This window comes from Paraburkholderia sp. BCC1885 (assembly GCF_900996235.1).
Lineage (GTDB): Bacteria > Pseudomonadota > Gammaproteobacteria > Burkholderiales > Burkholderiaceae > Paraburkholderia.
On the sequence record NZ_CAAJGM010000077.1, the window covers coordinates 57,672 to 169,940 of the forward strand.

General features: G+C 62.5%; 105 protein-coding genes and 2 pseudogenes (2 of these 107 running past the window's edge). 54 read left to right on the top strand and 53 right to left on the bottom strand.

Translation table 11 applies throughout. The annotated features are described in order from the left end of the window. The 7 genes and pseudogenes from FQ755_RS06275 to FQ755_RS06305 all read left to right on the top strand — a co-directional run. On the top strand, positions 1-497 hold the 3' end of the coding sequence (locus FQ755_RS06275; protein WP_144152230.1) for an aldehyde dehydrogenase family protein. It extends 1,900 nt beyond the left edge of the window; the window shows 497 of its 2,397 coding nt (coding positions 1,901-2,397); its start codon lies off the left edge, out of view; the stop codon is at positions 495-497. Between the two features lie 50 nt (positions 498-547). Continuing rightward, entirely contained in the window at positions 548-1,024 is a 477-nt protein-coding gene (locus tag FQ755_RS06280) for an RbsD/FucU family protein (protein ID WP_144152232.1), read from the top strand. Continuing rightward, positions 1,021-1,983: a ribokinase gene (gene rbsK, locus FQ755_RS06285; RefSeq protein WP_144152234.1), complete on the top strand. Its 963-nt coding sequence runs from the start codon at positions 1,021-1,023 to the stop codon at positions 1,981-1,983. Before FQ755_RS06280 ends, rbsK begins: the two co-directional genes overlap by 4 nt. A gap of 112 nt (positions 1,984-2,095) precedes the next feature. Further along, a complete protein-coding gene (locus FQ755_RS06290; protein ID WP_144152236.1) occupies positions 2,096-3,124 on the top strand; it encodes an ABC transporter permease in 1,029 nt (342 codons plus the stop codon). A 125-nt stretch (positions 3,125-3,249) separates the two neighbouring features. Further along, positions 3,250-4,254, top strand: a complete 1,005-nt coding sequence (locus FQ755_RS06295; protein WP_144152238.1) for an autoinducer 2 ABC transporter substrate-binding protein — start codon at positions 3,250-3,252, stop codon at positions 4,252-4,254. Between the two features lie 108 nt (positions 4,255-4,362). Continuing rightward, complete coding sequence (locus FQ755_RS06300) at positions 4,363-5,895, top strand: sugar ABC transporter ATP-binding protein (RefSeq protein WP_144152240.1); 1,533 nt, start codon at positions 4,363-4,365, stop codon at positions 5,893-5,895. A 48-nt stretch (positions 5,896-5,943) separates the two neighbouring features. Continuing rightward, positions 5,944-6,966 (top strand): annotated as a pseudogene (locus FQ755_RS06305) (ABC transporter permease). A gap of 19 nt (positions 6,967-6,985) precedes the next feature. Here FQ755_RS06305 and FQ755_RS06310 read toward each other — a convergent pair. Then, positions 6,986-7,342 (bottom strand): hypothetical protein, encoded by a 357-nt coding sequence (locus tag FQ755_RS06310; RefSeq protein WP_144152242.1) that lies wholly within the window; start codon positions 7,340-7,342, stop codon positions 6,986-6,988. Positions 7,343-7,587: 245 nt separating this feature from the next. Further along, a complete protein-coding gene (locus FQ755_RS06315; RefSeq protein ID WP_144152244.1) occupies positions 7,588-8,868 on the bottom strand; it encodes an MFS transporter in 1,281 nt (426 codons plus the stop codon). A gap of 304 nt (positions 8,869-9,172) precedes the next feature. On the opposite strand from FQ755_RS06315, the gene FQ755_RS06320 reads away from it, so the two are divergent. The 5 genes and pseudogenes from FQ755_RS06320 to FQ755_RS06340 all read left to right on the top strand — a co-directional run bounded on the left by FQ755_RS06320 (position 9,173) and on the right by FQ755_RS06340 (position 16,352). Beyond that, positions 9,173-9,949 (top strand): N-acyl amino acid synthase FeeM domain-containing protein, encoded by a 777-nt coding sequence (locus tag FQ755_RS06320; RefSeq protein WP_144152246.1) that lies wholly within the window; start codon positions 9,173-9,175, stop codon positions 9,947-9,949. Between the two features lie 122 nt (positions 9,950-10,071). Next, positions 10,072-13,056 (top strand): EAL domain-containing protein, encoded by a 2,985-nt coding sequence (locus FQ755_RS06325; protein ID WP_144152248.1) that lies wholly within the window; start codon positions 10,072-10,074, stop codon positions 13,054-13,056. A 47-nt stretch (positions 13,057-13,103) separates the two neighbouring features. Continuing rightward, a pseudogene (locus FQ755_RS38625) lies at positions 13,104-13,175 on the top strand (hypothetical protein); the annotation flags it as partial. A gap of 80 nt (positions 13,176-13,255) precedes the next feature. Next, on the top strand, positions 13,256-13,945 hold the full coding sequence (locus FQ755_RS06335; RefSeq protein WP_144152250.1) for a GIN domain-containing protein: 690 nt from the start codon (positions 13,256-13,258) through the stop codon (positions 13,943-13,945). A gap of 256 nt (positions 13,946-14,201) precedes the next feature. Then, entirely contained in the window at positions 14,202-16,352 is a 2,151-nt protein-coding gene (locus FQ755_RS06340; RefSeq protein WP_144152252.1) for a tetratricopeptide repeat protein, read from the top strand. A gap of 64 nt (positions 16,353-16,416) precedes the next feature. On the opposite strand, the gene FQ755_RS06345 is transcribed toward FQ755_RS06340, so the two are convergent. Further along, on the bottom strand, positions 16,417-17,184 hold the full coding sequence (locus FQ755_RS06345) for an SDR family oxidoreductase (protein ID WP_144152254.1): 768 nt from the start codon (positions 17,182-17,184) through the stop codon (positions 16,417-16,419). A 22-nt stretch (positions 17,185-17,206) separates the two neighbouring features. Further along, positions 17,207-17,932 (bottom strand): DeoR/GlpR family DNA-binding transcription regulator, encoded by a 726-nt coding sequence (locus FQ755_RS06350; protein WP_144152256.1) that lies wholly within the window; start codon positions 17,930-17,932, stop codon positions 17,207-17,209. 264 nt (positions 17,933-18,196) lie between these two features. On the opposite strand from FQ755_RS06350, the gene FQ755_RS06355 reads away from it, so the two are divergent. Both FQ755_RS06355 and FQ755_RS06360 read left to right on the top strand, forming a co-directional pair. Next, entirely contained in the window at positions 18,197-18,628 is a 432-nt protein-coding gene (locus FQ755_RS06355; RefSeq protein WP_144152258.1) for a DoxX family protein, read from the top strand. A 207-nt stretch (positions 18,629-18,835) separates the two neighbouring features. Next, positions 18,836-19,108, top strand: a complete 273-nt coding sequence (locus FQ755_RS06360; protein WP_144152260.1) for a hypothetical protein — start codon at positions 18,836-18,838, stop codon at positions 19,106-19,108. A 164-nt stretch (positions 19,109-19,272) separates the two neighbouring features. On the opposite strand, the gene FQ755_RS06365 is transcribed toward FQ755_RS06360, so the two are convergent. Further along, positions 19,273-20,418, bottom strand: a complete 1,146-nt coding sequence (locus FQ755_RS06365) for an MFS transporter (protein WP_409937193.1) — start codon at positions 20,416-20,418, stop codon at positions 19,273-19,275. Further along, positions 20,373-20,807 carry an MFS transporter gene (locus FQ755_RS38630; RefSeq protein WP_409937178.1) on the bottom strand — a complete coding sequence of 145 codons (435 nt, stop codon included), beginning with the start codon at positions 20,805-20,807 and terminating at the stop codon, positions 20,373-20,375. The genes FQ755_RS06365 and FQ755_RS38630 overlap by 46 nt, the downstream gene beginning before the upstream one ends. 238 nt (positions 20,808-21,045) lie before the next feature. Between FQ755_RS38630 and FQ755_RS06370 the strand changes: the two genes are divergently transcribed. Continuing rightward, a complete protein-coding gene (locus FQ755_RS06370) occupies positions 21,046-21,765 on the top strand; it encodes a response regulator transcription factor (RefSeq protein WP_144152262.1) in 720 nt (239 codons plus the stop codon). Positions 21,766-21,815: 50 nt separating this feature from the next. Here FQ755_RS06370 and FQ755_RS06375 read toward each other — a convergent pair whose 3' ends face one another. Continuing rightward, complete coding sequence (locus tag FQ755_RS06375) at positions 21,816-22,721, bottom strand: dihydrodipicolinate synthase family protein (protein WP_144152264.1); 906 nt, start codon at positions 22,719-22,721, stop codon at positions 21,816-21,818. A 188-nt stretch (positions 22,722-22,909) separates the two neighbouring features. Between FQ755_RS06375 and FQ755_RS06380 the strand changes: the two genes are divergently transcribed. From FQ755_RS06380 to FQ755_RS06405, 6 genes are all read left to right on the top strand, one after another. Next, positions 22,910-23,857: a 4-hydroxyproline epimerase gene (locus FQ755_RS06380; RefSeq protein WP_144152265.1), complete on the top strand. Its 948-nt coding sequence runs from the start codon at positions 22,910-22,912 to the stop codon at positions 23,855-23,857. Next, positions 23,854-24,990, top strand: coding sequence for an NAD(P)/FAD-dependent oxidoreductase (locus tag FQ755_RS06385; protein ID WP_144152267.1), 1,137 nt, complete (start codon positions 23,854-23,856; stop codon positions 24,988-24,990). The genes FQ755_RS06380 and FQ755_RS06385 overlap by 4 nt, the downstream gene beginning before the upstream one ends. Beyond that, positions 24,983-25,249, top strand: a complete 267-nt coding sequence (locus FQ755_RS06390) for a (2Fe-2S)-binding protein (RefSeq protein ID WP_144152269.1) — start codon at positions 24,983-24,985, stop codon at positions 25,247-25,249. Before FQ755_RS06385 ends, FQ755_RS06390 begins: the two co-directional genes overlap by 8 nt. Beyond that, on the top strand, positions 25,246-26,532 hold the full coding sequence (locus tag FQ755_RS06395) for an FAD-dependent oxidoreductase (protein WP_144152271.1): 1,287 nt from the start codon (positions 25,246-25,248) through the stop codon (positions 26,530-26,532). Before FQ755_RS06390 ends, FQ755_RS06395 begins: the two co-directional genes overlap by 4 nt. A gap of 211 nt (positions 26,533-26,743) precedes the next feature. Beyond that, entirely contained in the window at positions 26,744-27,511 is a 768-nt protein-coding gene (locus tag FQ755_RS06400; protein ID WP_144152273.1) for an AraC family transcriptional regulator, read from the top strand. A gap of 12 nt (positions 27,512-27,523) precedes the next feature. Continuing rightward, entirely contained in the window at positions 27,524-27,859 is a 336-nt protein-coding gene (locus FQ755_RS06405) for a hypothetical protein (RefSeq protein WP_144152275.1), read from the top strand. Positions 27,860-27,909: 50 nt separating this feature from the next. Here FQ755_RS06405 and FQ755_RS06410 read toward each other — a convergent pair whose 3' ends face one another. From FQ755_RS06410 to FQ755_RS06440, 7 genes are all read right to left on the bottom strand, one after another. Then, positions 27,910-28,170 (bottom strand): hypothetical protein, encoded by a 261-nt coding sequence (locus tag FQ755_RS06410; RefSeq protein ID WP_144152277.1) that lies wholly within the window; start codon positions 28,168-28,170, stop codon positions 27,910-27,912. A gap of 129 nt (positions 28,171-28,299) precedes the next feature. Next, positions 28,300-28,629: a hypothetical protein gene (locus FQ755_RS06415; RefSeq protein WP_144152278.1), complete on the bottom strand. Its 330-nt coding sequence runs from the start codon at positions 28,627-28,629 to the stop codon at positions 28,300-28,302. Between the two features lie 171 nt (positions 28,630-28,800). Then, positions 28,801-29,496, bottom strand: coding sequence for a TetR family transcriptional regulator (locus FQ755_RS06420; protein ID WP_144152280.1), 696 nt, complete (start codon positions 29,494-29,496; stop codon positions 28,801-28,803). Positions 29,497-29,566: 70 nt separating this feature from the next. Further along, positions 29,567-30,844, bottom strand: coding sequence for an NAD(P)/FAD-dependent oxidoreductase (locus FQ755_RS06425; protein WP_144152282.1), 1,278 nt, complete (start codon positions 30,842-30,844; stop codon positions 29,567-29,569). Between the two features lie 59 nt (positions 30,845-30,903). Next, positions 30,904-31,689: an anti-sigma factor domain-containing protein gene (locus tag FQ755_RS06430; RefSeq protein WP_144152284.1), complete on the bottom strand. Its 786-nt coding sequence runs from the start codon at positions 31,687-31,689 to the stop codon at positions 30,904-30,906. After that, positions 31,689-32,261 (bottom strand): RNA polymerase sigma factor, encoded by a 573-nt coding sequence (locus tag FQ755_RS06435; protein ID WP_144152286.1) that lies wholly within the window; start codon positions 32,259-32,261, stop codon positions 31,689-31,691. Before FQ755_RS06435 ends, FQ755_RS06430 begins: the two co-directional genes overlap by 1 nt. A gap of 429 nt (positions 32,262-32,690) precedes the next feature. Next, positions 32,691-33,620 carry a dihydrodipicolinate synthase family protein gene (locus FQ755_RS06440; protein ID WP_144152288.1) on the bottom strand — a complete coding sequence of 310 codons (930 nt, stop codon included), beginning with the start codon at positions 33,618-33,620 and terminating at the stop codon, positions 32,691-32,693. Between the two features lie 103 nt (positions 33,621-33,723). Between FQ755_RS06440 and FQ755_RS06445 the strand changes: the two genes are divergently transcribed. Beyond that, on the top strand, positions 33,724-34,674 hold the full coding sequence (locus tag FQ755_RS06445; protein ID WP_144152290.1) for a LysR family transcriptional regulator: 951 nt from the start codon (positions 33,724-33,726) through the stop codon (positions 34,672-34,674). A 253-nt stretch (positions 34,675-34,927) separates the two neighbouring features. Continuing rightward, positions 34,928-37,996 carry a transglycosylase domain-containing protein gene (locus tag FQ755_RS06450; protein ID WP_144152292.1) on the top strand — a complete coding sequence of 1,023 codons (3,069 nt, stop codon included), beginning with the start codon at positions 34,928-34,930 and terminating at the stop codon, positions 37,994-37,996. A gap of 33 nt (positions 37,997-38,029) precedes the next feature. Here the strand turns inward: FQ755_RS06450 and FQ755_RS06455 are convergent, their stop codons facing one another. The 4 genes from FQ755_RS06455 to FQ755_RS06470 all read right to left on the bottom strand — a co-directional run bounded on the left by FQ755_RS06455 (position 38,030) and on the right by FQ755_RS06470 (position 42,188). Continuing rightward, positions 38,030-39,259, bottom strand: a complete 1,230-nt coding sequence (locus FQ755_RS06455) for an ROK family transcriptional regulator (RefSeq protein ID WP_144152294.1) — start codon at positions 39,257-39,259, stop codon at positions 38,030-38,032. Between the two features lie 29 nt (positions 39,260-39,288). Beyond that, on the bottom strand, positions 39,289-40,086 hold the full coding sequence (locus FQ755_RS06460; protein ID WP_144152296.1) for an ATP-binding cassette domain-containing protein: 798 nt from the start codon (positions 40,084-40,086) through the stop codon (positions 39,289-39,291). Positions 40,087-40,103: 17 nt separating this feature from the next. After that, on the bottom strand, positions 40,104-41,093 hold the full coding sequence (locus FQ755_RS06465; protein WP_144152298.1) for an ABC transporter permease: 990 nt from the start codon (positions 41,091-41,093) through the stop codon (positions 40,104-40,106). 93 nt (positions 41,094-41,186) lie between these two features. After that, positions 41,187-42,188: a sugar ABC transporter substrate-binding protein gene (locus FQ755_RS06470; RefSeq protein WP_144152300.1), complete on the bottom strand. Its 1,002-nt coding sequence runs from the start codon at positions 42,186-42,188 to the stop codon at positions 41,187-41,189. A 498-nt stretch (positions 42,189-42,686) separates the two neighbouring features. Here FQ755_RS06470 and FQ755_RS37190 point away from each other — a divergent pair, with 498 nt between their 5' ends. Continuing rightward, a complete protein-coding gene (locus tag FQ755_RS37190) occupies positions 42,687-42,824 on the top strand; it encodes a hypothetical protein (protein WP_186308433.1) in 138 nt (45 codons plus the stop codon). Positions 42,825-42,887: 63 nt separating this feature from the next. Here the strand turns inward: FQ755_RS37190 and FQ755_RS06475 are convergent, their stop codons facing one another. After that, positions 42,888-44,984, bottom strand: coding sequence for a pyridoxamine 5'-phosphate oxidase family protein (locus FQ755_RS06475; RefSeq protein WP_144152302.1), 2,097 nt, complete (start codon positions 44,982-44,984; stop codon positions 42,888-42,890). Positions 44,985-45,029: 45 nt separating this feature from the next. Continuing rightward, positions 45,030-45,677: a glutathione S-transferase family protein gene (locus tag FQ755_RS06480; RefSeq protein WP_144152304.1), complete on the bottom strand. Its 648-nt coding sequence runs from the start codon at positions 45,675-45,677 to the stop codon at positions 45,030-45,032. Between the two features lie 115 nt (positions 45,678-45,792). On the opposite strand from FQ755_RS06480, the gene FQ755_RS06485 reads away from it, so the two are divergent. Next, complete coding sequence (locus tag FQ755_RS06485) at positions 45,793-46,722, top strand: LysR family transcriptional regulator (RefSeq protein ID WP_144152306.1); 930 nt, start codon at positions 45,793-45,795, stop codon at positions 46,720-46,722. A 36-nt stretch (positions 46,723-46,758) separates the two neighbouring features. On the opposite strand, the gene FQ755_RS06490 is transcribed toward FQ755_RS06485, so the two are convergent. Beyond that, positions 46,759-47,544 carry a DUF899 domain-containing protein gene (locus FQ755_RS06490; protein WP_144152308.1) on the bottom strand — a complete coding sequence of 262 codons (786 nt, stop codon included), beginning with the start codon at positions 47,542-47,544 and terminating at the stop codon, positions 46,759-46,761. A 135-nt stretch (positions 47,545-47,679) separates the two neighbouring features. Here FQ755_RS06490 and FQ755_RS06495 point away from each other — a divergent pair, with 135 nt between their 5' ends. The 7 genes from FQ755_RS06495 to FQ755_RS06525 all read left to right on the top strand — a co-directional run bounded on the left by FQ755_RS06495 (position 47,680) and on the right by FQ755_RS06525 (position 54,613). Then, positions 47,680-48,900, top strand: a complete 1,221-nt coding sequence (locus FQ755_RS06495) for a helix-turn-helix domain-containing protein (RefSeq protein ID WP_144152310.1) — start codon at positions 47,680-47,682, stop codon at positions 48,898-48,900. A 76-nt stretch (positions 48,901-48,976) separates the two neighbouring features. Next, positions 48,977-49,663 (top strand): glutamine cyclotransferase, encoded by a 687-nt coding sequence (locus FQ755_RS06500; protein WP_144152312.1) that lies wholly within the window; start codon positions 48,977-48,979, stop codon positions 49,661-49,663. Between the two features lie 80 nt (positions 49,664-49,743). After that, a complete protein-coding gene (locus FQ755_RS06505; protein WP_144152314.1) occupies positions 49,744-50,418 on the top strand; it encodes a GntR family transcriptional regulator in 675 nt (224 codons plus the stop codon). 83 nt (positions 50,419-50,501) lie between these two features. Then, positions 50,502-51,983 carry an MFS transporter gene (locus FQ755_RS06510; protein WP_144152316.1) on the top strand — a complete coding sequence of 494 codons (1,482 nt, stop codon included), beginning with the start codon at positions 50,502-50,504 and terminating at the stop codon, positions 51,981-51,983. A gap of 329 nt (positions 51,984-52,312) precedes the next feature. After that, on the top strand, positions 52,313-53,575 hold the full coding sequence (locus FQ755_RS06515) for an ATP-binding protein (RefSeq protein ID WP_144152318.1): 1,263 nt from the start codon (positions 52,313-52,315) through the stop codon (positions 53,573-53,575). 214 nt (positions 53,576-53,789) lie between these two features. Continuing rightward, positions 53,790-54,077: a hypothetical protein gene (locus FQ755_RS06520; protein WP_144152320.1), complete on the top strand. Its 288-nt coding sequence runs from the start codon at positions 53,790-53,792 to the stop codon at positions 54,075-54,077. A gap of 191 nt (positions 54,078-54,268) precedes the next feature. Beyond that, a complete protein-coding gene (locus FQ755_RS06525; protein WP_144152322.1) occupies positions 54,269-54,613 on the top strand; it encodes a superinfection immunity protein in 345 nt (114 codons plus the stop codon). On the opposite strand, the gene FQ755_RS06530 is transcribed toward FQ755_RS06525, so the two are convergent. From FQ755_RS06530 to FQ755_RS06555, 7 genes are all read right to left on the bottom strand, one after another. Continuing rightward, positions 54,610-54,888, bottom strand: coding sequence for a hypothetical protein (locus FQ755_RS06530; protein ID WP_144152324.1), 279 nt, complete (start codon positions 54,886-54,888; stop codon positions 54,610-54,612). The two genes, FQ755_RS06525 and FQ755_RS06530, sit on opposite strands and share 4 nt — an antisense overlap. Before the next feature lie 387 nt (positions 54,889-55,275). Continuing rightward, entirely contained in the window at positions 55,276-55,512 is a 237-nt protein-coding gene (locus FQ755_RS06535) for a class I SAM-dependent methyltransferase (RefSeq protein ID WP_144152326.1), read from the bottom strand. 441 nt (positions 55,513-55,953) lie between these two features. Beyond that, a complete protein-coding gene (locus tag FQ755_RS37195) occupies positions 55,954-56,091 on the bottom strand; it encodes a hypothetical protein (protein ID WP_186308434.1) in 138 nt (45 codons plus the stop codon). Between the two features lie 135 nt (positions 56,092-56,226). After that, on the bottom strand, positions 56,227-56,595 hold the full coding sequence (locus tag FQ755_RS06540) for a hypothetical protein (RefSeq protein ID WP_144152328.1): 369 nt from the start codon (positions 56,593-56,595) through the stop codon (positions 56,227-56,229). Positions 56,596-56,716: 121 nt separating this feature from the next. After that, a complete protein-coding gene (locus FQ755_RS06545; RefSeq protein WP_144152330.1) occupies positions 56,717-57,727 on the bottom strand; it encodes a DUF2891 domain-containing protein in 1,011 nt (336 codons plus the stop codon). Positions 57,728-58,027: 300 nt separating this feature from the next. Then, on the bottom strand, positions 58,028-58,291 hold the full coding sequence (locus FQ755_RS06550) for a hypothetical protein (RefSeq protein WP_144152332.1): 264 nt from the start codon (positions 58,289-58,291) through the stop codon (positions 58,028-58,030). Positions 58,292-58,521: 230 nt separating this feature from the next. Beyond that, complete coding sequence (locus tag FQ755_RS06555) at positions 58,522-59,343, bottom strand: aldo/keto reductase (RefSeq protein ID WP_144152334.1); 822 nt, start codon at positions 59,341-59,343, stop codon at positions 58,522-58,524. Positions 59,344-59,494: 151 nt separating this feature from the next. Here FQ755_RS06555 and FQ755_RS06560 point away from each other — a divergent pair, with 151 nt between their 5' ends. Further along, the gene (locus FQ755_RS06560; protein WP_144152336.1) at positions 59,495-60,457 is read left to right on the top strand and encodes a LysR family transcriptional regulator; all 963 of its coding nucleotides are present in this window, start codon (positions 59,495-59,497) and stop codon (positions 60,455-60,457) included. A gap of 453 nt (positions 60,458-60,910) precedes the next feature. Here FQ755_RS06560 and FQ755_RS06565 read toward each other — a convergent pair whose 3' ends face one another. Then, positions 60,911-61,552 (bottom strand): glutathione S-transferase family protein, encoded by a 642-nt coding sequence (locus FQ755_RS06565; RefSeq protein ID WP_144152338.1) that lies wholly within the window; start codon positions 61,550-61,552, stop codon positions 60,911-60,913. Between the two features lie 282 nt (positions 61,553-61,834). On the opposite strand from FQ755_RS06565, the gene FQ755_RS06570 reads away from it, so the two are divergent. Continuing rightward, complete coding sequence (locus FQ755_RS06570; protein WP_144152340.1) at positions 61,835-62,746, top strand: LysR family transcriptional regulator; 912 nt, start codon at positions 61,835-61,837, stop codon at positions 62,744-62,746. A gap of 52 nt (positions 62,747-62,798) precedes the next feature. On the opposite strand, the gene FQ755_RS06575 is transcribed toward FQ755_RS06570, so the two are convergent. The 9 genes from FQ755_RS06575 to FQ755_RS06615 all read right to left on the bottom strand — a co-directional run bounded on the left by FQ755_RS06575 (position 62,799) and on the right by FQ755_RS06615 (position 74,532). Beyond that, complete coding sequence (locus tag FQ755_RS06575; RefSeq protein WP_144152342.1) at positions 62,799-64,346, bottom strand: efflux transporter outer membrane subunit; 1,548 nt, start codon at positions 64,344-64,346, stop codon at positions 62,799-62,801. Positions 64,347-64,358: 12 nt separating this feature from the next. Next, positions 64,359-67,631 (bottom strand): efflux RND transporter permease subunit, encoded by a 3,273-nt coding sequence (locus FQ755_RS06580; RefSeq protein WP_144152344.1) that lies wholly within the window; start codon positions 67,629-67,631, stop codon positions 64,359-64,361. 20 nt (positions 67,632-67,651) lie between these two features. After that, on the bottom strand, positions 67,652-68,827 hold the full coding sequence (locus FQ755_RS06585) for an efflux RND transporter periplasmic adaptor subunit (RefSeq protein ID WP_144152346.1): 1,176 nt from the start codon (positions 68,825-68,827) through the stop codon (positions 67,652-67,654). A gap of 312 nt (positions 68,828-69,139) precedes the next feature. Then, positions 69,140-69,802: a gamma-glutamylcyclotransferase gene (locus FQ755_RS06590; RefSeq protein WP_144152348.1), complete on the bottom strand. Its 663-nt coding sequence runs from the start codon at positions 69,800-69,802 to the stop codon at positions 69,140-69,142. A 550-nt stretch (positions 69,803-70,352) separates the two neighbouring features. Next, complete coding sequence (locus FQ755_RS06595) at positions 70,353-71,102, bottom strand: SDR family NAD(P)-dependent oxidoreductase (RefSeq protein WP_144152350.1); 750 nt, start codon at positions 71,100-71,102, stop codon at positions 70,353-70,355. A gap of 71 nt (positions 71,103-71,173) precedes the next feature. Then, positions 71,174-71,569, bottom strand: coding sequence for a DUF427 domain-containing protein (locus FQ755_RS06600; protein WP_144152352.1), 396 nt, complete (start codon positions 71,567-71,569; stop codon positions 71,174-71,176). Between the two features lie 70 nt (positions 71,570-71,639). Then, positions 71,640-72,740 (bottom strand): alkene reductase, encoded by a 1,101-nt coding sequence (locus FQ755_RS06605; RefSeq protein WP_144152354.1) that lies wholly within the window; start codon positions 72,738-72,740, stop codon positions 71,640-71,642. Between the two features lie 71 nt (positions 72,741-72,811). Beyond that, positions 72,812-73,558 (bottom strand): SDR family NAD(P)-dependent oxidoreductase, encoded by a 747-nt coding sequence (locus tag FQ755_RS06610; RefSeq protein WP_144152356.1) that lies wholly within the window; start codon positions 73,556-73,558, stop codon positions 72,812-72,814. Between the two features lie 308 nt (positions 73,559-73,866). Beyond that, on the bottom strand, positions 73,867-74,532 hold the full coding sequence (locus FQ755_RS06615; RefSeq protein WP_144152358.1) for a redoxin domain-containing protein: 666 nt from the start codon (positions 74,530-74,532) through the stop codon (positions 73,867-73,869). Positions 74,533-74,649: 117 nt separating this feature from the next. Here FQ755_RS06615 and FQ755_RS06620 point away from each other — a divergent pair, with 117 nt between their 5' ends. Next, complete coding sequence (locus FQ755_RS06620) at positions 74,650-75,546, top strand: LysR family transcriptional regulator (protein WP_144152360.1); 897 nt, start codon at positions 74,650-74,652, stop codon at positions 75,544-75,546. A 5-nt stretch (positions 75,547-75,551) separates the two neighbouring features. Here FQ755_RS06620 and FQ755_RS06625 read toward each other — a convergent pair whose 3' ends face one another. The 4 genes from FQ755_RS06625 to FQ755_RS06640 all read right to left on the bottom strand — a co-directional run bounded on the left by FQ755_RS06625 (position 75,552) and on the right by FQ755_RS06640 (position 79,592). After that, complete coding sequence (locus FQ755_RS06625; RefSeq protein ID WP_260858359.1) at positions 75,552-76,223, bottom strand: DUF3331 domain-containing protein; 672 nt, start codon at positions 76,221-76,223, stop codon at positions 75,552-75,554. A 296-nt stretch (positions 76,224-76,519) separates the two neighbouring features. Beyond that, positions 76,520-77,509: a zinc-dependent alcohol dehydrogenase family protein gene (locus FQ755_RS06630; protein WP_144152362.1), complete on the bottom strand. Its 990-nt coding sequence runs from the start codon at positions 77,507-77,509 to the stop codon at positions 76,520-76,522. Positions 77,510-77,579: 70 nt separating this feature from the next. After that, on the bottom strand, positions 77,580-78,707 hold the full coding sequence (locus tag FQ755_RS06635) for an alkene reductase (RefSeq protein ID WP_144152364.1): 1,128 nt from the start codon (positions 78,705-78,707) through the stop codon (positions 77,580-77,582). Positions 78,708-78,845: 138 nt separating this feature from the next. Further along, positions 78,846-79,592 carry an SDR family NAD(P)-dependent oxidoreductase gene (locus FQ755_RS06640; protein WP_144152366.1) on the bottom strand — a complete coding sequence of 249 codons (747 nt, stop codon included), beginning with the start codon at positions 79,590-79,592 and terminating at the stop codon, positions 78,846-78,848. Between the two features lie 325 nt (positions 79,593-79,917). Between FQ755_RS06640 and FQ755_RS06645 the strand changes: the two genes are divergently transcribed. After that, positions 79,918-80,796, top strand: coding sequence for a LysR family transcriptional regulator (locus FQ755_RS06645; protein WP_144152368.1), 879 nt, complete (start codon positions 79,918-79,920; stop codon positions 80,794-80,796). Positions 80,797-80,838: 42 nt separating this feature from the next. Here FQ755_RS06645 and FQ755_RS06650 read toward each other — a convergent pair whose 3' ends face one another. Next, on the bottom strand, positions 80,839-81,642 hold the full coding sequence (locus FQ755_RS06650) for a DUF72 domain-containing protein (RefSeq protein ID WP_144152370.1): 804 nt from the start codon (positions 81,640-81,642) through the stop codon (positions 80,839-80,841). Positions 81,643-81,720: 78 nt separating this feature from the next. Next, on the bottom strand, positions 81,721-82,632 hold the full coding sequence (locus FQ755_RS06655; protein ID WP_144152372.1) for a LysR family transcriptional regulator: 912 nt from the start codon (positions 82,630-82,632) through the stop codon (positions 81,721-81,723). A gap of 226 nt (positions 82,633-82,858) precedes the next feature. Between FQ755_RS06655 and FQ755_RS06660 the strand changes: the two genes are divergently transcribed. Further along, positions 82,859-83,605 (top strand): SDR family NAD(P)-dependent oxidoreductase, encoded by a 747-nt coding sequence (locus FQ755_RS06660; RefSeq protein ID WP_144152374.1) that lies wholly within the window; start codon positions 82,859-82,861, stop codon positions 83,603-83,605. Positions 83,606-83,702: 97 nt separating this feature from the next. Here the strand turns inward: FQ755_RS06660 and FQ755_RS06665 are convergent, their stop codons facing one another. Next, positions 83,703-85,178, bottom strand: coding sequence for an efflux transporter outer membrane subunit (locus FQ755_RS06665; RefSeq protein WP_144152376.1), 1,476 nt, complete (start codon positions 85,176-85,178; stop codon positions 83,703-83,705). A gap of 84 nt (positions 85,179-85,262) precedes the next feature. On the opposite strand from FQ755_RS06665, the gene FQ755_RS06670 reads away from it, so the two are divergent. From FQ755_RS06670 to FQ755_RS06680, 3 genes are all read left to right on the top strand, one after another. Further along, the gene (locus FQ755_RS06670; protein WP_144152378.1) at positions 85,263-85,898 is read left to right on the top strand and encodes a TetR/AcrR family transcriptional regulator; all 636 of its coding nucleotides are present in this window, start codon (positions 85,263-85,265) and stop codon (positions 85,896-85,898) included. An 81-nt stretch (positions 85,899-85,979) separates the two neighbouring features. Next, a complete protein-coding gene (locus FQ755_RS06675) occupies positions 85,980-87,098 on the top strand; it encodes an efflux RND transporter periplasmic adaptor subunit (RefSeq protein ID WP_144152380.1) in 1,119 nt (372 codons plus the stop codon). Next, on the top strand, positions 87,095-90,238 hold the full coding sequence (locus FQ755_RS06680; protein WP_144152382.1) for an efflux RND transporter permease subunit: 3,144 nt from the start codon (positions 87,095-87,097) through the stop codon (positions 90,236-90,238). Before FQ755_RS06675 ends, FQ755_RS06680 begins: the two co-directional genes overlap by 4 nt. A gap of 191 nt (positions 90,239-90,429) precedes the next feature. Here the strand turns inward: FQ755_RS06680 and FQ755_RS06685 are convergent, their stop codons facing one another. Continuing rightward, on the bottom strand, positions 90,430-91,224 hold the full coding sequence (locus FQ755_RS06685; protein ID WP_260858361.1) for a TetR/AcrR family transcriptional regulator: 795 nt from the start codon (positions 91,222-91,224) through the stop codon (positions 90,430-90,432). 239 nt (positions 91,225-91,463) lie between these two features. Here FQ755_RS06685 and FQ755_RS06690 point away from each other — a divergent pair, with 239 nt between their 5' ends. The 4 genes from FQ755_RS06690 to FQ755_RS06705 all read left to right on the top strand — a co-directional run bounded on the left by FQ755_RS06690 (position 91,464) and on the right by FQ755_RS06705 (position 97,187). After that, positions 91,464-92,645: an isovaleryl-CoA dehydrogenase gene (locus FQ755_RS06690; protein WP_144152384.1), complete on the top strand. Its 1,182-nt coding sequence runs from the start codon at positions 91,464-91,466 to the stop codon at positions 92,643-92,645. Between the two features lie 25 nt (positions 92,646-92,670). Further along, positions 92,671-94,278, top strand: a complete 1,608-nt coding sequence (locus tag FQ755_RS06695) for a carboxyl transferase domain-containing protein (protein WP_144152386.1) — start codon at positions 92,671-92,673, stop codon at positions 94,276-94,278. A gap of 31 nt (positions 94,279-94,309) precedes the next feature. After that, entirely contained in the window at positions 94,310-95,098 is a 789-nt protein-coding gene (locus tag FQ755_RS06700; RefSeq protein WP_144152388.1) for an enoyl-CoA hydratase/isomerase family protein, read from the top strand. A gap of 67 nt (positions 95,099-95,165) precedes the next feature. Then, positions 95,166-97,187, top strand: a complete 2,022-nt coding sequence (locus FQ755_RS06705) for an acetyl/propionyl/methylcrotonyl-CoA carboxylase subunit alpha (RefSeq protein ID WP_144152390.1) — start codon at positions 95,166-95,168, stop codon at positions 97,185-97,187. A gap of 49 nt (positions 97,188-97,236) precedes the next feature. Here FQ755_RS06705 and FQ755_RS06710 read toward each other — a convergent pair whose 3' ends face one another. Further along, a complete protein-coding gene (locus FQ755_RS06710; RefSeq protein ID WP_144152392.1) occupies positions 97,237-98,028 on the bottom strand; it encodes a phosphate/phosphite/phosphonate ABC transporter substrate-binding protein in 792 nt (263 codons plus the stop codon). 83 nt (positions 98,029-98,111) lie between these two features. On the opposite strand from FQ755_RS06710, the gene FQ755_RS06715 reads away from it, so the two are divergent. Then, positions 98,112-98,957 carry a CHAD domain-containing protein gene (locus FQ755_RS06715; protein ID WP_144152394.1) on the top strand — a complete coding sequence of 282 codons (846 nt, stop codon included), beginning with the start codon at positions 98,112-98,114 and terminating at the stop codon, positions 98,955-98,957. A 107-nt stretch (positions 98,958-99,064) separates the two neighbouring features. On the opposite strand, the gene FQ755_RS06720 is transcribed toward FQ755_RS06715, so the two are convergent. Next, positions 99,065-99,388: a DUF2934 domain-containing protein gene (locus FQ755_RS06720; RefSeq protein WP_260858363.1), complete on the bottom strand. Its 324-nt coding sequence runs from the start codon at positions 99,386-99,388 to the stop codon at positions 99,065-99,067. Between the two features lie 79 nt (positions 99,389-99,467). Between FQ755_RS06720 and FQ755_RS06725 the strand changes: the two genes are divergently transcribed. After that, positions 99,468-100,418: an NADP-dependent oxidoreductase gene (locus FQ755_RS06725; protein ID WP_144152396.1), complete on the top strand. Its 951-nt coding sequence runs from the start codon at positions 99,468-99,470 to the stop codon at positions 100,416-100,418. Between the two features lie 190 nt (positions 100,419-100,608). Here FQ755_RS06725 and FQ755_RS06730 read toward each other — a convergent pair whose 3' ends face one another. From FQ755_RS06730 to FQ755_RS06740, 3 genes are read right to left on the bottom strand one after another with little or no spacing between them, the layout of a single operon-like run. Next, entirely contained in the window at positions 100,609-102,180 is a 1,572-nt protein-coding gene (locus FQ755_RS06730) for an efflux transporter outer membrane subunit (RefSeq protein ID WP_144152398.1), read from the bottom strand. After that, positions 102,170-103,699 carry a DHA2 family efflux MFS transporter permease subunit gene (locus FQ755_RS06735; protein ID WP_144152400.1) on the bottom strand — a complete coding sequence of 510 codons (1,530 nt, stop codon included), beginning with the start codon at positions 103,697-103,699 and terminating at the stop codon, positions 102,170-102,172. The genes FQ755_RS06730 and FQ755_RS06735 overlap by 11 nt, the downstream gene beginning before the upstream one ends. 2 nt (positions 103,700-103,701) lie before the next feature. Next, entirely contained in the window at positions 103,702-104,802 is a 1,101-nt protein-coding gene (locus tag FQ755_RS06740; protein WP_144152402.1) for an HlyD family secretion protein, read from the bottom strand. 114 nt (positions 104,803-104,916) lie between these two features. On the opposite strand from FQ755_RS06740, the gene FQ755_RS06745 reads away from it, so the two are divergent. Next, the gene (locus FQ755_RS06745; protein ID WP_144152404.1) at positions 104,917-105,633 is read left to right on the top strand and encodes a TetR/AcrR family transcriptional regulator; all 717 of its coding nucleotides are present in this window, start codon (positions 104,917-104,919) and stop codon (positions 105,631-105,633) included. 135 nt (positions 105,634-105,768) lie between these two features. Here the strand turns inward: FQ755_RS06745 and FQ755_RS06750 are convergent, their stop codons facing one another. Next, positions 105,769-106,641 (bottom strand): LysR family transcriptional regulator, encoded by an 873-nt coding sequence (locus FQ755_RS06750; RefSeq protein WP_144152406.1) that lies wholly within the window; start codon positions 106,639-106,641, stop codon positions 105,769-105,771. 211 nt (positions 106,642-106,852) lie between these two features. On the opposite strand from FQ755_RS06750, the gene FQ755_RS06755 reads away from it, so the two are divergent. The 7 genes from FQ755_RS06755 to FQ755_RS06785 all read left to right on the top strand — a co-directional run bounded on the left by FQ755_RS06755 (position 106,853) and on the right by FQ755_RS06785 (position 111,658). Then, the gene (locus FQ755_RS06755) at positions 106,853-107,704 is read left to right on the top strand and encodes a transporter substrate-binding domain-containing protein (protein ID WP_144152408.1); all 852 of its coding nucleotides are present in this window, start codon (positions 106,853-106,855) and stop codon (positions 107,702-107,704) included. 11 nt (positions 107,705-107,715) lie between these two features. Next, positions 107,716-108,396: an amino acid ABC transporter permease gene (locus FQ755_RS06760; RefSeq protein ID WP_144152410.1), complete on the top strand. Its 681-nt coding sequence runs from the start codon at positions 107,716-107,718 to the stop codon at positions 108,394-108,396. Further along, positions 108,386-109,048 (top strand): amino acid ABC transporter permease, encoded by a 663-nt coding sequence (locus FQ755_RS06765; RefSeq protein WP_144152412.1) that lies wholly within the window; start codon positions 108,386-108,388, stop codon positions 109,046-109,048. The genes FQ755_RS06760 and FQ755_RS06765 overlap by 11 nt, the downstream gene beginning before the upstream one ends. A gap of 33 nt (positions 109,049-109,081) precedes the next feature. Continuing rightward, positions 109,082-110,041, top strand: a complete 960-nt coding sequence (locus FQ755_RS06770; protein WP_144152414.1) for an agmatinase — start codon at positions 109,082-109,084, stop codon at positions 110,039-110,041. 14 nt (positions 110,042-110,055) lie between these two features. Further along, complete coding sequence (locus FQ755_RS06775) at positions 110,056-110,784, top strand: amino acid ABC transporter ATP-binding protein (protein WP_144152440.1); 729 nt, start codon at positions 110,056-110,058, stop codon at positions 110,782-110,784. Positions 110,785-110,802: 18 nt separating this feature from the next. Beyond that, entirely contained in the window at positions 110,803-111,222 is a 420-nt protein-coding gene (locus tag FQ755_RS06780) for a RidA family protein (RefSeq protein ID WP_144152416.1), read from the top strand. 133 nt (positions 111,223-111,355) lie between these two features. Further along, positions 111,356-111,658, top strand: coding sequence for a DUF4148 domain-containing protein (locus FQ755_RS06785; protein WP_144152418.1), 303 nt, complete (start codon positions 111,356-111,358; stop codon positions 111,656-111,658). A 19-nt stretch (positions 111,659-111,677) separates the two neighbouring features. Here FQ755_RS06785 and FQ755_RS06790 read toward each other — a convergent pair whose 3' ends face one another. After that, positions 111,678-112,269, bottom strand: partial view of a heavy metal sensor histidine kinase gene (locus FQ755_RS06790; protein WP_144152442.1) — the end only. 800 nt of this gene lie beyond the right edge of the window; only the last 592 of its 1,392 coding nucleotides appear in the window; the start codon falls outside the window, past its right edge — the gene reads right to left on this strand; its stop codon occupies positions 111,678-111,680.

The following is a 112,269-nucleotide window of genomic DNA, read 5'->3' on the forward strand; positions in this document are numbered from 1 at the left end:
CCGACAAGTTCGACGGCGCAGTGCATACGCCGCCGTTGCGCGGCGTTGCGCTGGCGATGCACGAGCCGCTTGGCGTGATTGGCATTGCTTGCCCGGATGAAGCGCCGCTGCTGGCCTTTGTATCGCTGGTGGGACCGGCGCTGGCAATGGGCAATCGCGTGGTGGTGCTGCCGAGCGAAGCCTGCCCGCTGACGGCGACGGACCTGTATCAGGTGGTCGAAACCTCGGACGTGCCCGGCGGCGTGTTGAACATCGTCACTGGCGAGCGCGCTGCCTTGCTGCCGGCGCTTGCCAAACACGACGACGTCGACGCACTTTGGTGCTTCGGCAGCGCGGCGGATTCGACGCTGGTGGAGCGCGCTTCGGTGGGCAACCTGAAGCGCACCTTCGTCGATCATGGGCGGCAGTTCGACTGGTTCGACCGTTCGACCGAGGGACCGGCCTGGCTGCGTCAGGCCGTGCAAGTGAAGAACATCTGGATACCTTACGGAGACTGACCGTCCGAGCGTGGATGGGTAGCAGGCCGATCGAACATGGAGGAGACACCGTGCTGAAGAATCTGGACCCGCTGTTGAACGCCGATGTGCTGCACGCGCTGCGCGCGATGGGCCACGGCGACGAAGTGGTGATTTGCGATGCGAATTTCCCCGGCGATTCCGTTGCGCGCGCAACGGTACTGGGAAAACTGCTGCGCTTCGATGGCGTGGACGCGGCGCGTGCGGTGCGCGCGGTGCTGTCCGTACTGCCGCTCGATACCTTTGTCGAACATCCGGCGCTGCGCATGGAAGTGGTCGGCGAGCCGCATACGATTCCCGCCGTGCAACGCGAGGCGCAGGCCGAAGTGAATGCGGCGGAAGGCCGCGACCTGCCGTTTGCCTCCATCGAACGCTTCGCGTTTTATGAACGCGCAAAGAAGGCGTACTGTGTGATCGCTACCGGCGAGCGGCGCGGCTACGGCTGTTTCGTGTTCACGAAGGGCGTGTTGCTGGCGCCTGACGCGGCGGCTGGGGAGCAGAAAAAATGAGTACGGAGTCCAAATCAAATGGGCGCGTGGTCATTCTCGGCATCTATGTGACCGATCTGACTTTCCGCGCAGAGCGTATGCCCTTGATCGGCGAAACTATCGCTGGTTCGGCCTTTGCAATGGGGCCGGGGGGCAAGGGGTCGAATCAGGCCGTCGCGGCGGCGCGAGCCGGTGCGCAAGTCGTGTTCTGTACGCGCCTCGGTAACGATGCGTTCGGCGCGATCGCGCGTTCGACCTGGGCCGCTGAAGGCATCACCGCGCGCGCCACGACCGTCGATGGCGTTTCCACCGGCGCTGCTCACATCTTTGTCGACGATACCGACGGCAGGAACGCGATCATCGTCGCCTCGGGCGCTGCGGGCACGATGAGTGCCTCCGACGTCGATGCAATCGAAGCGGATATCTCCGCGGCACAGGTGTTCGTCACGCAACTGGAGCAACCGTTGTCCGCGGCGCGGCGCGGCCTCGAAGTCGCACGCCGTCATGGCGTGACGACCGTGTTCAACCCGGCGCCCGCATTACCGCTTCACGACGACATTTACCCGCTGTGCGACTACATCACGCCGAACGAAACCGAAGCGGCCGCGCTGACCGGTGTGCCGATCCAGAGCGCCGACGATGCACGGCGTGCGGCGGACGTGCTGCTCGCCAAAGGTGTCGGCACGGTGATCGTGACGCTTGGCGAAGCGGGCGCGTTGCTGCATTCGGCCACGCAGTCGGTGCTGGTGCCGGCGTTTCAATGCGGCCGTGTGGTGGAGACGGCCGGTGCGGGCGACGGCTTTACGGGCGGTTTCGCCGCGGCGTTGGCGCGTGGCGCAGACCCGGTCGAGGCGATGCGCTTCGGCTGCGCGTTGGCGGGCATCTCCGTGACGCGCGCGGGTACGGCGCCGTCCATGCCGACATTGGCCGAAGTGAACCAGCTATTGATGCAATCGGGCCAACCGGTGTCGTCGCATTGACGAGACGTCGAGAATTGGTCTGAAGGCGTGCGCGCTACCCGATGAGGTCTCATAAAGTACACCTCGACGGCCCGCTGAAGTCTCGTGCAGTTTGAAGGAGTTTCTCTTCACCATGAAGTCCTCGTTCGCTGTTGGAAAACTGTTTGGCGACCGGCAACTGAATTTCCTGCTAGCCGTCAACGTCCTGGTCGTATTGGTGGCGACCGCGCTGTCGCACGGTCAGTTTGTCGATATCGACAATCTGCAGTCGATGGGTAGCCAGTTGCCCGAACTCGGCCTGCTCGCGCTCGGCATCATGCTTTCGATGATCTCCGGCAACGGCGGTATCGATCTGTCCGGCGTGGGGCTCGCGAATCTGTCGGGCATGATTGCCGCGTTGATCGTGCCGAAGCTCGTCAGCGCTGATGCCTCGCCGGTGGCTTATACGGCGCTGTTTTGCGCGATCGTCATTGTCGTTGGGCTGCTTGGCGGCATGCTCAACGGCGTGGTGATTGCGAAGCTGCGGCTTACGCCGATTCTGTGCACGCTGGGTACGCAGTTGCTGTTCACCGGCATTGCCGTGGTGTTGAGCAATGGGGCGTCGGTGCCGGTCGAATATGTCGATCAGCTTTCGGATATCGGCAACGGCACCGCGTTTCAGGTGCCCATTTCGTTCATCCTCTTTATCGCCGCCATTATTGTTTTAGGCTGGCTGCTTAAGCGCAGTCCGTTCGGCTTGCGCCTGTATCTGATGGGCACCAATCCCAAGGCCGCTTTTTATGCGGGCATTCCGCGCGCGCGCATGTTGATCGTGACGTACACGATGTGCGGCGTGCTGGCCTCGTTAGCAGGACTTATCAGTGCGACCCATACGTCCAGCGCCAAATGGGACTACGGCAACTCGTATCTGTTGATTTCGATTCTGATTGCCGTGATGGGCGGCGTGAATCCTGCTGGCGGGCGCGGCCGGATCATCTCGGTGTTTTTCGCCGCGACGGTGCTGCAGTTTCTCGCGAGCCTGTTCAATCTGCTCGGTGTGTCGCAATTCTTTGGCGATTGCGCGTGGGGCTTTCTGTTGCTGCTGTCGCTGGCGTTCGCCGGTGGCGAACGGGTGGGCGCGATCTTCGGCTTCACGCGCTCCGACTCGAGCGCGCGACGTTAGCGTGGGCATCGGCAGGCAGTCGTAGAGTCGTAGACATGGTGGGTTTAGTACGCGGCGGTCATCGGGGCCCTGGATGTCCGCAACCGTGAAGCAGGGCGACAGCGAAACAAAAACGGAGACTTGGCATGAAACTGACTCGATTGGGCGCCGCACTCGCAGCGGCCGCTCTCACGGTAGGCGTGGTCGCCGCAGCGCAGGCGGCGAACACTGTGACGATCGTCACGGTGGTGAAGGTGACCGGCATCAACTGGTTTAATCGCATGGACGAGGGCGTCAAGCAATTCGCCAAGGACAATGCAGGCGTCACGGCATATCAGACCGGCCCTGGTCAGGCGGACGCGGCGCAGCAACTGAAGATCATCGAAGATCTGATCGCCAAGAAGGTCGATGCACTGGCCGTGGTCCCCTACGATCCGCCGACCCTCGAACCCGCGTTGAAGAAAGCGATGGACCGCGGCATCAAGGTGGTCACGCATGAAGCGGACAACGAAAAGAACACGATGGTCGACATCGAAGCGTTCGATAACACCGCGTATGGCGCCAACCTGAATCAGCATCTCGCCGCCTGTATGCACAACGAAGGCAAGTGGGCGGTGCTGGTGGGCTCGCTCGGCAGCCGCTCGCAGGTACAGTGGGCGGACGGCGGCATCGGCAATGCCAAGGCCAAATATCCGAAGATGGATCTGGTCGAGCCGAAACTCGAAACCAATAATGACGGCGAGCGCGCCTATGAAGTCGCCAAGGAAGTGTTGCGCAAGCATCCTGACCTGAAGGGCTTTCAGGGTTCATCGTCGCTGGATGTGATCGGCATTGGCCGTGCAGTCGAAGAGGCGGGCCTGCAGGGCAAGATCTGCGTGTACGGTACGGGGCTGCCTACAGAAGCGGCCAAGTTCCTCGAAAGCGGCGCGATCAACGGCATTTCGTTCTGGGATCCGAAGCTGGCCGGTATTGCGATGAACAAGATTGCGTTAATGCTGATCCACGGCCAGACCGTGCATGACGGCGACGATCTCGGCATTCCGGGCTACACCAAGGTGACGGTGACCAAGGGTCCGGGCAAGGGCATCATCGTGCGCGGCCAGGGCTGGGTCGACGTCGACAAATCGAACTATAAGAACTACTCGTTCTAAGGTTCTGCGGTTTGTCGATGCCTTGAATCCTGTGTAACGGTGTGTCCGCTTCAATCCGCGAAAGTGTTGCGTGTCGCGGGCACACTTCTGAAGGTTTGCAATCGGACTATGAATTCAGACGCTGCTTCCGTGCCGTTCCTGCAGGTTGTGGGTGTGCACAAGCGCTTTACCGGTGTGCACGCGCTGCGCGGCGTGAGCCTGTCGTTCCAGCGCGGGCAGATCTATCACCTGCTCGGCGAAAACGGCTGCGGCAAGAGCACGCTGATCAAGATCATTTCCGGCGCGCAACCGCCCGATGAGGGCGAGCTCATCATCGAAGGCGTTTCGCATGCGCGGCTCACGGCGCTGGAATCGCTCTCGGCCGGCATCGAGACCGTGTATCAGGATCTCTCCTTGCTGCCGAACATGAGCGTGGCCGAAAACGTCGCGCTGACTTCGGAGCTGGCCACGCACAATGGCCGCCTGACCCGTACCTTCGACCGGCGCGCGCTCGCAAAGACCGCCGAGCGTGCGCTGGCCGCCGTCGGCTTACCGGGCGACACCGATTTCCAGGCGACGCTCGTCGAGCAACTGCCGCTCGCCACCCGTCAACTCGTGGCAATCGCACGCGCCATTGCGAGCGAGGCGAGGTTCGTCATCATGGACGAGCCCACCACGTCGCTGACGCAAAAAGAAGTCGACAATCTCATTGCAGTGCTAAGCAATCTGCGCGCGCAAGGCGTGACGGTGTTGTTCGTCAGCCATAAGCTGGACGAATGCTATGCGATCGGCGGCGAAGTGATCGTACTGCGCGACGGTCAGACCATGGCGCAGGGGCCAATCACTAATTACACCAAGGCGCAGATCAGCGAATTGATGACGGGCCGCCATCTGTCGAGCGAACGCTATCGTGAAGGCGGCTTCGGCGAAGAGGTGGTGCTCAATGTGAGCGGCCTTACGCGCACCGGCCAGTTCGAAGAGGTGTCATTTGCGCTGCATCGCGGTGAAATTCTCGGCGTGACCGGGCTGCTCGATTCCGGACGCAATGAACTCGCGCGCGCGTTGGCGGGCGTGGCGCCCGCGCAGCATGGGGAGATCGTGCTGGACGGCAGGCGCATCGTCTTGCATACGCCTTCGGACGCGAAGAATCACCGCATTGGCTATGTGCCGGAAGACCGCCTGAATGAAGGGCTATTTCTCGACAAATCGATTCGAGACAACGTCATCACCGCGATGATCTCGACCTTGCGCGACCGCTTCGGCCAGATCGACCGCAGCCGTGCGCAGCGCCTCGCCGTTGACACCGTGAAGGAGTTGCAGATCGCGACGCCCGATGTCGATAAGCCCGTGCAGTCGCTTTCAGGCGGCAACCAGCAGCGCGTGCTGATCGGCCGCTGGCTAGCCATCGATCCGCGCGTGCTGATCCTGCACGGCCCGACAGTGGGGGTGGACGTCGGCTCCAAGGACATCATCTACCGCATCATGCAGCGGCTTTCGCAGCGCGGCATCGGCATCATCCTGATCAGCGACGACTTGCCCGAACTGCTGCAGAACTGCGATCGCATTCTGATGATGAAAAAAGGCCGCGTCGCGAATGAATATCAGGCCGACCAGTTGAAAGAAGCCGACCTATACCACGCGCTGCTGTCGGAAGCCGCATAGAGTAAGCTGAAAGGACGTTACCGCATGAACCCGCGCATCAATCAGACCATGACCACGCCAACCGTCATCGACGTCGCACCGCAGGTGAAGCCCTTGAGTTTGCGGGCCAAACTCGCTCGCCAACCCGAGTGGTTTACGTTCGGCTTGATTGTCGTGATGTGCCTGGTGGTCGGCGCGATCAATCCGCGCTTCTTCCAGCTGGCGACGTTGTTCGACATGCTGCACTCGGCCACCACCGTGTCGCTGTTTGCGCTTGGCACGCTGGTCGTGCTGGCCTCGGGTGGCATCGACGTATCGTTCACGGCAATCGGCGCGCTGACGATGTACGGGATCACCAAGGCCGTGTTCGCGTGGTGGCCCGACGAGCCGTTCGCGTTGATCCTGATTACCGGCGCAGTTGGCGGCATTTTGCTCGGCCTGATCAACGGCGCGCTGGTGTATCGGCTAAAAGCGCCTTCGCTGATTGTGACGATCGGCACGCAATATCTGTATCGCGGCATCCTGCTGACTTTTATCGGCACGACGTTCTTCATGAACATTCCGCACAGCATGGATCGGTTCGGCCGCATTCCGCTGTTCTTCTATCAAACTGCGGACGGCCTGCGTGCCGTGCTGCCGGTCTCCGTGCTGGCGCTGGTGCTGGCGGCGGTGGTGACGTAGTGGCTGCTGAATCGCACCATGATGGGACGCGGCGTGTATGCGATGGGCGGTAGTCTCGCGATTGCCGAGCGCCTGGGTTACAACCTGCGCGCGATTCACCTGTTTGTATTTGGCTATACGGGCATGCTGGCAGGCATCGCCGGGATTCTGCACGTCTCCAATAACCGCCTTGCCAACCCGTTCGATCTGGTCGGTTCGGAACTGGACGTGATCGCCGCCGTGATTCTTGGCGGCGCGCGCATTACCGGCGGCACCGGCACCGTAGTCGGCACGCTGCTGGGCGTGGTGCTCGTCACGCTGATCAACAACGTGCTTATCCTCGTGGGGGTGCCGAGCACCTGGCAAAAGGTGATCATCGGCGCCTTTATCCTGCTGGCCGGCACGCTGTTCGCTTTGCAGCGCAAGGCGTGAATTCAGGCACTGCCAGAAATTACAGCGCGTATTGCAAAGCCAGATCGAAACCGAGCACGACGAACGAACAACCGATGCCTGCCAGCACATTCGCGACCCGATGTTCGAAGTCAGGATGTCTGGTGATGCCCGCGCACGCGAGGAATACGATCTCAACGAGAAACTGAAGGGCGACGAACGTCAGCATGAGCAGAAATTCGTAGCCCATGTACCTGAAGTTCGAGAAGTTCATGCCGTAGTCGAAAATCCAGTGCCCGACCCGCCAGACCTCGTAAGCGAGCAACAGAATCGGGAACAGGTAGCTGGTCACATAGGTAGGCACTGTTGCGTGACGCAGTTCGAGGTGGAAATGATGAGCCTGATGAGCGGTTTGCATGTCTCCTCCGTTTACGTGTCCTGCACGTCCGTGTGAAATCAATGCTACTCGTTTGACTGCCAATTCGCACTAGAGTGCGATTCGCAGTTCGAGTGCCTCAAGCGGCATTCCTGCTAAAGCCTGCTAAAGCGTGGTCATTTTTTCTTAAGCGAGATTGGACCGGTAAATTTGACGCGCCCTTACTTAACGCCGCTTAATGTCTCCTTCGAGCAACACTCATACCTGGTGTATTCACCTGGCATAGCTTAAGAAGCGGCCGCCGGGTGCTCTTCTTCGTGTCCTAAGGAGCTTACGCGGGCGAGCTCGGGAAAGAGCTTCATCCATAGCAGCGCGACGGCGATTGTCGCCACGCCACCTATCAGAACCGCTGGCTGTGCGCCCCACCATCCGGCGGTTACACCCGACTCGAATTCGCCAAGCTGATTCGACGAGCCGATAAACAGTGCGTTGACCGCGCTGACACGGCCTAGCATATCTTCAGGCGTCCGTAACTGCACGAGCGAGAGACGTACTACGACACTGATCACATCCGACGCGCCGAGCACCGCGAGCGCGAGCAGCGAGACCAGGATGTTATGCGAGAGTCCGAACACGACGGTCGCCGCACCGAACGCGATGACGCCGCCGAACATGGCCGCGCCCGGCCGCTTGCGCAGCGGAAAATGCGCAAGCCAGATTGTGCCGCTGAGCGCGCCGACCGCCGACGCCGAACGCAGCAGGCCGAGCCCCAACGGCCCCGCGTGCAGGATGTCGCGCGCAAACACGGGCAGCAGGGCGGTCGCCCCGCCGAACAGGACGGCAAACAGATCGAGCGACAGCGCGCCCAGAATGACCGGCTGTTTGCGGATAAAAGCGATGCCCGAGAAGACCGAATTCAATGTGACCGGCGCGCGGGCGGCAGGCTTCGCCTGTAGTGGAATACCCCATACCAGCGCCGCCGCTGACGCAAACGCGAGCGCGCAGACTATGTACGCCGGAGCTGGCCCCACGCCGTAAAGCAGGCCGCCCAGCGCGGGGCCGACGATCTGCGCGGTCTGGCCGGCCGAGGTCACCCATGCGGTGGCATGCGGCAAGTGGCTGCGCGGCACCACGCCGGGCAGCAATGACGACACGGCGGGCGATTCGAATGCGCGCGCCGCGCCGACGCAGGCGGCCAGCCCGTAGATGACGGGAGCGCTCAGCCAGCCGCCGAAGGTGCCCCACGCGAACGCCAACGCAGCGACGGCTTCGATGCTTTGACAGACGGCGGCGATGCGGCGTCGGTCGTAACGATCCGCGATCTGGCCGACCACGAGCGTTAGCACGAACATCGGTAGAAATTGCGCGAGGCCAAGCAGACCAAGGGCAAAGGCGCTGTGCGTAATCCCGTAGATGTGCCAGCCCATTGCGACCGCCAGCATCTGGAAGGAAAGGGAAGAAAGTACCCGCGTGCACCAGAAGCGCTGGAACGGCTTGCTACGCGGCAAGCTGAGCGGCATATCGGCGGCGAGAGCCTCGTCGGGCGGGTCGGCGGGAGATGGGGTCATGGGAATTCGCGTGGCGCTTCAGTCAGCCGCTGCACTGTTAAAGGGCGCAAGTTTAGTGCAAGTCGAACCTTCGCGTTTGCGAGGGGCTTCAATGTTGGCGAGCGCACCGACTTCAGGCCATTCCGTGCCTGCGATCTGAATTGATTGGCGTCCTTACTAATCCGATAGTTTTTTAGAAATATTAGGTAGGACTCACCCGGCTATTTGAGTTCGTGAGAGGCTAGATTCGTCGTACTAAGTACGGATTGGTTGCGTACCCGGTGCGATCGTTCCTTTTCTCTCACTAGCCAACTGGGGTTATAAAATGGATCGCCCAAATCCTTCAGCATTCGCTTCCGAACTCCATCACGAACACGCCGCCCACCCGGAGATCGCAGAGACGATTCCACTCAGGAAAACCGAAAGACTGCCGTTTACTATCCGTATAGTCGCGGACGACGCGTCCCTTCAAAAAGCTGTCATGATGCGTCAAATAGCCTACGGCCGGCATTTGCCGGAGTTTGCTAACAAAATGACCGTCGAGAGCGGCGATTACGAGCCTGGAACGGTCGTGCTATTGGCTCAATCGAAGCTGGATGGCGGACCGCTCGGCACCATGCGGATTCAGACCAACGAATTCGCGCCGCTCGCCGTCGAGCAGTCGGTGCGCCTGCCGGACTGGCTGCAGGGCACGCGCATGGCGGAAGCCACGCGTTTGGGCGTGGCCGGCGGGGCGATTGGACGGATGGTAAAGATCGGCCTGTGCAAGGCGCTGTATCTGTATTGCGAGCAACAGCGGGTTGACTGGATGGTGATAACCGCGCGTTCGCCGCTGGATCGCGAGTATGAAGCCATGCTGTTCAACGACGTGTTCGCCGCCCGCGAGTTCCTGCCGATGGCGCATGTGGGCGGTCTGCCACACCGGGTGATGGCCAAGCCGGTGGCGGTGGCGCGCGAGCGTTGGGCGGCGGCGGGACATCCGCTGTACCGGTTCATGATTCATACCCATCACCCCGACATTGATTTGTCGGCCGCGGATTTATCTTTTGGACCGGAAACTGTAGGATGCCTGGAAGCATCGCATGTTGGATACGGCAGGTAAAACAACGGTACGGCCGACCACCTATCGTGTAACGCTGTTGTCTTTAAAGCGGCGATGGCGGAGTTTCGAGGCTCCGCCATCGCCTACGCCTGGGGGCTTGCCGCATAAGGGGGATTCCTGGTATGGAGTCGGCGACGTTCTTTTCGCGGTCGAGATATTTGCGCGCGGGGTCATTCATCGACTGGCTTCTGTACGCATTCGCCGTCTACGTCGTACCGTCGCTCATTGTGATGGCGACGATTGCCACATTGCTTTGGGCACCCAAACAATTTCAGTCGGCGGGCGCGGTTACGCTCGCCCTGCATGTCATTCCGGATAAAAGCGCGTCGCTTACGCCAGCCGAGGCGCTGGCCGCGCTAAAGGCTTTGCAGCCGGCGCCTGTCACGAAGCGCTACAGCACGCAGCTCGCCGAATCTCCCTTCTGGTTCCTGTTCGAGGTGCCAAAGGCAAACCCGGGTCATCAGGGCGTAATCGAATTTCCCTCGCGCCATGCGCAAACTTTGGCTTGCTGGAATGCTGCGACGCTGGCCCCGCTCGGTGACGCCGACCGCTACCACACCAGCGGCAAACTCACCCCGGTCAAGGCCGGTTTTGCTTTACCGCTCGACACGGCCGGCCCCGCCGCAGGCCTTGCATCGATACTCTGCCGCGCCACGTTTTCGGGGCCCGCGTACCTGAATGTACTTGCCTGGGATACCGAAGCACTCAGCAACTCCGCACTCGAGTTCCAGGAGAACTCCGCGCTGATCGCCGGTGGGCTGGTGACGCTCGCCATCTTCGTGTTCGTGACGGCGCTCATCAATCGTGAGCTTACCTACGTGATTTTCGCCGCGTGGCTGGTCGGCAATCTGCGGCTCTGCGCCAATGCGATGGGCTGGGATATGGAATGGATTGGCCGCATCATTCCACCCGGGCACATGCCTGCGCTGCGCCAGTACACGTTTGCGGTGTACTACCTGCTGACGGGCGCACTGTTCAATCAGCTGTTCCGGCGTGAACTGAAGGTAGTGGGGTATCGCTGGATGCTGCGCGCGGTACTGTACGACGGCTTGTTGCTGCTGATCGCCGCGGCCGTGCTGCCCTACGCGAAGTTCATCCCGGTGATGTGGACGTTTAGCTGCATCGGCATGGGCGTACTGGTTTTTCTGCTGGTGCGGCTCGTCAGGATGACCCGTTCGCGCACCGTGCTGTGGTACGTGGCGTCGATGGCCGTGGTGCTGTTTGCGATCTTCTCCGAAGTGCTGGGCGCGGCATTCGGCGTCAAGCTGCTGTTCGGCGGCGTGAATCCGGTCATTGCGGCGCTCTCGTCGAGCATGATGGCCGCCTTTGCCATTGCCGAGCAGATGCGCGCCGAGCGCGAACGCCGCCGCCGCATGCAAACGGAGCTGCGCAATACCTATGACGTCACGCCGATCGGCTTGTTTACGCTCGACGAGCAGGGCCGTTTCGTTCGAGCCAACCCCGCGTTGCGTTCGATGCTCGATCTGAGCAAGACCGAATACAAGGTCCGCTTGTGGAAGGATTATTTCGAGCCTGGCGCGTGGGGTTCATTGCAGGCATTGGCGCAAAAAGGCAGCGAGGGCGAACTGGAACTCGGCGGTTCCGTCGAGTGCGGCACGGGCGAGCGGCGCTATTCGCTCAAGGCGACGCACTCGAACGGCTGTATCGAAGGCTCGCTGCAGGACGTGACGGAGCGCGCGCGCGCCATCGAACGGCTGCATTTTCTGGCGGATCACGATTCGCTGACCGGTTCGCTGAATCGTCGTGGTGTGGAGCGCGCGATTGCCGCGCAAAGCGAAGAACATACGCCATGGGCGCTTGCCTATATCGACCTTGACCGCTTCAAGCTCGTCAACGATCTGTTCGGCCATCGCGCCGGCGACGAAGTGCTCAAGCAGGTTGCGGCGCGCGCCCGCACGCTGTTTCGGCCGGAATACGCGGTGGGGCGTATCGGCGGCGATGAGTTCGTCTGCGTGATGAGCGACACCACCATCGACGAGGCGATTGCGCGCTGCCGCGAACTCGTCACCTTGCTGAGTGCTGCGCCGTATCAGGTCGGCAATTGTGCGTTTCAGGTGAAGGCGTCGATTGGTCTTGTGGAGTGCTCGCATGGCGTGCGGGTGCAGGACGCGCTTTCGAATGCGGATGGCGCGTGCCGCGAAGCGAAGGGCGCCGCGCACGGACATCTGGTCACGTATCACAAGGGTGCGGCGGCGTTCGAAGAGCGGGCCAAAGAACTCATGCTGGTCGAGACGCTGGGTCAAAACCGCTTGCCTGGCGGGCTTTTTCTCGTGATGCAGCCCATCATGTCGCTGGCAGCGCCAACCAGTTCGCTCGATTTCGAAGTATTGCTGCGCTGGCGCGCGCCGGACGGTTCGATATTGCCCGCGGGCAAGGTGATCGTGGCAGCGGAGGAGTCAGGCAACATCGCCGGCATCGACAGATGGGTGCTAGGCACGGTGCTCGAATGGATCGAGACGAACCGGCATGCATTGTCGAAGACACGTTTTGTGTGCGTCAACCTGAGTGGCGGCTCGCTTAACGACGAGCAGTTCATGGAAGACATCTTCGCGTTGTTTGCGCGCCATCGCTCGATCATCCGTTACCTGTGCCTGGAAATTACCGAGAGCGTCGCGCTGCACGATCTGGAGAACACGCAACGCTTTATTGCCCGCGTTCACGATATGGGCGGCAAGATCGCGCTCGACGACTTCGGCGCGGGCTATACCTCGTTCAAGTATCTGAAGGATTTGTCGGCCGATGCGCTGAAGATCGACGGCGAGTTCATTCGCACGATGTGCGAGCATCCGGCCGACACGGCGATCGTCGAGGCGATCGTTGCACTGGCGCGCAATCTCGGCATGCGCAGCATTGCCGAATGGGTCGAGGATGCGAATACGCTGCGAGCCCTCAAGGAAATCGGCGTGGACTATGTGCAAGGCTTCGTAGTTGCGAGGCCGCAAGAATGTTCGGCGATTCTGATGGCCGGCTCGGCCGCCAGTTTTATCAGCGATCCGGCTACGCAATGCTTTGTGGATAGCCTCGTTCAGCCCGTAGCGGATCTGGAAGATGTCTGCGAGATGCGGGTGCGGGCGGATTTGCATTGAGTTCTCTCGCTACGCTAGCGGGTCGAGCAACTGCATGAGAAGACTGCGCGACGTTACGGCGCGAACGGGTGGAGGGGCAGTTGATGGTCCGCAAAGACTCGATCTACTGGCGCGTTTGACGCGCTCCGCCGGTTAGGCGCATGATGCGCAACCGGAGCGGCGACAAGCACGCTCGCCATAATAAGGAGTCTGAAAGACGATGAAAGTGCCCACACTTCCAATGGCCGCCGCGCTGGCCTTAAACATTTTCGCAAGTGCTGCCATGGCCCAGGCCAACTCCGGCGCCATGATGCGCGTCTCGACGGATTCGAGCATCGTGTCTGTCTCCGATCAGACCGAAACGCGGCCAGCCGGCAAGTTTTCGGGTATCGACCTGCGCGCGCCTGCGGATGTGGTCTTTTCGGTCGGCGCGAGCCCGTCGATCATCGTCTCCGGTCCGGCGGAGGTGCTGCCGCTACTGCTCACTTCCATCCACGATGACGTGCTGACCATCTCGCTCAAAGATTCCGTAACGCAGATGAAAGGCGTCAAGGTCGTGATTACAAATCCCTCGCTGCATGCCGTGAATGTAACGGGCTCGGGATCGATGAAGGCATCGGGCATCAACGGCGCTTCGCTGGACCTCAATGTCTCCGGCTCCGGCGCGATCGTGGCGGCTGGCCGCGCGACGACGGTGAATGTCGCCGTTAGCGGCTCGGGCGAAGCGGATGTCCATGCCATCCATGCCAGCACGGTGAATGCGAGCGTGCATGGCTCGGGTGACCTGCGTGCCTACGCGTCGAGCGCGGCTATCGTCGACGTGGCCGGTTCGGGCGATGTGAAGATTAGCGGCAAGCCCGCCACCCGGGTTGTCCATCGCGGCGGTTCAGGGGACGTCAGCTTCGAATAAGCTGCCCGCGGCGGTGACTTCGACATCGTTGCTGCCGTGGCCGTCCGCACCCGCCGCGCGCCCCAATTCCATTCGCTGAATAACGCACCCCAAGCCGCTCATTTCGTCCCATGGTGCGGCTCTCAATTGCCGTAACCTTCTCTTGGGGCGATCCCGTGATAGGCGGGACGCCCCAACCACGCATCCGCAAACGGACTCCGTGGACGAAAAACTTTCTCTGACCTTACAGCCGCTGGCTGAAAGCGACCCCCTGTCCATGACTTTGGCCTTATCGTCCGCGCCCACTAAAACAGAACCTCATCAGTTGGCGCTTGCGCTGTGTGGCGTCGGCAAGTTCGCTGAAGCCATGGCTTTGCTGCGTGCCGTGCTCGACGCGCGGGAAAGTATGGCCGAGCCTCTGCTGGTCGAGACACTTAACGTGGCCGCGGCCGCAGCACTGGGACTAAACCAGTTCGCAGACGCAGAGAATTATTGGCGCGAGTCGATCGCGGTGAAACCCGATTTCGTGGAGGCGTACAACAACCTCGGCATCCTGCTCAAGGGGCTTAATCGTCTGCTCGAAGCGGAGGAGATGTTCCGGCGCGTGGTCGCTATCCGTCCCGACCAGGCGCAGGCGTACAACAATCTCGGCGCGGTGCTTTACGGTCTTAAGCGTTTGCACGACGCCGAAATGGCGTACCGGCAGGCGATTGCCGTGCGCTTCGATTACGCCGAGGCGCACTACAACCTCGGCATCGTGCTCTACGATCATCGACGTTTTGCCGAGGCAGAGGCGGCGTATCGTCAGTCGCTGGCTGTACGGCCCGATTGCGCCGAGGCGCATAATAATCTGGGCAACGTGCTGCGCGAGCTTGGGCGCCTTTCCGAAGCGGACGAGGCTTACCGGCAGGCGCTAAAAGTCCGTCCGCAGTATCCCGAAGCCCTCAATAATCTGGGCAGCGTGCTAAAGATCTTCAGACGGCTGCCCGAAGCGGAACTGGCTTGCCGGCTGGCGGTGACGCTGCGTCCGAATTACGTCGAGGCGCACAATAACCTTGCCAGCGTGTTAGCCGATCTCGAACGTTTTGCCGAAGCCGAAGCGTCGTACCGGCAGGCACTCAAGCTGCATCCCGGCTATGCGGAGGCGTATTACAACCTCGGCATCGTGCTGCACAAACTGGAGCGCATGGCCGAGGCTGAAGCGGCTTACCGCGAGGCGCTGCGTATCAATCCGGCGGGCGTCGAAGCACACAACAATCTCGGTAGCGTGCTGCAGGTTCAGGAGCGCTGGGAGGAGGCCGCCGTCGCGTATCGGCAGGCGCTCGCGCTGCGCCCCGATCTTATCGAGGCGCTCTACAACCTCGGCAATGTGCTCAAGGAACTCAACCGCTTGTCCGAGGCGGAAGCGTCCTACCGGCGAGCCCTCGCCGTTCGTGCCGACTATCCCGACGCGCAATTCGCGCTTGCTACGTTGCTGATCAGCATGGGCCAGTTCGAGGAAGGCTGGCGGCTTTACGAGTTCCGCTACAGGAAGACCGACTTCATTTATCGCAAGACGCCTTCGCTGTTGCCGTGTCCGCAGTGGCAGGGGGAATCGCTGGTGGGCAAGTCGCTGCTGGTGTGGCAGGAGGATGGCCTGGGCGACATCCTGCAGTTCAGCCGCTACCTGCCGCTTCTCAAGGCGCGCGGCGCGGCGCATATTACTGTCGCTTGCCTCGCGCCATTGCGCCGCCTGGTGGCTGCGGTGGAAGGCGTGGATGCGGTGATCGACCACCAGAGCGCCGTGGATCGCGCATTGGAGTTCGATTGCTGGACCAGCTTGCTGAGTGCGCCGCTGCATTTTCGCACCACCTTGGACACGATTCCGCCCGTCGATCATCCGCGACCCGTCGAGTCGATTGTCGAACCGTGGCGCGCGCGGCTGGCGACGCTGCCAGCGGGACATCGAATCGGCCTCGTCTGGAAGGGCAATCCGCAGCATCATAACGACGCAAACCGTTCACTGCCTTCGCTCGCGGCTTTGGCGCCGTTGTGGAGCGTGCCGCACGTGCAGTTCGTGAGCGTGCAAAAAGGTCAGGGTGAAGACGAGGGCAGGTCGCCGCCCGCTGCTCAGCCGCTGCTGCATCTCGGCTCTGAAACGGCGGATCTGCTGGACACCGCGGCGATCATCGCGCAGCTCGACCTGGTGATTGGCGTGGATACATCCGTCGCTCACCTCGCAGCATTGATGGGCAAGCCGTGCTGGATCATGCTGCCGAGTCAGGGTCTGGATTGGCGCTGGATGCACGGGCGCAGCGATTCGCCGTGGTATCCGCAGACTGTGCGCCTGTTCAGGCGTGCGGCGGATGAAGAATGGGCAGCGGTGGTCGAGCGGGTGCGCGAGGCGTGTGCTGTGGAATTCGCCGTTCCGCTTGTTTCGGAAGCCTGACGATATGTTTATTCGCTAAGGTATCCGAAGGAAATCGTCGCTTTCTATAGAAAGCCCAAGCCGCCTAAAGAACCGCGAGCCAGCCCCCGTCGACATAGATGATCTGACCGTTCACATAGCTCGACGCCGCCGATGCGAGATACACCGCCGTGCCGACGAGTTCGTCCGGCCTGCCCCAGCGCTGTGACGGGTTGCTGCTTTTGACCCAGGCGTCGAAGCTGGCGTTTTCGATCAGCGGCTGGTTCATGTCCGTGAGGATGTAGCCGGGGCCAATCGCGTTGGCCTGGATGTTCGACGACGCCCATTCGGCGCTCATCGCCCGCGTGAGCATCTTGATGCCGCCCTTCGCCGCGGTGTAGGCACCCACCGTGGCGCGGGCTCCTTCGCTGGTCAGCGAACCAATATTGACGATCTTGCCGCCCTGGCCACGCGCGATCATCCGTTTCGCGGCCTGTTTGGCGACGATAAAAGCACTCGTGAGATTGGTGTCGATCACGCGTTGCCAGTCGCTGAGTTCGAGTTCTACCAGCGGCTTGCGAAACTGGATGCCGGCGTTATTGATAAGGATATCTATCTGTATTCCGTCCGCATCCCATTGTTCGAACGCCTCGATCACTGCAGCCTCGCTGGTGACATCGAAGGCGCGGCCCTGCGCGTCGAGCCCTTGTTTTTCGAGCCGGGCAACCGCTTCGGCGACGGTATCGGCTCGCGTGCCGTTGAGGATGACGCGTGCGCCCGCGCCGGCGAGTCCTTCGGCGAGCGCGAAACCAATGCCGCGCGCCGAGCCGGTGACCAATGCCGTGCGGCCCTTCAAATCGAATAGCTGTGTCATACGAGGGTTCCTCGATGAGCCGTCATGCGCGCCCGCGCAACTCCTGGCCTTTCTCGGTGATGATGGAATCGAAGTCGTCGACCTGTGAGAAGCGGACCGCCTTGACCGCGCCGAACTTGCTGGTGTCCACCACGAGGTGCCGTTCGACGGCGCTTGCCATGGCCGCCTGCTTGAGCGCGACCTCATGGAAATTCCAGCACGTCACGCCGCGCGCCTGATCCACGCCGCCCGCCGAAATGAACGCCTTGTTGATACCCATGCGGCGCAGCATCTCGATGCTTTCCTCGCCGGCGAACGAATCCGATGACGGCACATAAACCCCGCCGAGCAGGATCATCCGCACATTGGGCTTGCGGCGCAGGATTTCCGCCACGTTCAGCGAATAGCACACCACGGTGACGTGCCGCTCGGCCGGAATCAGCCGGGCCAGCGTGGTGAGGGTGGTGCCGCAGTCGATGAACAGCGTTTCGTTATCGGAGATCAGCTTGGCGGCGTATGCCGAGGCTTCGGCCTTGGCCTGCGCGAAGTGGTCCTTCTCCTGTTCGAGCGAATAACCGGCGGTGTTCGGCACGTCCGTGGCGCTGACGATGTAGCCGCCGAGATAGGTGAATTGCCCGGGGCTGGCCGCAACGTCGCGGCGCACCGTCATTTCCGACACCCCGAGTAGCGCGGCCGCATCGCGCAGTCGCATCACGTTTTGTCTGGCCAGCGCGTCGGCGAGCGCGCGTAGGCGATCAGTTTTCAGCATGGAAGTCCCGGGCCCGTGACGCAAAGGGTGCGTTATATTTCGTTCGAAATCGTGAAAGAATTATAACAAGAGCGGCGAGGTGCGGCGAGCGATCTACCGTTCAATCGCACTCATTCCGAGCGGAAGAATTCTCCTTGTAACAGGCTGTTACAGCGCGCTTTCGCTTGGAAAAGCCGCTCAATGGGCATATTCTGACAGGCGATGTCCGGGAACTGACGGCGCGCAGCCCGGTCTTCTGCTTATTCATTTTCAGGAGCCCCTCTCATGACGCGTCCCGTCGATTCCGGCGTAATTTTCATCGCACGTCTCGCGCTGGCTGTATTGTTCTTATGGGGTGGCGTGATGAAATTGCTGGGATATGCCGGCTTCGTCGGGTATCTGAACTCCAAAGGGGTGCCATTCGTCCAGATTGCGGCGCCGCTCGCCACTGCCGTCGAGGGGCTCGGCGGTCTGCTGCTGGTGGTCGGTTTCAAGATTCGCCCGCTGGCGCTCCTTCTTGCCGTGTACACCGTGGCGACCGCTGTGCTCGGCCACGATTTCTGGAACGTGACGGACCCCGTCGTTCAGCATGACATGGTGATCCACTTCTGGAAGAACATTGGGATTGCGGGTGGTTTCCTGCTGCTGTTCGTGACCGGCGCGGGCGGTATCAGCATCGATGGGGCGCGGGCGCCACGCAGCGGCTTGGGGCGCTGAGCGGCGTACACAAAGGCCCGCCGGCTGGGCTGGCCGCCGCATCGCGCGATGCAGAACGCGCACGAAGGGTGACATGAAGAGCGGCATGAAAGGTGACATAAGAAGCGGCGTGATCAGTGGCCTTCATCCACGTGGCATCAAGATTGCGTGAGCATGGCGTAAGTTCGCAGGTCTCTTCGATTCAGGTTGTCCGCAAGGAGTCAAATAATGATCCAAAGTTTTGAGCAAACGATCGGCGGCGAAGTCATGCAATTTTGCGCGAGCCTCGGCGAAGGGCCGACGCCGCATCGCGTGATCATCAGTCTCGCCGACTCCGCGAAAACGCTGGTGGTCCTCGATGCATCGGGCTTTCTGGGCGCGATCAAGGCCGAGATCGAGGAACCGGCCAAGTTGATCGATGACGCGATCCGCAAGGTAGAGAGCGAAGGTCTGATTCAGCGCGCGCTGGATACCGGCACGATTCAGGAAGCCCCGCTGTAACACGCAGACTTTGCATGCGGTCGTGGCCGCGGCTATGGCCGGGGCCGCGGGCCATTGGCCGTGCGTCATGACCCGCCGGCAAAGCCGTTGCGCGGACAAAGAAAGCATCGGGCCCGACGACGCCCACGCTGTGCAGGCAGCGTGGGCGTCGCGCTTTCTTCACCTCATTTGGCCTCGCTTTGCTTCACCCCGCCTGGGCCAGCGGCGCCAACGGAGCGCAAATTGGCCCTTTCCGCATCGTCGTCTTCAGATGCCTGCGCGTGGGGATGCGGGTGGACGAGGCACGCCAGCATCAGCGCCGTCAACAGCAAGCCCGCGGAGATCGCGGTGGCGGCCTGCATACCCGGCACGATGTGCCCGCCGCCCCCACTGACCAGCGCGCCGAACGCCGCGACGCCGACGGCGCCGCCCGCTTGCCGCGCCGTATTCAGCACCGCCGACGCGGTGCCGGCGCGCCGCTTCTCGACCGACGCGAGCACGGCGGTTGTCATGGCCGGCACCGCGAGGCCCATGCCGGAGGGGATCAGCAGGAACGGCAGCAGCAGGCCGATGAGCGGCGTGGTCGCATCCACGAGATGCAGCAGCCCGTAGCCCAGGCCGCCAATGATCGCGCCGCAGATCATCGGCACGCGCGCGCCATAGCGCCCAACCACCCAGCCGCTCACGAGGTTCGACACCAGAAAGCCGCCGGTCAGCGGCAGGAACGCGAGCCCCGCCTGTAACGGCGTGTAGCCGCGCACGCGTTGCAGATACAGACTTAGCACGAACACCATGCCGTAGTACGTCAGATTCACGCAGATGCCGAACAGCACGGCGGCGCTGAAGGTGCGCTTGCGAAACAGGGCGAGCGGCAGCATCGGCATCGCGACGCGCGACTCGGTGATCACGAAGGCCAGGCCCGCAAGCACTGACAGCACAAAGCCGCCCGCGACGAGCGGATGGAGAGGGCCGAGCGGACGCCATTCGATGACCGCGCCGGTGAAGGCGGTCAGCGTGACGACGGCGAGCACCTGGCCGGGCAGGTCGATGCCGCGTGGCGGCGCAGCAGGCTCGTGGGCCGTCTGCGATGCTTCGGAGTCCGAGGTAGAGGTGCGCATCGTTCCCGCCGGCTTCGCATCGGGCTGCGGGATCCACGCGAAAGTCGCCAGGAGACCCGCTGCGCACAAAGGCAGATTGACGAGAAAGATGCTGCGCCAGCCGAATCCCGCAATCAGCAGACCGCCGACTACCGGGCCGGCCGCGATCGAAACGGCGCCGGCGGCGGTCAGAGCCCTACCGCCCGCGCCCGCAGTCTGGGATCGTGCGAGCAGGCCTGATTGAGCAGCGCCAGCGAGTTGGGCAGCATGGCGGCCGCGCCGACGCCCTGCAGCGCCCGCGAGGCGACCAGCGTGACGTCGCTGAGCGCGAGACCGCAACCGAGCGAGCCCAGCGCGAAAATCACGATGCCGGCGGCATACATGCGGCGCGCACCGAGCCGGTCGCCGAGCACGCCGGCGGACAGCATCAGGACCGCGAAAGCCAGCGTGTAGGCGTCGACGATCCATTGCAGGCCGGCGACGCTCGCGTGCAGATCCGCGCTGATTTTCGCCAGTGCGATGTTGACGATCGTCACGTCGAGCTGCGTGACGACGAACCCGACGCTGACCGTCCCGACAATCAGGGCGATGGCGCGGGTGAAGGAGACGTGGGTCGTATTCATGAGACACATCGTAGTCCCGCGCGGCACGCGACGTTTCGGTGTGGCGTGAAGTGTCGACGATGCCCATGGAGGCGTCTGCCTGGTTCTCAAAGACGGCTAATGCAGGACGCATCTGTCGGCGCGTGATGCAGGTCTGTCAGACGCCGCCGCTTGACGGCAAAATTCGGAGTGTTCCTATGGGCGGGCAGCGATGCGACTCACAGAATCGCGTCCGACCCATCAGTTGAGAGCCATCCTCATGCGTATTGCCATTCTTCAACGCGACCCCGTGCAGCGCCAGACGATCGAAAAGATTCTGGTGCTGGCCGGCCATTCCTGTGTGACTTTTGACGACGGCCTTTCCATGTCGAAGGCTCTCGCGCGCTCCACCGTCGATCTGCTCGTGCTGGACTGGAACGGCGTGCGCCTGTCGGGGGTAGATGTATTGAGGTCGGTGCGGGCTGTCGGCGGCGACCGGATGCCGGTCGTGTTCGTGTCGTCGGACAATTCAGAGGCGGCCGCCGTGCGGGCCTTCGCCGCGGGCGTGGATGACTACGTCGCGCTGCCGGTGCGCCCGGCCGAGTTCCGCGAGCGCATCTCCGCGCTGCTGCGGCGTGCTTATCCGGATCGTCACCGGGTGGCGAGCTTCGACGCCGGTCCGTATCACTTCGACGCGCATCGTCAGCTCGTCACGTTGCGCGGCGAGCCGGTGCAATTGTCGGGGACGCAGTATCGGCTGGCGTCGCTGTTCTTCGCCAACATTGGCCGCGTGATGTCGCGCGATCATATTTTCGCGATGGTCTGGGGCCGCGAATTCCGCGAGTTCACCCGCACCATCGACAGCCACGTGTCGCGTCTGCGTCTCCTGCTCGAAATCGACGAGGACAGCGGCTTCCGTCTGCAACCGGTCTACAAGAGCGGCTACCGTCTGCTGAGCCTGCATCAGGACGACGCGCATATCGAGAAAGCGGCGGCCTGATCTCCATTCATGCGGCGCGCCCGCGCCGCCGTGAGTGACGTCGGCGCGGCTTAGAGCGCCGGCAAAGCCGGACGGGTTTCGAGCGAGTGACGAATCAGGGCTTCGACCGCTTTGCGTTCGTCGCCGGCCAGCGGCAGACGCGGCGGCCGCACCGGTTCCGTGCCGAGTCCGACCATCGCCTCGGCGAGCTTGATGTTCTGCACCAGCTTCGGCGAGACGTCGAGCGCGAGCAGCGGCGCAAACCAGCGGTAGATGGCGCGGGCTTCTTCGACGCGTCCCGCCTTGATCAGTTTGTAGATTGCCACCGTCTCACGCGGGAACGCGCAGACGAGACCCGCCACCCAGCCGTGCGCGCCCATCAGGATGGCTTCCATGGCGAGGTTGTCCACGCCGCACAGAATGGCGTAGCGATCGCCCACCGCATTGATCAGATCCGTGACGCGGCGCACGTCACCGCACGACTCCTTGATGGCGACGATCTTCTTTTCGTCGGCGATCTCGGCAAACATCTCCGGCGTCATGTCCACGCCATAGGCAAGCGGATTGTTGTAGATCATCAGCGGCAAGGCGCTGGCGCTCGCCACGCTGCGGAAGTGGTGCAGCGTTTCGCGGCGGTCCGACAGGTAACGCAGGCCCGGCAGCACCATATAACCGGCCGCGCCGCGCTTCGCGCCGGCTTCGGCCTGGCGGCAGCCGTCGAGCGTGCTGTTTTCGGCAATCGTCAGCAGCACCGGCACCCGGCTTCGGGAGGCGTCCACCGCGATATCGAGCACCTCGAGCTTTTCGTCGAGCGAGAGGGTCGAGGCTTCGCCAAGCGAGCCGCACACGATAATTCCATCCACGCCCGCGTCGATCTGTGCTTCGATGTTCTTCTTCGTCCACGCCCGGTCTATGCTGAAATCCGCGTTGAACTTGGTGGTGACTGCCGGCAATACGCCTTCCCAGATATGCGCCACGGCTTCTCTCCTGAGTGCGATGAGTTGACTGAATTTTAAGCAGGGAAAAAGCCGCCGTCTTGCGTCATTGGCGCGTGCGGGATGACGATTTCAGCATAACCGCCGCGCGGCGGGTCTGTGCTGAAATCGTCACGATCTACGCGCAATGGCGCCAAGACTCGTCGCGCGGGCGTTTTTAACATGGCGGCATGAAAACCTTGAACGTGATTGATTCGCACACCGGCGGTGAACCGACCCGCCTCGTGGTGTCCGGCGGCCCGGATCTCGGCAGCGGCACGCTGGCCGAGCGGCTGGAAGTATTTCGCAGCCGCTGCGACGACTGGCGCGCGGGCATCGTCACGGAGCCGCGCGGTTCGGACGTGGTGGTGGGCGCGCTGCTATGCGAGCCGGACGCGGACGATTGCGCGGCCGGCGTGATCTTCTTCAATAACGTCGGCTACCTCGGCATGTGCGGACACGGCACCATCGGGCTCGTGGTGTCCCTGGCGCACATGGGGCGTATCGGACCCGGCCAGCACCGCATCGAAACGCCGGTCGGGATTGTCGACGCCACGCTCAACGCGGACGGCAGCGTCTCGGTACGCAATGTGCCGGCCTATCGATACCGCCAGGCGGTGAGCGTCGAGGTGCCCGGTTACGGCGTGTTCAGCGGGGATATCGCGTGGGGCGGCAACTGGTTTTTCCTCGTCGCCGAGCACGGCCGCGCGCTCGAAGCGCGGCACATCGCCGAGCTGACCACCTTCACTTCGGCAATCCGCGACGCCTTGAGCGCCCAGCGCATCAGCGGCGCGGAAGGCGCCCTGATCGATCATATCGAATTGTTCGGGCCGGGCTCGCGCGAGGGTATCGACAGCCGCAGTTTCGTGCTGTGTCCGGGCAATGCCTACGACCGCTCGCCGTGCGGCACCGGCACCAGCGCGAAGGTGGCGTGTCTGGCCGCCGACGGCAAGCTCGCCGAGGGCGCGGTGTGGCGCCAGGAAAGCATTATCGGCAGCGTGTTCGAAGCCGCTTATCGACGCAGCGGCGACGGTATGACGGTGGTGCCGACCATCACCGGCCACGCGCACATCATGGCGGAAGGGCGCTTGTGTTTCGACGAGCGCGATCCGTTTGCCTGGGGTTTGCGCGCGGCATGACGGCGGACGCGCTTATCGTCGGGGCGGGGATTGTCGGCGCGGCCTGCGCGGCGGAACTGGCCGCGCGCGGCATGCAGGTCGAGGTGCTCGATAGTCACGGCATCGGCGGCGGCGCGACGGCGGCGGGGATGGGCCACATTGTCGTGATGAACGACTCGCCCGCGGAATTTGCGCTGAGCGCGTATTCGCGCGACCTGTGGCTCGAACTCGCGCCGCAACTGCGCGAGCGCGATGCGTTTTCGCGCTGCGGCACGTTATGGGTGGCCGCCGACGACGAAGAATGGCAAGCCGCGCGCGCCATGCACGATGCATTCGCGGCGCGCGGAGTGGCCGCGCAGTTGCTCGATAGCGCGGCGTTGCGCGCCGCCGAACCGGCGCTCGCGCCTGATATGGCGGGTGGCTTGCGCATCGGACACGACAGCATCGTGTATGCGCCCACCGCAGCGGAGTGGTTGCTCACGCAATCGCCGCATGCCATGAACATCCGCGTGCGCCTCGGAACGCCAGTGTCCGCAGTCGACGCGCAGAGCGTCACCCAGGCAAGCGGCGAGCGCCGCTGCGCCGCCCATGTGATCGTCGCGAACGGCATCGGTGCGCAGGCGCTGGTGCCGTCGCTGCCATTGCAGCCGAAGAAGGGGCATCTGCTGATTACGGACCGCTATCCGGGCCTGATCCGCCATCAACTGCTCGAACTCGGCTACATCAAAAGCGCGCATCACGCGACTGGAACCTCGGTGGCTTTCAACGCGCAGCCACGGCCGACCGGGCAGGTGCTGATCGGCTCTTCGCGCCAGTTCGACACCACCGATCCCGCCGTCGAGATGCCCGTACTCGCGCAGATGCTGCAGCGTGCCGCGCGCTATCTGCCGGCCCTGCCGACGCTTAACGGCATCCGCGCATGGACGGGCTTTCGTGCGGCGACGCCGGATGGTTTGCCGCTGATCGGCCGCATGGATGCGGGCGTGAAGGGCGCGACAGGCGTGTGGCTCGCCGTAGGGCACGAGGGGCTGGGCGTGACCACGTCGCTGGCGACGGCGAAACTGCTGGCGGCGCAGATCACCGGCGACGCCACGGCTATCCCGTTCGAGCCGTATTTACCGCAACGATTCACCGAGGGAGTCATGCATGTCTAGCGTCGCCGGCGAACGGATTCGCGTGACGATCGATGCCCGCACGATCGAAGTGGAGGCAGGCACGCTGGTGGCGGCGGCGCTATCGATAGCAGGACTGCGCGGCACGCGCACCTCGGTGAGCGGCCAACCACGCTCGGCCCTCTGCGGCATGGGCGTGTGCCAGGAATGCCGCGTCACCATCGACGGCCGGGCGCATGCGCTCGCCTGCCAGACGGTCTGCCGCGACGGCCAGATCATTCACACGACGGGGCCGGCGTGAATCATCGCTATGACGTGGTGGTCGTCGGCGCGGGTCCGGCCGGCTTGCATGCGGCGCGCGCGGCGGCGCAGGCGGGCGCGCGGGTCGCTCTCGTGGACGACAATCCCCGCGTCGGCGGCCAGGTCTGGCGGCAGGGTCCGGGACACGCGCCTCAAGCGCCATTGCGGGAGGTTCAGCGCGCGCTGGAGGCGCATGCGAATCTGACTGTCTGGTCTGCGGCGCGCGTGGTCGCGCCGCTCGCGCCGCGCGCGCTGTTGCTCGAATCGGCCGAGCACGGCGGCATACGCGTCGGTTACGAACGGCTGATTCTGGCGACCGGCGCCCGTGAGCGGCTGCTGCCGTTCGCGGGCTGGACGCTGCCCGGCGTGACCGGCGCGGGCGCGCTGCAAGCGTTGATCAAAGGCGGTACACCGGTGCGCGGCGAGCGCGTCGTCATCGCGGGCAGCGGACCGTTGCTGCTGGCGTCGCTCGCCACCGCTCGCGCGGCGGGCGCTCAGGTGGCGGCGGTGGTCGAGCAGGCGAGCGCCGTCACGCTGGCGCGCTTCGCGGCTTCGCTGGTGGCGACGCCGGCGAAACTGCTGCAGGCGGCACAGTTGACGCGCGGCTTTGCAGGGTTGCGCTATCTGACGGGCAGTGTCGTGCGCGAGGCGCGCGGCGCGGGCAAGGTCGAAGAGGTGACGGTGCTGCGTGGCGAACGCGAGATCACGCTGGCTTGCGATCGCATCGCGTGCGGCTATGGTCTCGTGCCGAATGTCACGCTTGCGCAGGCGCTGGGATGTACGCTCGACGCACGCGGCGCGATTCAGGTCGACGACATGCAGCGGACTTCCGTCGAAGGTGTGCTGGCGGCGGGCGAGTGCACCGGCGTCGGTGGCATGGAACTGGCGCGCGTCGAAGGGGAGATTGCAGGGGGTGTCGCAAGCGCCGCGTCGTCCGAATTGCCGGGTACGCTGCGGGCTCAACGCGCGCGCTGGCAGCGTTTTGCCCAGCGCGTCGAAGACACTTTCACGCTGACCGAAGCGGCCCGCGCGCTCCCCGCGGACGACACGCTGCTATGCCGCTGCGAAGACGTGACGCTCGGCGACGTGCGTGCTCATTCCGACTGGCGCGCCGCCAGGCTGCACACCCGCTGCGGTATGGGCGCGTGCCAGGGACGCATCTGCGGCACGGCTTGCAGCACGTATTTCGGTTGGCAGACGACGCAGCCGCGTCCGCCATTCCAGCCTGCGCAGATCGGGACGCTGATGGCTGCAAGCGCGCCGGAGTTGGCGCAGCCGACGTGAAGGCGGGCTGCCGCGCCGCGGCGCGCCGCACGGCCGCAGGGCCGCGTAGCAGCGCACCGCAGCACCGTACTAACGTGGCACACCGCCCAATTGTCACGCCGCGACCTGGCAGGAAACGCAACCTTGCGACACGCGGATTTTTTCACCGCACTTTTCGCGGCCCTATAATCAGCGCACAAGACCACCGCACCGGATGCACGGGACACGCAAGATGAACACGCTGGCTCACCCGCTCGACCCAGCCGACGCCACGCTGACCGGCATGCTCTCGCATTTCACGCTGCTGGAGCCGGTTTTCGACGCGATGCCGGACGTGGTGTTTTTCGTCAAGGACGCCGAGGCGCGCTACGCGCTGGTGAACCGCACGCTGGCATCGCGCTGCGGCTACAAGGATAAGGCCGCACTGCTCGGCAAGACCGCCGAGGATGTTTTTCCGCGCCGCTTCGGCCGCATCTACACGGCGCAGGACATGGCGATCATCAATGTCGGCAGCCAGATGGTCGATCAACTGGAACTGCATTTGTATCCCGGGCGGCAACCGGGCTGGTGTCTCACCTGCAAGCAGCCGTTGCGCGATCCTGCGGGGCGCGTCGTAGGGCTGGCCGGCATTTCGCGTGACCTGAAAGCGGATGAGGGCAGTCATCCCGCTTATAGCCGCCTCGCCGCCGTCGTACAGTACATCCAGGAAAATTACGTGCAGCCGCTCAACCTGAAACAGTTGGCGGCGATGGCGGATATGTCGGTGGCGCAACTCGAGCGCTATTTCCACAAGGTGTTTCATCTCACGCCGCGCCAGGTGCTGCTGAAAACGCGCCTGGATGCGGCCACCGCGCTGCTGGTGTCGCACGACAAGGTCACGGACGTGGCCGCGCTGTGCGGCTACACCGATCACAGTGCGTTCACGCGGCAGTTCAAGGCAACAGTCGGCATCACTCCCACCGAATATCGCATGCTGCTGCATGGGACCACGCCAGGCTGAGAGCCGCATCGCATGGCGCGTCGTCATCCGGGTCACCACTATTACGTCTATGTCGTCGCATTGTCGGACACGGTCTGGAATGAGGCGCGCTTTCGCCGCTCGAATCCGGATTACCGGTTCGACAAGCCTTGCGTTTATGTGGGAATGACAGGTCTCGACCCGGATCTGCGCTTTGACCGCCACAAGGCGGGGATTCAGGCGAATCGCTATGTGCGCGATTATGGCCTGCGGTTGATGCCGGAGCTGTATGAAGTATTCAACCCGATGCCCTACGACGGCGCACGGGACATGGAAGTGGAACTGGCGATAGGGCTGCGTGAAGCCGGCTATGCCGTATGGCAGGCGTAAGGCGGTTGAAACAGAAGCTGAAGCGCGAACCGAGGCGGGAACGTCAGCCCTTAGCGGATGCCGAGACCCCGCAGGACCGCATTGCCTTCCGGCGTCAGACGAATGCTCGGCGCACCGGCTTCACTGGCCACCGTTTCGACAAGGCCAGCCTCATGCAGCATCGGAATTTCGGGCTTGGCGAACGCGTCGATCGGCGCGTGCAGCAACAGCAGCAGCGTGGCCAGTTCATGATGGCTCAGAAGCCGGCGCAGCATGGTGGGCTTTTTGGCCGGCGCGGCGCCTTCCTGCGTGTCGCGAGTGGTGGTGCTCATGGTGCGAACCTCCTGCTTTCTCATTGTCCGTGGATCATGGGGCCGAAGACTTAAACCATTCTTAAGACCCGGCTCTCCGGCGGCAGGTTCGCATAGTTTCGTTCCGGTATTGATTACCGGAACTTACCGTCACGGCGCACAGGTTTTGCTCGCGCCCTCAATCCACAGATTGTCCGCGTGACGCTTGCCGGCGTAGAAACGGTAGGTGGTGGCGCCGTTGTCCGCACGGATCTTGACGACATTCGAGTCGCCAAAGTCGAGCATTTGCCCTTCCGGCAGCGGCGTGGTCTTGAAGGTGGCGTGATGTTTGGCGGCTTCCTGAGTCATGCAGGACACCACGTCGTTGACGGGGCGCTGCGTATTGCCGTCGATCACGGGCTCGCCCGAATCCGGGTTCTGGAAATACGCGCAGGCGCTGAGAAGGAGAGGGACGGACAGGACTACGGCAAACTTCTTCATATGTCTCCAGAGGGTCTCGGTTCTTGCGCGTGGCCCCGGGCGTTGGCGGCGCGCTGCGCAGGATGGCAGGTAAGGTGCCATTATATCGGCGAAAAAAGCGTACCCCGGACGCGCGGGTCGTGCGCGCCGGCCCATCGACCGCCGATGCAGGCGGTTTTTATCGTCGGCAGCTCAGGCTTCGTTGCGCAGAAAACGCATCACGGCGTCGACGATCATCGCCTGGTGACGTGTGCGCAAGCGCGGATGCGACGGGTCGCGGCCAAACGCGGTGCCGAACGTATGGCGATTGCCGACGCGGTGAAAGCACAATGAACTGATCAGCAGATGCAGGTCGATGGCATCCACGTCGTTGCGAAACTGGCCGCTCGCGACGCCGCGCGCCAGCAGATCTTCGATGGTATGAATTGCGCTCGCATTGCTGTTCTTGAACGTCTTCAACCGCTCGACGTACTTCGCGCCGTGAATGTTTTCGATGGCGATGAGGCGCACGAAGTCACGATGTCGGTCGTGATAGTCGAAGGTGAATTCGACCAGCTTGCACATACCTTCCGCCGGATCGAGCTCGCTGACGTGCAGGTCCTGTTCGAGCGCGCGAATGTCGCTATAGACCTTCTCCAGTACTGCCTGGTACAACCCTTCCTTGCTTTCGAAGTAGTAGTACAGCATCCGCTTGGTGGTGCTGGTGCGCTCGGCGATGGCATCCACGCGCGCGCCGGTGAGTCCCATGGCGGAGAACTCCTGGGTCGCGACTTCGAGGATATTGCGCTTCGTCTCTTCGGGGTCGTACTTGCGTCGGGCGTCGGCACGCGGCGGTTCAGACGGGATGCCGCTGTGATCGGGCGCGGCGGCTTTGCTTCCCTTTTTCATTGGGTATTTCAGCGGCGATGACGGCGCATTCTAGCATGTAGGAAATCGCTGTTCTGGAGCATCGGCGCACTCAGGACGACGGCCCTCGGCGGGCTGCCAGCGCGTCGCGCGCCTGCATGGCGGTATAGGTCAACTGCGCGGCGGCGAGCCCGATCGAGCCGAATGCAGGCGTCAGACCGAAGGCGGCGAACGCTTCCGGAACCGGCCGTTCGCCGGCAATCGCCGCGGCCAGCAACTCGCCGGACACGGTGGTGGGCGCCATGCCGTGGCCACCGAAGCCGACCGCATACCAGACGCCGTCGGTGCTCTGGCCGATCTGCGGCATCTTGTGGCGCGCATAGCTCATCAGACCGCCCCATGCGTGTCCGATCCGCACATCGTGAAGCTGCGGATAGACCTTCAGCAAGTCGCGTCGCAGCAGCCGGGCGATGGTCTGCGGCTCGCGGTTGAGAATGGAAATGCGGCCGCCCCACAGGATGCGCGTGTCGGGCAGCGGCCGGTAGTAATCGAAGGCGAAGCGGGTGTCGTAGATCGCCGCGGAGGTGTCGAGTGCTTCCTGCAGGCGCGCGCCGAGCGGTTCCGTGGCCATGACGTAGGTGGCGATCGGCAGCACCGCGCGTTCGACGCGCGGATAGAGGTTGCGTGCGTAGCCGCCGCCGGCCATCACCACCTGGCGGGCTTCGACTGCGCCCTCGGCCGTCTCGACCAGAAAGCCGCCGCCTTGCCGCTGCAGCCGCACCACGGGCGAATGCTCGTAAATCCGTGCGCCGGCTGCGGCGACTGCCGAAGCGACGCCGAGCACATATTTGAGCGGGTGAAAGTGGAACGCGTTGCGCTCGAAGAGGCCGCCGTGATAGCGGCGCGTTTTCAGTTGCGCCGCGAGCGTGGCCGGGTCGACCGGCTCCCAGTCGACGCCAAACGAGTCTTTCATCAGACGGCGCTGCGTCTCGAGCCGGGCGGGCTCGTCGAACCAGTTGGCGAGGATCACGCCCGCATGGGTCGCATCGCATTCGATGCCGTAGCGCGCGATGCGCCGCCGCATCAGATCGACCGAGTCGGTGGTGAGCGTGTAGAGCTCGCGGGCGCGTGATGGTCCGAGGATCTTCAGCAGATCGGCGCAGTCGAGGCTGTAGCCGCCGAACACGAATCCGCCGTTGCGCCCGGAGGCGCCGAAGCCCACCTGTTGCGCTTCAAGCACGACGACATCGCGCACGCCGCGTTCGACGAGACCGAGCGCCGTCGATAATCCCGCGAGGCCGCCGCCGATAATGCACACGTCAGCGGCATGCCTGCCGGTCAGCCGCGCCCGCTCGGGGCGCACCACGGTTGCTTCGTAAAAACTTTGCATAAGCGGAAACGGCCGGCGCTTGCTATCGAGTTAGCAGACGCCGGCATAAGACGTTGAGATCAGGACACCGGCAACAGCTTGCCGCTGAATACCACCGGACCGCTCGGGCCGTCCGGATTCGGCGAGCCGCCTGGCGGTTCGATCGAGATGGCGAGCGCCGCGTAGCTCTCCGGCCGTTGCTGCGCCGCGGGAACCTTGCCGTTGCCGCTGTTGGGCAGCACGCCGAGGGAGACCGGATGGCCGCTAGCGGGGATGCCCCACAACTGCATCGCCCGGTCGGCCGGAAGCTGGAGGTCGCCGAGGCGGTGCAGCGTCATGGTCGAATGGGCTTCGTCCCACGCCACCACCATGATCGGCTGGGCGTTCTTGTCGTTGAGCACTGCAACATGCGAGACCTCGGTCTCGGCTGGCTGCGCGGTGGTCTGCGCGGTCTCGGTCGGGTTGCCGTTCAGCGGCAGGAGCGAACGCACGGCGATGAACACGGCAATTGCCGCGAGCGCCGTGACGCCGATGGCCCAGCCGCGCCAGAAGGCGAGGTTGTCGATCCAGCGCCGCGCCGGAGGCGCTGCCTGTTCGCCCGGCGTGCGGCTCGTGAGCGTGCCGCGCGCGGTGACGATCCCGAGGCGCTGTTCGATCGCTTCCCAGACCGCCGCCGACGGCATGCGCGGCGGCACGAGTTCGGCCATCGGTTCGAGGCGTTGTTGCCATTCTTCGAGCGAGCGGCGGATCACCACGTCGTGTTCCGCGTACATCTGCAGGCGCCGCCGGGCGCCGCCACGCAAGGTGCCAAGCGCATATTCGGCCGCCAGCAGGTCCACCAGTTGAGGATACCGATGCAGGTTCATCAGAGTCCCCCGCCGAGGCAGCTTTTCAGTTTGGCCAGGCCGCGCCGGATCCACGACTTGACCGTGCCAAGCGGCACCGTCAGCGTTTCGGCAATCTCACTGTGGCTCTGGTCGCGCAGATAAGCCAGCGCCACCGCTTGCCGCTGGGCCGGCTCCAGCTGCTGCATGCACCCGTCCAGTAGCCGCGCCTGCAGGCTGACGGCCGAAAGCGTTTCCGGATCGGGGTCTCCCGTGGCCACGAGGTCGTCCAACGCATCACTCCATTCGGTTTCCTGCGTATTAACCCGCCGCAGGTGGTCGAGTGCACGATTGCGGACGATTGCCGACATCCACGTCATGGGGGCCGACAAACCGCGCCGGTAGTCGCCCGCGTAACGCCAGATGTTGACGAAACTGTCTTGCAGGACCTCTTCGGCCCACTCGTGCTTGCTCAATATACGGAGCGCGAGGCCAAACAGTTTCGGTGCCGCCGCGTCATATAACTCCCGCAGTGCCGCGGCGTCTGCTTTGGCAATGCGTTCGAGGAGCGCTGTGAGCGTTTCCGGCGTGAGTTCGCGAGTGTTGGCGGTCATGGACGATTGAGTGATGGCATGCGGGCTATGTTACTCAATTTCCGTGCGGCGTTATATGTGGTTTTTTTGCGTCCGCCTGCATCCTGTCCGAAGCTGGCGACGTATATGGCGACGTATGTGGCGAGTTAGGCAGGTCTGCGTCGAGAGCCGAAGCCCGTTCCAGCGGCCAGGCGCAGGGTAGGGAGGGCGGGGCGGAGCGGGGCGACCAGAGCCGTGATCGGGCGCCTGCGGGCGCAGGGGACGGCAATATGCCGGGCAGGACAGCAAACGTCCGGCGCATAAGCAGTCAAGATGCATAGGGAAGGCTCATTCGGCAGCACGGTCAGGCCAGTCGGCGGATTGCAGCAGTGCGGCTGGCTTGACCGGAATGAGCGGGTGTTGCCTTGGCGTATCGGGGACGCTGCCTGAGGCAGCGTCTTACCGCCTGCCTTATTTGCCCCAGCTCAGGACGATCGGGTCGAGGCGCCGGGCAATCGTCAGGAGACCTGCACGCGTGGCCGGATGCATCGGCAGCAGCGGATGGCGCACCGCGTCCGAGCGGATCACGCCGCCTTCTTTCATCAATGCCTTCGGCGTGGCGAGACCGCCCTGGCGATTCTCGTAGTTGATGAGCGGCAGCCAGCGCTGATAATTCGCGGCGGCGAGTTCCGTGTCGCCGGCGGCGTAGGCGTCGACGATCTGGCGGATGCCGTCGGGATAGCCGCCGCCCGTCATCGCACCGGTTGCGCCCGCATCCAGATCGGCCATCAGCGTGATGGCTTCCTCGCCGTCCCACGGACCGACGATCGCGTCGCCACCCAACTCGATCAATTCGCGCAGCTTCGATGCGGCCTGCGGCGTTTCCACCTTGAAGTACGAGACGTTGGTCAGCTCGCGCGCCATTCTCGCGAGGAACGGCGCCGACAGCGCCGTGCCGGCCACCGGCGCATCCTGGATCATGATCGGAATATCGATCGCGTCCGACACTTTCTTGTAGAACTCGTAGATGCCGCGCTCGCCGACGCGGATCGTCGCGCCGTGATATGGCGGCATGATCATCACCATCGCGGCGCCCGCGTCCTGGGCGGCGCGGCTGCGCAACGCACACTGGTGCGAACTGTAATGCGTGGTGGTGACGATCACCGGCACGCGGCCGGCGACGTGTTCGAGCACGAGGTGCATCAGCGTGCTGCGCTCGTCGTCGGACAGCGAAAACTGTTCGGAAAAATTCGCGAGGATGCACAGGCCGTTGGAACCCGCATCGATCATGAAATCGATGCAGCGTTTCTGGCCTTCGAGATCGAGACGGCCTTCGTCGTCGAAGATGGTCGGCGCGACGGGGAATACGCCGCGATACGTCTGGCTGGTTGCCGGGTTCATGATGATTGGGTCTAGGTAGTTGTCTCCAGCTTCGACTATACGACGCCCCGTTTCGGCCTGTATAGTGAATTGTTTCCATGCCGTGATCACTTTTACGACTCACATGAAAAATACGCTGAACGTGCTGCTGTCGCGCCTGCGCATGAAGCAGCTGCAACTGCTGATCGCGCTCGACGACCACAAGTCGCTGCACAAGGCGGCTAGCGCGATGTCCATGACGCAGTCGGCGGCAAGCAAGGCGCTGCAGGAACTGGAGTCGATGCTGGAAGCGCCGCTTTTCGAGCGCTCGAAAAGCGGCATGATCGCCAATCAGTTCGGCCACTGCGTGATCCGCTATGCGCGGCTGGTGGCCACGGATCTGACCTCGCTTTGCCAGGACATTGCGGAAATCCGCTCGGGGCGCGGCGGGCGGCTGGCGATCGGCGCCATCATGGGCGCGATTCCGGACGCCGTGGTGCCGGTGCTGAACACGCTGCATGCAAGCCAGCCGAATCTGTCGATCGAGATCGTTGAAGACACCAGCGCGCGGATGCTTTTGCAGCTGGACGAAGGACGTCTCGATCTCGTGATTGGGCGCGCCGCGGTCAGTGCGGATCCGTCGCGATATCAGTATCAGCCGCTGGGCGACGAACCGCTCTGCGTGGTGGTGGGCATGAGCCATCCGCCAATGTCGCGCAGGGCGATGAGTCTGCGCGATCTGGCCGGCCACCGCTGGGTGACGTATCCCAGTCACATGCCGCTGCACGCGCTGCTGGAACGTGAGATGGATCTGGCCGGCATGAGCATGCCCGCCAGTCCGATTTCCACCGCGTCGACTTTCGTCACGGTCGCGCTATTGCAGCAGGCGGCGGATCTGGTGTCGGTGCTGCCGACCGGGATTGCCGAACTGTTCGTCAGGCACAAGTTGCTGCGTATCTTGCCGGTCAAGCTGAAATCCCAGTCGCAGACGTTCGGGATTGTGTCGCGCAAAGGCGGTGTGCTGTCGCCGCCCGCGGAGCAGTTCATCCGCTTGCTGCGTGAACAAAAAACCATGCGAGCACGTAAGGTGGCATGAGGCAAGGTAACAGCGGGGAAGTTAACAGCGGGGAAAGCTAGGGCGGCCCGGAAATTAGGGGACTTTTGACCTTCCGGGCGCTGAAACCCTCAATATCGCACTTCACAAGCCGCTGCGCCATGCCTCGTTGAAACGGTGTTGTTGGCGCGAGACTCAAAGGGTTTTTCGGACCATTTGAAATCGTCCGTTCCGCGCTACACTGAGCGGAAAGCAGGCCTGATTCTCGGGTGCGTGCCTGCGGGGAGATGCCGCCATGAATCGGCCACTCGTTCGGTTTCAGCTCCGCGCTGCCGGGGGTACGTCGGCGTGGAAATGGTTTAAATGGTCGCTGGTCGCCGCCTTGCTGGTGGCGCTGGCAATCCTGGCAAAGCTTTGCCAGATCGAAATCGAAACCTCCCGTCTGCAGGCGCGCTATCTCTCCGAATTGACGCGCGACGTCGGCTACACGCTCGCGGACGGCGTGAGCCCCAATATCCGCTTCCCCATCAATCACGGCCCTTACGACGAACGGCTCGGCTACGCCTTGCTGCCTTCGTTTCAGCAACGGCTGAGCGCGCGCGGTTTCGTGGTGACCTCGCAGGCGCGCGACTCGGAACGCATGCTCGCGCTCGCCGACGACGGCCTGTTCCTGCCTTATCAGGAGAAGGATCAAGCCGGCCTGCAACTGTTCGACGGTACTGGCGCGGCGCTTTTCGACGCGACTTATCCGCGCCGGATCTACAGCGGTTTCGAAGCGATTCCGCCTGTGGTCGTCAACTCGCTGCTGTTTGTGGAAGACCGTGAACTGCTCGACGCCAACCAGCCGAACCGCAATCCGGCAATCGACTGGGGCCGTTTCGGTCACGCTTTGCTCGACCAGGGCGTGCGGATTTTCAACCGGCATCAGTTGCAGCCGGGCGGCAGCACGCTCGCCACCCAGATCGAGAAATTCCGTCACTCGCCGGATGGACGCACCGCGACGCCGCCGGAAAAGTTGCGCCAGATCGCGTCCGCTTCGGTGCGCGCCTATCTGAACGGACCGCAGACCATGCCGGCGCGGCGCGAAATCGTCGTGCAGTATCTGAACTCGGTGCCGCTGTCGGCGCAACCGGGCATTGGCGAGATCAACGGTTTGGGGGATGGGCTCGCGGCGTGGTACGGGCGCGATTTCAACGAGGTGAATGCGATTCTCAGCGCGCCGGCCTCGGCCGATAATCTCACCGAACAGGCGCTGGCGTTCCGCCAGGTGTTGTCGCTGATGATTGCGCAGCGCGCGCCGTCGTACTTTCTGCATCACGGCTATGGCGAGCTGGAACGCATGACGGACAGCTATTTGCGGCTGCTCGCCACGGGCGGCGTGATCTCGACGTCGCTGCGCGATGCGGCGCTCAGCGCGCAGATCGCGCTGAATCCGACGCCGTTACTGCAAGCCGATGACTCGTTTATCAGCCGTAAAGCAGTGACCTCGATGCGCGCGCATCTGCTCGATGCGTTGGGTCTAAGAAGTTTTTATGAACTGGACCGGCTCGACCTGCAAGCCACCGGCACGCTCAATAACGCGGTTCAACTGGCGGTGAGCGAACGGCTCGCAGCGGCGGGCACCAAAGACGGAGCGCAGGCAGCCGGCCTGTATGGGTTCGAAATGCTGCGCCCCGGCGACGATCCTTCGAAGATCACCTATAGCCTGACGTTGTACGAGCGGCACGACGGCGCGAACCTCGTGCGCGTGCAGACGGACAGCGTCAACCAGCCGTTCGACATCAATTCGGGCGCGCGGTTGAATCTGGGTTCCACCGCGAAGCTGCGCACCGTCATCACGTATCTGCAGATCGTCTCCGCTCTACACGACCGTTATGCCTCGCTGAGCGTGGCCGATCTGAAACGTGTTCAACCCGATCCGCAAGACGCGCTGACCCGCTGGGCGCTCGACTATCTGAGCAAAACACCGGACCATTCGCTGCAAGCCATGCTCGACGCCGCGATACAGCGGAAATATTCGGCCAACGCGGGCGAAACGTTCTATACGGGCGGCGGCGCGCAGACCTTCACCAATTTCGAGTCGAGCGACAACGGCCAGATTCTGACCGTGCAGCGCGCCTTCCAGCACTCGGTGAATCTGGTCTTCGTGCGGCTGATGCGCGATATCGTGCACTACGAAATGATTCAGACCTCCGGGCCTTCGACGCAATGGCTCGACGATCCCGCCGCCCGCCAGTTGTACCTCGGCCGCTTTGTCGATCAGGAAAGCCGTGTCTATATGAAGCGCTTCTACCTGAAGTATCACGGCAAGACGCCCGATGAGGCGTTGGCCCTGATGCTGCACAGCGTGCACAAGTCGCCGCCGAAGATCGCCACGGTGTTGCGCAGCGTGGCGCCGAACGGCGCGCAGGGCTGGTTCGACGCGCAGATGCGCGCGCAACTCAAAGGCACGCCCGCAGAATGGCTCGGCGACGACGATCTTGCCGCGCTCTACACCAAGTACGGCATGGACCGCTTCAATCTGAACGATCGCGGTTATATCGCACGTGTGCATCCGCTGGAATTGTGGCTGGTCAATTATCTGCGCGAGCATCCGGATGCCACGCTCGATCAGGTTCAGGCCGCCAGCAGCGACGTGCGCGTCTCGACGTATGCGTGGCTCTACAGGACGCGCTATCACGCCACGCAGGACCGCCGTATCAAACGCATGATCGAACTGCGCGCCTATGCTGCGATCGGCGATTCATGGCAGGCGCTGGGCTATCCGTTCGCCAATCTGACGCCGTCCTACGCTGCGGCAATCGGTGCATCCGGCGACCGGCCGGCGGCGTTGGCGCAACTGATTGGCGTGATCTCGAACGGCGGCGACAAGGTGCCGACAGAAAGCATTGCGTCACTCGATTTCGCCAAAGACACGCCATACGAAACGCATTTCGTGCGTGCGACGCTCGCGCCGCAGGCGCAGTTGTCGCCGCAGATCGTCAAGGTCGTGCGCGGCATGTTGAGCGATGTGGTGCAGGGCGGCACGGCCAAGCGTCTCGCGGATGGCATGACGTTCCCCGACGGCAAGACGTTGCCGGTGTATGGGAAAACCGGTACGGGGGATCAGCGTTTTGAAGTGTGGGCGAAGGGCGGCAGGCTGATCGAGTCGCGCAAGGTCAACCGGAGCGCGACGTTCGTGTTCATGATGGGCGACCGGTTCTACGGCACGTTGACGGCTTATGTGCACGAGCCATATGCGGCGCGGTATGACTTTACCAGTGCGATGTCGGTGCAGTTGCTGAAGTCGCTGGCGCCGGTTTTGCAGCCGTTGGTGGATGAGAAGAAGGCGGCGGACGAAGGCGGCGCGGCGAAGCGGAGTTAATGGGCGGTGGTTCTAAATCAGAACACCTGAGCCTTAATACCCTGCCTCTGCCGCCGGTTTAAGAAACAGCTCATGTACCGGCGCAAAATGCGCATATAGCGGCAAAATTGCCCCGCCCATCGCCCGTGCATCCGCGCCGATGGTTCCTTCGAGCAATTGCGGACGCACCATCCCTTCCCACTCGAAGCCATCCAGTACACGCTCGGTACGCCGAATGATCTCGCGCACCAGTTGACGATCGAGCTCGCCATCTATCACTACGGCTTCGAGATCGAGCAGGGCGGTTGCGTTGATCAGCGCACCGGCAATCGCGGGACAGGCCGTATCCAGCCATTGCTCCGTCACTCGCCACCATTCCGGCGCAAGCGCGCGATGGTCGTGCGCGGCGGCGGGCGGTGCGCCGGCGTCGTCAAGCAGCCGTTCCAGCACAAACCCCGACGCCGCGTGCAGCAATTGACGCGCACCCAACGAGCTCGCAGCATTACCCGCAAGCGGAATCGAGCCGACCGCGCCCGCATTGTTGTGCGGACCCCCATGCAGCCGCCCATCGATCACCAGTCCGCCGCCAATAAACGTCCCGACGAACAGATAAAGAAAATTGTGAATGCCGCGTCCCTGACCCATCACGAGTTCGGCGGCGCACGCGGCGGTGGTGTCCTTGGCAAACTCGACGGGCAAGCCAGTAATGGCCGCGATACGCGCGCGGATATCGATGTCGTGCCACGCTTCGAGCGCATCTGGCGGCGCGCCCAAAAAATCTCGCCAGCCGCCCAGCCACAGCGGCGCGGCCACGCCCACGCCGACCACCTGTTTGGCGCGCTCACCCAGCGTCTCGTTTAGACGCGCGAGCTTGCTCTCGAGTGCAGGAAACAGCACCTTTGGATCGGGATATGCATATTCGAGCACGTCACGGCTGCAAACATGCCCCACGAAATCCATGGCGAGCACATCGAGGCTGCGCCGCCCGACCTTGATGCCGATCGTATAAGCGCCTTCCGGCCGCAATGCGATCGGCACCGACGGCTGGCCGATGCGTCCACGCACCCGGGGTTGCCGCGCAAGCAGCCCGTCGTCGATCAGACGGTCGACGATCATCGACACGGTCTGCATCGACAGGCGGGTCAGGCGCCCCACGTCGGCTTTGGCGAGCGGGCCGTGCAGGCGGATCGCCTGCAGTACGATCCGCTCGTTGAATTGCCGCATGCCGACCTGATTCGAGCCGACCGTGCGCTTGAGCGGCGAGCGGGTGCCGTGGGTATCCATGATGATGACCCGTCAGCAGGGAAGGCGCATCATGCGATGGCCTTGACGTCCGCTTCCTTGGCGCCCGTCATGATGGCGACGGCTTCGGACATGTGGATGTCTTTGGTGTTCACCAGCGCCGCGCGCCGCCCTAGCCGCTGAATGTGGATGCGATCGGCGATCTCGAACACGTGCGGCATGTTGTGGCTGATCAGGATCACCGGCAGGCCGCGCTCGCGCACGCGCCGGATCAGTTCGAGCACCATGTTGCCTTCTTTCACGCCGAGCGCGGCGGTCGGCTCGTCGAGAATCACCACATGGCGCGCGAAGGCCGCACTCCGCGCCACCGCAACGCCCTGGCGTTGACCGCCGGAAAGCGTTTCGACCGCCTGGCGCATCGAACGGATGCCGATTTGCAGGCCCTTCATATGCGCGGTGGCTTCTTCGAGCATGCGGCGCTTGTCGATCATCCTGAAGATCGAGCCGCGCCAGCCGGGTTTGACGAGTTCACGCGCCAGAAACAGGTTCTCGGCAATGCTCATGGCCGGCGCAACCGCAAGGTCCTGATAGACGGTTTCGATGCCTTGCTCGCGCGCATCTAAAGGACTGCGAAACTTTACGGGCTTGCCGTCGAGAAGAATCTCGCCTTCGTCCGGTACGGTCGCGCCCGAAAGCGCCTTGATCAGCGACGATTTTCCTGCGCCGTTGTCGCCGATCACGGCCATGATTTCGCCGGGCAGCACTTCGAAATCGCAACCGTCGAGGGCCGTGACCTGGCCGTAGCGCTTGACGAGCCCGCGAGCCTGCAGAACAGGCGTCGTGTTAGCAGCAGTTTGAGGGGTGGACATGACAGGCTCCTTCTGGATCATCGAGCGCCGCGGTGAGACAGCTTGTCGGCAGCGACGGCGAGAATCACCAGCATGCCGGTGATCAACACCTGATACACGGACGACACGCCGATCAGCGTCAACCCGTTGCGAAACACGCCGACGATCAGCGCGCCGAGCAAGGTGCCGACAATCGAGCCGCGCCCGCCAAACAGGCTGGTGCCGCCCAGCACGACCGCCGTGATGCTGTCGAGGTTTTCCGTTTGACCCGCTTGCGGATCGCCCACACCGGTACGCGACACGGACAGGAGCGCGGCGATGCCGTAGATCGCGCCGGCCAGGGTGTAGACGGTGAGCAGGATGCGCTGCGACGACAGCCCCATCAGGCGTGCGGCTTCGGCGTTATTGCCGAGTGCGTAGAGATGCCGGCCCGGCACCGTGTCGCGCAGCACGAACCAGGTGGCGAGATACATCAGCAGCGTCAGCACGGTGCCGTAGGTCACCTGCGCCGGCCCGATGCTGAACGTGTTGCCGAGGAACATGATGGCGTCGGGCAGATTCGAGACGCTTTCTGCGTTCGAGTAGATCTGCGTGAGCGCGAAAGCGATATTCAGTGTGCCGAGCGTGACGATGAACGCGGGCAGTTTGATACGCGTAATCAGGGTACCGTTGAGCGCGCCGAATAGCGCGCTGGCAGCAATGCCGCAGACGATCGCGAGGACCGGCGGCACGCCGAGGTTGACCGCGAATTTGGTCATGATGATCGAGCCGAAGGCCATCACCATGCCGCAGGACAGATCGATGCCGCCGGTCAGCACGATCAGCGTCTGGCCGATGGCGATGACGGCGACCACCATGGTCTGCTGGAGAATCAGCGAGAGATTCTGGAACGACAGGAAGCGGCTGCTCTGCGAGATGAAGAACGCGCAGGCCAGCACGAGAGCAATGAGCGGGCCGATCTCGGCGAGCGAAGGCAGGCGCTCGGACAGGGGGCGATGGCCGTCAGCCGGCGCAGAGGGAGTCGACATGATGTGTTTCCTCGATGCTAAAGCGTAGCGCGGCGGCCACGCATCAAATCGCCGGGAGAGTCGTGCGCGGGTCTCCCGGATGCTTAGGATCGCTTATTGACCCCAGCAGTTGGCGAGGCCGAAGGCGGTGTCCTTGCTGTCCACGCCGTTCATGGCCTTGTCGGTGATCAGCGTTACGCCGGTGTCTTTGTAGCCTGAGACCTTCTTGCCGGTCTTGGCATATTCCGCGCCGGCGTCGACGCCGAGCGAGGCCATCTTCAGCGGATACTGCTGCGAGGTTGCGGCAATCGCGCCGGCCTTGACGTTGCGCACGCCTTCACAGCCGCCGTCGATCGACACGATCATCACGTCCTTGTCCTTGCCTGCCGCCTTGAGCGCGCGATACGCACCCGCCGCGGCCGGTTCGTTGATGGTGTAGACCACGTTGATGTCCGGCGATTTTTGCAGGCAGTTCTCCATTGCCGTCTGTCCTTTCGACTGATCGCCGCGCGTGTCCTGGCTGCACACAATGGCCGGATCGCCTTCCTTCACGCCGAAGCCCTGCAGGAAGCCGTTATGCCGCAGCACGCCCACCGAAACGCCCGGCGCCAGATCGAGCGTGGCGATCTTCGCCGGCCTGGCGCCGAGCGCCGCCTTCGCGTACTGGCCGATCAGGATGCCGGCCTTGAAGTTGTCGGTGGCGAAGAGGGCATCGGTGGCCTCTTGCGGCTCGGTCGGCGTGTCGAGCGCTATCACCATCACGCCGGCGGCGCGGGCCTTCTTGATGCTCGGCACGATGGCTTTGGTGTCGCTCGGTGTGATCAGGATCGCTTTGGCGCCAGCCGTCATCATGTTTTCGATTGCGGTGACCTGGCTGGCGTTGTCGCCGTCGAACTTGCCGGCGGCGGTCAGCAGCTTGACGCCGTCCTTCTGCGCGGCGGCTTCCGCGCCTTGGCGCATCTTCACGAAGAACGGGTTCGTGTCGGTTTTGGTGATCAGGCCGACGGCGGCCTGGTCGGCCGCCTGGCTGGCGCTCGTGCACCATACGGCGGAGGCCGCCACGCAGAGGGTGACGATGCGACGGGCGACAGGATGCTCGCGGGAATTCAGATTCATGGGACGCTCCTCCTGATGATTGACGACGATGTTATGGACTGCGGTCGATTCAATAGCTGACGGGCACTGGGCGCGCCTCTTGTGGCCTCGTGACCCGGATCCACCGATCCACGCCGGGGCCAATTTCGATTAAATCACTTTGGTTTATTTAGTACAGCAGGGCGAATCCGGGGAGTCAAGACAAGGGAATTGGTGCAATGCGGCTGGCGTCGGTCACCTGATTTGCCCGCTCTGGCTTGGCTGGGGCGGTCGTCACAGAATTGATGCGACGCGGGATTTCCATTGCTGGATTGGGGTAAGTCTGGAGACGGCTCGGCAAATTTATGGCGCGGATCGCGCCATTATGCGTTTGTAAGGATGGCCGCATCCCACCTCTTCAGTCCGCGTTAAACCATCCTGAGTAGCGATTTCTTTTTTGTTTTGTTGCGCTGCGGCACGATCGGTTTATAATAGGGTTATTACCTAGGTAGTTAACCCTAGCTCGACCCGGAGCATCTCATGAGCCACATCACCACTACTTCCGCCTCGGCCACCAATGGCTGGTTTGCCCGCGTTATTGCCGTCGCTCGCCGCGCGCTGCAACTGCATTTGCAGACGTGCGCGATCATTGCCGAAGCGCACCGTCGCCCGAATTAAGCGCTGCCCGGTTGTGCCTCTCGCACACGCCCACCGCGTGCGAGAGGCACGCTGAAACCGTAGTCAGAGATCCAGCACGAGATTGGACGCTTCGTCCGCGCCGGTCCGTGCCGGTATCGAACAGCAGATCAATGCATGCCCCGGCTCGATCGGCGCGTCAGGCGTCTGGAGGTACTTCACCTCGCCTGAAAGTACGCGCGTCGAACAGGTTCCGCAGGTGCCGGATCGGCACGATGACGGCGGCGTCAGACCATTCGCTTCGGCGAAGTCGAGCAGATTGCCGTCTTCCTTCGACCACAGCGCGTCGCGCCCGGTCTTCATAAACACGACTTTCGAGGCCTGCGCCGGGTCACGCGGTGTCCGTTCAAGCGGAACGACCTCGGCCGTCGACGCAAGCGCGTTGGCGCCGCGCTTCACGCTGGCCGGTCCGAAGGCCTCGAAGCGAATCCGCTCATCCACGATATTGAGGGCGCGCAGTCCTGTATAGAGGTCCTGCATGAACGCGCCGGGACCGCACAAATAGAAGTCGTAATCGCCGAACGGCAATACCTGCCTGAGAAAATCGACGTCTGCCCTTCCCATTGAATGCGAGGCACGCGTCGTGCCGTCTTCGGCAGGCTGACTGTCGCGCAAATAAACAGACAAATTCGGGTGGATCTGCGCGAGCGCTTTCAACTCATCCGCGAATGGATGTTCGTTCGGATGACGTGCGCCGTGGATGAAGTAGACGTGCTCGGGCTGCGTGGTCGCGTGCGTATCGGCCAGCAAGGCGTTGAGCATCGCGATCATCGGCGTAATGCCGATTCCCGCCGACAGCAGAACCGCCGGGCGGCGGCTGTTGCGATTCAGCGTGAACGAACCGCCCGGCAGCTTCGCGTCGATTTCCATGCCCACCTTGATCTGCTCATGCAGCCACGTCGACGCGGCGCCTTCGCGCTTGACGGTGATGCGAAAGTGCTTGCCGTTATGCGCATCGGAGAGCGTGTAAGTGCGCAGCAGCGGCGCGTCGAGCCCCGCCACCTGCAGACGGATCGGCAAAAATTGGCCGGGTTCGAACTGGGGCAGCGCGGAACCGTCGACCGGTTGCAGATAAAACGAGCGCGCCGTCGGCGTTTCGTCCTTCACGTCGATCACTTTCATCTTGCGCCAGCTGCTCGCAACGGGCGGCAAAACCACGCCCTCCGTTTGCCAGCTTCCCATCTTCGCTAGTTGCGGCGCGTATTGCACGGCGGACCAGCGAAACGGCAACGCGCGCGGCGTGCGGCGAACTTCGCGCACGTGAAAGCGCATCAGCCGCTCGGCGCCCGTGAAGGAAGCCAGCTCGGCGCCGTCCCAGATGATCTCGGCAACCACGGCGATATACAGCAGATCGCCGCTTTCGAAGTCGATAGCAAGCAGGCCCGCGCGCGGATCCTGAATCAGGTTGCCGATCGTATTGAAGAACAGGTTGCCGCTGAAATCCGGCGTCGTCAGCGTGTGCGCATCGTCGACCCGAATGAAGCCCGGCTTGCCGCCGCGGTGCGATACATCCGCGCCCCGTGCGAGGCCCGCTTCGGTGGAGGGATTGGCGCTGGCAATGAAAAAGGTGTCGGCACGCGCAAGCAACGCGCGGTCGGCGTCGCTGAGTTCCTCGGACGATTCGGACACCGCACTTTCTTCAGGCGTGGACGCCACCCACGTCGGTACGCGTCCCTGGATGTATTTCGCGCAATTGCCGAAACTTTGACTTACGCTGAGCGTGAATGATTCGGAATCCATAGCAGTTATCACGCCATTGACGCGATTGCGCCGCCGCGTGGCCGGCTGGATGCCCAGGCCGCCGATCAGTCCACCCACTTGCCATGCACCCGCGAGCGGATCGCCCGGCAGGCTGCGTCCGGCGATACGCAGGGTGTGCTCATCCGGCGTCGAGACGAAACCCGGCTCGCCGACCCGCAGCGTAGCCCACGGCTGCCCGCTCGCATCCAGCCCGCTCAACACCATGAACGGCTGTTCCGCAAAGAACTGGCGGTGCTGCTCCGGCATGTAATCGCGAATCCCACGGCGCGCATCGACGTTCATCCGCTCCCGCACGCCCACCCGTTCCTGCGCGGCCAGTTCGCCGGCGTGAAAGGGGGACTCGGCAGCGCGCCAGCCTGACGCAGGAGCGGGGGAGGACATGATGAACTCCTGATGCGGAACGTGGGGGATAGCGGACATGCCGGCCTATGCTGTCTCGGCGAGCAAGCCGGCCTTGCTGGCGGGCATCGGCAGGAAGCGCGGCAGGGCTTCGATGCGCTTGAGCCACGCGCGGATATTCGGGTACGGTTCGAGCGAGACGCCGCCTTCGGGTGCGTGCGCAATATAGGAATGCGCGGCGATGTCGGCGATGGTCGGCGTCAGGCCAATCGCGAACGGCTTGTCGTGCAACTCGCTTTCGAGCACCTTGAAAAGATTCACTGCAATGTTTTGCGCGGTCTCCAGATGATACGGCGCGCCGAACACGGTGACGAGGCGCGCGGCGCATGGACCGTAAGCGATCTTGCCGGCGGCGAACGACAGCCAGCGCTGCACGTGGGCCGCGCCGAGCGGATCTTGCGGCAACCACGAGGCATCGGCATATTTGCGCGCGAGGTACACGAGGATGGCAGCCGAATCGCTCAGCACCACATCGCCGTCTTCGATCACCGGCACTTCACCGAACGGATTGAGCGCCAGATGCGCGGGCGAGCGCTGTTCGCCGGCAGCCATATTCAGTTCGATCACGGTGAATGGCAGGTCGAGCAGCGTCAGGAACAGTTTGACGCGATGTCCGTGACCGGACAGCAGCGTCGTGTGCAACCGGATCGGCTGAGCGGGCTTGGAAGACGACATGGAGTGCTCCTTGAAGCAAATAGACCTGTGGTAAGTGCAGGTAGCTTAAGCCTCGCCGGATAGTCTGAGAAGGCGGATAATCGGAATTACTCTTTCCACTCAAAGTGAACAATGAATGGCCAGCGCCAGTGATGTGAATCTCAACCGCCTGAAGGTGTTCGTGGCGGTGATCGAAGCGGGGTCGCTGACGGCTGCGGCGGAGCGGCTGGGCATTGCCAAGACCATGGTCAGCACGCATATGCAGCGGCTCGAGGCGGAAGTCGGGGCCAGCCTGCTGGTGCGTACCACCCGGCGGGTCAGCGTCACCGAAGCGGGCAACGCGTTCTACGAAGCGTGCCGGCATATGCTGAGCATCGCGGACGAGGCGCTGCAGTTAGTAGAGCAGGGTAGCGGCAGCCTGCGGGGCACACTGCGCGTCGCTACGCCGGTCGATTACGGGGCAATTGTGGTCGCGCCCGTCCTGGTGGCGCTGCGGCAGCAACACCCGGAGCTCAACGTCGAGCTGGTGTCGAATGACCGCCTCGTCAATCTGCTGGCAGAGGGTATCGATGTCGCCATCCGGTTAGGACGCCTTGCCGATTCGAGTCATCGCGCGGTAAAAGTCGACAATTTCGTGCGCTGGCTGGTTGCGAGTCCCGCGTTTCTGGAAACGCATGGCACGCCGACGACGTTCGCGGCGCTCGCCGCGTTGCCGTTCGTCGGCATGGCGGTGCTGGCCACGCCGCTGACGGTAGCGCTGGAAAACGCCAGTGGCCGCAAACGCAGCGTGCGTTTCGGCGCGGGCTTTATCGCGGATACCGCACCGGCCTGCCGGGCGGCGACGCTGGCGGGCGGCGGCGTCGCGGCGCTGACGAACTTCGCGGTCGCGGACGATGTCGCCGCGGGGCGGCTGGTTCGCCTGCTGCCGCAGTGGTCCACGCCACCAGCGGGCATTCACGCGCTGTTTCCGTCAGCGCGCTATCCGGCGCCGAAGGTGCGGGTGTTTATCGACGCCCTCAAGGCGCATCTCGGTACGGTGGATGCGGCGGACACGGCGGGCGTCTAGACGCCGGTGCGAGTGGTATGCGAAGAGCGCTGCGTATCACACGCTCGGCTCAGCCTGGCGCCGCTCATATTCGTCATGACGACACCACCACACGCCGGTCTCGTTGCGCCCTTTGGGCGCGCGATCGAGCCACTGATACATGCTCCAGATGCCATCCACGCCGCGCCCATAGGTGGAATACGTGTGATAAATCACGCCGTCTTCCAGCACGAATGCGCTCATGCCGGGCCGGTCGCGCGCATAGGTGAGCGGATCGGTCCCGCAAGTGGCCGCGAACTGCGCAACGGGCTCGGGCGACGGCGTCGCGTCCATCGCATGACCGCCGCGCTGATAGTTATAGTCGACGCTGCCCCTGCGCTGCTGCTCCGCGGTAAACGCGATATTGAAATCGAAGTTGAAGTCGCCACCGTGCGAGGACGCCCATGGAAACGTCCAAGCCATTCGCTGACGGTATTCCAGCAATTTCGCCAGCGGCGCGCGCGATACCGCGAGCAGCGTGACGTCGTGATGCGCCAGATGGACGGCGATGCCGTCGAAACCATCCGCAATCGACGAGCACGACGGACATCCCGCCTTGTAATCCGGCCCGAACATGAAGTGATAGACGAGCAGTTGCGAACGTCCCGCAAACAGATCCGCCAGCGTCGCTGGGCCTCGTTCGGTTTCGAAACGGTAGGTCTTGTCGATCCGGACCCACGGTAGCGCCTGACGTTGCCGCGCCACTTGGTCGCTGCGGCGCGTGAGTTCCTTTTCTGCCTTGAGCAGGTCGAGACGGGCGGCGAGCCATTCTTCGCGCGTGCCGCTTGGGTGCGTGGTGGTCATGTTTCGCTCCTTAAGTTAGGTGTCCTGTGCCGTTCGTTCGCATTCCGATGCAATGAGGGGTTGAACGATCGTGATAGATTAGTTCCAGCACCTCGAAGCATGGGAGTGACATATGTGGCGGCATTCAGATAAAGCATGGACTCGCTAGTCACGGCCGCGGCGCGCGCGCTTGCCGCAGGGGACCCGCTCGGCGCACTGCAGCGCGTCGCCTTACGCGACGACCCGCCGGCACTCGCGCTGCGTGGTATCGCGATGGCCCAACTGGGTGATCTGACGCGAGCGAAGACGCTATTGCGCAGCGCGGAGCGCGCGTTCGGTGCGAGGGAGCCGGTTTCCCGCGCGCGATGTGTGATCGCCGAGGCTGAAATCGCGCTCGCTTCGCGCGACCTCAACTGGCCGGCCAAGGCGCTGGAGTCCGCGCAGGCCACGCTCGAAGCCCATGGCGACTACGTCAACGCCATGCATGCGCGCTATCTCGAAGTGCGGCGCCAGCTTCTGATCGGGCGTCTCGAGGAGACCGGGCGCATGCTCGCCGGTCTCGATACCGCGCGCTTGCCGCCTGCATTGCGAGCCGTTCACGAACTGGCCGTAGCCGGTATCGCCCTGCGTCGTCTGCAGACGGCGATTGCGCGTGCAGCGCTCGCCCGCGCCGGGCTGGCCGCGCATCAGGCGGGCATTGCGGCGCTGGTGGCGGAGGTCGAAAGCGCATCGCTTGCTTTGAGCACGCCTGCGGCGCGTCTGACTCTGCGTGGCGAGGCGCGGCTGGTGATGCTCGAAGAGGTGGAAGCGTTATTCGCGTCGCAGGTGCTGGTCGTCGATGCCTGCCGTCGCGTCGTGCGTGACGCGCATGGCGTGGTGTCGCTCGCGCGGCGCCCCGTACTGTTCGTGCTGGCGCGCACGCTGGCCGAGGCGTGGCCGGCAGACGTACCGCGCGACGTGCTGGTGGCGCGGGCGTTTCGCGCGAAGCGCGCCGATGAGTCGCATCGCGCGCGTCTGCGCGTCGAAGTCGGGCGGCTTCGTAACCTGCTCACGCCGATGGCCGGCGTGTCCGCGACGCGGCATGGCTTCGTGCTGGCGCCGCACAACGGCACGGAGGTGGCGCTGCTTGAGCGGCCCGTCGAGGAGGACCACGCGGGCGTATTGGCTCTGCTCGCCGACGGTGAGTCGTGGTCGAGTTCGGCGCTCGCGCTGGCTTTGGGCGCCAGCCAGCGCAGCGTGCAGCGCGCGCTCGATGGGCTCGCGCAGGCGGGCAAGGCGCAGTCGTTCGGACTCGGACGGGCGCGTCGCTGGACGGCTTCCTCTTTGACCGGGTTCGCGACGACCTTGTTACTCCCCGTTCCGTTGCCGGGTGAGTAGCATGCAGGCGTCGTTCGTCGCATACCGGTGCGCCTTAAGCGCGGCGTTTCGCACGATTCAATCTCAAGGAGGATGCATGAAGCGGTCTGCGGCTGAAATTGTCGGTGAATATGGACCCTTTCCGGGCGTCGACGCCGTGCATGGCGTCACCTATGATGGCCAGCGCGTATGGATTGCGACCGGCGGCAAGCTGAACGCCTTCGATCCCGCGAGCGGCGAAGTGCTCCAGTCGATCGAAGTGGCTGCCGATGCCGGCACGGCTTTCGACGGGCGGTATCTGTTTCAGATCGCCGACAAGCAGATCCAGAAGATCGATCCGCAAACCGGCCGCGTGCTGGCGACGATTCCCGCGCCCGGCGGTGGTTTCGATTCGGGGCTGACGTGGGCGGAAGGCTCGCTATGGGTCGGACAGTATCGTGAGCGCAAGATCCACCAGATCGATCCCGAAAGCGGCGCGATTCTGCGCACCATCGAGTCGAACCGCTTCGTCACGGGCGTCACCTGGGTCGAGGGAGAACTGTGGCACGGCACCTGGGAGAGCGAGCATAGCGAGTTGCGGCGCGTCGATCCTCAAAGCGGCGCCGTGCTGGAGAGTCTGGAGATGCCGCCGGGTGCATGTATCTCAGGACTCGAATCCGACGGCGCCGATCAGTTCTTCTGCGGTGGGGGAAATCGCGGCACGGTGAGGAGGGTGCGGCGGCCAAAACGCGCTGTGGCGGCGCGTAGTGACGGTGATTGCTCCGAAGACTTCAAAAGCGAATAGATCAGCAACACATCGTTTCTTAAAGCACAGGTATTCGAGTACCATACTGCCCATGCACATTGTCAGACGGGAATACAATCATGGCGGCAGAAATGGAGTTGGTGCGACCGGAGACGCTGCGTCATCAGGTGGAACACGTACTGCGGCAGGCGATCATGTCCGGGCGGTTTGCGCCGGGCGCGCGTCTGATCGAGCGGGAACTGTGTGAATCGCTGAGCGTCAGCCGGACCTCGGTGCGCGAAGCGCTGCGCCGCCTCGAAGCCGAAAAGCTGGTACGCATCGTGCCGCATAAAGGACCCACCGTCGCGGTAATCTCGAAGCAGGAAGCGGCCGAATTGTATGCGATCCGCGGCCTGCTCGAAGGTTATGCGGCGGCTGAATTTACCCGCCATGCCGACGATGCGTCGATCGCGCGTTTCGGCGAACGTGCCCAGGCGCTGAAGAGCGCGGCGTTATCCGGCAGTCAGGACGCGGTGCTCAAAGCCAAGACCGATCTCTATGACGTGCTGCTGGATAACTGCGGCAATGGGCTGATCAAGGAGATGCTCACGAGCCTCTACTCGCGCGTCAATCTGCTGCGTGCGACGTCGCTCATGCACCCTGAGCGTCTGCCCGCCAGCCTGAAGGAAATCGACAAGCTCTATAAGGCACTCAAGGCGCGTAACGCCGAGGCGGCGGAAGCAGCGGCACGTTTGCACGTCGCCAATGCGGAAAAAGCGGCCATGCGGATGCTCGACGCGGAGCGGGACGATTAAGGCGCGGCGCATAATGACAAGAAGCTGATAAGAAGCGCATAACAAGCAGGTAACAAGCGGGTAACAACGCAGACGGGAACCACATGGCATCACCTGAACCAGCCGGGTCCGGCACGGCTGTATCCAGCGCGGGCGTCCACGGCGCCTTGCCGGTCCACGCGCCCGGCCCACACAGTAACGCCAGCATCGCAGCACTCGACGCCGGAACGATTTCCGCGCGCCTCGACCGGTTGCCGGCGACGCGCGCCATCTGGAAGCTCGTCGTCCTGCTGAGCCTCGGCTTTTTCTTCGAACTCTACGACCTGCTCTACACCGGCTACGTCGCGCCCGGCCTCGTCAAAAGCGGCCTGCTGACGACTACCACCCACGGCCTGTTCGGCACGACCGGTGTGGCGAGCTTCATTGCCGCGCTGTTTTCGGGGCTGTTCATCGGCACCATCGCCTGCGGGTTTCTGGCCGACCGCTTCGGTCGCCGCGCGGTATTCACGTATTCGCTGCTGTGGTACACCGTCGCCAATGTCGTGATGGCGTTTCAGGAGAGCGCCACGGGCCTGAATTTTTGGCGCTTTTTGGCGGGCGTCGGGATCGGCGTCGAACTGGTGACGATCGGCACGTACATTTCGGAACTGGTGCCCAGGCAGATTCGCGGCCGGGCCTTCGCCTGCGAGCAGGCGGTCGGCTTCATGGCGGTGCCGGTGGTGGCGTTTCTTTCTTATCTGCTGGTGCCGCGCGCGCCGCTTGGTCTCGACGGCTGGCGCTGGGTGGTGCTGATCGGCGCGCATGGCGCGCTGTTCGTCTGGTGGATCCGCCGCGAGTTGCCGGAAAGCCCGCGCTGGCTGGCGCAGCAGGGCCGCGTCGCAGAAGCCGACCGCGTGATGAGCGCGCTCGAAGCGAAGGTGCGGCGCGAATTCGGCCGCGACCTGCCGCCGCCCGCGCCGCCGATGCCGGTGGCCGCGCGCGGCAGCTTCGGCGATATGTGGGTGCCGCCGTACCGCAACCGCACGTTGATGATGACCCTTTTCAACGTGTTCCAGACGGTAGGTTTTTACGGCTTCGCGAACTGGGTGCCGACGCTCCTGATCAAGCAGGGCATCACGATCACGACCAGCCTGATGTATTCGAGCGTCATCGCGTTGGCCGCGCCGCTTGGGCCGGTCATCGGCCTCTTTATCGGCGACCGCTTCGAACGCAAGACGGTAATCGTCGTGATGGCGGCGGCGAATATCGTCTGCGGGCTGTGGTTCAGCCAGGCGGCGGGTCCCGTATTGCTCGTGAGTCTCGGCGTGTGCCTCACGCTCGCCAGCAATATCATGTCGTACAGCTTTCACGCCTATCAGTCGGAACTGTTTCCGACCAGCATCCGCGCGCGGGCGGTGGGCTTCGTCTATTCGTGGAGCCGCTTCTCGGCGATTTTCACGGCCTTTCTGATTGCCTGGGTTCTGAACGGCTTCGGCACGGTGGGCGTGTTCGTGTTCATCTCCGGCGCGATGTTGATCGTAATGCTGGCGATTGGCTTGATGGGGCCGCGTACCAAAGGCCTGGAACTGGAGAAGATTTCCCGCTGAATCAACCGGCGCGGCGGCGCGATTGGGCGCGATGGGTTCCGCAAAACGCACGCCCTGGTTGCCGCCGGAAAGGTCACGAAAGATTGTGTAAGGACTTTGCGCCCAAGGGGGCTTATTCGCAGGTTCTAATGTCGCCGGCGTGAGGGAATATAGGCGCGAGCGTGGGTGTTTGCTGTTCTTGTACGCGCATCACTGTCTCTCTTAACGTTAACGGTCGCAGTAAAGGATTCTTTACCCATGTCGCCAACAATTTAACTGCTGGATGCCACCGATCCATCAGCGGCGCGTTCCGCAGCGCGCCACCTCCGACTGACAACGAAGAGGAATCGTTGAATACCTTGTTTGTAAGAACCATTTTGCTGACGATGTTCGTGCTGCTGCTGGTCCATGCCGGCGTCACGCTGCTGGATTTCGCGCCGGCGGCGGGCAGCGATGAAAGCGTGCTGCCGGCCGTCGCCGTCACGGGGCGGTCGTTAGCCGGCGAGGATCTGCAAAACGTGGCCGAGTTGCCGTCGACGATGCCGGTCGGACACGTCTCGCTGATTCCCGCCGCGATGAAGCCCGACCTCGCCGCGCGGCCGAAAATCGTCGATCTGCACCGCGCTGTTTACGAAGCGCCCGGGACAGGCGACGCAGGCGATGCCTCGTCTGGCGACGTGGCGGTTTCCTGGGCGGCGTCACGCGCGCCGGATAGCCTGCAAGACGATTCGAGCTGGTTCGACGAGCTTCAGGCATGGCCGCTCGATTCGCGTTTCGCCATGGCGGAATGGGCCTTGTCGGTCGTGATCCTCGCGCTGGCGTTTTTCAGCTTTTTGCGTCTGCAAAGACCGTTGCGCAGCGTGACACACGCGGCGCGCGAGGCCGCCTGCGGACGGCGGGTCGCCGTAAGCGTGCGCGAAGAAGGGCCGAGCGAATTGCGCCGGGTAGTGCAAGCCTTCAACGAGATGGCACGACGCCGTAACGACGCGCTCGAAGCGCAGGCGGCGGCGCTGGCGGGCCTCGCGCAGCATATGGAATATCAGGCGGCACGTTTGCGCAGCCGCGCGCTCGAGGTCAACGAGTGGCACAAGCGGGTGGCGTTCGTCGAGGACATCGATTCGTTTTCCGATATCGCGCAGCAACTGCTCGACGTCGCCGGACGCGGCAACGGCGCGGAGCAGCTCGTCTCCGTCGACGGCTTCCTGCGCGACCGCTTCTCGATGATCGGCACGATGGACGGCGCCCTGTTCGCCTGCGACCTGAAGGCGGGCCCGCAGTTCATGATGTCGCGCCCGCTGCTCGAACGCCTGATGTCGAACCTCGTCGACAACGCCCTCGAACATGGCGAGCCGCCCATCGAAATCAGGACCTCGCGCAATCAGGACGGCTGGCTTCTCAGCGTGCGCGACCATGGCGCCGGCATCAAATCAAGCGAAATGGCCAGCGCGACCCAGCCGTTCGTGCGCCTGAGCGCAACGCAAAGAAATACCCAGCACTGGGGTTTGGGGCTGTCGGTGGTGGCGCGCCTGGCACGCAGTTGCGGCGCGAGCCTCAAGCTCGGCAATCATCCTGACGGCGGGCTGTGGATCCGTCTTATCTTGCCGGCGCGCTGAAATTTTTCGCTCAAAGTCCGGCGGCGCCTGTCTTACGAAAAGCCTGTCAAGCTCGTCGCATAAGGACTCCAGCAATTGTTCAGAATCTGGGAACTGTGATTTCACCCTATCGAGATAGACTTTCGATAGGGCTCCCCTACACTTGACTCCAACGCAGCGCCGCACCCAGCCATCCGCGGCGCACCCAGTTATCGAATATCGTTGGAGTCACATCATGAAAACCAAACTGATCGCAGCTTTGCTCGTCGCAGTTTCCGCGGCCGTGGCGGCTCCCGCTTTTGCCAGCGGCTACGGCCCGGCACCGTTTTATCGTCCGTCGGTGGGCGCGCCGGTTTCGCAACGCGGCCAAAGCGCGCAAGTAGTGGCCGCCGAACGCGACAGCGCGAACAGCACCAGCAACGTTGCGGCTGACAACTCATACGGCGGTGTGGCCGATACCACGTCGCAATCGGGCAGCCGTCAAATTGCCACCGACACGCGCAGCGTTTACCGCGGTCATTGATTGATGTGTGCGGCGGGCGTCGAGCATGCTTTGAAGTCAAAGCACAGCGATAGGCCCGTCGCGCGCGTTAACGCCGGCATTTAATACGCGTTTCTAGTACCTGAAGTTAATACCGCGGGTTAATACCCGCTGTTAATACCCTTTACCACGCTAACGACACAACCACGCCGTTGGAAAATTGAGGTGATGTCATGGTTCAGATTCTTGAGGGCGTAGCCGTTCTCGGCGCTTTTACCCTCTATATGATTCCGTCGATCGAAGCAGATGCGCGTAATCGCGACGACGCATTTGAGATCACGGTATTTAATGTGCTGCTGGGCTGGACGGTGGTTGGCTGGATTGCAGCATTCGTGTGGGCTCGCCGTTCGACGACTGAAAAGCGCCTGACGCATCTGGTCAGAAGGACGCAGCGCGCTGTGGCGCGCGTCACGATCGACAAGCTGGTTGCGCACGCTGCCGTGCGCGGCGCCGCGCAACGGGGCATGGCCAGCAAGCTGCGGGTGCGCTCGCGCACGGTCGCAGCGCGCCAGTCTTAATCCGGGCTACGCGGGGTTTCGTCGGCGGCAGGCGGTCGGGCTGCGCCTTCGAGAAAGCGCCGCGTTGCTTCGAACGATTGCAGCATCTGATCGGGCCACGGCGTTTGCAGCATGACGGCCTGATGGTTCTCGAAGGCGCTCGACAGCAGCTTCGACAGATCGGGCGATTGAAGATGCCGAAGCAGCACGCTCACGGCGATGGCGGTCGCCTGGCTGGCGCCGGCGGTTTGCAGTTCGGACGTGGTGAGAGCGGCGAGTTGTTTGTTGATATCCATGGTGGTAAAGAAAAAAGTTGTGGCCCGTCGCAATGACAGCGGATTGCAGTTGGCTGTGATCAAGGACAAGCGGGCATGACGCAGCAGAAAGACCAACGGCCACCTCGAGTGGCCGTTGTCGTTTCCAGCGGAGTTTGCGTTTAGACACAGCGCCCGCTCGAAGCGGCGCGCCCGATAATGAAGCAACGGGCGCCGCGCATGGCTTGCCTGCTGGCCATAAAAAGTCATAGGAATCAGGCGCCAGACATTCGGGAAGAATCATACCGCGCGCATGGAACCCGGACAACTCGCGGGAGGCGGCCAGCAGCCGTGATGCAGGAACCGCTCATGACAGACGCAGCCCGATGCGCCATCGTGACGACGCGTGTCCGAGCCCGCCATAACGCGTTACGTCACGGCGACGGCCTTGGCGTTCAGAATGGCGGCGTCGATTTCATCGAGTTCCAGAAGCAGGTCGTCGATGGAGCAGAGTTGGGTTTTGGTGACGTGATGGGCGTCGAGCAGATCGTAGAGACGTTTGCGCCAGTATTCGGCAGGCAAAATGGGACCTCCGAAATCGCCACATAACGACGGCTTCATCACACGCATGATGTGTGCAATGTCCTGATCGATCAGCGTTTGCATGTCCCACTCCCCGTGGTGGCCGTGCGTGGATTGACACCATCTTTGTTTTGTCTAATTAATACTTTAGATCATATTGGACAGATGACAAGCTGTCTGATTTACGGGGGTAATTACACTGATACCGCTGTTGCGGGGCAATAGGCGTCCGCGAAGCCGGTTTTGCCCTATTAAGGAAAACCATGATGGCAACCTGCCACGGAAGGCCTAGACTGTAACCAAACGTAACCAAGTGTTGCTAATCATAAGTACGGGGATGTTCAACACGGGGCCGCGCCAGGACTGGGCGCACTGATGAGACAGCGGTGGAGTGAAGCCGCGCATATGCAAATGGCCGCAGAGCAATCTGCGGCCATTTTTTTTGGCGTTCTGGCGGTGCGGCATTTTAGGCCGCTGCGCGCTGCTACAGCGAGTTGCGCCGGAGCACCGCGATCCGAGCGTGTCTTAGTGGCAGCGCTTTTGCCAATGACCATGAACCTTGACCTTGTGGCACACCGGATGGTGATGGTCGTCGGCGTAAGCCGGGCTGATGACGCCAACAGTGACTGCGGCGAGCGTAAGGGCAAGCAAAATCTTCTTCATGGAGGTTTCCTCGGTCGAACTGACCTTGTGGGTGGACGGTCCGCTATATTAGCCCGAGCACGATGACAAGACTGTCAAGGAAATGCAAAATCTGACGGGATTTTGCCCATGTTGTTTAATGGAACGACGCGCCGGTTAGCGCGAGCCGCCACCATGGCCGCCGCCTCCGCTTCCACCCCATGTACCACCGCCGCCGCCGTGGCCGCCACCACCGCCGTGACCGCCATGCCAGCCGCCGCCGTGATAGTTGCCGCCGTGGTAGCCGTGCCAGTAGCCATACCCGCCGCGCCCGTAATAGCAGCAACCGCCGCCGCCGCCCCAGATGCTGACCGAGCCATAGGCCGGTGCGTAACCGTAGCCGTATCCATAACCGTAGTCGGGATAGTACGGTTGACCGCCGTAACCCGGATAGCCGTAGTCTGGATAACCATAGCCGTAACCAGGCGGAACCACACAACCGGCCAGAGTTGCCATTACCCCGAGCGCCACAATCAGGCGAAGCATGATGTTCTCCCTTGATAGTGATAAGAAAGAACTGGGTGCGCCAAGTTCCACCACAATTGTGTCCGCCGTTTACAGAAACAGTGAAGAGCCTTTACCTCTGACATGAAACCGGCGGGCATTGTCATGCTTCGAGCGCGAGCGTTGCAAACGTGGCCAGCCAATGTTCGCCCATGTAATCGCCGGCGACGTGCGCGAGCGCGCTGTCGAGATGCAGTTCGGCTGTCTCGTTGAGCAGCGCGTGGCGCGGGTCGTCGATGGGCAGCGCGCGGGCGAGCGAGCGCTGGCACCACGCGCGGCTTAGATTCAAGCCGTCGAGGTGAGCGATCTTGCCGTCGCTGCGATCGCTGACCGTCACCGGGGCGAACAGCGTGGCCGGCTGGCGCGCGGCGAGTTCGGGCAGAAATGCGCCGAACCATGCGACGAACTGCTCATGCGGCAACACCCGGCGCATCAGTTCGGCTTCCATTAGCGAAGGGGAGAGGAACTCATCGCCGGCCGGCTCCCACGCCTGACACGCCTTGTCGTTCAGATACCAGCGTTGCGCGGTTTCGACGATCAGTGCCGCCAACGATTCGCGCGCAGTCTGGCGCGCGAAATCAAGTGTCAGCGCGAGCGCGAACGCCATGTTGAAATGCGTGCCCACCCGCAACGGATAAGTGGCTTTCGGCAGAAACTCCTCGAAGCGGTCGACGAAAGCGTTAGTTAGCGGTACGAAGGTTTTATTCCAGCGTGCCGCTTGCGGAAGTTTTAGCGCGCTGAGCTGTGCCGAGAGCGCCAGCAGCCAGGCCCAGCCATAGGGACGCTCGAAGCCGCGATTGGCCGGCAAATCGAGATAGGCGCGCTCGCTGGCGACGTTGGCTTCGGTGAAGTGCTGGTCGACCACGGCGACGATGCGCGCGGCCTCAGGCAGATCGGGAAAACGCTCGAGCAGATGAAGCACCAGCCAGTAGCCGTGCACGCACGAATGCCAGTCGTAGCTGCCGTAAAAAATCGGATGCAGCGCGCGCGGGCTTTGCACGTCCTGCGGACCGGCGAGCGAGTGCGTCAGCTTGTTCGGATACTCGCGCGTCAGGTGATCCAAGGCCAGATTGGCGAATTTCGACGCGATTGCGGGAGTAAAGTGGGTGGTCATTGGGGGCCTCGTGTGGGGCGGGGTCAAAAGCGCATGCGGAGAATATATCAGCGGCCACGCCGATGGAACAGCGCTCGCCTGCTTAACGGGCGGTCGTTGATTTTTTCATCTTCGATAAGCGGAAGGTCACTCGAGTGGCAACCCGCACGCGCATGTTGCACATTTGCAAAGGCCCTCCGGTCATTTAACGACGGACAGTTAAATCTGTACCAAAGGCGTTCCCCTTAAGCCTTCGATTGCCGTAGCAATGTCCGCCGTCTTCCTTCAACCGGGCTCCAATGACGTAGTCACATCATCAACCTAGTTGTTGGACTGCGGCTGCTGATGTGGGTCGTTAGCGCCGTTGTTCTGCGCCTGGGCCTTGTCCTGCTTCGCTTTCTTCGAAGCCATATGATGGCCTACGGCACATCCTCCAGCCGCGCCCGCAACTGCATGGCCATTGCCTACAAAGTGCCCGCCGACCCCGCCAACCGCGGCGCCTTTCAGGCAACCTGCCGCGTAGCTTTGGCTCGTGACGCAAAACAGCGCAACTGCCGCGACACCAAAAATGGCTTTTGTTTTCATGCCTGCTCTCCTTGCGATTGCTCGTGTGATAAGGCCCGGAGCAGGACAGGTGGTTTGCGCAGCCTGCCGCGCCACCTGTTGCGAATCGCTCGCCCGCTGAAGTGCGACGCGCGCCTCGCTCCGGAACTATCCAGACGTGCCCGCAGGAATCGGACCCGGATCTAACCGATAGCCCGGGCCGGCCGGATTGCCCGGGGAGGAGAGGTTTTGTCGCTGATGAATTCAGACGATCAGGCGTCCCACTCCGGCGCGAACGGCGGCGTGACGAAGCGCTGGTTCTTCGGCAACGCGGCGATAGCTTGCCGGTCCTCGTCGTCGAGTTTGACCGTCAGCGCGTCGAGATTGGATTTCTGACTTTCGCGGCGTTGGGCCTTGGGAATGGCAGCGACCCCGTCCTGCTCCAGAAGCCAGGCAAGCGCAACCTGGGCAGCGCTCACGCCATGCCTTGCGCCGATTCCCTGAAGTACCGGATCATTTGCCGCCCGGCCCTGGGCAAGCGGCGCATAGGCGACGAGCGGAATGCCCTTTTCACGCAGGTAGCGCAGCATTTTCGACTGATCCAGGAACGCGTGATATTCAATCTGGTGGCAGGCGATGGGCGCGCCGATGTCCTCGACAGCGCTTCGCAGCATCGTCAGGTTGAAGTTGCACACACCGATGGCGCGCACGGTGCCGTTCTGCAGAAAGCTTTGCATGGTCTCCATGATCGCGCCGAGGTCCATGTCGCGCGACGGCCAATGCACCATATACAGGTCGACATAATCGACACCGAGTTTTCCGAGGCTCGTGTCCAGCGCGCGACGGATGGACTCCGGCTTGAGGTTCTCGTGCCACACCTTGGTTGTCAGATGCAATTGCTGGCGCGCGAGACCCGAGGCCGCAATGGCCGCGCCGACGGCTTCCTCGTTCTGATACATCTCGGCGGTATCGATGTGCCGGTATCCGAGTTCCAGTGCGCTTTCAACGACCGGCTGGCAATCGCCGCCCGGCATGCGGAACGTGCCGAATCCGAGGCGCGGCAATTCGATTCCCTGCGTGTTCAAAGTTTCCATCGATGCTCTCCCAAGCTGGTTTTGGTCCACGGCACAAGCCGCCGCAGAGTACGGGAGGACAATCTCTCACGTTCTGATTGTTGAATAAAGTACGTGCTGTTCACTTCACTCGTGACTAAACTATTTGAATGTAACGCGCTTTGGAGAGAGCATGACGTTTGATGGCCGGCTGTTTTCTGGCATTACCGTACTCGCCGCAGTCGCGGAGAGTGGCAGTTTCGTGCGCGCGGCCGACGCCCTCGGTCTGTCGCCGTCGGGGGTCAGCCGCGCTGTTTCGCGTCTGGAGAAACGGGTGGGGGTGCGGCTGCTTGACCGTACCACGCGCTCGCAAACGCTGACCGACGAAGGCCGGCGTCTATATGAGGTGGTGGGTCCGCATCTGACCGGCATCGAGGAAGCGGCTTCGGTGGCGTCGGGTTCAGCGAATGTCGTGCAGGGAAGGCTTCGCGTCAACGTCGACCCGTTCTTTTCGAGGACGGTGCTGGCGTCGAGATTGCCGGATTTTCTGGCGCATTATCCCGACCTCTCGCTCGAACTCATCATGCGCGACGACGTCGGCGATCTCGTCGCGGATGGATTCGACCTTGCTGTGCGCTTTGGGCCGCCGCCGACGGGAACGCTGGTGGCGCGCAAGCTGCTCGAGACGCGCATCATCACGGTTGCGTCGCCGCGATATGTAGCGGAGCACGGGACGCCTGCAAAACCTGAAGAGGTGCGAAAACATGGGCGAATCATGTTTTATAACCCGGTGACGGCCAAGCCCTTCGAGTGGGAATTCCATCGGGGCAAGAAGGTCACGGAGATACCGGCAGAAGGGCGGTTGCTCGTCTCGGACGTGGAAACCATGCTGGGCGCGTGTATCGCTGGCGCAGGCATCGCTCAGGTCATGGAGATCGGCGTCGAGCAGATGATGCGCGACGGCTTGCTGGTCGACCTCTTTCCGGATTGGTCGGACGAACGTTTTCCGCTGTATGCGCTTTTTCCCTCACGGCGCCATCGAGCCGCGAAAGTCGAGGCGTTCATTAATTTCTGCCTCGAGTCGTTATCCGAGGCTACGCCCGCTGCGCACCGTCCGATGAGCCTGCGAAAAGAGCGGCGGCAGCGCAAGAGCTAAGGCGCCGGACGCAGCGGATGTTTCAAACCTCACGTCTCGTTACACACAAACACACTGGTAATGTGCGCTCCAAATATAGTGCTCTCACTACTGACAAGTGAGGCACGTATGAAACGAATCTTTGCATTGACGCTGATGGCCGTATGTCTCGGAGCCGGGTTGAGCGGCTGCATCGTTGTACCCGGAGGTGGCGGCTACTATCACCATTACTGATCATGGACGGCGAGTCGTTCGACGGCTCGCAAACCTCGCCTGCGCGAAGCGGGCGAGGTTCGTTGCTTACGTCGGCCACCCATTTCAAGGCGTCGCAGTGCTGCGACAGGTTCGCTCGGGTCGAGACGCAAGGTGTAGTCCGGGTTCGATGTGGTGTTCTGCCCGATTCCAGCGCCCGGTCGTTTTTGCATTTCGCCCTGCGAAGAGGCCGTAAGCACTGCCACCGGCCACACCAGGCGCTTACGCCGCCAATCGGGCTTTGTGCACGCTAACCAACTCCGCTTCGTCCTTAAGCGCTTTCTGCGCTGATGGCCGTGCTTCGACTCGTGCCACGTAGGCCATCAGATTCTTAAGATGGTCAAGTTTCACGCCAGAGCGTTCGTGCCACATGGTTGCCCAAACATAAGCGTCCGCGACGGTGAACTGCTCGCCGGTCAGATACGGCCGTCCGTCGGCCAGACGAGCATCGAGCGCTGCGTAGGCCGTGAGTAACTTCCTGCTTGTGAACGCTATGCCTTCCTCGGTCATGAGTCTGCGCATCAACGGAATATGCTTCTGCGCTATCTCGGTTGCGATGAACGTCAACAGCTGGTCCATTCTGACCCGCTCCATCGTGCCACGCGGCGGAATCAGCCCAGATTCAGGATGCCGGTCAGCGAGAAACGAAGAAATCACGATGGTTTCAGTTATCCGTTCCTTATCGGCGTCGTCGAGTTCAAGGACCGGCACGTAAGCGAGCGGATTGACTTCAGCGAAGTCGGCGTTGTCGCTTGTGGTTTTGCCAAATACGTCGTAGTGAACGAGTTCGGGGGAGAGGCCTAATTCGTTTGCTACTGCCTGGACGGCCAGCGAGCATGTCGCTTGAGCGATGTAAAGTTTCATTTGACGTGCCTTTCAGATGAGTGGGTGACAGGTTTTCGGTGAGTCGCGGGAGACAGGTGAATTGCGCACCGTTGGGATGAAGTATCGCGAGATTCGCGCTTGCGATAAACACCCGTGCGGGAGTCACTCTGTGGATTTAAAGGCGACAATTGGAACGCCCGTCTAGCGGTAGTGCGGCAAGATTTTGCGTGGGTACTTTCTGAACTAATGCAGACAGTCTGATGCTTCCTCGAACACCTGATAAAGTGAACTGACTTCGTACTTTGCCGAATGGGTTAAAAGATGAACGAGCGCATCGATGCACCGATGGCCGAAATTGCAGTCTTTGTGGCGGTTGCCCAGACGGGCAGCTTCACTCGTGCTGCAGAGGACCTGGGGAGCAGCAAGTCCAACGTTGGAAAGGCGGTGCAACGCCTCGAGAACCGGCTCGGCACGAAGCTGTTTCAACGCACCACGCGCGCCGTGCGGCTCACCGAGGACGGGGAGACCTATCTCGCCGCGGCACAAGATGCGTTGGATGGATTACGGGAGGCCGAACAGCAGCTTGCCGCCCGGCGTTCGGAACCTGTCGGCCGGGTGAAGATAGATTTGCCGGCAGGCTTTGGGCGTCTGCTGCTGCCGAGCTTCATTCAATTACGCGAGAAGTATCCGAAGCTCACCCTAGAAATGGCGCTGACCGACCGGATGTCCGACCCGGTGGGCGAAGGCTGGGACGTGGTCGTGCGTATTGGAACCCTCCCGCAAGACAGCGAGCTGACAGTGCGCAAACTCTGCGACCTGCGGCTCGGCCTTTATGCGTCGCCGGATTATCTGGAGCGGCGCGGGAAAGTGATGTCGCTCGCTGCTTTGACCGATCACGACGCGATCGTATTTCGTGGCCCCAGCGGTCGATTGCGGGCGTGGACGGTGCAGGACGGCACCCATATTCGTGAAGTATCGCTTTCTCCCGTCCTCGTTCTTGCTGATGGCCAGGCGCTCGTCGAAGCCGCGGTTGCAGGTTTCGGGATCACCCAGATTCTTGACCGCGTCGCGCTGCCCTACGTCAGGTCGGGCAGGCTGATTCATCTGCTGCCGGAAGCAGACACCGACGGCCCGCCCGTACACGCAATCATTTCACTTGGCCAGAAAATGGCCGCCAAGACTCGCGCTGTGGTGAATCATCTGGCGGACACGCTGCAACAGACCGCCGAATAGACGCCGCTTATCGCGCGTGGATGCCAGGGCAATCCTCTCAGTCCATACACGACTATTTCTGCGCGGCCGATGTTTGCGCAAATCCATCCGGGCAGGCGTCGACCGCGGCAATTTGCGCGGGCTGCGGTATGACATCCCCCCAGCCGCCGCCAAGAGCGCGAATCAGATTAACCGTGGACGCCGCCTGTACGCCCTGTAGTTGAATCGCTGCGCGGCGCGCCTGCAACACCGTGCGCTCTGCATCGATAACGTCCAGATAGTCGATAGCGCCTTCGTTGTATTGCGCGCGCGAGAGGTCCGCAGCATGCTGTGACGCCTCGACAGCCGCGCTCTCGGTCCTGGTTTGCACCTCCAGGATGCGCATGTCGGAGAGACTATCCTCGACCTCCCGAAACGCCACGAGCACCTGTTGCCGATAGTTAGCCACGTCTTCTTCATAGACGGCTCTGGCATTGGCGAGATTTCCCTTGCGGCGGCCTCCATCGAAAATCGGAACGTTCAACGCGGTTCCCGCCAAAGGCCCCAGCAGGAAGGCTCGACTACTCCATTTGAACAGGTCTCCCAGCGTCGCAGACTCGAATCCGCCCGTGCCGGTCAGCGTAAGCGAAGGGAAAAACGCGGCTTTCGCGACGCCTATCCGCGAGTTCGCTGCGGCCATGGCGCGCTCCGCGGCGGCGATGTCCGGGCGGCGTTCGAGCAGCGATGACGGCAGTCCCGCTGGAATCCGCAAATCGACCGGTTTGAGCGGGTCGGCAGTCATCGAGAACTCAGCCGGAGTTTGCCCAAGCAGCACCGCGAGACTATGTTCGGAAGCTGCGCGCAGACGTTGAACAGTCATCGCATCGGACTGCGTGCCGGCCAGCTCCGCTTGCGCCCGGGACACATCGAGGTCAGTGATTTCGCCCTCCGCATAGCGGCGCTTGACGAGCTTGAGCGCCTGTTCGCGCAACTGCACTGCTTGCGTGAAGAGTTCAGATTCGGCGTCGAGTTCGCGCAACGCGAAATAGTTCTGCGCCACTTCCGCCTGAAGCGCGAGCAGAACGGAACGATACAGGGCCGTGCTGCGTTGGGTGTCGGCGGTCGCTGCATCCACGGTCGAGGCGACGCGACCGAACAGGTCGACTTCATACGAGGCGCTGGCCTGGGCGCGCCAGAAGGTCTGCTGCGGCACGTTCGTTCCATCTGGCTCGAAGAGTGAAGACGCGGAAACCCGCTCACGCGTGGGACCAAACCCGGCGTCAAGAGACGGCAACAGACCCGCACGAGCCGCCTGGTTCATCGCGCGTGCTTCTTTCACGCGTGCGGCTGCGGCTTTCAGGTTCTGGTTGGCGACGAACGCCTGCTGTTCGAGGTCGTTTAGCCTGGAGTCCTGGAAAACTTTCCACCATTCACCTCTTGCAACGTTTTCGGACGGTTGTGCCGTCTTCCACGTGCCGGCTTCGTCCTGACCGGGTTCCTGTGACGCTTCCTTGAAGGTAGCCGTGGTGGGCGTCGACGGTACCTCATATGCCGGTGCCAGAGAACATCCGGCGAGCACCAGCAATGCGCCAAGCAGGACGGATCCCGTAAAGGCTTTCTTGATCGGGAAAATTCCTTTCATGATGTTTCTCCTTTAGTCCTGCAGCGCAGGTTCTTCCAGCGCGGGCTGATTCGCGGGCGTCATTGTTTCGTCATGCGAACTACCCGTTCCGCCGTCCGCGGGACCGTGGTCGTCGGGGCCGTGAATGTGAGGGTGATTTCCGTGCCTGTCCTTCAACTGCTTGCCGCCGGCAAGTTTGCGCAGCAGGACGTAGAACACTGGCGTCAGCAACAGCCCAAAGAATGTGACGCCCAACATGCCGAAGAAGACGGCAATACCCATCGCGCGGCGCATCTCCGACCCAGCGCCGGTGGACATAACGAGCGGGACCACACCCATGATGAAAGCGATCGACGTCATCAGAATCGGACGCAGGCGTAGACGTGACGCCTCGATCGCGGCCTGGACAATCGTGCGGCCTTGCATTTCGAGTTCACGCGCGAATTCGACAATCAGAATCGCATTCTTCGCCGAGAGCCCGACCAGCACCATCAAGCCAATCTGCGTGAAGATGTTGTTGTCGCCCTGGGTGAGCCACACGCCGAACAGCGCCGACAAGATGCTCATGGGTACGATCAGCAGAATCGCGAGCGGCAGAGTCAGGCTTTCATACATCGCCGCGAGCACGAGGAAGACCAGCAGCACGCTGATAGGGAACACCCAGAGCGCTGCATTGCCCGCCAGAATCTGCTGGTATGTGAGGTCGGTCCACTCGAACTTGATGCCGCGAGGCAGCGTTTGTGCAGCAATCCGCTCAACTGCGGCCATTGCCTGACCGGACGAATAGCCAGGCGCGGGTCCACCGTTGATATCGGCCGCAAGGAACCCGTTATAGCGAATCACGGTTTCGGGACCGAAGGTCGGCGTGACCTTCACGAGCGACGACAGCGGCACCATATCGCCCGCGGCATTACGCGTCTTCAACTCAAGGATGCTTTCCGCGGTAGCGCGGAATGGAGCATCAGCCTGGGCGCGCACCTGGTACACGCGGCCAAACTTGTTGAAGTCGTTCACATATAGCGAGCCCAGGTAAATCTGCATCGTATCGAACACGTCGGTCACGCTGACACCCAACTGCTTGGCTTTTTCGCGGTCCAGTTCGACGTTCAGTTGCGGAACGTTAATCTGGTAGCTCGAGAACGACGGGCCGAGTTCTGGTGCCTTTGCTGCCGCTGCCAGAAAGGCCTGAACGGCCTTGTTCAGCGCTTCATAGCCGAGTGCGCCACGGTCCTCGATCTGCAGCTTGAATCCACCAATCGTGCCAAGTCCCGAGACAGGCGGAGGCGGGAACGTCGCAATCGTGGCGCCCTTGATACCGCCATATTCCTTCTGCAGGTTACCGACGATTGTCGACGCGGATTCGTCCTTGCTGCGATGTTTCGACGGACTCATGACGGGAAACACCAGACCGCTGCTCGAAGAGTTCATCAGACCGGTCACGTTCAGGCCGGGGAATTCAGGCGTGTGCTCAACGCCCGGTTGACGACGGGCAATTTCGCCCATCTCGTGTACGACGCGCGCGGTTCGGTCCAGCGAAGCGCCGGGTGGCAATTGCACGATGCTGACGAGGTAGTCTTTGTCCTGAGCGGGCACGAAGCCACCCGGCACAATCTTGCCGAGCAGGACGGTGCCGCCGAGCAATACGCCGTATACCACCATCATCGCGAACTTGCGGTTGATGACGCCGCCCACGCCCCTGCCGTAGCCTTCTGAAGCACGGTTGAAAACCTTGTTGAAGACGTTGAAGAACGGTCCCAGGATGCGGTCGATGAAGCGTGTTAGCAGGTCCTTTGGCGCATGGTGGTCTTTTAGAAGCACAGCGGCTAACGCGGGCGACAACGTCAGCGAGTTGAACGCCGAGATGACCGTCGAAATCGCGATGGTCATTGCGAACTGCTTGTAGAACTGACCCGTCAGACCCGACATGAACGCGAGCGGCACGAATACGGCCACGAGCGTCAACGCAATGGCGATAATCGGCCCGCTCACTTCCCGCATGGCCTCATACGAGGCTTCGAGCGGCGAGAGACCGGCGGCGATGTTGCGCTCCACGTTCTCCACCACCACAATCGCGTCGTCGACCACAATCCCGATGGCCAGCACCATGCCAAAGAGAGACAGCGCGTTGATGGAAAAGCCGAAGGCCAGCATTAGCGAGAAGGTGCCGACAATCGACACAGGCACGGCAATCAACGGAATCAGCGAAGCACGCCACGTCTGCAGGAACGCAATCACCACAATCACCACGAGGATGATGGCTTCGAAAAGCGTGTGGATAACCGCATCAATGCTTTCGCGGACGAACTGCGTCGGGTCGTAGACGATCGAGGCCTTCACGCCATCCGGCATGTCCTTCTGCAGTTCCGCGGTAATGCGGCGAACGTCTGTTGAAATCTGCAGCGAATTGGCGTTCGGTTGCTGAAAGATAATCAACTGAACCGCAGGCTTGCCGTCGAGGTTGGCCTGCAGGGCATATTCAGCCGCCCCCATTTCGACGCGGGACACGTCGCTCAGGTGAGTGACGGCCCCGTCGGGACCCGTCTTCAGGATGATTTTGCGAAACTCGTCTTCCGTCTTTAACCGTCCCTGTGCGTTGACGCTCAGTTGCAGTGGCACGTTCGTCGTCATGGGGGCACCACCGACGATGCCAGCGGCGACCTGAACGTTCTGTTCGCGGATGGCCTTAATGACATCAGTGGCCGTCATGTCGTGGCGCGCTACCTTGGTCGGGTCGAGCCAGACCCGCATCGAGTAATCGCCGCCGCCCCACATCACGACTTCGCCGACGCCCGGAACCTGAGCAAGCCGGTCCTTGATGTTGATGAGCGCGTAGTTGCGAAGATAGTTCAGGTCGTAGCGGCCGTTCGGCGAACCGACGTTCACACCCATCGTCAATGTCGGCGAGGATTTAACCGTGACGACGCCGAGTCGTTGAACGTCCTCGGGCAACCGCGGCAATGCCTGGGCAACGCGGTTCTGCACAAGTTGCTGGGCCTTGTCGGGGTCCGTTCCGAGCTTGAATGTCACGGTCGTCGTCAGCGCGCCGTCGCTATTGGCCTGCGACTGCATGTACAGCATGTTTTCGACGCCGTTAATCTGTTCTTCGATTGGCGAAGCGACTGTCTCCGCGATGACTTTTGGATTTGCGCCAGGGTATTGCGCCCGGACGACAACCGACGGCGGCACGACTTCCGGGTACTCCGCCGTGGGCAACTTCGTCAGTGCGATCAAACCGGCGAGCAGGATGACGACCGATAGCACGCCCGCAAAGATGGGCCGGTCGATGAAGAACTTTGAGATGTTCATGATGGGCTTCTCTTTGACGGTTACGCGGCCGACTTCGCCGCGTCGGTCATCTTGACCAGGTTGCCACGCACGGTGTCGTTGGGCCGCGCACGCTGAATGCCGTTCACCACGACGCGCTCACCGGTCTTGAGGCCGGAAGTGACGACGCGCAGGTTGTCGTGGAGACTGCCTAGCTGGACTTCGCGGTATTGCACCTTGCCGGCGTCGTCGACGACCAGCACGTATTTCTTCGCCTGGTCCGTGCCGACTGCGGCGTCGCTAATCAGGATGGCGGGATGCGCTTCGCCGCCACCGACTTGCACGCGTGCGTAAAGACCTGGAACAAGTGTGCCGTCCGCGTTGTCGATGCTTGCGCGGACGCGGATAGTGCCCGACGAGGTATCGAGGCGATTGTCGACCGACGCGATGAAGCCCTTGCGGGAATAGCCCTCTTCGTTTGCCAGACCGAGCGCAACCGGTACGGAAGCGTCGCGGTCACGGCCGAGGTATTCCAGATACGTCTGCTCGTCGACATCGAATGACGCATAAATCGGTGACACGGAGACGATCGTCGTGAGAAGCGGTGCGCTCGGTCCAGTCGATACGACGTTACCCGCCGTCAGTTCCGCGCGCGAGACGCGTCCCGAAACGGGCGCGCAAATAGTCGTATAACTCAGGTTCACCTGAGCGGCTTCCAGCGCAGCCTGCGCTGCCTTTACGCCGGCTGCGGCCTCGCGGGTAGCGTTCTGCTTTTCGTCGTAGTCGCGTTTTGCGATGGCGTTGTCGGCCAGCAGCCTGTCGGCCCGCGCTGCATCGGTGGACGTGTATGCCGCACGCGCTTGCGCGGCGGCAAGCTCGGCGGCCGCGCGGTCGACCTCGGCGACATACGGGCGCGGGTCGATTATGAAGAGCGGCTCGCCCTTCTTCACGAGCGCGCCATCCTTGAAGTGCACGGCAACGATGGTGCCGGGAACAAGCGGGCGAACATCGACATGATCGACCGCTTCGAGACGCCCCGAATAGCTCTGCCAGTCGGTAATGGTTTGAGAAAGGACGGTTGCAACATCGACGTCGACGACCGCCGGCGGCGTATCGGCGGCTTGCGCTGAACTGACCGGTGACGGATCGCGGTGGTGGCTAAAACCGATGCCGGCGACGCTGCCAACCACGAACAGCGCGCCCAGCGCTTTCGCAATGGTTTTTCGGCTACTTAACATATGTAGTATTCCTTATTTAAATGACGTGTAATTCAGAGAGAATCGATGACTGACCCGCTCGGGAAACGTCGGTTTCAATTCATCCGAGCGGCGTGATTCGTTGACAGGAGTATGGTCGTCGAGCTGGCAGCGATAAAGTAGCGGCCAGTGGTTTCTTTGTAGTCGCTGGAGCGACAATGATTCGGCTCAGGGATCAGATCGAGTGTGACGGCGCCTCTTGGCGCAGGCTTGCGGGATCCAAAGTCGGCCTCATTCAGACGCGCGTCGGCTTTTGTCGTCCGAACGGCAGCAACCGATGAACCCGCGCTCGACTCAGACGCGACCCGCGGGAATGCGCAGCACCTCGCCAGCGAGGGCCTCGACATAGGTGTCACGCACGTTGCACTCCTTGAGCGCGTCGCGGAGTTTGAACAGATATTCGGCGTTGCTGCCAAATTTCCCGCTGGCGCTTGCCACGAGCGGGGCGACCGTCGCTACGCGAGAGTCGGCGGCATATTGTTCGCGACTGGTGTCGGCCACAAATGCAATCGCATGGACTTCGGTACCGTCGTCGAGCGTGACTGGCGCCCAGGTCGGCGTATAGGAGCCCAATACCATTTCACGAATCCATATCAGCCGCAATTCTTCGCCCATTGTTGCGGGACATAGCTTTAGCGCCACGCCGTGCGTGTGGCCGCCGGATTCAAGAGCGAGCATGCGGCCGGGCATATCCGGACTCGCGCGACCTATTTCCATGTGAAGACAGAAGCTACGATGCCAGCCGTGTAGGGTGGCAACTTGCCGGCGCTCAAAATTCACCATCGGATTCCACATCAACGAACCGTAAGCGAAAATCCACACACCGCCGATTCCCTTTGGCCGTGACTTCAAGGTCTCTTTTAGCGACGTCTCGATGCGGTCCGCCGTCCAAAGATTGGGCAGGGATTCGAAATGGTCAAGGTATTCGCCGGAATGAATGGCCTGTCTTGTGAGCATGAATATCGCCGGGTGAGGGTTCCTGAACGCCTTGGTTCGCGCGGCGGGGAGAAATTTTTCATCGCACCGGCTTCTTTGGCATGGCGCAAGTATGAACACCGGGTGAGTTCGGATAAACACTCGGACAGGAGACGCTTTGGCGATTCAAAAGCGACAATGGCGCAAGCTGTGTTATGTAACCGGATTATTGGATTCTGATGTCACGCGGGACGCCTGCGGTATCACGCAACAAGGCGTAACGGCTGCGCGTCTGCGGGCATTGACCCGCGCGCTGACCTGCGTGCCTGCCGGTGTCATCTGCCCGCCATCGTGCGTCGATTGATCGCGCAACGATCGGTTAGCCTTGTTCAGGTGTGCTCACCCCGGAACTGACCATAGTTCGCCGTGAGGAATATCCGGTCGATCAATAGGCGGTGTGACAGGAAATAGCGCCGATCTGCGCTGGGGTGAGCAATACGGAAATATGGCACTCAAAAAAATATATCGGATAACTAAATAAAATTTAAATTTATCCTGCGTAAAAAAATCATGTATCAGAAGAAGAGAGACGTTACGCGGCCGTTCTACCGCCGTTGATTCTAAGAATTTCGCCAGTCATAAAACTCGCCTTCTCCGACGCTACGAATACGATGGCTTCGGCAATTTCTTCCGGCCTACCGGCGCGCTTGAGCGGGACGGTTGCAAGCATGCCGGCTTTGCGTTCCGCGCTTGCCGTGAGCCGGTTCAGCATGGCGGTTTCGACAGGGCCCGGCGCGACTACATTGACCCGTACACCAAAGGCTGCGGCTTCGAGCGCCGCCGACTTCGTGAGTCCTTCCACCGCGTGCTTGCTGGCGACATACAGCGAGAGACCCGCGGCACCGCGTACACCCATGGTCGACGAAATATTGACGATGCTGCCGCTGCCTTGTGCCGTCATGACGCGCAATTCGTGTTTCATTGCGAGCAAGGTGCCCAGTACATTGGTGTCGAACACGGCGTTATAGCGTTCGGGTGTCTGCTCCAGCACGGGCGTGGTTTCGCCTTCTGTGCCGGCCGCATTCACGGCGATGTCCAGACGGCCGAAGCGTGCAACGACGTCGTCCACCAGCTTGCTCACCTCGTTCTCGAAGCGCACGTCCGATTGCACGAATTCCGCTTGCGCGCCGGTAGCGCGCAATTCTTCGGCGAGTTGCAGGCCTTCTTCGATGCGGCGGCCCGACACGACGACGCTGGCGCCGTCACGTGCAAAGGCGAAAGCAGTGGCGCGGCCGATGCCGGTCAGCGCGCCGGTAATGAGTACAACAGATTGTTTGGTCATGACGTTCTCAGGTTGGGTTCGCGCGAGCCAGCCTGGGGCGGCCCGCGCTGCAATTCACCGGTGTACCGCAATCAGGCTTCGACCTCGATGGAATCGACGCGGTCGGGGTAGAAGGCGAGGTGGTCCTTGATGGATTCGACTGCCGCATACGGCTTTTCATACGTCCACACGGCGTTTACCGAACGCTCGCCGCCCGATGGAATCGAAAAGTACGAACAGTCGCCTTTATAGGGGCAATAGGTGGCGTGTTCGGTACGTTCCAGCAATTTCATGTCCACGTCCTTGCGCGGGATGTATAGCACGGCTGGGTAAGCGGCTTCACGCAAGGTCAGCGCTTCGCGGGTATCGGCGATTACTTTGCCGGCCAGCTTGACTACGACGTGCGCGGGGTTCGGCTCGACGGTGATCGGATGATCGGGGCCGGGAACTTTGACGGTCTTGCCTGCCGGGTTGAGGTTGCTTGACATGGAAACGCTCCTTGAGTTGATTCGCCATACGCAGGCGCGCGGCGAGGCCGGTGTTGCAAGCCGCTGCCGCTCAGGCGGCAAACGGTGTGAAGTCGGTGTAGGCGCGTTCGTCGCCACCCCAGAAGGCGTCCCGCACGTATTGCGTCAACGGGTGGCCATGGCGGAAACGCTCGGGCAGATCCGGGTTCGACGAAAACCAGCGGCCGAATGCCACCAGGTCCGCGTCGCCGCGTTGCAGGATGTCTTCGGCGCCGTCGCGGTCGAATCCGCCTGCTGCCATGATGGGGCCTTTGAAAATTTTGCGCAGGAACGATGACGCGACCGGCGCCTGGCCCTCCACCAGCGTCTCCGTTCCCATCACGCGCGGTTCGATCACATGCAGATAGGCTAGACCATAGGCGTTCAGACGTTCGGCAAAATATCCGAAGGTGGCCTCCGGATTGCTGTCCGAGATTGCGCCCCAGCGGCCGCTCGGCGAGACGCGCACGCCGACCCGGTCCGCGCCCCACACCGAAGCGAAAGCATCCACCACCTCGAGCGAAAAGCGCGCGCGTTTCTCGATCGTGCCGCCATACGCATCCGTGCGCCGGTTGGTGCCGTCCTGCAAAAACGTGTCGGCCAGATAGCCATTGGCGTTGTGCAATTCGACGCCGTCGAAGCCGGCTTGCTTCGCCCGCACGGCGGCCTGGCGGAATGATTCGACAATTGTTGGGATTTCATCGAGTTCGAGCGCACGATGCGGTGAGTTCGGCACCCAGCCGTTCTCGGTGAACACGGTGGTTTCATATGGCACCACCGAGGGCGCGACCGGTGCGTTGCCCCAACTCAGATCGACGTGCGATTGACGGCCATCGTGCGCAATCTGCATGAAAATGAGCCCGCCTTTGGCATGAACCGCGTCGGTGATTTTTTTCCAGGCCGCGACGTGCTGCTCCGTATAGATACCGGGCGCGCCGATATAACCGCGGCTGTCATACGAAGGGTGCGCACTCTCGGTGATCAGCAGACCGCCTTGCGTGGCGCGCTGACGGTAATACTCCACCATCATCGCGCTGGGGCTGTCGTCCTTGTCGGCGCGCAGGCGGGTCATCGGCGCCAGCACGACACGGTGCGAAAGATCGAGCGCGCCCAGCTTTACCGGCGAAAGCAACTTGAGATCCTGAGAATTCATTTCGTTTTCCTGATTGATGAATTTTGATGTACTTTCGATGACCACGCCGTTTGCGCCCCGGCAATGTGTGATCAGAGCTTCGAGCCACCATCGACGTGCAGCGTGTCGCCCGTCACCCAGCGCGCGTCGTCGGAAGCGAGGAAGACCACTGCGCCGGCAATGTCGTCAGGTTGCGCGATGCGCTTGAGCGCTTGCATGCCGAGCGTCACGTCGCGGCCCGCATCGGTTTTCGTGAAGTTGGACATGTCCGTGGCGACCACCCCAGGCGCGACCGCGTTGACGCGAATGCCGCGCTCGCCGAGTGCCACGGCAAAATGCTTGACGAGCGTGTCGACAGCGCCTTTGGTGGCCGCATACGCCGACAGCGCGCCCACCGCCGAATGGGCCGCCAGCGAGGAGAGCAGCACCACGCTGCTGCCTTCACCCAGTACCGGCAGCAATTGCTGCAAGAGGAAGTAGGGCGCCCGCACGTTGACGGCGAACAGATTGTCGAAATCTTCGATCGTGATGTCTTCAATGCGGGCGGCCTTCGAGATGCCGGCATTCGCTACCAGCACGTCCAGCCGGGCGCCGACAATCTCGCGCACCTGACGAGCGAGTGCATGCGGCCCGTCGGCCTGACGCAGATCGGCGCCGACCTTGGTGGCCTTGCCGCCCGCCGCACGAATCTCGGCGACCACTGCATCCGCTTCCTTTTCGCCGCTGCTGTAATGAACCAGGACCTGCGCACCCTGTTTCGCGAGTGCGAGCGCGCTGGCGCGGCCGATGCCGCGCGAGGCGCCGGTAACGAGGGCGGTTTTGCCGTTCAGATGAGTCATGATCAAGCTCCTGTGAGATTGAAAGCTGCTGTCCTTAAGGAGTGCGGATGCACGCCGGGGTAGCCGGGGAATCGCAGCGGCGGCATCGGATGTTGCGTTGCTTTGTGCCGCTGCCATGGGAGTTAATCTAGTGGTCTGCGCGACAAAGGAAAAAGACTTTGTGGGTGGGTGGTCATGCTTCGCGGGCATGCCTTGCCAGCGCCATGCTGGATTGTTTGCGCCGTACAGCCCAATGTGCCGTGCCGGAGCAGGGTGTCGGAGAAATGAAAGCATGTTGATGCGCGCATGGCAGGCGTTTGCGCGAAGCACTACAGATCGTGGCGACCCGCATGGATTTTTCGTGTTTGCAGGACGCGCAATGCGCTTAGCAAGGAACGGGGATCGAAGTGCCTGCGGTAGTCCACATCAATGAAGGCCAGTACGACGATGCCGTCACGATCCAGCAGGTAAGTGGCGGGGAGCGGCACGAGCCACGAACCGGCTTTCCTCGTGGATGGCGGCACATAACCAAGCGATTCATAGCGCGGCCGCAGGGTTGCGGGCAGTTCGAAGGCGAGACCGTAAGCACGCGCTGTCTTCATGTCGTGGTCTTGCAACTCGCGCATCGGCAGGGGCGTGTCGCGTGTTCTGACGCTGCACGGTGGGGCAATCGACACCGCATTCGCGCCGAGCGCGTTGATGTCCTGATGAATCGCGGCAAGTTCCACGAAACCTTCGTCACCGAACGAACACCACGCGCCGCGGCAAAAATGCAGCACAACCGGGCCTTCGCTTAACAGATCTTCGAGCGCAATCTGCTGCCCGCTGGCGTCCGCGAGGGTAAAGAGCGGGGCGCGCATGCCCGCCCTCAGCGCCCGCGAAGCGGCTGGCGTCGACGCCGCCATTGTCATCTGCGCAACCGGATCGGCCGGCAAATCGGCAACCCGCTCAGCGGGTAACGGTACGGCGTTTCCTTCTTTCGACAGTGCAGCCATAAAAACCTCATGCGCCGCGCGAGGCAGACAATTAACCCGATGAGGTCAATTTATCCATTCCACTTGCAGAACAGAAGGTGCAGAATCGGATAGCACTTATTCCAGAGGGGCATTGCGATGGACCGCCTTGCGGCGATCGAGATTTTTATTCGTGTGGTGGATACCGGCTCGTTTTCGGCAGCGGCGCGACACTACGATGTCGGCCAGCCGGCGGTATCCAAGGCGATTGCGCAGCTCGAGGAATGGCTCGGCGTCAAGCTGCTGCTGCGCTCCACGCGTGCCCTCACGCCAACCGAGGCCGGCACCAGCTTCTACCAGCGCGCCAAACGTGCCGTCGAGGAGACAGATGAAGCGGTGTTGGCCGCGCGCGGCACCGCCTCGGGTTTGTCTGGCAAATTAAGGGTTTCGGCAGCGGTGTGCTTTGCGCGGCTGCATATCGTGCCCAGGTTGCCGGAGTTTATCGCCAAGCATCCGAATCTCGACCTGGAACTGGTGCTGGACGACCGCAATATCGACCTCGTCGAAGAGGGTATCGATCTGGCCTTGCGCATGGGCGTGCTCGCCGATTCCAACATGACGGCGCGCAGGCTGTCCGAGGCGCGTCGCCGGGTCATTGGGACACCTGAGTATTTTGAACGGCAGGGGATTCCGCAAGAGCCCGCCGATCTGCTCGGCCATCGCGCGGTGATTTATACGCGCGACCAGGGCGGCGGCGAGGAATGGAAGTTCCGCAAGGAGACCGCCGAGGTGTCCGTCAAGATGCAGGGGCAGGTGAAAATCACCGCAACGGAGGGCGTGCGTGCCGCCGTGATTGCCGATATGGGTCTCGCCATCGTGTCCGAATGGGCCTTCACTCCGGAGCTCAAGTCAGGCAAGGTCATATCCGTGATGGACGACTGGATGCTGCCGTCGATCAACCTTTCCGCCGTCTATCCCACCGGCCGGCTGGCTAGCACCAAGGCCAGGCAGTTCGCCGCGTTCGTCGAGAATTGCCTCGCCGATGAAGCGGCCTGACTGCCTCAAACCACGCTTTCGAGTTCTTCGATTGCTTCGGCCAGCACCATTTGCGCTGCATTGGCCGGACGTGCCGCCGTGCGGCCAGCCGGTCCGTACACGGCGTCGCCACGCACGATGCTGTTGCCGGTCAGCGCGCAAACGCCTTGCGAACGCGCAATCCGGCGGATCCAGAGTTGCTCGCAATAGTTGGCCGCGGTGGAGTCGCGCCAGGTGATCGAGACGGATTTGGCGCTGAAACGCTCGACGAACGTCACGACCGCGCTCTCCGCCAGCGCCGACGGCGCCCGCGCCCGATCGGCCGCCGCGCCGCGCCGCGCGCGGCCGGTACATTCGCGCCCGGACCGCGAAGCGGATTGGCGCGGTTCCTCAGTGGCGTCTTGCGCCGCAGCCGCAGGGGTTTGCGCAGCACTTGCGCTGCCGCGCGTGTTCGGCGCGGCTTCTGCGCCGTCCTTGAGTCCCGCAATGACGAACGACCACGGATCGGCGAGGCGCGCCGGCGTCAATGTGGACACCATGGCGGGCCCCGCCGGCGGCGGCAAGGCCTCGCCGCTCGACGAGAAGACCCGTTCGGTGACGTCCTGACGCTGCGCGGGATCGGCCTTCAGGCGGCGATTGCGCGTCGCGGGGCGCTTGTGCGTGGCCGCGAAGTCTGACCCGGTTCCTGTTCCGTTCACGTCGAATCCTTTGTTTGGCTCCATCCTCGCGGATGGAACGGCCTGTAACGATGTGCTGCGGCGCTGCGCTGCGGCGCCCGCTGCAAGGCAGCGGAAAGACGCCGACGCCCGTCGTGGCGGCCTGCGACACAACGGGGCGTGGAGTGTGGGCGCCTTTGACAGCACCCTTGAACGCATCATATCGACTGCCCGGCAACGGATAAATACGCGTTCCCTGAAAACTCCGTTTGGGTTCGGCTAACAATCGGAATTCGCTGTCACGGATGGAACAGGGACGCCCGCGCGTCCCTTGCCGGTCAAACGGTAACGACAATCTTGCCGAACTGGCCGTTCTGCTCCAGATAACGGTGCACGTCCACGATCTCGTCGAACCTGAAGGTACGATCGATTACCGGCTTCAGTGCGCCGCTCTCCAGGCCTTTAAGGACAAATTCAACCGCCGCCTTGCGCCGGGTCTCGTCGCCGCTCGTCAGCCAGATGTTGTGCGCCTTGACCGTGGCGACCTTGGCGATCATGTCGAGGACCGGCAACGGCGTCACTTCGCTGCTAAGCGCCCCGTAGATAAACACGATGCCGCCGAACGACAACGCCTCGATCAGCTTGGCAAAGGTCGGGCCGCCGACCGGGTCGAACACGACCCGCGCGCCCTTGCCGCCGGTGATGCGCATGATTTCCTGCACCAGGTCGCTTTCTGCCGTGGCGATCACATGCGCCGCGCCGGCTTCGAGCAACTGGCTGCGCTTTTCCGCGGTGCGCGTCAGTGCGATCGTCGTGGCGCCCGCATAGTTGGCGATCTGGATCGCGGCGAGCCCCACGCTGCTGGAGGCCGCCGGAATAACGACGAAGTCGCCGGCCGTGACCTTGGCATCTTCGATCAGCGCGCCGTAGGCCGTGACGAACATCATCCATACCGAGGCTGCCTCGGCTGGCGAGAGGCTCGCCGGATGCTTGACGACCGCGTAGTCCGGCACGATGACGACCTCGCCATAGGTGCCGTACTGGTTCATCGAGAACGACGGAATCACGCTGACCTCGTCGCCCACCGCAACGCCGCTGACGCCCGGGCCCACGGCGTCGACGGTGCCGGCGGCCTCGTACCCGAGGCCAGCCGGAAACTTGACCGGCTCGATATAGACGTCGGTGCGCCACATGGCTTCGGCGCGGTTGATGCCGATTGCCTTGACGTTGATGCGAACTTCATTGGGACCGGGAGCGCGGACCTGCTGCTCGACGAATTCGAGCACTTCCGGACCGCCGGCTTTGGCAAACTGAATCGTGCGTGACATGTGAACCTCGTAATAGGATTGAATGAAGAAAAAGGTGCAACGCGCTGAGCGTATTGAGTCTAGTCCAGCATTACGACGTCGCAACCGCTTCCTCAGTAGGGAATTGAGCGGGCGAGTAGGCGGGGAAGTCCGAATAATGCGTTGCGTCACCGCCCCAGAAGGCCGCGCGGACATACGGCGTCAACGGCAGATTGTGCTGCAGACGGTACGGCAAGTCGGGATTCGACGAGAAGTGGCGGCCAAACGCCACCAGATCGGCATCACCCGAAGCGACGATGGCTTCGGCGCTCGCGCCGTCGAAACCGCCGGCGGCGATAATCGGACCCGTAAAGTGAGGGCGCAGATACTTCACGGCGACCGGCTCGTGGCCTTCGTGCAGCGTGTCGTCGCCCTTGACGCGCGGTTCGATCACATGCAGATAGGCGAGGCCGTATCCGTCCAGCATCTTTGCCACATAGCTGAAAGTGGCTTCCGGATTGCTGTCGGAGATATCGCCCCATTCGCCGGACGGCGAGATCCGCACGCCGACGCGCTCGGCGCCAAACACCGAGATCAGTGCTTCCACCGCTTCACGCAGGAAGCGCACGCGGTTTTCGATCGGGCCGCCATAAGCGTCGGTGCGCTTGTTGCTGCCGTCCTGAATGAACTGGTCCACGAGGTAGCCGTTTGCGCCGTGCAACTCGACGCCGTCAAAACCTGCTTCGAGCGCGCGTCGAGCGGCCACGCGAAACTCCTCGATGATGCCGGGGATTTCTTCGAGCTCCAGCGCGCGGTGTGGAGATGCCGGTACAAAACCATCCTTGGTGAGCGCGATGCCGTCGAACGGCACGACCGAGGGTGCCACCGGCGCGACGCCGCCGGTCATTTCAACGTGGCTTTGCCGGCCGCCGTGGATGAGCTGCATGAAAACACGGCCGCCCTTCGCATGCACGGCGTTGGCGACGGCCTTCCAGCCTTCCGTTTGGCCGTCGTGATAGAAACTGGCGGCGCCCAGATACGAGCGGGCCGTGATCGAGATGCTGACGCCTTCGACGATTTCGAGGCCGCCTTCCGAGGCGCGTTGGCCGTAGAAGTCGGCCATCATCGGGCTGGGAATGTCGCCGGGCTGGATGGTGCGAAGGCGGGTCATCGGCGCCAGAACGACCCGATGGGAGAGGGTATAAGCACCGACCTTTTTGGACGCAAACAAGTGAGCCATGATCTTTCCTTTAGTAGCTAGTGAGTCTGGGACGCTCGACACAGTGCCGATCCGTTGATGAACAATTTATCCATTCCTTCAGGCTTGCAGAAGACCGGGAATCGGATATGAATCATTCCAGTCGGGGATGAGTGCCGCTTAAAGTTTCGAGCCGCCGTCGACGTATAGCGTCTCGCCGGTGACCCAGCGCGCCGCGTCCGACGCCAGAAAGGCGACGGTGTCGCCGATCTCTTCGGCGTGTGCGATACGCTTTAACGCCTGCATCTCGAGCGTCGCTGCGCGGCCCTGCTCCGTTGTTGCCAGGTACGACATGCCGGTGGTCACCACGCCAGGCGCGATCGCATTCACCCGCACGCCCCGGTGACCGAGCGTGTGGGCAAAGTGCTTGACGAGGGTATCGATGGCGCCCTTGGTCGCCGCATACGCCGACAGGGAATTGACCGACGCATGCGCCGCTAGCGACGAAACCAGCACGACGCTGCTGCCTTTGCACATCACCGGCATCAGTTGCTGCACCAGAAAATAGGGTGCGCGCACATTCAGGGCGACCAGTTCGTCGAAATCGGCGAGCGTGGTGTCTTCGATGCTTGCATCCTTCGCAATGCCGGCACTTGCCACCAGCACATCCAGACGCGCGCCGATCACGACACGCACCCGCCTCGCCAGCCGGTGCGGTCCTTCCGGCGCGCGCAAATCCGCCGCGACTTTTTCAGCGTGACCGCCGGCCGCGCGGATTTGCGCGACCACTTCAGCGGCCGCCTGGTCTTCGCGGCAGTAATGCACGAGCACCTGCGCGCCGGCTTTGGCAAGCGCCAGCGCGCTGGCGCGGCCAATGCCACGAGACGCGCCCGTGACGAGCGCGGTTTTGCCACTCAGAGGACGCATAGCGGGTTCCTGGCGTTTCAGTGCTGGTGAAGAGGGTGATCGAGGGCGTGCCTGATTGATTAGCCATACTGAATAACTGGCGATCTGCCGCTCAGCCTGCTGCTTGCCGTTTGCCGCAGCCAATGCCTTGCCGCGCTGGATCATTCCAGAGTCGCAGCAATATAGATGGCAGGCATGGGTCGGAAAAATGCTGGCCGTTGCTATGCACGCACGCTCAGTGCTGAGCCGCTGCCAGATTGGTAATCTAGCGGGGACTTGCGGAAATTTAAAAGACTTTGTAGGCTGGCGGGCATGCCTGTGAGGCATAGACAGCCATCGAGGGCCCATGGAGCTACGCCATTTGCGGTATTTCATCGCCGTCGCCGAGACCGGCAGTTTGACGGTGGCGGCCGAGCGCCGGCTGTTCACTTCGCAACCGTCGCTGAGCCGCCAGATTCGCGATCTGGAGGAAGAGGTGGGGGTCGAGCTATTCAGCCGCAGTGCGCGCGGCGTGGAATTGACGGCGGCCGGCAAGGCGTTTCTCGATCACGCGCGGCTCGCGTTGTCCCAGGTCGACGCCGCGACTGAAGCGGCGCGACGTGCCTCGCAACCCACCAAGCAGGTTTTTGCACTCGGCTTTTTGACGGGCCAGGAAATGACGTGGCTGCCACGCGCAATGCAGGTGCTGCGCGAGGAATTGCCGAAAGTCGACGTGACGGTGTCGAGCCACTATTCGCCGGATCTGGCCGATGCAGTGGCGCGCGGCAAACTCGACCTCGCATTTTTACGCGCCGAGCCGGGCTACGATCTCGACTATCGGGTGGTCAGCCGCGAGAAACTCGTCGTGCTGATGCCAAGCGATCATCCGCTGACCGAACGCGCCAGCATTCGTCCTGAGGATTTTGCGGGCGAGCCTTTCATCATGGCGACGAACAAGGCGACGGTGCTTAATGCTGTGATCAAACGCTACCTAAGCGAAAAGGGTATTGAGGTCACCCCTGAGCATGGCGTCGACAATCTCGCCATGGCGATGTCGCTGGTGGCATCCACGCGTGGCCTCGCGCTGTTGCCGGAGTACGCGAACAACCTGCTGCCGTGGTCGGTGGTGAGCCGCCCGCTGGAAGGCGAGGCGCCCACCGTCGATCTCGTGATCGGCTATAGCCGCTCGAATACATCCCCGGTGTTGCAGCTGTTTCTTTCCAGAGCGGACGAGTTGATGCTTTGACACGCCATGACGTGCCATGACGTGCCTCGATGCGCGGAAGGCTCAAAGCTGTTCGATGATCGCTTTCGCCGCCGCCGGATTGCGTTCCTTAAAACCGCTGATCACATACAGATACACATCCCGGGCGCCTTTCGCCGCAGCTTTTGCTTCGACCGGTTCGAGGTCGTCGGGAATCGTGCCGGCAGATAGCTGGCGTGCCCGTTCCGCCCATGCTTCGATGGCTTTCTTCGCATAGCCGTTAGCGTGCTTGTCGGTGGTTCCCATGATGCGTGCATAGACGAATGGCGCAGTCAGGCTGGCAATCTGCGGATACTCGCTGTCGCCGGCGAGCACGATCGCCACGCCGTATTTACGCGCCAGTGCAACGAAGGCTTCGGTGCGAAAACTCTCGTGGCGGACTTCGACGGCATGTCTTAAGGCGAGTCCGTCCAGTTTTTTCGGCAACAGGGCGAGGAATGCTTCGAAGTCCTCTGCATCGAATTGCTTGGTGGGGGCGAATTGCCAGTTAATGGGGCCGAGCTTCTGTTTCAGATGCACGAGGCCGCTGCCAAAGAAGCGTTCGATGCTATCGCCCGCTTCGGCCAGCACGCGCCGGTTTGTCGCATAGCGCGGCGCTTTGAGCGAGAACGCGAAATCGTCGGGCGTTTCGTCATACCACTTCATATAGCTCTCGGGTTTTTGCAAGCCGTAGAACGTGCCGTTGATTTCGATGGCGGTCAACTGACGGCTGGCGTATTCGAGTTCGCGCTTCTGCGTCAGGTCTTCCGGATAGAACACGCCGCGCCATGGCGCGTAAGTCCAGCCACCAATGCCGACCCGGATTCGCGGTTTCGTGCGCGTTGCCATATGCGGTTTCCTCGTTGTTTGCCTGCTTTGATGCAGGGTTGACCTGCGAATCGCTGTTACAACTGTCTTGCATTCGAACTAGCCCGCTGCTTTCCATATCTGGTGGCAGGTCTGCACGATGAGCGCACGCATCCATCGGTGGGCTGAATCCCGATCGTATCGTATATGCCAGGCCATTTGACAGTCGAACGGTGCGATCGCCAGCGGTACATCGCACGAGTAGATCTGTTCTTCGAGGGGATGGGTTCGCACTACCCCGGCTGGCAGCACGGCAATCAGATTAGACGAAAGAAGAAGCGGCAGCGCGCCTGAAAAATTGTTCAACGTCATCGCGACTCGACGGCGCTTTCCAACGCGCTCCAGCGCTGCATCCGCAATGCCGACTGGATCGCCCGAAAGGGACACGAGAAGGTGCTCGGCTGCGAGAAATTTCTCCTCGGTCAGGGGAGACTGCGCAAGCGGATGGTCCCGCCTCATCGCGCAGACCCAGTCCTCCATGAAAAGCCGTTGCAGCTTGAATTCATCGCCCATGTGCTGAAGGCCGCCTACGCAAATGTCGATGTTGTTGTCTCGCAGCCGGGAACCTGTCTCCTGACTGGTGTAGGGCACCGCAAGGATGCGAATTTCGGGCGCGTGCTGCTCGGTATGCCGCCGCAGCGGAGGCCACAGGGAACCGGACAGGTAATCGGTCACCGCGATGCGGAATGCGTGGCTCGACGTTGTCGCATCGAATGGGGCAGGCGAGGCGGCCATGCGAATTGCCGCAAGCGGTTGCTGGATTTCGCGCCAAAGCTCCAGCGCCCTGGCGGAGGCCTTAATGCCACGGCCGTTTCGGGTGAACAGCGGGTCGTCCCAGACCACCCGCATCCGGGCGATCGCATTGCTGACGGCGGACTGGGTCATTGCCAGACGATCCGCCGCCTTGGTAACGGACCCTTCGGTCATGACTGCATCGAATATCGAAACCAGGTGCAGATCGAGATCTTTCATGTTTCACGCGCCGTCTATCATCACTGAAAATGATGATACACCTTCGAATCATTGATTGGACGCGGTGATGCACGCCTACTAACCTTGAGTCGTCGCTGCAAAGGCCGGTAGCCAATCTCCGGCTCGACGCAGCTTTTGAATCGGGTCTTGATCGTCGTGGAATGCGTCTGGGCGACCTGCGCGTCTGCCACGAACACAGCGGATTCTCACCTTATTGGATTGAATCATGGCAAATACTCTTCAAGGAAAAATCGCTCTTGTTACGGGCGGTTCACGCGGTATCGGCGCCGCAACCGCTATCCAGCTCGCCTCGGAAGGGGCCAGCGTAGCAATCAGTTATTCCAGCAGTGAAGCCGCAGCCAGGGAAGTCGTCGCGAAGATCGAGGCGTCCGGCGGCAAGGCTATTGCGCTGAAGGCTGACCAGGCGGACGCAACAGCGGTGAAGAATTTGATCGCAGAAGTCGTTCGGCGACTGGGAAAAATCGACATTCTGGTCAATAACGCGGCCGTTTTCGAAACAGGCACGGTCGTTGAGACCGTCGACACATCGGGCTTCGAACGACAACTGCGGATCAATTACGAAGCGGTGGCGACGGCGATTCGCGAAGCCTCACGCGTGATGGACAGTGGCGGACGGATCATCTCGATCTCGTCGGCGCTTGCGCTGCGATCGACCTGGCCGGGTCTCGCCGACTACAGTGCAACGAAGCGCGCAATCGAAGGCTATAGCAAAGGTGTCGCGCGGGACCTCGGTTCGAAGGGCATTACTGTGAATGTCATCGGCGCCGGGTCGACTAAAACGGAGATGAACCCCGACAATAGCCCTTTTGCAGAGGCACAAGCGGCTGCAACCGCGCTCGGCCGCTTCGGTCGCCCGGAAGAAATCGCGGCGGTGGTCGCCTTCATCGCCAGTCCCGCTGCGAGTTTCATTACTGGCGCGATCATTCCTGTTGACGGCGGATATAGCGCGTGACGTTGTACGGGCCACGCGATGCATGTTTGCCACCGCGTGACCCGTCGGGCTAGCCTGCCGCGTCCGGCGCGGCCTGTCGATCAGTCGCCGGCATCCCTCACCTGTTCGCCATAGTCTGTCCTGTGGTTCGTTGCTCGGCATCCCAGCCGCCTCCGAGCGCCCTGAACGTTGCGATTGCCGAACGCGCGGTCGCCGACTGAGCCAGGATTCGCGCTTCCTGGATACCTTGAAGCCGCGCGTCCGCCTCCACCAGATCAAGCTGGCTGTTCCTGCCGTTGCGATAGCCAGCCGACGTCGATTCGCGTGCGCGTGCCAGAGATGCTTCGCCATCCTTAAGAATGTGTTGCTGCTGGTCGTACTTCGCGAGCGCAACAAATGCGGTCTCAACTTCCGAACTGGCCTGCAGTACGCTCTGACGATAGGCTGCCAGGGCTTCAGCATTGCGCCCGCGCGCGGCCCTGACTTCTGCGTCGACTTGTCCAAAATCGAACAGCCGCCAGCGCAGGCCGAAGGCGCCGAGTGCTTCGTTTGCCGGAGACTCGAACAGATGGCCACCCACGGTCGTGGTCGAGCCGGCGAGCGCGGATAGCGAGAACTTCGGGTAGTAATCGGACAGGGCCTCGCCGATGCGCGCGTTCGATGCCGCGAGCCGCCGTTCTGCCACGATGATGTCGGGCCTGCGGCGCAGCAGTTCGGCCGGTCCGCTCGCGGTATCGATAGCGGGCGCATCCGGAATGGGCGCAATGGCATCCAATACCGGATCTGTCGTGCCCGGATTGCGGCCCATCAGGACGTCGAGCGCGTTGCGGGCGCTCACCAGACCGGCCTGCAAGGCAGGCACCGAGGCCGACACGGCAGCCAGCGCGCCCTGCGCCTGGCGCCACTGCAGATCCGGCACCAGACCGCGCGCCGCGAGCAATCCGATCAGTCGGACGCGTTCCTGCTGGCTTGCCGTCTCCTGTTGCGCGAGTTGCAGCCGTGCCTGCAGCGTGCGCGTGAGCACGTAGGTATCGGCGGTCGAGGAGATGACTTCGAGGCGTGCCGCCACCATCGCGGCCTGGCTCGCTTCGTATTCGGCGCGCGCCGCTTCGGCGCTGCGACGCAGGCCGCCTGCCAGATCGATTTCCCAACTGGCGCCGGCGGCAACCTCATAGTCGTAGGCGTTGCGGTTGTAGCCGGGCAGTGACGCCGCCTGGGCTGCGATGTCCGGATCTTCCAGCGATTGATGTGCTCGTGCCGCTTGCGCGTTCAACGAGGCCGACGGCAACAGCGCGGAGCGCGCGCTTTCCAGCCCCGCGTGTACCTCGTCGACGCGCGCCATGGCCTGCGCCAGATCGAGGTTTTGGGCGAGCGCGACGTCGATGACATGATTCAACTCTGGATCGTCGAAGCCTTGCCACCAGGTATAAAGCGAAGGCGCAGGTTGCGGGGCAGCGCGATTTGCAACCTCGGCGGCGCCTTTGAAGGTCGCGGGCAGCGCAACGGTAGGGCTTTGATAGTCGGGGCCGACCGCGCATCCGGCCAGCAGGACGCTGGCCATGACATAGACGTGGCGTTTGAATGGAATGTTCATGACGGGTGAATGCGGAACAGGAAAGTTACAGTTTCAACAAATAGTAACTTTCTGTCAACGACTGATTGGAGGATAATCGACGCCATGAAGAAGACCCCGAATTCACCGCCCGAGTCGCCGGCTCCGGGCCTGCGCGGTAGTGCAGAACATGAACGGCACCACCAGATCATCATGGCGGCGGACGAGCATTTTCGTCTCTACGGTTACCGCAAAACCTCAGTGGCCGATCTCGGCAAGGCGATCGGCGTCTCGAGTACCTATCTTTACCGGTTCTTCAGCTCCAAGCAGGCAATTGGCGAGGCGGTATGCACAACGGTGCTCGGGCGAATGGAGAGCGAACTGCGTGAGGTCGTCGGCGGGCCGGGAAGCGCTACGCAAAGGCTTCGGCGCTTCATGCAGCTCACGCTCGAACGCAGTCTCGAGATCTTTTTCGACGGCACCCGGTTGCACGAACTGGTCATTTCCGCGATGGAAGAATCGTGGGCGACTGCGGCGACCCATGAGGCGGCGTTGATGGCCATGGCTCGCGAGCTCGTGCAGGCTGGCCGCACGTCCGGCGAATTTGAGCGCAAAACGCCGCTCGACGAGGTCGTTTCCGGCATCTCTGAAGCGCTGCGGCTGTTCTCGCATCCAGTGGCGCTGCAATACCGGCCGCGCGAAGAGCTCGAAGCTGCGCTGGCCGCCGTGTCCAGTCTGATTTTGCGAAGTCTTGCCCCCTAACTCCAAAAAAGTGACAAGTTACGAGTTGACATATTCGTAACGTGAAAACAAAATGGCGCTTCATCTTCATGGAGTGCCATCATGCAATTGCACGTTTTGCGCCGGGCTGCGGCACTTGGCGTCGCGTGGGTTTTCGCTGGCTGCAGCCAGTCGCATCCGGCCGACCCGCGTACCGTGCCGCCGCTTGTGGAATCGTTCACGGTGCGGCCTGCCGGGACTGCCGAACGCAGCTTCACAGGTGTGGTCGCTGCACGCGTCGAGAGCGATCTCGGATTTCGGGTCGGCGGCAAAGTCATCCAGCGGTTTGTCGATGTCGGCCAGCACGTGCATCGGGGCGATGTGCTGATGCGCCTCGATCCCAACGATCTCGCCCTCGATGTGACCGCCCAGCAGGGCGCCGTCGATGCGGCCCATGCGCGCGCTGTTAAATCCGCCGCGGATCTCGCGCGACTTCAGGGGCTTGTGGAGCAGGGTGCGGTCTCCGCCCAGGACTACGATCTTGCCGTCGAGGCGGCGCGTAGCGCAAAAGCTCAGTTCGATGCGGCGCAGGCCCAGGCGGGCCTCGCCCATAACGCCAACGACTACGCAATTCTTAAAGCGGACACCGATGGCGTCGTGCTCAGCCGCGAGGCCGACGTGGGCCAGGTGGTCAGTGCTGGGCAGACCGTGCTGGTGCTCGCCCAGGACGGCCCGCGCGAAGCACTCGTCTCGCTGCCTGAGATGGTGCGCCCGGCGCTCGGCTCGGGCGCCACCGCATCGCTCTACGGCGACGGCAAGACGCGCTACCCCGCGCAGTTACGCGAGCTGTCGCACTCAGCCGATCCGCTCACCCGCACCTTCGCGGCCCGCTATGTCCTCAGTGGCGCGGCTGCGCAAGCTCCATTCGGGGCGACGGTAACGGTCGATCTCGCGCAGGCCGGCAGCACCGGCGACATGGCCGTGCCGCTGGGCGCTCTCTATGACCGTGGGCACGGCCCCGGCGTGTGGGTCATCGGGCGCGACGCCCATCTGACGTATCGCGCGGTCCAGGTCCGTTCGGCGGGCAGCGAAATGGCGACGGTCGCCTCGGGTCTTGCCGCCGGCCAGACGATTGTCGCTCTCGGCGCGCATCAGTTGACCGACGGCGAGCAGGTCCGGGTGGCAACGCAGCGATGGACCGATGCCAGCGTGGACCCTCGCGATCAAGGGGACAGCCAATGAGTGGCTTCAATCTCTCCGCGCTTGCGGTGCGCGAGCGGGCGGTCACGTTGTTCCTGATCATCGCGCTTGTTTTGACCGGGGTGCTGACGTTTCTCAAGCTCGGACGGGCGGAGGACCCCGCATTCACGGTGAAGGTGCTGACGGTAACGGCGGTATGGCCAGGCGCGACCGCGCAGGAAATGCAGGACCTCGTCGCGGAGCCGCTAGAGAAGCGGATGCAGGAACTGGACTGGTACGACCGGGTCGAGACGATCACCCGTCCGGGCCTCGCGCTGATGCAACTCACGCTGAAAGACACGACGCCCCCGAAGGACGTGCCGGAGCAGTTTTACCAGGCGCGCAAGAAACTGTCGGACGAGAGCCCGAAGCTACCGCAGGGCGTGCTCGGTCCGTTCGTCAACGACGAGTACTCGGACGTGACCTTTGCTCTGTACGCGCTCGAAGCTCCGGGGCTGCCGCCGCGACTGCTGACGCGCGAAGCAGAAGGCATTCGTCAGGACATGCTGAAAATCCCCGGTGTCAAGAAAGTGACGATTCTGGGCGAGCGCCCCGAGCGCATTTTCGTGAACTTCTCGTATGCGCGCCTTACCAATCTCGGCGTGAATCCGGCAGATGTGTTCGCCGCGCTGCAGAAGGAGAACGCGGTGACCCCGTCCGGGTCGATCGACACGGACGGTCCGCAAGTCTACGCGCGGCTCGACGGCGCATTGAACGACCTGCAGAAGATTCGCGATACGCCGATCGTCGCAAAGGGGCGCACCCTCAAGCTCTCGGACATCGCGGAGGTTTCGCGCGGCTATGAAGATCCGGCAACGTTCCTGATCCGTCACAACGGTGTGCCGTCGCTTGCGCTGGGCGTGGTGATGCAGGATGGCTGGAATGGGCTAGAACTGGGCAAATCGCTGCAGCAGGAGCAGACCCGGATATCGGCGTCGCTGCCGGTGGGCTACAGGTTCAGCAAGATCACCGACCAGGCCGTCAACATTGCGGACGCCGTCGATGAGTTCATGCTGAAGTTTTTCGTGGCGCTGGGCGTGGTGATGCTCGTGAGCATCGTGAGCCTTGGCTGGCGGGTGGGGATCGTGGTGGCTGCGGCGGTGCCGCTTACGCTCGCGGTGGTGTTCGTGATCATGAGCGTGACCGGGCGGATCTTCGACCGGATTACGCTGGGGGCGCTGATCATTGCACTGGGCCTGCTGGTCGACGACGCCATCATTACCATCGAGATGATGGTGGTGAAGATGGAGGAGGGTTACGACCGGGTCAAAGCCGCGACCTATTCGTGGAACCACGTGGCGCCCGCGATGCTCGCCGGCACGCTGACGATCGTGATCGGCTTCACGCCGGTGGGCTTCGCCCGCTCGACCGCGGGCGAATACGCGGGCAACATTTTCTGGATCGTGGCATTCGCACTGCTGACGTCGTGGCTTGGCGCGCAGACATTCACGCCCTATCTGGGAGTGAAACTGCTGCCGGATATCAAGCCGCTCGCGCACGGTTATGACTCGATCTATCACACGCCGATGTACGAGCGCATGCGGCGCCTGGTGCGCGCCGGTGTCGACCACAAGTTCTGGGTAGCCGGCACGGTCGTGGTGCTGTTCGTGCTCGCCATCATGGGCATGGGCGTCGTGAAGCAGCAGTTCTTTCCGGAGTCGGACCGTCCGGAGGTGCTGGTCGAAGTGCAGATGCCCGAAGGCACGAGTATCGAAGCGACGCAGAAGGCGACGATTGAAATCGAGCAGTGGCTAAAGCAGCAGCCCGAGGCGAAGGTCGTCACCAGCTACATTGGACAGGGCGCGCCGCGCTTCTTTCTTGCCTATAACCCTGAGTTGCCGGATCCGTCGTTCGCGAAGATCATCGTGCTCACGCCCGATGCCGATACGCGCGAGCGGCTCAAGCTGCGCATGCGCAAGGCGGTTGCCGACGGTCTGGCGCCGCAGGCACGTGTGCGGGTGACGCAACTGGTGTTCGGCCCCTATACGCGCTTCCCGGTGGAGTTCCGCGTGATGGGCCCGGACGGGACGCAGGTGCGTGCAATCGCGCAACGTGTGTTCGCGGTGATGCAGGCGAACCAGCATATGCGTCAGGTGAATCAGGATTGGTCGGAGCGGGTGCCGACCCTGCACTTCGTGCTCGATCAGGACCGGCTGCAGCAGATCGGACTGAGTTCGGAGGACGCCTCGCAGCAGATCCAGTTCCTGCTCACGGGTATTCCGATCACGCAGGTGCGAGAGGACATCCGCACAGTGGAACTCGTCGCACGTAGCGACGGCGACACGCGCCTCGACCCATCGAAGATGCAGGGCATGAATCTGGTGAATCACGAGGGCCGTGTCGTGCCGATCAGCCAGATTGGTCACATCGAAATGCGTCCCGAAGATCCGATCCTGCATCGCCGTGACCGCCTGTCGACGATCACGGTGCGCGGCGATATCGACGAGACCATGCAGCCGCCGCAGGTATCGATGGAAGTCCAGCAGCAGCTTGGACCGATTATCGCGGCTCTGCCGCCGGGTTACCGGATCGAGATGGGCGGCAACATCGAGGAGGCAGGCAAGGCGAATGCCGCTCTGGCGCCGATCTTTCCGGTCATGCTGCTGCTGATTCTGCTGGTGCTGATCCTGCAAACGCGCTCTTTCCCGACGATGGCGATGGTATTCCTGACGGGGCCGCTGGGCATCATCGGTACGGTAGCGACGCTGTTGCTGTTCCACCAGCCGTTCGGGTTCAACGCCATCCTTGGACTGATCGGGCTGGCGGGCATCCTGATGCGCAACACGCTGATCCTGATCGAGCAGATCCGCAACAACGTGCACGACGAAAAGATGGAGCCGTATCACGCCGTGGTGGAGGCGACGGTACAACGCGCAAGGCCGGTGCTGCTGACAGCGATGGCGGCCGTGCTTGCGTTTATTCCGCTGACGACATCGGTGTTCTGGGGATCGATGGCCTATACGTTGATTGGCGGCACGGCTGTCGGCACGGTGCTCACGCTCGTATTCCTGCCGGCGCTGTATGCGATCTGGTTCCGCGTGAAGGCGCCGAAGGATGAGCCGCCGGCAGGGTCGCCAGCGAGGGACCCGGATCCGCGCACGCCGCCGCAGGCGCTGTCGGATGCCGGACCTGGCGTGATGTAAATCCTGGATGCGGGCTGGCGCTGTGCGATTCAGTTCGTACCGCGCCTGCTCGCGCAAGCCGAGGCGTCAGGAAGCAGCGTGATTTACCTAACAGCTCGGCAGGGATCTACTTCATGTTTGAATCCCCTGCTGAACGGAACTACATCTGCATGCCGTAGTTGATCGGCCCTTGCTGCCGGCGCGTTGCTCCGCTACGCGTTATCCGCCTTCCTGCCGCGCCTGGCGGGCGACGCCGTATTGCCCGCCGCGCCCTTGTGCGCTGCTTCGGCCGCTTCGAGCCGCCGGCTCGCTTCGCCTACCTCGTGCCGGAACTGTATCAGCGCGGCCAGCGCCGCATCGGGCGGTTGCAGGGCGGCCCATAACACGTCGATCAGATTGTCCGCCGTGGCGTCGATATCCATGCGGCGGTTGGCGAGCGTGGCGTCCCACAAGACATGTTCCATCGGCCCGAACACCATGGAACGCAGCAGCCGCAGCGGCATATCCGCGCGAACCTGGCCGGTTTGCTGGCCGAGCGCCAGCACGCGCATCAACGGCGCCGTGTAACGCCGCTGCATATCCGTGAGCGTTTCGCTGAGTTCGTGATGCCGCGCACGGCCCTCGGACAACACCAGCGCGCACAGGTCTGTGCCGTTCACCAGCATCAGCCGCAGATGCGTGCGCACGATGAAAGCGAACTGCTGGCGCACACTGCCGTCACGCGGCAGGCCGGTTTCGATGGCCGCGATGATTTCGTCGTACCAGTCGCCGATTACTCGCGCGCACAACTCCCGCTTGCCGCGAAAGTAGCTGAACACCGTCGCCTCGGAGATGCCCAGGCGCTGGGCGATCTCGGCCGTGGTGGCGCGCTCGTAGCCTTTTTCGGAGAACACCTCGCGGCCGGCCTGAAGAATCTCCTTCACGCGCTGTTGCGATTTGCGACCGGCCGGCTGGCGGCGCGATGCAACGGCGTCGGTCGTGGCTACGGCCTTCGGTGCGGCCATCATATGAGTCCAGTTCAGATTTTGGGCCAGAGCGCCCTTGGCGGCGTTGATTTTATCACGGTGATTTAGGGAGTTTGGAGGTAGAAAAGGTTTCTGAGTATCACTCAAAAATACCTATTGACGTATACGTTAATGTAGCGTGAAATTCGACCTATGCGAACGCGCGCGATGAAAGCCGCGCGTAATGAGCGCGCATCAGCAGGCGCGCGTGCGACAAGCCTACGAATTCTGGAGACACTGCAATGAGTAACCTGCCCGGTTTGCAATTCCCGCTTGGTGAAGAGATCGAAATGCTGCGCGACAGCCTTGCGGGCTTCGCGGCGAAGGAAATTGCGCCGCGCGCCGCGGAAATCGATCGCACCGATCAGTTCCCCATGGACCTGTGGAAAAAATTCGGCGATCTGGGCGTGCTCGGCATGACGGTGTCGGAGGAATACGGCGGCGCCAATATGGGCTACACGGCGCACATGATTGCGATGGAAGAGATTTCGCGGGCGTCGGCTTCGGTCGGCTTGTCGTATGGCGCGCATTCGAATCTGTGCGTGAACCAGATTCATCGTAACGGCACCGAGGCGCAAAAGCAGAAGTATCTGCCGAAGCTGGTTTCCGGCGATCACGTCGGCTCGCTCGCGATGAGCGAGCCCAACGCAGGTTCCGATGTGGTCAGCATGAAACTGCGCGCGGACAAAAAAGGCGACCACTACGTGCTGAATGGCACCAAGATGTGGATCACCAACGGACCGGATTGCGACACGCTGGTGGTCTACGCGAAGACGGATCTCGAAGCCGGCCCGCGCGGCATCACGGCGTTTATCGTCGAAAAGGGCATGAAGGGCTTTTCGGTCGCGCAGAAACTCGACAAGCTCGGCATGCGCGGCTCGCATACCGGCGAACTGGTGTTTGAGAACGTCGAAGTGCCGGAAGAAAACATCCTCGGCCAGTTGAACGGCGGCGTAAAAGTGCTGATGAGCGGACTCGATTACGAGCGCGCGGTGCTCGCGGGCGGCCCGACCGGCATCATGGTCGCGGTGATGGACTCGGTGGTCCCTTACATTCACGACCGCAAGCAGTTCGGCCAGTCGATCGGCGAATTCCAGCTGATTCAGGGCAAGGTGGCGGATCTGTACACCACCCTGCAGGCGTGCCGCGCGTATCTGTACGCGGTTGGCCGCCAGCTCGACACCATGGGTTCGGAACACGTGCGCCAGATGCGCAAGGACTGCGCGGGCGTGATTCTCTATACCGCTGAAAAAGCCACGTGGATGGCGGGCGAAGCGATCCAGATTCTCGGCGGCAATGGCTATATCAACGAATATCCGGTGGGACGTCTATGGCGCGATGCGAAGCTCTATGAGATCGGCGCGGGCACCAGCGAAATCCGCCGTATGTTGATCGGCCGCGAACTGTTTGCGGAAACGGCGTGATCGAAGCAAACAGGAGAGCTAAGCAATGCCGATCATCGAAACAAAGCTGAATCCGCGCTCGGACGATTTCCGCAAAAACGCGGCGGCGCTCGAGACCCTGGTTGCCGATTTGCGCGCCAAAATCGACAAGCTCGCGCTGGGCGGCGGTCAGGCGGCGCGCGACAAACACGTCGGGCGTGGCAAGCTGCTGCCGCGTGACCGTATCGCGCAACTGCTCGATCCTGGCACGCCGTTCCTGGAGTTGTCGCAGCTGGCGGCGTTCGGCATGTATAACGACGACGCGCCAGGCGCGGGCGTGATTACGGGCATTGGCCGGATTGTCGGGCAGGAATGCGTGATCGTCTGCAACGACGCCACGGTGAAGGGCGGCACATACTATCCGGTGACGGTGAAGAAGCACGTTCGGGCGCAGGAAATCGCGGCGGAAAACCATCTGCCGTGCGTCTATCTGGTGGATTCCGGCGGCGCCAATCTGCCGAACCAGGACGACGTGTTCCCCGATCGCGATCACTTCGGGCGCATCTTCTACAACCAGGCGAACCTGTCCGCGGCGGGCATTGCGCAGATCGCCGTGGTGATGGGTTCGTGCACGGCGGGCGGTGCCTACGTGCCGGCAATGAGCGACGAATCGATCATCGTCAAGAATCAGGGGACGATTTTTCTCGGTGGCCCGCCGCTGGTGAAAGCCGCAACGGGCGAAGTGGTCAGCGCGGAAGATCTTGGTGGCGGCGACGTGCACACGCGCCTCTCCGGCGTGGTCGATCATCTCGCGCAGAACGACGCGCATGCGTTGGGCATTGCGCGCAGCATCGTCGGCAATCTGAATCGCAGCAAGCAGGCGCCGGTGGCCTTGCAGGAGCCGAAGCCGCCGCGCTATGACGCAAAAAGTATCTACGGCGTAATTCCAGTGGATACGCGCAAGCCGTTCGACATCCGCGAAGTGATTGCCCGTATCGTCGACGATTCCGCTTTCGACGAATTCAAGGCGCGCTACGGCACGACGCTCGTCACCGGTTTCGCGCATATCTGGGGACATCCGGTCGGCATCATCGCCAATAACGGCATTCTGTTTTCCGAGTCGGCGTTAAAGGGCGCGCACTTTATCGAACTGTGCTGCCAGCGCAAGATTCCCCTGGTGTTCCTGCAGAACATCACCGGTTTCATGGTGGGCCGCAAGTACGAAAACGAAGGCATTGCCCGCAATGGCGCCAAGATGGTGACCGCGGTGGCCACGGCGAAGGTGCCGAAGTTCACGGTGATCGTTGGCGGCTCGTTCGGGGCCGGCAACTACGGCATGTGCGGCCGCGCGTATTCGCCGCGTTTTCTGTGGATGTGGCCGAACGCGCGCATTTCGGTGATGGGCGGCGAGCAGGCCGCGTCGGTGCTGGCGACGGTCAAGCGTGATGGCATCGAAGGCAAGGGCGGCACATGGACGGCCGAGGAAGAGGAGGCGTTCAAACAGCCGATCCGCGAGCAATACGAGCATCAGGGGCATCCGTATTATGCGAGCGCCCGTCTGTGGGACGATGGTGTGATCGATCCGGCGCAAACCCGCGACGTGCTCGGGCTCGGTCTGTCCGCGGCGATGAACGCACCCATCGACGACACGCGTTTCGGTGTGTTCAGAATGTGACGCCGCGATGCGAACGAAGGAGCCGATCGATATGCAGTACGAAACTTTGAGTCTGACATTCGCCGGCCAGGTGGCGACGGTGACGCTGAATCGTCCCGACGTGCGCAACGCATTCAACGAAACGATGATCGCGGAGCTGACCGCCGCGTTTCAGGCGCTCAACGAACGCGATGACATCAGGGCAGTCGTGCTGGCCGCCAACGGCAAGGCGTTTTGCGCGGGCGCGGATCTGAACTGGATGAAAAAGATGGCCGGGTATTCCGACGAGGAGAATCATGCCGACGCCATGCGGCTCGCGGCAATGCTCTCGGCCATTTACCGCTGCAACAAGCCGGTAATCGCGCGCGTCAATGGCGATGCTTACGCGGGCGGCATGGGTCTCATCTGTGCCTGCGACATCGTGGTGGCGCTGGATACCGCGCGCTTTTGCCTGTCGGAAGCGCGCCTTGGCCTGATTCCCGCGACGATCGCGCCGTATGTAATTCGCGCCCTCGGCGAGCAGGCGTCGCGCCGCTACTTCACCACCGCCGAACTGTTCGACTGTGCGACAGCGCTGCGGCTTGGCCTGGTGAGTGAAGCGGTGAGTGACGATCAGCTCGACACCACCGTGCAGCACCTGGCCGAGACGCTCTGCGCCAACGGCCCGCACGCGGTGCGCGCCTGCAAGCAGCTCGTGCAGGATATCGCGGGGCGTGAGATCGACGAGGTGCTGATCGAAGACACAGCTTCGCGCATCGCTCGCGTGCGCGCGAGCGCCGAAGGACGCGAAGGCGTGGCGTCGTTCCTCGAAAAGCGGGCGCCCGCATGGCGCAGCAGTTGATAGTATCGCCGGCCGCGATAAACCGCAGAACAACAGTCCGCACGTGGACAACTCAGCGAGACACCTCATGTTCAACAAGATTCTGATTGCCAACCGCGGCGAGATTGCCTGCCGGGTTGCGGCAACCTGCAAGCGCCTGGGCATTGCGAGCGTGGCGGTGTATTCCGACGCCGACGCCACCGCGAAGCACGTCGCGGCGTGCGACGAAGCGGTGCATATCGGCGATTCGACCGCAGCCGAAAGCTATCTGCGCTACGAACGGATCATCGCGGCGGCATTGGCGACGGGCGCGCAGGCCGTGCATCCGGGCTATGGATTTCTGTCGGAGAACGAAGCGTTTGCACAGGCTTGCGAAGCAGCCGGTATCGTCTTCATCGGACCGCCGGTTGAAGCGATTGCGGCGATGGGTTCCAAAGCGGCCGCCAAGGCGCTGATGCATGCCGCGGCGGTGCCGCTCGTGCCCGGCTATCACGGCGACGATCAGGACGCGCAATTGCTGCAACGTGAAGCGGACGCGATGGGCTATCCGGTGTTGTTGAAGGCAAGCGCGGGCGGCGGCGGCAAGGGCATGCGCGTGGTCGAGCGCAACGAAGATTTCGCGGCGGCGCTGGCTTCGTGCAAACGCGAGGCGGCCAGCAGTTTCGGCAACGATCGCGTATTGATCGAGAAGTATCTGACGCGGCCACGTCACGTCGAAGTGCAGGTGTTTGCGGACCAGCATGGCGGCGCGGTGTATCTGTTCGATCGCGATTGCTCGGTGCAGCGTCGTCATCAGAAGGTGTTGGAAGAAGCGCCGGCGCCGGGGCTTGCGGCCGAATTGCGGCGCGAGATGGGCGAGGCCGCGGTGGCGGCGGCACGCGCGGTGAATTACGTCGGTGCCGGTACGGTCGAGTTCATCATGACGGGTGCGAGTCATTTCTACTTCATGGAGATGAACACGCGCCTGCAGGTCGAGCATCCGGTGACCGAAATGGTGACAGGCCTCGACCTGGTGGAATGGCAACTTCGGGTGGCCGCCGGCGAGCCTTTGCCGCTCACGCAGGCGCAATTGAAGCTCGACGGCCACGCTATCGAGGCGCGCATTTATGCGGAGCATCCGGCGCGCGGTTTCCTGCCGTCGACGGGGACGCTCAAGCATCTGCGCATGCCTGAAGGCGTCGAATTCACCCTTGGATCGACAGGGCCGGCGGCTTCACGTGCGCCGGTGCGTATCGATAGCGGCGTGCGTGAAGGCGACACCATCACACCGTTCTACGACCCGATGATCGCCAAGCTGATCGTGCATGGCGCCACGCGTGCGGAGGCGCTCGCGCGGATGAGCCGCGCCTTGCGTGCGTGCGAGGTGGTGGGGCCGCATACCAATGTCGAGTTCCTGCAACGCATCGTGGCGAGCGAGCCCTTTTCGAGCGGCGATCTCGACACCGGGCTGATCGAGCGGCATCACGACGCCCTGTTTGCGCCGGTGAAAAAGCCCTTCCGCGAAGCACTGGCGCTAGCCTGCGCTGCGTTGCTCACGCGTGAAGGCGGCGCCGCTCATGGAGCATCGCCCTGGGATGCGTTGACGCACTGGCGGCTCAATAGCGGCTACACGCAGACGCTGGCATGGCGCGAAGTCGAAAGCGATACGGCCTTTGCCACGACTTTCGCCCGCGATGGCGGCGTGCAAACGCTGGAGTATGCGGAGCAACGCGACAGCTTTACGTGGTGGAGCGGCACGGGCGTGCATGAATTCGGCGCGACGATGGGCGACTCGCATATCACGGGACGCGTGTTCGTCGACGGCGACGTGTTTCACGTGTTTTGCCTCGGCGAGGCGCAGGCTTTCGAATGGCAAAACCTGCTCGCGCACGCAGCGGACGCCGAGCATGGAGAAGGGCGCCTCACCGCGCCGATGCCCGGCAAGGTAATCGCCGTGCTGGTGGAAGCCGGTGCGGTGGTCGAGAAAGGCGCGCCGTTGATCGTCATGGAAGCCATGAAGATGGAGCACACGATTGGCGCACCGTCAGCGGGAACGGTGTCGGAAGTGCTGTATGCCGTGGGCGATCAGGTGGCAGATGGCGCGCAGTTGCTGGTGCTGGAGGTGGGCTGAGTCCGGCGTGCCGTTGAGCGCGTGAGGCCGGACGGACCGTGCGGACCGCTCAGGCGAGGTGCGGATAACCCAAGGCCCGCGCCTCGTTTTCCAGCCGCGTGATGCGGGCATAGTCGCTCAGGGCCAAGCGCTCGAATCCTTTCAGGCGCAATCGCGCGGCGCGTTCGGGGTGGGCCGCTACGGCGTCGTTTAGCGCCGCCCGCAACGATTCGATCAACTCGTGCGGCACGTTCTTCGCCGCAATCAGCGGCAAACCCGGCGACGCCGCTGTCCAGCCGATTTCCCGCACCTGTTGCGCCAGTTCCGGCATGGTATCGCCGATGAACGCAAAGCTCACGCAGTCGATGGCGGCCACATCCGCGCGGTTTTCCGCCACTGCGCGCAGCGAGCCGAGATGCGAGCCGGTTCGAATGACCTCGCTGAAAAACCTGCCGTCCTGGGCAAGCGGTGCAACGGCGTGCCGAAACACATTCATGCCGCTATTCGAATCGTCCTGGTTGTACGCGGCGCGCGAACCGCGGCATGCTTCGAGCGTGTCGAACGGCGCATCGGCGCGGGTCACCAGCACGCTCGAATAATCCGCGCCTGTGCAGCCCGGCGCATCGAACCGGGGCGTGGCAATCAACTGCACGTGCTCGTGCAAGCCTTTCATCAACGGGTAGCCGCAGGTCTGCGAAAGCAAAAGATCAGGCTGGCGCCACAAAGTCTGCAGATCGTCCCCGGCCTCGACGATGACGGCCAGCGGATCGACCGTCGGCAAAACGTCACGCAGTAGCGCGCGCCATTCGGCGGCAAGCGCGGGACTGACGTTGTACATTGGAAGGGCAGCGATCCGGTTCATGCATGCGATTCTGGCACATCGCGTTGCCTGGCACGAGCGGGAACCGCTTTTGCTACCTTTAAGCAAAACGTCAGGGAGGCTTCATGGATGACACACAGGCCGCCAGGCAAGAGCGCCGGCTTGAAGCAGATAGCGCAGAGTCGCATTTTGCGGCCTATGCCCAGCCGCTCGTGGACGAGGCGCTCGAACACGCTGCGGCGCTCAAAGCCAACTCCGACGCGGACGTGCTGCACAAACTGCGGATCGCGCTGCGCCGCCTGCGCTCGCTGCTTTGGGCCTACCGGCCGCTGCTGGGCCGAGAGCTTGACGACCAGCAACGCGAGCGTTTCAAGTCTCTCGCAGGCGCTGCGGGGAAAACGCGGGATTGGGACATCCTGACGGAATTGCTCATCGAAACCTTGGGCGCGCGTGAGGCGCCTACCGAACGTCTGCGTGCAGCACGCGGCGCCGCGTTGGACGACAGCCGCGAAGCGCTATCTCATGCCGGGATTCAAAAAGTGCTGCGTGGCGCGCTCGCCGATGCGAGCGGTGCGCTTCAGGATCAAGCCGGCGGCCCTACCTCGTTGAAGCGGTTTGCGCGCAAACGGGTTGCGTCCGCCGAGAAGTCGCTGAGTCAACGCCTACGCCGCGCTGGACGCGCCAAACGCTCCGACTACGCGGCATATCACGACGTCCGTAAAGCTGGCAAAAAGGTGCGCTATCTGCTGGAATTTTTCGGGCCTTTGCTTAAGAAGAAGCAGTTAAAAACGGCCAAGCGCCTGAAAAAGCTGCAGAAACGTTTCGGTACGCTAAATGATGTGGTGGCCAGCGAGGAACTGCTGCGCGCAAATCGCGGAGTATTTGGCACCGACCGCGACGCCGAGGCCGCTTTTAAAGCGCTTGAAAAGCAGCGCAAACGGCGGGTGCGGGCGGCGTCGAAACTTTTGTAGCGAGGCCAGCACGCACCGCAACGGCCGTGCCTGCTGGCGTCACGGTGCGATTTTTATCGCATGCCTTTTATCTACGGCAAGCAGCCCTTACGCCAGGATCAGGCACGCTACCGCTTAGCCGTGCGGCCCGACGAAGACGAAACGACCGACACGTCCTGCAATTTCTCCTCGGCCACTGGGCGTTCGCCGCTTTCCCGATCGGCGGATTGATCGACGTTAGGCGCTGCGCCATGGGAGGCAGAATCGCCTTCCGCTTCGATTTGCCTGCGCGCTGTTTCCCAGTGAGCATCGGCCTTGCCGTCCGGTGACGGGTCGTTTTGCCACAATTGGTAAGCGCGTTGGCGGATACGGGTTTCGAGATCTGAATCCATCTTGACTCTCTCCATGGTGCGCCGGAAGGGCGCGTTGGATAAAAAAGCAGCAATCCGCATTCCGAGCGGGCAATCGCGAAAGGAACGCCGCTTGCGCAGCGTCTGAGATCGTTGGTTTTAGCCGATCCAGGAGGCAATCATGAAGCGCATGCAGGCGTATCGTATTCACGAATTTGGCGATCTGAAGCAATTCAGGCAGGAAACGGTCGACGTGACGGAGCCCACCGAAGACCAGGTGCTGGTCCGGGTGCAGACTGCGAGCGTCAATCCAGTCGATCTCAAGACGCTCGCCGGCGACTATCCATTGGTCGGCGCAGACCAATTGCCCTACACGCTGGGGCGCGACTTTGCCGGCGTGGTGGAACGCGTGAGCAATGACGTGCGGCGCTGGAAGCCCGGCGACGCGGTCTTCGGCTTCGTTGGCCAGGGGCAGGGCGCATACGCCGAATACGTCCTCGTCGATGAGCATGCGCTGGCGCGACCGCCGAAGAAGGCCGATGCCTCTGTGGCGGGCGCCGTGCCGCTGGCTGCGCTAACGGCCTGGCAGGGCTTGTTCGATCACGGCGGCTTGCGAACGGGCCAGCGTGTGCTGATTCACGCGGGTGCGGGCGGCGTAGGGCATTGTGGGGTGCAGTTCGCCCGTTACAAGGGCGCTGAGGTATTCGTCACTGCGTCTGGCGATAGTCTGGACTTTGTCCGCGAGCTGGGTGCCGATCACGTGATCGATTACTCCACGCAAAGGTTCGAGGACGTCGCACAGGAAATGGACCTGGTTTTCGATCTCGTCGGCGGCGACACGCAAACGCGTTCATGGGCAGTGGTGGCGCCCGGCGGCGCCTTGATCTCCACGCTCACCGAGCCGTCGCAGGCCGAGGCCTCGGCGCATGGCGCGCGGGCCGCGCGCTACACCGCGCAGCCCAACGGCGCGCAACTCGCCAGCATTGCGGCGCTGATCGAGGACGGCAGGATAATTGTTAAGGTAAGCGAAACGTTTTCGTTCGATGAAGCACCGCAGGCGCTCGCCAGACAGAAGGAGGGCCACGTGCGCGGCAAGATCGTCATCGACGTTGCAACAGGCCACGGAAAATGACGCGGCCCGTTGCAGGTGTGGACTTGCGCTCGTGCATGGACCGAGCGGGCGCGCAACGCCCGCCGTGCCACCGCGGGCTCAACCGAAAAGTCCACGGCTGGCTGGTGCGCCGCAAGCGGCGTGGCTGAAATGCGAAAGAGGGCGACGGCAGCGTTTGCAGGATTCGCAATTTAGCAAGGAATCCTGCAAATCAATCTTTGTGATTTGGGTCGCCGGCGTTACTCGCTTCTTTCTCCGCCATATCCCAGCCACCGCCTAAAGCCTTATACAGCGCGACCAGGTTGGTGGTCACCGTCGCGGTGCTGTCGGCCAGTTGCTCCTCGTCGGTGAGGAGCGTCTTTTGCGCGGTCAGTACATCGAGGTAATTCGAAATGCCCCGCACGTAGCGCTTGTTGGCAATTTCCAGCGCCCGGCGCGAGGCCTTCACGCTTTCATCGAGGCGATCTCTGCGCTGTTGTTCCGCCGCGTAGCCGGTCATTGCATCATCCACATCCCTGAATGCCGAGAGTACCGTCTTGCGATAGTTGATCGCGGCTTCCTGCTGTTGGGCTTCTCTTAGCGCGAGGGTCGCTGTTAGCTGACCACCTTCAAAGAGCGGTATCGACAGGCTCGGCCCCGCACTATAGCTGCGCGCACCCCAGCTTCCCAGATTGGTGAACTGGGTTGCCTGAATCGCGACGCTGCCCGATAGCGTGATCTTCGGGAAGAAGTCGGCCTTGGCCGCGCCGATATTAGCCGTCGCCGCGTGCAGTTGCGCCTCGGCCTCGCGAATGTCCGGCCGCCGATGCGCCAGTTCCGACGGCAGCCCCACCGGCACGCGCGGCGGCACGACCGGCGCGGCCGACTGTGCGGTGAGCCGCGCGGTGAGCGCCTGCGGATATTCTCCGAGCAACAAGCCGATCGCATTGATAAGCTGAGCCTGCTGCTGCTCGTCCTGGGGAATCTCCGCGGCGGTCGATGCCGCTTCGCTCTGCGCATTGGCGACATCGAGGTCGGTGGCGAGGCCGTGCTTGGCACGGTCTGCCGTCAATTGCACGGTGCGTTGCGCGTAGGCCAGATTTTCCCTGGTAATCCTCAGTTTTTCCTGGGTACCGCGCAGATCGAGGTAATCGCGCGCGACTTCCGCCACGGTCGACACCACCGCGTCGTGGCGAGCGTATTCCTGGGCCTCGGCGGTGGCGCTCGCGTTTTCCGTGGTGCGCCGCACCCGGCCCCACAGATCGAGCTCCCAGGAGGCATCGAATCCGTACTGATACAGATTGAACGGCGGGATGGCTGCCGGCGACGCACTCTGGGTCGGAATGCCGCCTTGCCGGCCGCCGAGCCCATTCGTACCGGTAGCCGGCGTCGAGCTTCCCGCGCCGTCCAGCAGGCCGATGACGCCATCGGCACTCTGCAGTTCGCGGGTATAGGAGGCGTTGCCGTCGAGCGTCGGGAATTCCGCGGCCTTCGCCTGTCCCAGTTGCGCGCGAGACTCGGCCAGCCGCGCAGCGGCCACCTTGAGGTCCAGGTTATTGCGGATCGCCTGCGTGACAAGCTCAGTCAGCAGCGGATCGCCAAAACTATTCCACCAGCCTGGATCGAGGGGCTCGGCAACGGTGACGGAAGCCGCCGCATTTGCCGCTGACGATCCGCTCCATTGATCCGGCGCGGGCAGCGCGGGGCGTTTGAAATCCGGGCCCATCGTGCAGGCGGACATACTGAGCGCGAGGCCGGCGCTCATCGCGCACACAAGCGGAAGCAGTCGATAATCAGTGCGCATTGATCTGGGCTCCCTTCGGCAGTTTGGGCAACAGAATGCAAATCGGGCAGAGCACTAGTGCAATGCAGCCCAGCATGATGAACACGTCGAGATAACTCATGACGGACGCCTGTTGCTCGACGGTCGAGGCAATCGAACCGAGCGACGTGACGAAGCCGTTATACGGCGTGATGTGTTCGGCGAGCCGTGCGTGATGGAACTGCTCGCGCCATGCAAGCTGTGTGGTCACGAGCGAGACGCCGAAGCTGCCGCCCAGGTTGCGCATCATGTTGATGAGGGCGGACGCGTTGTTGTTCTCTTTAGGCGGTATGCCGACGAACTGCACGGCGGACAGCGGAATGAACAGGAACGGCAGCCAGATGACCTGAAACAGCCGCGACAGCGAGACGTCCCAGAAGCCGATGTTGAGGTTCAGCCCGGCCGAATGAAACAGCGCGATGCCGGTTCCCGCGAGCGACATCAGCACCAGCCATTTGGGCTGAAACACGCGCCCCGTCACGATGCCGGCAATCGGCATGACGACCAGCGTGACGAGTCCGCCCAGGCCGAGCGTCAGACCGGCATTGGTGGCGTCGTAACCGAGCAGCACCTGCGTGAACTGCGGCAGGATCTGCGTCGTGCTGTTGATGATGAAACCGAACGCGAACATCACACTGCAACTGATGGCAAAGGCGCTCGACTTGAAGAGCCGCAGGTTGACAATCGGCTGCCGGACCCGCAGTTCCCAGAACACGAGCGTGAGCAGCGACACCGCCGCGATGCCCGCCAGCCAGCAGATGAACGGCGACGAAAAGCCGTCCTCGCGCTCGAATTTGTCCAGCACGATCTGCAGGCAACCGAAGCCCACCGCGACCAGCGCAAAGCCGAAATAGTCGATCCGTAGTCCCTTGGCGAGCAGCGTGCGGCGTTCCTCCTTCACCAGCTTGCTGTCGCTGACGAACATGCCGGTGAGCACGAGCGAGAGCACGCCGACCGGGAAGTTGATCAGAAACACCCAGTGCCACGAGTAGTTTTCGGTGATCCAGCCGCCCAGCATCGGCCCGATGGCCGGCGCCGTGACGACGGTGAGGCCGTACAGCGCAAATGCCATCGCGCGTTTTTCGGGGGTAAAGGTATCGGCAAAAATGCTTTGCTCGACCGGCGCGAGGCCGCCGCCGCCCAGACCCTGCAAGACGCGGAAGACGATCATCAGCGGCAGGGATGTCGCAAAGCCGCATGCCACGGAACTGACCGTGAAGATGAGCACGCAGATCATGTAGAAACGCTTGCGTCCCACCACGTTTGCGAGCCAGCCGCTGATCGGCAGCACGATGGCGTTGCTCACCAGATAGCTGGTCGTGATGTAGGTGCTCTGATCCTGGCTCGCGCCGAGGCCACCGGCAATGTGTCTGAGCGCGACGTTGGCGATGGTGGTGTCGAGCACTTCCATGAAGGTCGCAATCGATACGATCACCGCAATCAGCCACGGGTTATACGCTCCGGCCGCCGAGCGTGGCAGTGCCGCGTGAGTGTCGGCCATGGTCATTGCACCGTGACGCGCGGGCTGACTGATAAGCCCGGCGCCAGCGGCAGGCTGCGCCAGTCGTCGCCGTCGAACACGATTTTTACGGGCAGACGCTGGACCACTTTCACATAGTTGCCGGTGGCGTTTTCAGCGGGCAGGCTGCTAAACACGGAACCTGTACCGCGCTGCAGGCTTTCGACGTGCGCATGCAGCAGCTTGTCCGGATAGGCGTCGACGGTGACGTCGACCGGCTGGCCGACCTTCATGTGGATGAGCTGCGTCTCCTTGAAGTTGGCGGTCACCCACATATCGTCAGGGACCACGGCGACGAGCGCCTGCCCTGGCGTCACGTAGTTGCCCAGATTCACGGTTCTGCGCGTGATCTTGCCCGCCTGGGGCGCGTCCACTTCCGTGTAGCTCAACTGGAGTTTGGCGTTGTCGACGTCGGCCTGTATCTGGCGCACCGATGCCTGCGTCGCGTCGATTTTGGTCCGCTGCGAGACGATTTGCGCCTGTGCGGCGGCGACCGCCTGCTTCGCGCTGTCGAGCTTCGCCAGCGAGCTTTTTGCGCTAGCCTGGCTCTGATCGAGCTGCTGACGCGTGATGGCGGCGGGGTCCACGCCCAGAAAGCGCGCCAGGTCCTGTTTCGCCTGCACCAGATCGGCCTCGGACACCCGTACCTGCGCCTCCTGCTGCGCGAGATTGGCGATCTGCACGGTCAGGTCGGCGCGCGCCTGCGCAACCTGTGCGACGGCATTGGCTTCCTGCGCTTCCGACTGTTCGAGCTTGACCTGATAGTCGCGCGGATCGATGCGCAAGATAGGCTGGCCCTTGTCGACGTGCTGATTGTCTGCGACCAGCAATTCGATCACGCGCCCGCTGATCTGCGAGGCGATCTGGCTCTGGTTGCTGTCGATAAACGCGTCGTCCGTGCTCTCGTAATGCCGGCTATGCAGCCAGTAGAGCACGCCGGCCGCCACCAGCACGGTGAGCACGAGCGCGCCGATCAGCAGGTTCAGGCGCTTGCGGGCCGGGCTCACGGGGGCCTTGCCGGGCTCCGCGCCTGGGTTGCCTTGCGCGCCGGACGGCGTTTCCATATCGCTTTCACTGCCTGCCATCGGTCTCTCCAGAAATACTCAATTGCCGGGATCATACAATAGAACGGTACGGTACCGTTCTATTCACCCAGAGAAACTGTGATAATTTGAGGGTCATTTTTTCCGGCAGGCAGCATGATCAAACGCATCATCAAGGGCGGCGATAGCCCCTCGACGGCCTTCTCACTCAAGATGCGGTTTTGTCCGCGCAAGGGCCGACCGTCCGCGTCGATGGCGGGCGAGGTCGAAGAACGGATCCTCGATGCCGCCACCGCGGTGTTTCTCGAATACGGTTTCGCGGGCGCTTCGCTGGAGCGGATTGCCGATCGGGCATCCGCCAGCAAGGCCACGCTATACAGCCGCTACGAAAATAAAGAAGCGCTTTTTTCCGCGGTCGTGACACGCTCCGTGGAGCGCAGCATGCGCATCATCGCGGACACAAGACGAGCCGACTCCTTGCTGGAGTTGCTGACTTTCGCGACGAGGACGCTGGTCACGCGCCTGTTGAGCGATGAAGTTATCGCGTTGACGCGGGTGGTGGTAGCAGATGCGCCGCGCTTCCCGGCGCTTGCGCAATTGACCCATGAGGCGGGGCGTCTGCGTGCGATCGAAATGGTCACCACGCTGATAGCAGAGCATTCGCAGCAGCCGCGCGCCGCGCGCAGCGAAGCCACGCGCAAAAATCACGCGCGCGTTCTGGCGACGCAGATTCTGGATTCCATCGTGGCGCCGCTTCTGATGCGGGCGATGCTCGGCCAGAATGTGGACGGCGTGCGCAGCGAGATCGACTCGCATATCAAGCGGATGCTGGCCATCTTCGTGGCGGCGCATGCGCTCGATCCGTTCCAGTGAGATTGCGCATCGTTTGATGTGCCGGACGCCGCCGGCGTATTCGGCAAAACATCATCGCTGAAATTTCATTCGCGATGCTTAACATGTTGGTGGGTACGCGTGCGCAGACCGGACTACTTTAGCGCGGCGAGACCCTCATCCCGCGCCGTGAAGCTGTTGCAGCAGATCCAGAAATAACTCGAGCGCGCGCGTTGTCGGGCGGGAAATTTCGGTAATCGCGCTGATCGTATTTTCATAGACCGGGCCGGACGGCACTTTCGCGAGCGCGTGGCGCTTTGCAAACGACGCCGCATAGAACTGCGGCAACAGGCCGACATAGTGTCCCGACAACACCAGCATCGCGACCGCCTCAAGCCCTAACGCAGACGGTCCACGCTCCATCCCCAGCATATTGAGCGCCTCGTGCACGAACGGCTGCTCGCGATAGACGAGCGGTAAGGTCGACGCCTCGCGCAACTTGTGCCGCGCCACGTAGAGTGTTTGCCGCTCGATGAAGAGCGGCCGGTAATGAAACCCCGCCTCGCGCCGGTACATGCCGCGAATTGCCACCTGGACATGGCGTTCCCGCAATGCCAGATCGAGTTCGTTAAACGTCATGACACGAAGCTCGACGCTCACGTCCGGCGCCTGCTGTTTAAGTGCGGCGAGAACTTCGGACAGGTGGCAGCCGTCGTCGCTAATGATGTGCTCGACCATGCCGATCGACAGAGTGCCAGACAGCACGCCGCGCACGGCGTCGATTTCCGGCTGGATCCGTTCCAGCGCGCGGATCGCGTCGCGCGCCAGATCGAGCGCGACTTTTCCCGCATGCGTCAGCACGAATCCCGAGGGGCCGCGCTCGCACAAGCGGGCACCCAGCGTCTCCTCGACTTCGCGGATATGACGGCTAATCGAGGCCTTCGACATATTCAACTGCTTTTCCGCAGCCGCGAAGCCATTGGCCTGCGCGACGGCGCAGAAGATGCGCAGCGAGCGCAAATCGCGTTCGGTGAAATCGGCTCGTGGCACTCAGGTGACTCCTCAGTCGAGGTGAATGAAGCAAAACAGGCTCATAGGAAATGGTTTCGTTTTCCGGAACCATACCGCTAAAAAAATCATTTTTCACCCTCTTTATGGCGACATACATTGAATCGGCGGACAAATCGCGCCAAGTCGCGGGGTCCGCGCTGTGCCAGTCCGTCACCCCACACGAGCCCATGACCATCACGCGGAGAGCGCAATGAAACAACTGAGCAGACGATCCTTCATCAAAACCACGCTCGCGTCCGGCGTGGCGCTGGCGCTGCCGAAGCTCGCCTTTGCCGAGGGCGGCACGCTCGCGGATATCAAGCAGCGCGGCAAGCTGGTGGTCGGCACGGAAGCCGCGTATGAGCCGTTTGAATTTGTCGAAAACGGCCAGATCGTCGGCTACGGTCACGACGTGCTCGAACTGATGGCGGCGAAGCTCGGCGTGAAGCTGGAGCAGATGAATCTGCCGTTCCAGGGCCTGCTTCCGGGCCTGATGGCGCACAAGTTCGACTTCGTGGCCACCAGCGTCGGCATCACGCCGGAGCGCGCCAAACGCTTTGCGTTCAGCGAGCCGGTCGGCGTGGTGCGCTCGGTGCTGCTGGTGCGCGCCGACGACAGCTCCATCAAGCGCGATCTCGACATCGGCGGCAAGACGATCGGCACGCAGATGGGTTCGTCGTCGCAACCGGTCGCCGACGAGTTCGAGAAGGAGTTGAAAGAGAAGACCGGCAAGGGCTACGCGGGCACCAAGCTGTTTCAGGCGTATCCGGACGTATCGACCGCGCTCGCCAACAAAACCGTCGACGTGGCGCTCATGCCGTCGAACATCGCCGCCGTGGAGATGAAGCGGCAACCGAATGAGTTCCGCATTGCAGGCACCATCGGTCAGCCCAAGTTGCTGGCGTGGGTGGCGAACCCGAACGACCTCGAAATTCGCAAGTTCATCAACGATTCGCTCGAAGAATTCCACGCGAACGGCAAGCTCGCCGCGTTGCAGACGAAGTGGTTCGGCGCGCCGATGGACACGCCGCGCACGGATTATCTGCCGGCCGGCGCCATCTGACGCACGACGCCATGCTCAACTGGTTCGACAAGGGTGGCGTGATCGCGCCATTTCTCGACGGCGTCGTTTCGGGAACCGCGCTGACGCTGGCCGCCTCTGTCGGTGCGTTTGCGCTCGGCCTCGCGCTTGGGATCGTATTGCTGCTCGCGCGCATTGCGCCGTTCGGTCCGCTGCGTGCGCTGGTGATTCTATGGGTGAGCCTGATTCGCGGCACGCCCGCGCTGATTCACATGTTGATTGCGTACTACATGGTGCCGGCGCTGCTCAATATTTCGATCTCGCCGGTCACCGCGGGAATCGCGGCACTCGCATGCAATACCAGTGCGTACATCGTCGAGATTCTGCGTGGTTCGCTCGGCACGATTTCGTGGGGCCAGCGCGCGGCCGGCTTCGCGATCGGCATGCGTGCTGCGCAAGTATGGCGTCACATACTGCTGCCGCAAATGATTTATCGCGCCATTCCGCCGCTTACCAGTGAGTTCACGCTCCTCCTGAAAGCGTCGTCGCTGATGTCGATCATCGCGGTGCCGGAGCTTGCAACGGTCGCTCGCAACGCCACGCTGCAAACCGATTTGCCGCTACAGGTCTTCACGATTACGGCGGGCGTCTACTTCGTGATCCTGTTCTGCATCTCGGCTGTGTCGCGCGTATGCGAGCGCCGTGTTTCGAGGATGCTGCCCCATGGCCATTGATTTTTCCATCGTCCGCGAAGCCGTGCCGGTGTTGCTCGACGGGCTGCGCGTCACCGCGCTGGTTAGCGCGATCGGCATTCCGCTGGGCGCGCTTGCGGGAATCATCGCGGCTTACGCGGCGCAGTCGCGCACGGTCCTGAGGCCGGTGGCGCTCGCCTATGTCGAGCTGGTGCGCAACATTCCGTACCTGATTCTCGTCTACCTGTCCTTCTTTGGACTGCCGAAGCTCGGCGTCAATGCCTCGGCGATGACCGTCGCGATCGGCTGCACGGCGTTTTATACGGGCGGCTACTTCTGCGAGATCCTGCGCGCGGCCTTGCATAGTGTGCCGCGCGGCCAGACCCAGGCGTCGTTTTCTCTGGGCATGACGTTCTGGCAGACGCAGCGCCATGTCATCGCACCGCAGTTGTTCGGCTACATCACGCCGCCGGCCACGAGCCTCGTGATCATGATGTTCAAGGACTCGGCGATCTTCTCGGTGATGAGCCTGCCTGAGATGACTTACCAGAGCAATCTGCTCACCGCCAACACCTTTGCGTATGTCGAAGTGCTCGGCACGACGGCATTGATCTACTGGATCTGCAGCGTTCTGCTCGCCGGCGTCGGCCGCCGTCTGGAGACCGTAATCGGACGGCGCGCGCGCCACGTCTGACGCAGATTCCGCCATTCCCCTGGAGACACTCGCATGACTCGATACACCGTCGCGCCGCGCATCGGCCATCCCACCTTGCTTTACTCGGAACTCGATCTCGACATCGACAACCTGAAAGCCGATATCGCCGTGCTCGGCATGCCGTATGGCGCGCCGTATGCGCCGTCCGATTTCAGCAATGACCAGACCAACGCGCCTTCGGCGATCCGCCAGGCGACCGACCGCGTCGTGCGCAAGCCGGATCACTACGACTTCGATATCGATGGGCCGCTCTTGCAAGGCCGCGATGACGTGCGCTTTGTCGATTGCGGCGACATCGTGCCCGATCTGACGCAGCCCGGCGAGCATTACGCACGCGCCGAAGCGGCCGTGCGCCGCATCGTCGCCGGTGGGGCCATGCCGATCGTGCTCGGCGGCGATCATGGCATCACCACGCCGATCCTGCGCGGCCTCGACGCCAGAGGCCCGATCACGCTCGTGCATGTCGACGCGCATCTCGACTGGCGCGACGACGTGAACGGCGTTCGCGAAGGCCTGTCGAGTCCGATTCGCCGCGCCTCGGAAATGGCGCACGTCGACCGCATCATCCAGATCGGTTTGCGGGCGCAAGGCAGCGGACGCGGCGAGGAACTGGCCGCCGCACGCGCCTATGGCTCGGAACTGGTCACCGCATATGAGTTGCACGACATCGGCATGGACGCGGTGCTCGCGCGCATTCCCGATGGCGGCAACTACTATCTGACGATCGACGCCGATGGTCTCGATCCAGCGGTAATGCCGGCTGTCGCCGGACCGGCGCCCGGCGGTGTGACCTTCGTGCAGGCGCGCAAGCTGATTCACGGGCTGGTGAAAAAGGGCCGCGTGGTCGGCATGGATATCGTCGAGATTCAGCCGGAAAAGGACGACGCCAATCTGATTTCCTGCGTGACCGCCGGGCGGCTGATTCTCAACCTGATTGGCGCCTCGATCCGCGCGGGATATTTCGACAAATGAGTTCGAATCAGGCCATCATCGAGATTCGGGGCGTCGACAAATGGTACGGCAGCCATCACGTGCTGAAGCAGTGCTCGACGCGCGTGAACAAGGGCGAGATCGTCGTGGTGTGCGGACCATCGGGTTCGGGCAAGTCGACGTTGATCAAGACCGTCAATGCACTGGAGCCGTTCCAGAAGGGCGATATCGTCGTCGACGGTACCTCGCTCGCCGCGAAGTCGACCAATCTGCCGAAGCTGCGCAGCCGCGTCGGCATGGTGTTCCAGCATTTCGAACTGTTTCCGCATCTGGACCTGACGCGCAATCTCACGCTCGCGCAACGCATCGTGCTAGGCCGCGGCGAGGACCAGGCCCTTACGAAAGCGCGCGAACTGCTCGAGCGCGTTGGGCTGTCGGCGCACGCGCACAAGTATCCGGCGCAGTTGTCGGGTGGCCAGCAGCAGCGTGTGGCGATTGCGCGCGCCTTGTCGATGGATCCGATGGCGATGCTGTTCGACGAGCCCACTTCGGCGCTCGACCCCGAAATGGTCAACGAAGTGCTCGACGTCATGGTCGAACTGGCGCGCGAAGGCATGACCATGATGGTGGTCACGCACGAAATGGGCTTCGCGCGGCGCGTCGCGCATCGGGTCGTTTTCATGGAAGATGGCGCGATCATCGAGGACAGTCCGACCGACGCGTTCTTCGAGGACGCCGCCAGCACCGCCGCGAAACGCTTTCTTTCCAAGATCCTTCATCACTAAACTTTCGAGCCACACGATATGACGACTCATACGCGCATCCGCAAATTCAACACTCGCGAAACGTATCCCGAGCAGAAGCTCGACAACGATCTGTGCCAGGCAGTTGTCGCCGGCAACACGGTGTATCTGCGCGGCCAGATCGGCCAGGATCTCGACACGCGCGAGTCGGTGGGCATCGGCGACGTCACCGCGCAAACCGAGAAGGCGATGTCGAACGTCAAGATGCTGCTCGATGAATGCGGCAGCAAGCTGGAGGACATCTGCAAGGTGACGGTCTACATCATCGACCCGCGCTATCGCGAAGCCGTCTACAACGTGATGGGCCGCTGGCTCAAGGGCGTGTTTCCGGTCTCGACCGGCATTGTCGTGCAGGCGCTTGCGCGCCCCGAATGGGTGGTGGAGATCGACGTCGTGGCGGTCAAGCCGGACGCGAAATGACAAATCCGTCATGAACGCGTCACCTCGGTGCAAACGGCCGAGGCTGAGAATGGGTTCGTAGCTTCGCTGCTACGTGAAACGAGCCGGGAGCGATAGACGCACGAGCCGGCGCAACCCATTCCAGGAGTCTGTCATGAAACTCACCCGATATGCCGTACTTGCCACCGTCATGGGCACGCTTGCGTTTGCCGATCGAACGGCGTTCGCGCAGACTGCCGCCGCCATGACGCCCCCCGTAGTCGCGGCAAACACCGGTAAAACGCGCGCCGAGGTTCGCGCGGAACTGGTTCAGGCGGAACTGGTTCAGGCGGAACAGCAAGGGCTGCTGCCAGTGTCGAAAAACAACTATCCGCCGACACAGCAGGCGATCGCGCGAAACCGTACCGAATATCTGGCGCGGTATCAGGACGATCGCTCACGCTTGGCGTCCAATTGATTCGACGTGTCCCAGTACCTCATTTTTGGCGCGGAAAATACAGATGGAATTGCGTGGCCGTCGCGTTGCTCTCGACGGCTGCGCGGCCGCCGTGCAGTTCCATGATGGTCCGCACGATGGCGAGCCCCAAGCCGGTTGACCCGGCTGAATTGCTGCGCGATACGTCGACGCGGTAGAAGCGGTCGAAGAGCCGCCCTAGATGTTCGGATGGAATCGGTGTACCGGGATTGGCGACCGTGACGATCATCTGTTCGGGCGTTTCGCTTGCCGAGAGCGTCACGGTGTCGCCGCGCGGCGTATAGCGCAGCGCGTTTGCCAACAGGTTGCTGACGGCGCGGCGGAACAGATCGATATCGGCGTGAAGTTGCCCGCTGGCCGTTACCCGAATCAGAATGCCGGCGTCGTCCGCAATGCCTTCGAAATAATCGGCTATCCTTAGCAATTCATCGTGTACCGGAAAATCCACGGCCGTCGCCATGTACTGCGGATTGTCGGCACGGGCGAGAAACAGCACGTTTTCGACCATCCGGGATAGCCGTTCGCACTCTTCGATATTGGATACCAGCAAAGCCTGATATTCGTCGGTCGAGCGTGGACGTGCGAGCGCCACC

Excerpts from the sequence above, each read along its gene's own strand:
- FQ755_RS06350 (WP_144152256.1), bottom strand. The coding sequence starts at position 17,932 with ATGCTGAAAACTGATCGCCTACGCGCGCTCGCCGACGCGCTGGCCAGA.
- FQ755_RS06645 (WP_144152368.1), top strand. The coding sequence starts at position 79,918 with ATGGAGCTACGCCATTTGCGGTATTTCATCGCCGTCGCCGAGACCGGC.
- FQ755_RS06445 (WP_144152290.1), top strand. The coding sequence starts at position 33,724 with ATGAAAAATACGCTGAACGTGCTGCTGTCGCGCCTGCGCATGAAGCAG.
- FQ755_RS06650 (WP_144152370.1), bottom strand. The coding sequence starts at position 81,642 with ATGGCAACGCGCACGAAACCGCGAATCCGGGTCGGCATTGGTGGCTGG.
- FQ755_RS06370 (WP_144152262.1), top strand. The coding sequence starts at position 21,046 with ATGCGTATTGCCATTCTTCAACGCGACCCCGTGCAGCGCCAGACGATC.
- FQ755_RS06460 (WP_144152296.1), bottom strand. The coding sequence starts at position 40,086 with ATGTCCACCCCTCAAACTGCTGCTAACACGACGCCTGTTCTGCAGGCT.
- FQ755_RS06380 (WP_144152265.1), top strand. The coding sequence starts at position 22,910 with ATGAAAACCTTGAACGTGATTGATTCGCACACCGGCGGTGAACCGACC.
- FQ755_RS06500 (WP_144152312.1), top strand. The coding sequence starts at position 48,977 with ATGAAGCGGTCTGCGGCTGAAATTGTCGGTGAATATGGACCCTTTCCG.
- FQ755_RS06295 (WP_144152238.1), top strand. The coding sequence starts at position 3,250 with ATGAAACTGACTCGATTGGGCGCCGCACTCGCAGCGGCCGCTCTCACG.
- FQ755_RS06590 (WP_144152348.1), bottom strand. The coding sequence starts at position 69,802 with ATGCTCACAAGACAGGCCATTCATTCCGGCGAATACCTTGACCATTTC.
- FQ755_RS06755 (WP_144152408.1), top strand. The coding sequence starts at position 106,853 with ATGAAACAACTGAGCAGACGATCCTTCATCAAAACCACGCTCGCGTCC.
- FQ755_RS06325 (WP_144152248.1), top strand. The coding sequence starts at position 10,072 with ATGGAGTCGGCGACGTTCTTTTCGCGGTCGAGATATTTGCGCGCGGGG.
- FQ755_RS06565 (WP_144152338.1), bottom strand. The coding sequence starts at position 61,552 with ATGAAACTTTACATCGCTCAAGCGACATGCTCGCTGGCCGTCCAGGCA.
- FQ755_RS06730 (WP_144152398.1), bottom strand. The coding sequence starts at position 102,180 with ATGCGCACTGATTATCGACTGCTTCCGCTTGTGTGCGCGATGAGCGCC.
- FQ755_RS38630 (WP_409937178.1), bottom strand. The coding sequence starts at position 20,807 with ATGAATACGACCCACGTCTCCTTCACCCGCGCCATCGCCCTGATTGTC.
- FQ755_RS06300 (WP_144152240.1), top strand. The coding sequence starts at position 4,363 with ATGAATTCAGACGCTGCTTCCGTGCCGTTCCTGCAGGTTGTGGGTGTG.
- FQ755_RS06600 (WP_144152352.1), bottom strand. The coding sequence starts at position 71,569 with ATGTCAAGCAACCTCAACCCGGCAGGCAAGACCGTCAAAGTTCCCGGC.
- FQ755_RS06580 (WP_144152344.1), bottom strand. The coding sequence starts at position 67,631 with ATGAACATCTCAAAGTTCTTCATCGACCGGCCCATCTTTGCGGGCGTG.
- FQ755_RS06630 (WP_144152362.1), bottom strand. The coding sequence starts at position 77,509 with ATGTCACGCACGATTCAGTTTGCCAAAGCCGGCGGTCCGGAAGTGCTC.
- FQ755_RS06585 (WP_144152346.1), bottom strand. The coding sequence starts at position 68,827 with ATGTTAAGTAGCCGAAAAACCATTGCGAAAGCGCTGGGCGCGCTGTTC.
- FQ755_RS06785 (WP_144152418.1), top strand. The coding sequence starts at position 111,356 with ATGAAACTCACCCGATATGCCGTACTTGCCACCGTCATGGGCACGCTT.
- FQ755_RS06450 (WP_144152292.1), top strand. The coding sequence starts at position 34,928 with ATGAATCGGCCACTCGTTCGGTTTCAGCTCCGCGCTGCCGGGGGTACG.
- FQ755_RS06660 (WP_144152374.1), top strand. The coding sequence starts at position 82,859 with ATGGCAAATACTCTTCAAGGAAAAATCGCTCTTGTTACGGGCGGTTCA.
- FQ755_RS06475 (WP_144152302.1), bottom strand. The coding sequence starts at position 44,984 with ATGTCCTCCCCCGCTCCTGCGTCAGGCTGGCGCGCTGCCGAGTCCCCC.
- FQ755_RS06715 (WP_144152394.1), top strand. The coding sequence starts at position 98,112 with ATGGATGACACACAGGCCGCCAGGCAAGAGCGCCGGCTTGAAGCAGAT.
- FQ755_RS06555 (WP_144152334.1), bottom strand. The coding sequence starts at position 59,343 with ATGGAAACTTTGAACACGCAGGGAATCGAATTGCCGCGCCTCGGATTC.
- FQ755_RS06310 (WP_144152242.1), bottom strand. The coding sequence starts at position 7,342 with ATGCAAACCGCTCATCAGGCTCATCATTTCCACCTCGAACTGCGTCAC.
- FQ755_RS37190 (WP_186308433.1), top strand. The coding sequence starts at position 42,687 with ATGAGCCACATCACCACTACTTCCGCCTCGGCCACCAATGGCTGGTTT.
- FQ755_RS06400 (WP_144152273.1), top strand. The coding sequence starts at position 26,744 with ATGAACACGCTGGCTCACCCGCTCGACCCAGCCGACGCCACGCTGACC.
- FQ755_RS06355 (WP_144152258.1), top strand. The coding sequence starts at position 18,197 with ATGACGCGTCCCGTCGATTCCGGCGTAATTTTCATCGCACGTCTCGCG.
- FQ755_RS06685 (WP_260858361.1), bottom strand. The coding sequence starts at position 91,224 with ATGATGGCCGCACCGAAGGCCGTAGCCACGACCGACGCCGTTGCATCG.
- FQ755_RS06635 (WP_144152364.1), bottom strand. The coding sequence starts at position 78,707 with ATGGCTCACTTGTTTGCGTCCAAAAAGGTCGGTGCTTATACCCTCTCC.
- FQ755_RS06485 (WP_144152306.1), top strand. The coding sequence starts at position 45,793 with ATGGCCAGCGCCAGTGATGTGAATCTCAACCGCCTGAAGGTGTTCGTG.
- FQ755_RS06430 (WP_144152284.1), bottom strand. The coding sequence starts at position 31,689 with ATGAACCTGCATCGGTATCCTCAACTGGTGGACCTGCTGGCGGCCGAA.
- FQ755_RS06610 (WP_144152356.1), bottom strand. The coding sequence starts at position 73,558 with ATGACTCATCTGAACGGCAAAACCGCCCTCGTTACCGGCGCCTCGCGC.
- FQ755_RS06385 (WP_144152267.1), top strand. The coding sequence starts at position 23,854 with ATGACGGCGGACGCGCTTATCGTCGGGGCGGGGATTGTCGGCGCGGCC.
- FQ755_RS06360 (WP_144152260.1), top strand. The coding sequence starts at position 18,836 with ATGATCCAAAGTTTTGAGCAAACGATCGGCGGCGAAGTCATGCAATTT.
- FQ755_RS06535 (WP_144152326.1), bottom strand. The coding sequence starts at position 55,512 with ATGCAAACGCTGATCGATCAGGACATTGCACACATCATGCGTGTGATG.
- FQ755_RS06290 (WP_144152236.1), top strand. The coding sequence starts at position 2,096 with ATGAAGTCCTCGTTCGCTGTTGGAAAACTGTTTGGCGACCGGCAACTG.
- FQ755_RS06455 (WP_144152294.1), bottom strand. The coding sequence starts at position 39,259 with ATGGATACCCACGGCACCCGCTCGCCGCTCAAGCGCACGGTCGGCTCG.
- FQ755_RS06390 (WP_144152269.1), top strand. The coding sequence starts at position 24,983 with ATGTCTAGCGTCGCCGGCGAACGGATTCGCGTGACGATCGATGCCCGC.
- FQ755_RS06780 (WP_144152416.1), top strand. The coding sequence starts at position 110,803 with ATGACGACTCATACGCGCATCCGCAAATTCAACACTCGCGAAACGTAT.
- FQ755_RS06435 (WP_144152286.1), bottom strand. The coding sequence starts at position 32,261 with ATGACCGCCAACACTCGCGAACTCACGCCGGAAACGCTCACAGCGCTC.
- FQ755_RS06570 (WP_144152340.1), top strand. The coding sequence starts at position 61,835 with ATGAACGAGCGCATCGATGCACCGATGGCCGAAATTGCAGTCTTTGTG.
- FQ755_RS06410 (WP_144152277.1), bottom strand. The coding sequence starts at position 28,170 with ATGAGCACCACCACTCGCGACACGCAGGAAGGCGCCGCGCCGGCCAAA.
- FQ755_RS06675 (WP_144152380.1), top strand. The coding sequence starts at position 85,980 with ATGCAATTGCACGTTTTGCGCCGGGCTGCGGCACTTGGCGTCGCGTGG.
- FQ755_RS06315 (WP_144152244.1), bottom strand. The coding sequence starts at position 8,868 with ATGACCCCATCTCCCGCCGACCCGCCCGACGAGGCTCTCGCCGCCGAT.
- FQ755_RS06680 (WP_144152382.1), top strand. The coding sequence starts at position 87,095 with ATGAGTGGCTTCAATCTCTCCGCGCTTGCGGTGCGCGAGCGGGCGGTC.
- FQ755_RS06545 (WP_144152330.1), bottom strand. The coding sequence starts at position 57,727 with ATGACCACCCACTTTACTCCCGCAATCGCGTCGAAATTCGCCAATCTG.
- FQ755_RS06595 (WP_144152350.1), bottom strand. The coding sequence starts at position 71,102 with ATGACCAAACAATCTGTTGTACTCATTACCGGCGCGCTGACCGGCATC.
- FQ755_RS06605 (WP_144152354.1), bottom strand. The coding sequence starts at position 72,740 with ATGAATTCTCAGGATCTCAAGTTGCTTTCGCCGGTAAAGCTGGGCGCG.
- FQ755_RS06760 (WP_144152410.1), top strand. The coding sequence starts at position 107,716 with ATGCTCAACTGGTTCGACAAGGGTGGCGTGATCGCGCCATTTCTCGAC.
- FQ755_RS06615 (WP_144152358.1), bottom strand. The coding sequence starts at position 74,532 with ATGGCTGCACTGTCGAAAGAAGGAAACGCCGTACCGTTACCCGCTGAG.
- FQ755_RS06495 (WP_144152310.1), top strand. The coding sequence starts at position 47,680 with ATGGACTCGCTAGTCACGGCCGCGGCGCGCGCGCTTGCCGCAGGGGAC.
- FQ755_RS06710 (WP_144152392.1), bottom strand. The coding sequence starts at position 98,028 with ATGAACCGGATCGCTGCCCTTCCAATGTACAACGTCAGTCCCGCGCTT.
- FQ755_RS06530 (WP_144152324.1), bottom strand. The coding sequence starts at position 54,888 with ATGGATATCAACAAACAACTCGCCGCTCTCACCACGTCCGAACTGCAA.
- FQ755_RS06540 (WP_144152328.1), bottom strand. The coding sequence starts at position 56,595 with ATGCTTCGCCTGATTGTGGCGCTCGGGGTAATGGCAACTCTGGCCGGT.
- FQ755_RS06510 (WP_144152316.1), top strand. The coding sequence starts at position 50,502 with ATGGCATCACCTGAACCAGCCGGGTCCGGCACGGCTGTATCCAGCGCG.
- FQ755_RS06655 (WP_144152372.1), bottom strand. The coding sequence starts at position 82,632 with ATGAAAGATCTCGATCTGCACCTGGTTTCGATATTCGATGCAGTCATG.
- FQ755_RS06670 (WP_144152378.1), top strand. The coding sequence starts at position 85,263 with ATGAAGAAGACCCCGAATTCACCGCCCGAGTCGCCGGCTCCGGGCCTG.
- FQ755_RS06335 (WP_144152250.1), top strand. The coding sequence starts at position 13,256 with ATGAAAGTGCCCACACTTCCAATGGCCGCCGCGCTGGCCTTAAACATT.
- FQ755_RS06745 (WP_144152404.1), top strand. The coding sequence starts at position 104,917 with ATGATCAAACGCATCATCAAGGGCGGCGATAGCCCCTCGACGGCCTTC.
- FQ755_RS06735 (WP_144152400.1), bottom strand. The coding sequence starts at position 103,699 with ATGGCCGACACTCACGCGGCACTGCCACGCTCGGCGGCCGGAGCGTAT.
- FQ755_RS06420 (WP_144152280.1), bottom strand. The coding sequence starts at position 29,496 with ATGAAAAAGGGAAGCAAAGCCGCCGCGCCCGATCACAGCGGCATCCCG.
- FQ755_RS06705 (WP_144152390.1), top strand. The coding sequence starts at position 95,166 with ATGTTCAACAAGATTCTGATTGCCAACCGCGGCGAGATTGCCTGCCGG.
- FQ755_RS06490 (WP_144152308.1), bottom strand. The coding sequence starts at position 47,544 with ATGACCACCACGCACCCAAGCGGCACGCGCGAAGAATGGCTCGCCGCC.
- FQ755_RS06505 (WP_144152314.1), top strand. The coding sequence starts at position 49,744 with ATGGCGGCAGAAATGGAGTTGGTGCGACCGGAGACGCTGCGTCATCAG.
- FQ755_RS06575 (WP_144152342.1), bottom strand. The coding sequence starts at position 64,346 with ATGAAAGGAATTTTCCCGATCAAGAAAGCCTTTACGGGATCCGTCCTG.
- FQ755_RS06440 (WP_144152288.1), bottom strand. The coding sequence starts at position 33,620 with ATGAACCCGGCAACCAGCCAGACGTATCGCGGCGTATTCCCCGTCGCG.
- FQ755_RS06725 (WP_144152396.1), top strand. The coding sequence starts at position 99,468 with ATGAAGCGCATGCAGGCGTATCGTATTCACGAATTTGGCGATCTGAAG.
- FQ755_RS06700 (WP_144152388.1), top strand. The coding sequence starts at position 94,310 with ATGCAGTACGAAACTTTGAGTCTGACATTCGCCGGCCAGGTGGCGACG.
- FQ755_RS37195 (WP_186308434.1), bottom strand. The coding sequence starts at position 56,091 with ATGAAGAAGATTTTGCTTGCCCTTACGCTCGCCGCAGTCACTGTTGGC.
- FQ755_RS06665 (WP_144152376.1), bottom strand. The coding sequence starts at position 85,178 with ATGAACATTCCATTCAAACGCCACGTCTATGTCATGGCCAGCGTCCTG.
- FQ755_RS06695 (WP_144152386.1), top strand. The coding sequence starts at position 92,671 with ATGCCGATCATCGAAACAAAGCTGAATCCGCGCTCGGACGATTTCCGC.
- FQ755_RS06480 (WP_144152304.1), bottom strand. The coding sequence starts at position 45,677 with ATGTCGTCTTCCAAGCCCGCTCAGCCGATCCGGTTGCACACGACGCTG.
- FQ755_RS06405 (WP_144152275.1), top strand. The coding sequence starts at position 27,524 with ATGGCGCGTCGTCATCCGGGTCACCACTATTACGTCTATGTCGTCGCA.
- FQ755_RS06740 (WP_144152402.1), bottom strand. The coding sequence starts at position 104,802 with ATGGCAGGCAGTGAAAGCGATATGGAAACGCCGTCCGGCGCGCAAGGC.
- FQ755_RS06345 (WP_144152254.1), bottom strand. The coding sequence starts at position 17,184 with ATGACACAGCTATTCGATTTGAAGGGCCGCACGGCATTGGTCACCGGC.
- FQ755_RS06640 (WP_144152366.1), bottom strand. The coding sequence starts at position 79,592 with ATGCGTCCTCTGAGTGGCAAAACCGCGCTCGTCACGGGCGCGTCTCGT.
- FQ755_RS06425 (WP_144152282.1), bottom strand. The coding sequence starts at position 30,844 with ATGCAAAGTTTTTACGAAGCAACCGTGGTGCGCCCCGAGCGGGCGCGG.
- FQ755_RS06525 (WP_144152322.1), top strand. The coding sequence starts at position 54,269 with ATGGTTCAGATTCTTGAGGGCGTAGCCGTTCTCGGCGCTTTTACCCTC.
- FQ755_RS06520 (WP_144152320.1), top strand. The coding sequence starts at position 53,790 with ATGAAAACCAAACTGATCGCAGCTTTGCTCGTCGCAGTTTCCGCGGCC.
- FQ755_RS06765 (WP_144152412.1), top strand. The coding sequence starts at position 108,386 with ATGGCCATTGATTTTTCCATCGTCCGCGAAGCCGTGCCGGTGTTGCTC.
- FQ755_RS06770 (WP_144152414.1), top strand. The coding sequence starts at position 109,082 with ATGACTCGATACACCGTCGCGCCGCGCATCGGCCATCCCACCTTGCTT.
- FQ755_RS06620 (WP_144152360.1), top strand. The coding sequence starts at position 74,650 with ATGGACCGCCTTGCGGCGATCGAGATTTTTATTCGTGTGGTGGATACC.
- rbsK (WP_144152234.1), top strand. The coding sequence starts at position 1,021 with ATGAGTACGGAGTCCAAATCAAATGGGCGCGTGGTCATTCTCGGCATC.
- FQ755_RS06320 (WP_144152246.1), top strand. The coding sequence starts at position 9,173 with ATGGATCGCCCAAATCCTTCAGCATTCGCTTCCGAACTCCATCACGAA.
- FQ755_RS06720 (WP_260858363.1), bottom strand. The coding sequence starts at position 99,388 with ATGCGGATTGCTGCTTTTTTATCCAACGCGCCCTTCCGGCGCACCATG.
- FQ755_RS06340 (WP_144152252.1), top strand. The coding sequence starts at position 14,202 with ATGACTTTGGCCTTATCGTCCGCGCCCACTAAAACAGAACCTCATCAG.
- FQ755_RS06415 (WP_144152278.1), bottom strand. The coding sequence starts at position 28,629 with ATGAAGAAGTTTGCCGTAGTCCTGTCCGTCCCTCTCCTTCTCAGCGCC.
- FQ755_RS06690 (WP_144152384.1), top strand. The coding sequence starts at position 91,464 with ATGAGTAACCTGCCCGGTTTGCAATTCCCGCTTGGTGAAGAGATCGAA.
- FQ755_RS06560 (WP_144152336.1), top strand. The coding sequence starts at position 59,495 with ATGACGTTTGATGGCCGGCTGTTTTCTGGCATTACCGTACTCGCCGCA.
- FQ755_RS06465 (WP_144152298.1), bottom strand. The coding sequence starts at position 41,093 with ATGTCGACTCCCTCTGCGCCGGCTGACGGCCATCGCCCCCTGTCCGAG.
- FQ755_RS06550 (WP_144152332.1), bottom strand. The coding sequence starts at position 58,291 with ATGAAAACAAAAGCCATTTTTGGTGTCGCGGCAGTTGCGCTGTTTTGC.
- FQ755_RS06470 (WP_144152300.1), bottom strand. The coding sequence starts at position 42,188 with ATGAATCTGAATTCCCGCGAGCATCCTGTCGCCCGTCGCATCGTCACC.